The organism is Candidatus Pantoea floridensis (assembly GCF_900215435.1).
Lineage (GTDB): Bacteria > Pseudomonadota > Gammaproteobacteria > Enterobacterales > Enterobacteriaceae > Pantoea > Pantoea floridensis.
Genome location: NZ_OCMY01000001.1, coordinates 3,103,139 through 3,218,481, shown reverse-complemented (window position 1 = coordinate 3,218,481; position 115,343 = coordinate 3,103,139). Strand labels below are relative to the sequence as shown.

Below are 115,343 nucleotides of genomic sequence, written 5' to 3'. Positions count from 1 at the left end.
ACAGGCCACGGCAGGACAAGGAAAGAAAAAGCGCAAGATTTTGCAATTGTCTCGCAAAAGCGTGCAAGCCGACGATGAGCATTCGCGCCACACTGCGGGCCAGTTCTTGCCGGAGAGTTTGTGATGAATTTAATGTTGTATCTTGCCGTTGTGATGATTTGGGGCACTACCTGGATCGCCATTTTCTTGCAGCAGGAAGCGGCTGAAACACCGGTATTGGTGGCGGTATTTTGGCGGTTTTTACTGGCTTCGCTGGTGATGTTGGCGATATTAAAACTGATGCGCCGCCTGCGCGCGCTCGATAAGCGCGATCACCTCTTTTGCCTGCTACAAGGCTGCTGTGTGTTTGGCTTTAACTTTGTCTGCTTCTACCATGCAGCGGCGTGGATTAGCAGCGGACTGGAGTCGGTCATCTTCTCAATGGCAGTACTTTACAACGCTCTCAACAGCTGGATTTTCTTTCGTCAACGCCCTTCGTTTCGTCTACTGCCTGCCGCGGTTCTTGGCCTTGGCGGCATTGTCGCGCTGTTCTGGAATGATATTCAGGCTGCGCATCCCGCCCCGCCACTGTTGTGGGGTGTGGGTTTGAGTGCGCTTGGTACCCTTGGTTTCTCATTCGGAAATATGATTTCCCTGCGTCATCAGCGTCGGCAGCGTGATGTGCTCACCACCAACAGCTACGCCATGCTTTACGGCGCGTTGGTGATGGCTGCATTGGCATTACTTAACGGCGACTCGCTGGCTCCAGCGCTGAACGTCCAGTGGCTATCCGCCATGGGCTATCTGGCGATATTCGGTTCAGTGTTGGGATTTGGCGCTTACTTCACGCTGGTGGGTCGTATCGGTGCCAGCCAGGCAGCGTATAGCACGCTACTCTTCCCGTTAGTGGCGCTCACGCTCTCAACCCTTTATGAGGGGTATCATTGGCACAGTAATGCCATTGTAGGCTTAGTCATGATTTTGGCAGGCAATATGGTGATGTTTGTACGCTGGCCTACGCCGAGGCGCTTGCGCCCGGCATGAAAAACGAGAGCGGGCATTGCGCCCGCTCTTTTGTTCCTCTAGCGCCAGCCCTGAACGCCGATATTGAGCTGGTGAGGTTTAGTGATGGCTTTCCTGGCAATCCAGTAAAGCAGGACGCGTTCATCGTCTTTGTCGCGGTCGGCCATTGCCAGTAATTTCAGCGACAATGTGGATTTATTCACTGGTTGATGCTCATCGCTTAACTCGATCACCGCCTGACCGATAATGCAGCAAACCTCATCCTCGCTCGACGTGGATTCATATGCTCGGTCTTTCATATTTCCTCCTCTTGAATGAATTTTAAGCCTGGCAAACATCGCCAGCTTTGCAGGTAATATAGCGCCAAAGATACACCTGCTTACACATGGTTACCCGCAGCAATCGCTACGCTTGAAATGACATCACGATTTGTCATCGCAATGTCATTCATACCCGTTTCGCTGCATTTCATTCCCTTGTCTTGTCTCTTCGCGCCAATGCCCACCCCGCACGCGCGAAGGCACTTTATTATCGCCTCAGATTCCGCATTCTCGAATGAGAGACAAAAATGAAAACAGCAACCAACGCGAATTACCAACGTACTCGCATACTTACTCTAATCGGCACCATTATCACTCAGTTCGCTTTGGGCTCGGTTTACACCTGGAGCCTGTTTAACGGTCAGCTGGCACAGAAACTTGATGCGCCTATCAGCCAGGTGGCCTTCTCGTTTGGATTGCTCAGTCTTGGCCTGGCAATCGCATCATCACTGGCCGGGAAGTTGCAAGAACGTTTTGGCGTGCGCAACGTAACCATCGGCGCAGGTATTCTCATGGCGTTAGGGTTCTGGCTGACAGCTCATGCCGACAATCTGATGATGCTGTACCTCAGCGCCGGTATCCTGGTTGGACTCGCAGATGGTGCCGGTTATTTGATGACACTATCAAACTGCGTGAAATGGTTCCCTGAGCGCAAAGGACTGATTTCTGCCTGCTCTATTGGTGCATACGGATTAGGAAGTCTTGGTTTCAAATTTATTTGCGGTGCGCTGCTCAGCACTCAAGGCCTCGAAAACACCTTCATGATTTGGGGTGTCCTGGCCATGAGTATGATCATTTTCGGTGCGCTGATGATGCGTGATGCGCCCATGCAGAAAAGTGGTGGCAACGCGCTGCTTGAGGCAAAAGATTATACCCTCGCACAGTCGATGCGCTTACCGCAGTATTGGATGCTGGCACTGATGTTCCTGACGGCTTGCATGAGCGGTTTGTACGTCATTGGCGTGGCGAAAGATATCGGCGAGGGCATGGTGCATCTTAGCGCGCAGACAGCAGCGAATGCGGTGACGGTGATTGCAATAGCCAATCTCAGTGGTCGTCTTATTCTTGGTGTGCTTTCGGACAAAATGGCGCGTATTCGTGTGATTACGCTCGCGCAGATTGTCTCCCTGGCAGGTATGAGTATTCTGCTGTTCACTCACATGAATGAAACCACCTTCTTCCTGTCATTAGCCTGCGTCGCCTTTAGCTTTGGCGGTACCATCACCGTATTCCCGTCACTGGTGAGCGATTTCTTTGGGCTCAATAACCTGACCAAGAACTATGGCTTAATCTACCTCGGCTTCGGTATCGGCAGCGTACTGGGTTCTTTGGTCGCCTCTGCGTTCGGTGGTTTTACCGTCACCTTCAGCCTGATTATGACCTTGCTGGTGATTTCACTGGTCCTGTCGCTCAGCATCCGTCTGCCAAATCGTCAAACCGTGGCAGAACCTTTATTGAATAATTAACCCTATCGGACTGCCGCTTTATTCGGCGGCAGTCATTCTCTTCACCATTTATCCACAATACACTTTTATTAAGACCCTCAATTATTCACCCTTGCCTTTCGGAATAATCGCGTTATTATTATCAGGCATTCGGTCTATTCCGATTGGTTTATTTTAGCGTCCGCCATTTTTAGCATTTAATTGACACACTCCGTAATACATCCAGTAATAACTCTACATTTCCTGCATCTTCACTCCACTATTCCACTGTAATCTGGCGTCATTGGAACAGAGGAGGACTCTCCATGAAAAAGCTCATTAAGATTGCGTCAGTGGTAGCCATTATGACGATGTTAAGTGGCTGTATTATCGATCACGGTCGCGGCGGCCCTGGCTGGGGCCATAACGGAGGTGGAGGCTGGCATCATGGGCACGGCGGTTATGGACACCGCAGATAGTTGGGCAAAGCACACACAGCAAATAATAAGAAAATGAAAAGGGCGGGAATTATCCCGCCCTATTTTTTTAGCTTTTTACCGCATAATTGCATTGATACCAGGCTTTCTTTAATCCGGGCAAATGGCTTTTTTGCGCAGGCAATGATTCCACTTTGTCAAAACCCCGCTGACTACAATAATTTGCCAGGTCAATTTCCATGGCATCTTTATTAAGCTTTTGCGGATCGTAGCGATACTGTACGGTATTTGAGCTGATATCTTCATCCACGCGCTCAAATCCTCCCGGCTTGCTGACACTGCACCCGGCCAACATAAAAAGCGCCAAAGCGCTAACAAACACTTTTTTCATTAGGATGTCCTCTCAAGCGTCGCAGTCTAAAATGCAACGCCGCGCTCATCTATAGGAGTAAAGCGCGAAATGTCTGGTTACTGCGAAGTTTTTGCCAATCAAATCAATAAAACCAAACGGTTTTGCTTATCACACCACCGGTGCGATGATGCCCTCAGACAAAACGACGTCTGCACCACACCAGGTGATTACATAAAAATGATACGGAAAGTGACCTTTATGCCCGCGCTGAGCGGGCTTTTTTTTGCCCGCTAACCGGTAAGGCTGACCATCTTACGCAAAAGATTGGCGGCCTGTTTGTCAGGCAATGCGAGAATGCCGTTATAGAGATCGATCGACATCGCACACATCGCATCGCGATCGACGGCGGTATCAGCAGGCATATTGAGTTGTTGCAGCCTATCGCCCCACTTGCCATACAACTTCTCCACGACGCTTTGCAGATCGCGCTGCGCTGCAGCCTGATCCAGCGGCTGTTCCTGACCGGTGCTCTGCTGAAGCAAGGTTTCAAGTGCCTGAGCGTCTCGCTGATTCAATTCGGGCGACAGCACCTGTTGCAGGTTAACGCCGCCATTCACCTGGGGATAGAGGAAGCGGAAGCAGCGCTGTGGTTCCTGCTGTTGCAGCGCCTGCATCTCTTCAACCGACACGCGCACGTAGTTGAGAATTGCCGCATCGGGAGCACGCGTGAGGCGCTGATTCACCAGATCCATCAGCCAACCACGCATATCGCCCAGAGCCTGATCGGCGGGTACGCCTTCCAGCCGCTTATGCAGCAGCTCGCGATTCAGCAGCTGCCACAGCGCGGGTTCCTGAATTTTTAGCAGGCGATAACCGGGCGCGAGGCTGAGCTGTGTCGCGACGTCAGAGACTAACGCCTGCCGCTCCTGTCGCGGATGCAGCCAACTGAACCACAGCAAATTCGCCAGAACGAGCGGCAGTAGAAACAGCAGCACCCCTTGCCAAACGCTGAGCGAGGTGGTGCGCACCAGCAAAATGATAATGATCGCCAGCAGCACGAAAGCCGCAAGCGTAATAGGAAAAAGCGAGAGCATCGAACGGCGTTAATCCTTACGAACATCAATTAAAACCGGGCAATTGGCGCGCTCAATAACCGCCGCGCTAACCGACCCTTTCAACAGGCGGTTAAACGGCGACAGATGACGCCGTCCCATGATAATCATGCTGGCTTGCAAGAGAGACGATTGCGCAACAATGGTTTCCGCCGCTTCGCCTGCCAGAATTAACCCTTTGGCGGTGACGCCCGCTCGCAGCAAAGGGGCTAACGCATGACGCACCACCATTTCGGCGGTGTTTTGCTCATCTTTCGCCGCGACAAAATCATCAGGATCTTCACCCGCGTCAATCTCAATCGGCTGATTGCATGAGGAATAAGCAGGATCGACGCAGCACAGTACTGTGACCTGAGCCTGTTGTGCCAATGCCTGTTCAATGGTCAACGCAATCACTTTCTCCGCCACCGGTGAGTTATCGATGGCCATCAGCAAGGTTTTCATCAGTTGGTTATCCTTCCACAGCGGTCATTTTGCCAATTTCACGAATCAAGGCATCTTTGCACTTGATGATTTGCTCACGATAGTGCGCTTCGTGTTTATGAAAACGCGCGCTCGGAACCAGCAGCGAAATGGAGAATCGACCAAATAGCGTGTCGATAGCAACCGCCATGGTTGAAACGCCCTCCAGCGTTTCACCGCGGTCGATCGCCAGTCCGCTGCTGCGCACTTCCGCAATTAATGCCAACAATTGTGGCAGCGTTTTCACCGTCATCTCGGTCAACTCTTTATAAGCTTCACCCATCATCACGCGCACATCATCATCGCTTTCCAGCGCCAGCAACGCGCGTCCACCTGAAGTGCTATACAGCGGCAGATTTAAACCGATGCGCGGCACCACGCGTAGTTCACGCGATGCGACAACATAGTGCACGATGGATAACTGCGTTCCGTTAGCGCGCGAAAGCGAGACCGTTTCATTTATCTCTGATGAAAGTTGCTCGAGGAAGGGCCGTACAATATCCACCACGTCGCTGTGTACGCTGGAGATGAGTTTAAGCAACGCAGGCCCGAGGCGTAAACCGCCCGCTCCACTGCTGCGCACCAGCTGCGCACTATCCAGTGCGGCGACGATGCGCTGCACCGTGGAGCGCGGCAAATCAACCACCTGTGCGATTTCACCCAAACTCATGCCGCCAGGATGCTCACCCAGCGCATTTAAAATTTTTGCCGCACGTGCGATGACCTGAATACCACCCGCTTTTTCATCCTCACGGCTTGAGGGACGTTCAACCATTTATCTCTTCCTTTTTGGCCTGCCCTACTCTAGCGCGAATGATCGCACTTTTACACCCTGTATCACATTGCAATACAGCATATCGATATGTAATATGCCACCTGTATCACATTGCAATACACTGCATCAACATTATAACGAGAAGCCTGCTATGAACGCCCAGCCCACTGCGGCTCCGGTGCCCCATCCATTTACCCTGCGCCTGGCGCTGGGACTGGTTGGCGTGCTGATCGCCGCCCTCACTTCAGGATTGAACGATCGCGTCACCGATATCGCGTTAGCCGACATCCGCGCCGCTATCGGCATCAGCTACGACCAGGGAAGCTGGATCATTTCCGCCTACCAGGCCGCTGAAGTGGCGGCAATGATGATTGCGCCCTGGCTAGCCGTCACCTTTTCACTGCGACGCTTTGCGCTCTGCGTCTCTGCAGGCTTTATGCTCAGCGGCCTGCTGCTGCCATTAATGCCTAACGCGCCACTGTTTATTGCGCTGCGCGTGGTGCAAGGTTTGTTTGGTGGTGCGCTGCCGCCGATGCTGATGACCGTCGCGCTGCGCTTCCTGCCGCCGCCAATCAAACTTTATGGTTTAGCGGGCTATGCGCTGACCGCGACTTTTGGTCCGAATATGGCGGCCTCGCTGGCAGCGTTCTGGACCGATGAGGTCAGCTGGCTGTTTGTATTCTGGCAAGTGGTTCCCGCCATGCTCATCGCCATGCTGCTGATTGGCTGGGGCTTGCCGCAGGATCCGCTGCGCCTTGAGCGTTTCAAACAGATCGATCTTTTCGGCATGATTACCGGCTGCAGCGGCATGGCGCTGTTAATTTTGGCACTGACGCAGGGCGAGCGGCTCGATTGGCTCGAGTCGCCGTTATTCTGCGCCCTATTATTCAGCGCGCTGGCGTTGCTGACTGTTTTCTTTATTAATGAATGGTTTCACCCGCTGCCGCTGTTCAAATTGCAAATGCTGGGCAGGCGCAACCTCGCACATGGGCTGCTGGTGCTGGCAGGCGTGCTGATTCTTTCCCTGTCGGGTTCAGCGCTGCCTTCGGCCTATCTGGCGCAGGTGCAGGGTTTTCGCACGCTGCAATTTGCACCGCTGGCGTTAACCATTGGCTTACCGCAGTTGCTCATAGCGCCGTTCCTTGCCGCACTGCTGAATATTCGCTGGGTCGATTGCCGTTGGATGCTCACGGCGGGCGTCGCGCTACTGGTGACGTCCTGCTTGCTGGGCATGCACATTACCACCGACTGGGCACGCCAGAATTTCTGGCTGATTCAGATTCTGCAGGCTTTCGGTCAGCCAATGGTGATTTTACCGGTGTTGATGAGCGCCACCAGCGTGGTCGCACCGCCGGAAGGCCCTTTTGCTTCAGCGATGTTCAATACCGTGCGCGGCTTCTCCAGCATCGCGGCTGGTACGCTGGTTGAATGGTTTATCAGCCACCGCGAACAGTTTCACTCCAATGTGCTGATCAATAACGCCACCGGCCGCGCATGGCTGATGACCGCCCCTGACAGCACGCAGTCCAGCAGCAGTTTCCCCCTGCTGCCTGACGGCAGTGCCAGCAGCGCAGAAAACCTGAGCGGCTTTGCCACCTTACTGAAACACCAGGCGATGGTGCTGAGCCTGAGCGATTGCTATCAGATGCTGATTGCATTCGCCGCCCTGCTTTTACTGTTAACCGCCTGGCTGCCAAAACGCGTCTGGCCGCCACAAACGCTGATTCAACCTGTAACGACGACGTCGGGATAATTGCTATGCAAGCTTTTGCTATGAAAAGAACGGTGCTGTTAAGCGCCTTGTTACTGGTGCTGTTGGCGATAGCCTTTTTTGTCTGGTCCACCATGACCGGCAACGATCGCCGCACCACCGATGCTTACGTCAATGCCGATTACACGCTGGTTGCACCGAAAGTTTCCGGCTATATCGCCAGCGTCAATGTGCAGGATAACCAGCGGGTTAAGGCTGGGGAATTGCTGGCGACGCTCGACGATCGCGATTACCGCGTGGCGCTTGAAACCGCGCAGGCCAATTTGCAGGTTAGCGAGGCGAAACGCCTGAGCAGCCAGGCGCAGCTTGAACAGCAACAATCCACTATTGAGCAGGCGAAAGCGACCGTGGCGGCAAATCAGGCTTCCGCCCAGTACGCTGGACAAAGCGCCGCACGTTACAACCAGCTGTATAAAAATGGCACCATTGCGGCAGACGACCAGCAAAAAGCCAGTTCGACACAGCGTTCGGCATCCGCCACCGTCCGTCAAAGTGAAGCCGCGTTAGCGTCTGCGATTAAGCAGGTTGGCGTGCTGCAGGCAGCCGTACGACAGGCGGAAGCGGATGTCACCGCCGCGCAGGCTAGCGTCGATCAGGCAAAGCTAAACCTTTCCTACACGCGCATTACGGCGCCAGTCGATGGCATGGTGGGTCAGCGTTCGGTGCGTCTGGGCGCCTATGTCAGCGCCGGTACGCGCTTGCTGGCCGTTGTTCCGTTACAGCAAACCTATATCACCGCCAATTATCTGGAAACGCAGTTGGCAGATGTGCAGCAAGGACAAACGGTGAAGGTTAAGATTGATGCGTTGCCGGGTAAGATTTTTACCGGTCGCGTTGATAGCATTGCACCGGCAACCGGCGCGACCTTTTCGGCGATTGCACCGGACAACGCCACCGGCAATTACACTAAAGTCGTCCAGCGTCTTCCGGTGAAAATCGTGCTGGATGCCAATCAGGCTGACCTGGCCAAACTGCGTGTTGGCATGTCGGCCATACCGGAAATTGAAGCGCGATGAAAATGTGAGCAACGTCTCAGAAGCGCGCTATTTATTTTCCGCAAAATTCCGCGTAAATTAATGCTCGATCCTGTTCTGGGCTTGCCTGGAGCGACCTGAGAAGAAAGCGTGTAGCGGTTATGAACTCCACCTTTCTCTTATTCTGTTCGGGTTACGCGGGTTTGGGATCGCCCGCTGGGTAGCCGCTCAGAGGAGTTGTTTTGTGAGATACGCTTTGATGGGAATTTCTTTCTTCCTGTTGCTTTGGGTCGGTACCTTCGTACTGATGCTGTAGAGCCGCCAGGCGGGGCGACGCGTAGTCGCCCCACTCAGCGCTTATTCCTCTTCTTCCAGTGCTTTCACCGTTCCTGGCAAAATGCCGTCGGCGCGGAACATCGCTTTAATGCCACGCACCGCCTGACGGATACGATCGCTGTTTTCAATAAGCGCGAAACGCACGTGAGTATCACCATAATCCCCAAAACCGATGCCCGGAGAGACGCACACTTTGGCTTCCTGCAGCAATAATTTAGCAAACTCCAGCGAGCCAAGATGCGCGTAGTGATCGGGGATTTTTGCCCAGACGTACATCGATGCCTTGGGCAAATCGACCATCCAGCCCGCTTCATGTAAGCCCTTCACTAACACATCGCGACGGCGTTTATACTGCTCGGCGATGTCGCGCACGCACTGCTGGTCGCCTTCCAGCGCTGCAATCGCGGCCACCTGCAGTGGCGTAAACGTGCCGTAATCGTGATAGCTCTTAATACGTGCCAGCGCCGCAACCAGCTCTTTATTACCGACCATAAAGCCAATACGCCAGCCCGCCATGTTGTAGCTTTTCGACAGGGTAAAGAATTCCACAGCCACATCGCGCGCGCCTGGCACCTGCATAATCGACGGTGCTTTCCAACCATCATAGGTAATGTCGGCATAGGCGAGATCGTGGATGACCAGCACGTTGTACTGCTTCGCCAGCGCAATAACGCGCTCGAAGAAATCCAGCTCAACGCATTGTGAAGTAGGATTCGAAGGGAAGCCGAGGATCATCATTTTCGGCTTCGGATAGCTTTCACGGATCGCGCGCTCCAGCTCGTTGAAGAAATCAACGCCTGCCACCAGCGGTACAGAACGCACCTGCGCTCCGGCAATCACCGCGCCGTAAATATGAATGGGATAGCTCGGGTTCGGCACCAGCACGGTGTCGCCGTGATCGAGTGTGGCCAGCATTAAGTGTGCCAGGCCCTCTTTGGAACCGATGGTGACAATCGCTTCTGATTCCGGATCGATTTCAACCTGATAGCGATCGGCGTACCAGCGCGAAATTGCGCGACGTAAACGCGGAATACCTTTCGAGGTTGAATAACCGTGCGTGTCTTCTCGCTGCGCCACCTGGCAAAGTTTTTCGACGATATGCGGCGGCGTTGGGCCATCCGGATTACCCATCGAAAAATCGATGATGTCTTCACCGCGCCGACGCGCAGCCATCTTCAATTCAGCGGTAATGTTAAAAACATACGGGGGAAGGCGTTCAATACGCGAGAAACGACGGGGTGTGCTGTTATCAGCCATGATGTCCTCTGGATTACGTAAGCGCCCGGACCGTCCGAGCGACGTGGGTCATTGTGTTGACCGCACCAAGAACATAACGCGCTGATAACAAGATTGTCGAGAGCAGAATAAAATAATTTTAATTATTTGGATTGAGGCGGCCAAACACCCAATCGCTTACCCATTGGCCGTTTAGCAGATAATTATCCCGTAACGTTCCCTCCAGGGCGAAACCATTCTTCTCGAGAATGCGTCGCGACGGCCAATTCCCCTCAATGACCATCGCTTTCAGCTTATGAAATTCTGCCTGGAGCAGAAAGGTACAGAGGGCATCCAGCGCCTCGCTGCCAAAACCGAGACCGGTAAACCGATCGCGCAGCATATAGCCCACTTCGGCCTGCCGATAGGGATGCCACTCCGCGCTACAGCCAAACAGGCCAATGGGTTCGTCCGTTTCTCTGATTCGTGCTACCAGACACAGCATGTGGAAACTACTCGCCTGCCACGGCGCAAGTCGCTCGTTAAAGCGCTGACGAATATCGTTTTCATCAGGAATTTCACTCACCCAGGTCATGGTTGCGGCATCCTCATGCACCGCTTTGAAAATCTGCCAGTCTTCCGGTTGCAGCCGACTAAGGGATAAACGTGGGGTGAGTAATTGCATGGCTGGGCTCCGCTTTTTTGCATACGGCAACATAGCAAACCGACCTGCTGACAACCAGCGATCGGCGCACGGTTTCGCTAATCCTCTTTTTACTACTCAACTTTTCCTCTTTTTACCGGGATTGCCTGGTCGCCATGAATGGCGACCTTACGGAACGGAGCAGGTAGGGGCGCCATTTTCGGCGACCGAAGCGGCATAAATTGATCCTGGCTACGAGAAAGGTCTGTAGATTGTCGTGGTGCTGGCGGATCGCGATCACATTTTTTATCATATCTTTTTCTTTCCTGCCTGAGAGATGCCCTTGCTTTCCCACTTCGACATGCTGCTGGCGGTGTTTGACCGTGCGGCGCTGATGCTGATTTGCCTGTTCTTCCTCACGCGCACACGTGTGTTTCGTCAACTGCTGCAAAAAGATGAGCATTCAGTGCGTGAAAAGGTGGTAGTAACGGCCATTTTCTCGCTGTTCGCACTGTTCAGCACCTGGTCCGGCATTAATGTCGACGGCTCGCTGCTTAATGTGCGCGTGATTGCGGTGATGTCCGGCGGCATCCTATTTGGTCCCTGGGTGGGCATCGCCACCGGCTTAATTGCCGGCGTACATCGCTATCTGATTGATATGGATGGCATTACAGCCATACCTTGTTTGATCACCAGCATTATTGCTGGAGTGGCTTCAGGCGTGATCAATCAGCGCGTTAGTAAAGAGCAACGCTGGCGTGCCGGGATTATCGGCGGCATGCTGTGTGAAAGTTTGACCATGCTGCTAATTGTACTGTGGGCCAAGCCCATGGCGCTGGGTCTTACCATTGTTTATGAAATTGCTATGCCGATGATCCTCGGCGCATCAAGTATTGGTTTGATTGTGCTGCTGGTACAAAGCGTCGAAGGTGAAAGAGAGGCGATTGCTGCACGTCAGGCTAAGCTGGCATTGGAAATCGCCAACAAAACACTGCCGCTGTTCCGTCAGGTTGATAGCCAGTCGATGCATAAAGTATGCGATATCATTCGTACCGACATTCATGCCGATGCGGTCGCCATCACCGATAACAAACAGATTTTAGCCTACGTTGGCTACGGCGAGCAGAACTATCACAACGGTGACGATGCGATTAGCCCCACCACCGCGCAGGCGATCTCCAGCGGCAAAATTATCATTAAGAATAACGATGAGGCGCACCGTACCAAAGATATTCACTCGATGCTGGTTATTCCCCTTTGGGAAAAAGGGGAAGTGACCGGGACCTTAAAAATCTATTATCGTCGCGCACATCGCATCACCGGTTCGTTAAAAGAGATGGCGATTGGGCTTTCGCAAATTATCTCAACGCAGCTGGAAGTGTCACGCGCTGAGCAGCTACGCGAGATGGCAAACAAGGCTGAATTACGCGCGTTGCAAAGTAAAATTAACCCGCATTTCCTGTTTAACGCCCTCAACGCTATCTCATCCTCGATTCGCCTCAATCCAGATACGGCGCGCCAGCTGGTGATTAATTTGTCACGTTATTTACGCTACAACCTCGAACTCAACGATGATGAACTTATCGATATCAAGAAAGAGCTGTGGCAGGTAAAGGATTATATCGCCATTGAACAGGCGCGCTTCGGCGATAAGTTGACGATGATTTATGACGTGGATGAGGATCTCCATTTCACGCTGCCAAGCCTGCTAATTCAGCCACTGGTGGAGAATGCCATCGTGCACGGTATTCAGCCTTGTCGCGGCAAGGGCGTAGTAACGCTGAGCGTGAAAGATTTGGGCGACCAGGTCCGCGTGGCGGTGCGCGATACGGGCGCAGGGATCAGTGACGATGTGATGAACCGCGTGGCACGTAATGAGATGCCCGGCAACAAAATTGGCCTGTTAAATGTCCATCATCGGGTGAAATTACTCTCCGGACAGGGTTTGAGCATTAGCCGCCATAATCCCGGGACAGAAATCGCCTTTACCCTGAGCAAAAATGGTCAGCTGCTCCCTGCTCCGTTACGTCATACCATGGAAACCTCTACGTGAAAGCCATCATCGTTGAAGACGAGTTTCTCGCCCAGCAGGAGTTGAGCTGGATGATTCAGCAGCACAGTAACATCAGCGTTGAAGCCTGCTTTGATGATGGGCTCGAAGTGCTGAAGTACCTGCAAAATCATCGGGTAGATGTCATTTTCCTCGACATCAATATTCCGTCGCTCGATGGCATGCTGCTGGCGCAAAACATCAATCAGTTTGCCCATAAGCCGCTGATTGTGTTTATCACTGCATGGAAAGAACATGCGGTAGAAGCGTTTGAGCTGGACGCCTTTGACTACATTCTTAAGCCGTATCACGAATCACGTATCGTGACGATGCTGAGTAAGCTTGAAGCCAGCGTACAGCAGCAATCTCAGCCTAATAACCCCTCGGCCAGCCCCCCGCAAACCGTCAATCTGATCAAAGATGAGCGCATTATCGTCACCGATATCAACGAGATCTACTATGTCGAGGCTCACGAGAAGCTAACGTTTGTTTATACGCGGCGCGAGGCTTATGTGATGTCGATGGTAATCAGTGAATTCTGTAGCCGTTTGCCGGAGCAGCAGTTCTTCCGCTGCCACCGCTCTTATTGCGTTAATCTCAGCAAAATACGCGAGATCGAACCCTGGTTTAACAATACTTATTTGGTGAAGTTACGTGATTTGGATGCGCAGGTGCCGGTGAGTCGCAGCAAGGTGAAAGCCTTTCGGCAGTTGATGAGGTTATAAGGCGAACGGCAGACGCCGCTCGCCCCAGGGAATTACAGCTCGCGACCCAGCACCTGACGCAGATGCGCCCCGGCACCCAGCAAGCCCGGCTGATCGTGAGTGATCATATATACCGGAATATCGACCAGATAATCGCGGAAACGGCCTTTATCTTCAAACGCTGCACGGAAGCCGGAAGCTTTGAAAAAATCGAGGAAGCGCGGCACGATACCGCCGGCAATATAGACGCCGCCAAAGGTGCCAAGGTTCAACGCCAGGTTACCGCCAAAACGGCCCATGATGACGCAGAACAGCGACAGCGCGCGACGGCAATCGATGCACGTATCTTTCAACGCACGCTCGGTCACATCTTTTGGTTTCAGATTTTCGGGTTCGCGCTCATCAGACTTGACGATGGCACGGTACAGATTGACCAATCCCGCACCGGAAAGCACGCGTTCAGCCGAAACATGGCCAATTTCCGCGCGTAACACCTCCAGAATGTCACTCTCTTCTTCACTGTTTGGCGCGAAGTCGACGTGACCGCCCTCGCCCGGCAAACTAATCCAACGTTTATCTACATGCACCAGATGACTCACGCCGAGGCCGGTGCCTGCACCATAGATGGCGATAGGTTTACCTTCAACCGGCGTCTTGCCACCAAACTGAATCACTTCCTTTTCGCTCAGCATTGGAATCGCCATTGATACCGCAGTGAAATCATTGATGATTTCCAGGCTTTCCAGCGCCAGATTCTGCTTCATTACTTTGGTCGAAAACGCCCAATCGTGATTGGTCATTTCCACCCAATCGCCGGTGATCGGACAGGCAATGGCGATGCAGGCATGTTTGATGTCCTGCTTTTGCTCGTCGAGATAATGACGGATCACCGCTTCGAGATTGTCGTAGTCTGATGTTGAAAAGGTTTCGGCTTGCGAAATTGTGCCAGTTTCCACCTCACACAATGCGAGGCGGGCATTGGTGCCGCCCACATCGCCGACCAGGGCGTATGTTGTCATTCTTCTGCTGCTCCGCTTGGGTCATAAACAATTGCAGGACACTATAAAAGCCTGCCAATAAAACAACAACGCCCACCTGCACGATGGGCGTAATCCATTCAACAATGCTGCACAGCCTACCGATCCCCTGCCTCACTGCACAGCGGCAACTTTCCGAATTTTAGCGGCTATTGCGCTGGTGCAACGCGGCGGTCACCTTACGCAGCAGCGGCGGTAAGTCCTGTTTATCCATCACCACTTCTACCAGCGACAGGCGGCGATTAAGCATTAATTGCGCCATCACCGCCTCAAGTTGTGCCGTTTCGCTGACGCGCCAGCTCTGCGCCGCGCACTGTACACTCATTGCGTGGGGCAATGCGGTCCAGTTCCACTGGGCGATGTCGTTGTAACGCTGTTCGGCGCCGTGAATTGCTCGCTCAACCGTATAGCCATCATTATTCAGGAGGAAGATGATCGGTTGTTGACCATCGCGCTGCATCGAGCCCAATTCCTGAATCGTCAACTGCGCTGAGCCATCCCCGATAATCAGAATCACACGACGATCGGGCTGTGCGGTTTGCGCACCAAAGGTGGCAGGTAAAGTATAGCCAATCGACCCCCATAACGGCTGCACCAACAATTGCGCATCTACCGGTAAGCGCAGTGCCGCGGCACCAAATGCGGCAGTACCTTGATCAGCAAGGATAATATCACCCGGCAGCAGAAAGCGCTGCATCGCCTGCCAGAAAGCGTTCTGACTGATTAGCGCCGCATCGATTTGCTCATTTTCTTCACACTGCATACCCTCTGCGAGTCGCCAGTGCGCGCAGTGTCGCTGATAAATCGGCATTAATGCAGCCAGCGCCTGTGCCATCGTTAGCGGCGCAAACACCTCGCCAGCGACCTTGGCCTGAAACGGCTGCAGATCGATGACGCGTTCGGCAGGCAGATTTTGTGTGAAGCCGGCGGTTAAGGTGTCGGTAAAACGCACGCCGACGCACAGCGTTACGTCGGTGTCCTCAATCGCCTGACGTACATGGTCGCTGCTGCCTTCTGCTGCGTAAGTGCCAACGTAGCCTGGCTGCTGCTCATTCAGCACGCCTTTGCCCATTAATAAGGTGGCCGCCGGAATCGCGCGCAGTTGCCGCAGCGTTTCGAGCTGTGGCTGCAGCTGCCAGCGCGAGGCGAGGAAATCCGCCAGCAGCGCGACCCGCTGCGCTGGTGCCAGCAAGCGTTCTGCCGCATCGGCAAACGCGGCGGCCACCTGCTGCTGCTGGTCAGAAGCGACGTTTATTGCGTTGGGCATCACAACATCGCTTGCTGCCACATCCACCGCCAGTAACAAGTAGCCCGGACGATGCTGCTCTAGCGCCTCGGCGATCACCCGATCAATCTCGGCCACCGCATTTTCCGCCGTTAACACCGCAGAGGCGACGCTCACTTCCTGCGCCATGCGGAGAAAATGGCCAAAATCGCCGTCACCGAGTGAATGATGCACGCAATCCCCTTGCTGCTGCGCCTGACTCGCTGGCGCGCCAACGATATGAATCACCGGCACATATTCGGCGTAGCTGCCAGCAATACCGTTGATAGCACTTAATTCGCCGACGCCAAAGGTCGTCAGCAGCGCCGCTGCGCCGTTGCAGCGACCGTAGCCATCTGCCGCATAGGCCGCATTGAGTTCATTCGCACAACCTACCCAGGTAATTTCCGGGTGCGCAATTACGCTATCGAGAAATTGCAGGTTGTAATCACCCGGCACGCCGAACAAATGACGAATGCCGGATTGCTGTAAACGGTGCAGTAAATAATCGCCAACATTGAAGGTTTTCATCGACAGCTCCTTGTTAAGGGGATGATCAGGAGTATTAGCGATGTGGCTGAATTGGCGAGGTTTTCACCATCGCGATGCGGGGATTTGTGGCAAGCATTCGTTACGACGACAGATAATTCTGTAAGTTGCGATCTTCGGCGCGTTTCACCTTAGTGTAAACGCATACACTGCTATGCTGATGTCACTTTCTCCCCTATTGAGACAGGAACGCTGCATGACTGCTTTTCCCCATCCTGAACGTTATCAACAGATGCAATATCGTCGCAGTGGCCGTAGCGGCCTGAAGTTACCGGCTATTTCGCTGGGGCTATGGCACAACTTTGGCGACAGTACCCGCGTCGATAATAGCCGTGAACTGTTGCGACACGCCTTTGATCGCGGCATTACTCATTTCGATCTGGCCAACAATTACGGCCCGCCTCCGGGATCGGCAGAATCTAACTTCGGTCGCATTATGCGCGAGGATTTTCAAGGGCTACGCGATGAGTTGGTGATCTCGACGAAAGCGGGTTACACCATGTGGGATGGCCCTTATGGCGATTGGGGCTCACGCAAATATTTGATTTCCAGTCTCGATCAGAGCCTTAAACGTATGGGGCTGGAGTATGTGGATATTTTCTATCATCACCGTCCCGATCCAGAAACCCCGCTGGAAGAAACTATGCGCGCGCTCGATCAGGTGGTGCGTCAGGGTAAAGCGCTGTACGCCGCCATATCGAACTATCCAGCGGACAAAGCCGCTGAAGCAATTGCGATTCTGCGCGATCTCGGTACGCCATGCCTGATTCATCAGCCGCGTTATTCCCTGTTTGAGCGCACGCCGGAACAGGGTTTGCTGGATGTGCTAGGCGATAACGGCGTTGGCTGCATTGCCTTCTCACCGCTGGCGGGTGGCGTATTAACTGACCGCTATTTGCAGGGTATTCCAGAAGATTCGCGTATCGCGAGCGGCAGTAAGTTCCTGAGTGAAAGCCAATTGACACAAGAGAAGATGGAAAAAGTGCGTCAGTTGCAGGCCATTGCTCAGCAGCGTGGCCAAAAGCTGGCGCAAACGGCATTAAGCTGGGTATTGCGCGATGCGCGGGTGACCTCGGTGCTGATCGGTGCCAGCAAAACCGCGCAAATTGATGATGCCGTGGAGATGTTAAGTCAGCCAGCACTGAGCTCGGATGAAATTAAAGCTATCGATAATATCTTAGTGTAAACGCTTACTCGCCCGGCTTTTGCCGGGTGTTCTCTGTAGCAGAAAATTCTCCAAAGATGTACCGCCACGTTTTTTCGGATTGATTCTCAAGGTATGGCTGGTCCGATGTGGCAAAATAGCGCAACGGTAGCAGTAATAAGCCGCCGAAAAGGAGAATTTATGAAACGTGCCATTTTATTTGCCGCCTTGCTGGCATCCCTATCCCCGCTGGCGTCGCACACAGCAGAAGCCAATAGTGCCACCATCAATTTAGCTCCGGGTGTTACGCTACATCTCGGCGATCGCGACCGACACGGCAATTACTGGGACGGCAGTCGCTGGCGTGAACCGCGCTGGTGGAACGACCGTTATCAGTACAACGATCATCGCTGGTGGCGTCATGAAGAGTGGAAACGTCACCGCGCTTATGAACGTGAGCGCGAACGTCGCTGGCATGAACGCGAACGTCGTGAACACTGGCGTCACGATCATCGCCATGACGATCGCCGTGGCCATCACGATCATCACCATCATTAAAAGAAAAATCCCGCTTAATTGCGGGATTTTTCTTTTATCTGCGTCTTACCAGCCGAGCGCCTCACCCACTAACAAGTAAAGATTTAGTGCGATCACCAACACCACAATCAGCCGCCCGGCATTTTGCATCAGGCGCGAGTTAACCATTGCGTCGCCCATTAGCTCCCGATTTCCGGTGAATGACAGCAGCGGAATCAGCGCCAGCGCGATACCAAAACTCAGCAATACCTGGCTCATCACCAGAATACGCGTAGGATCCCATCCCGCCCAAATCACAATAAATGAGGGCAGCATGGTGATAGTACGACGGAACCACAATGGAATGTGGAAGCGGATAAAGCCCTGCATCACCACTTGTCCCGCCAGCGTACCGACCACGGTAGATGAAAGACCGGCAGCAACCAGACTCAGGCCGAAGACAATAGCCGCAGCCTGACCAAGCAGCGGCTGCAGCGTGAGATACGCCTGGTCAAGATCGACAATGCTCGAATGGCCGCTGAAGTGAAACGCTGCTGCGGCCGTCGCCATCATCGCCAGATTAACAAAGCCCGCAATGGTCATCGCGATCGCCACATCCAGCTTAGTGGAGGAGTAGCGTTCCGCTTTACTGCCTTTATTACCGTGCTGCGTCAGCGCCGAGTGCAGATAAATCACGTGCGGCATAATAGTGGCGCCCAATACCCCAGCGGCAAGGAAAACCGCATCTGAAGTCGGTAACGTGGGTAATGCCATCCCAACAACTAACTCGCTGACCTTGGGCTGGGAGAAAAACAGCTCAACAATATAGGCGGCCGCCACAAACAGTAATAGACCGCCAATCACCAGTTCCAGCGGCTTTTGGCCACGACTCTGCAGCATCAAAATCAGATAAGTAGCAATTCCGGTTAATACCGCGCCTTGCAGAAGCGATATCCCCAATAACAGTTTGAAACCGAGCGCTGCACCGATGAATTCCGCGAGATCGGTTGCCATTGCGATGATCTCCGCCTGCACCCAATAGAACCACACCGCCGGGCGCGGGAAGCGATCGCGAATGTGTTCAGCCAGATTTTTGCCGGTGGCAATCCCCAGCTTGGCAGACATGAGCTGAATCAACATCGCCATGACATTGGCCCACACTACCACCCATAACAGCTTATAGCCGTAAGCGGCGCCGGCCTGAATATTGGTTGCGAAGTTACCGGGATCGATATAACCAATGGCCGCGATAAACGCGGGACCCAGCAGGGCGAGCTTGATCTTTCTGGCTCCGCGAGCGGCGCGCTCTACGGTGCGGCTTTCTAACATAGTTTGACCCTGTCTTAATGCATGTGACCCGAGCAGCTTAAGCGGTCAGCAAGGCAAGTGAAATTTGATTATAGTTATTGTATTAATAGATAGTGCTATGAAGTATAGCCATTGCTATACCTTTAGGTAAAGCGTGTTCTCGTCAAAAAAGTGGCAACGGAATTGACTCTACTCCTGGGTCATTTTATAGACAATGTTTTTGTGGATATTTCTTGTGAATGATTTGTAACCGGGTTGTGAGCGGTGAGACTTATCTGAGAAATAACGCGATAGCGATTACTTATAATGTGGTTTTGATCTCGTTTTTAAGTAACGCGTTACATAGAATACGCAGCAAAATACAACCCTCCTCAAATTTGGAGCCGACATGTCCCATGTTTTGCATTTTATTTTAGCACTAGTGGTGGTAGCCGTGCTGGCCTTGCTGGTCAGTCACGACCGTAAAAGCATTCGCGTTCGCTACATCGTTCAACTTTTAGTGATCGAAGTGCTGCTGGCCTGGTTCTTCCTTAACTCATCCGTTGGCCTCGGCTTTGTACAAGGCTTCGCGGGTGTGTTTGATCATCTGCTTAAATATGCGGCCGAAGGCACCAACTTTGTATTCGGCAACATGAATGAGAAAGGCCTCGCCTTCTTCTTCCTGAATGTTCTCTGCCCAATTGTCTTCATCTCAGCGTTGATCGGTATTTTGCAACATTTCCGTATATTGCCATGGGTCATTCGCGGCATTGGTACCGTGCTGTCAAAGGTCAACGGTATGGGCAAACTGGAATCCTTTAACGCCGTAAGCTCTCTGATTTTGGGACAGTCAGAAAACTTCATCGCCTATAAGGATATCCTCGGCAAAATGTCACAGCGCCGCATGTACACCATGGCAGCGACCGCGATGTCGACCGTTTCCATGTCGATTGTCGGCGCGTACATGACCATGCTGCAGCCGAAATATGTGGTAGCTGCGCTGGTTCTGAACATGTTCAGCACCTTTATTGTCTTGTCGCTTATCAACCCATACCGCGTGGATAGCGAAGAAGATCTGCAGCTGCAGGATCTGCATAAGGGTCAGAGCTTCTTCGAAATGCTGGGCGAATATATCCTCGCCGGTTTCAAAGTTGCGATTATTGTGGCCGCAATGCTGATTGGTTTCATCGCGCTGATTTCCGGCCTGAACGCACTGTTCGATTTGATCTTCGGCATCAGCTTCCAGGGCGTGTTGGGCTATGTGTTCTATCCCTTCGCCTGGGTGATGGGTGTGCCTTCGCACGAAGCGCTGCAGGTTGGCAGCATCATGGCAACGAAACTGGTTTCCAACGAATTCGTGGCGATGATGGACCTGCAGAAAATCGCCGGTCAACTCTCGCCGCATGCGGAAGGTATCTTGTCAGTGTTCCTCGTTTCCTTTGCTAACTTCTCATCAATCGGGATTGTGGCGGGTGCGATTAAAGGTTTGCACGAAGAGCAAGGTAATGTGGTTTCACGCTTCGGCCTGAAACTGCTGTACGGCTCAACGCTGGTGAGCGTGCTGTCTGCAGCCATTGCCGGTCTGGTGTTGGCCTTCTGATCGTCAGGGCGGGCTTCGGCTCGCCCTTCTCATCCTATTGTTCAATCGGTTCTATCCCGCATCGTCCCTGCTTTCCCCTGCAATCATCCGCCTCATCGCTGAAGGCAAAATCTTTGCACGATATTGAATTTCCGCTGTTACTGCCTGCGCATTTGAGAAACGGCAAAACCGCACAATAGATTGTGCTGCTATAGATTGATGGTTTTTTGAATGTGTTCAGAACGAACAGAGATTTGGTGGAGATAAGCGGGATCGAACCGCTGACCTCTTGCATGCCATGCAAGCGCTCTCCCAGCTGAGCTATACCCCCACATCTGGAAATCATTTTTCGGTCAAACCGTTGGGAAGGTTTGTTTGGTGGAGATAAGCGGGATCGAACCGCTGACCTCTTGCATGCCATGCAAGCGCTCTCCCAGCTGAGCTATACCCCCGAACCGAAAAACTGCCGAGTAAACTCGACGGACGGCATAATATGAAACCGCCTCTTGAGTGTCAACGTCAAATTCTCGTTCTGTGTTCGATCGCTGAAAAAGGCGTCAACCCCACGCTATCATAGCCTTTTTTCAGGGTGCGCCGCCTTTCTGAGCCCGCTCCCACTCTGCTATTTGGCAACGACGTGGCATTACATCGTTAAACTTTAGTTAAAGATGTTAGGAACAGTCTTGTTTTCGTTAATGGTGCGTGTGAAACTTAGCGCGCTAATTAACCGGTCATCCTTCCAGGGTCTTTCTCTTTATGACCGGCCAGCAATATCCCTTTGTTCAATAAAAGAAAAGTGAATTATGTCGCTGCATACCCCAAAAGAGATCGCCCAACTGGCGATTCAAGCTGGCGTAGCTAAAAGCCGCCTGCCTATCTCCACCTTGTTAATTCTTGGCTTTATGGCCGGAGCATTTATCGCCACCGGTTTTCTGCTCGACCTGCATGTTATTAATCAACTCCCGGCAGAATGGGGCTCATTCGGCGTATTGCTGGGTGCCGCCGTATTCCCGGTCGGTTTGATTATGACGGTGTTGGCCGGAGGCGAACTGCTCACCGGAAATATGATGACCCTGCCGATAGCCTGGTTCGCGCGCCGAATCAGTGGCTTTAGCGTGCTACGTAACTGGTTTTGGGTAACCATTGCTAATTTCATCGGCAGCGTGGCGGTCGCCTGGTTTTTTGGTCACATGCTGGGGATGACTGAGGGTGATTACCTGAAGAAAACCGTGGCAATTGCCCACGCCAAAGTGAATGCCGATTTCCTGCATGCCTTCATCTCCGGCATTGGCTGCAACTGGCTGGTGTGTCTGGCCGTTTGGCTCGCCTTCGCCAGCAAAGACGTGGTGGGTAAGATCTTTGGCATGTGGTTCCCGGTGATGGCTTTCGTGGCGATTGGCTTCCAGCACGTTGTCGCTAACATGTTTATTGTGCCGGCCGCAATTTTCGCAGGCCAACTGAGCTGGGCTGAATTTGCGCCAAACGTTATTGCCGTATTTCTTGGTAACGGTGTTGGCGGCGCAGTATTTGTTGGTCTCACCTATTTCATCGCTTTCCGTCCAGAAAGCGCCGCGGTTAGCGAAGCGCAATAATAGAAATATGCCTTTTGTTGTAGAGCAGAAGGCATTTTCTGCCTAGGTTACTTCTCCCCGTTACGTTTTGTTGTAATATGTATAGCTAATGTATTTAACAGGGACAGCATCGTGAAAAAGGAATGGCTTACCCCCGAGGAGCTCGCGCTGGAAACGGGCTACAGTCGGCAAACGGTGAATAAATGGATCAAGCGTGAAAACTGGACAACCACGCCGAAACCCGGTGTTCAGGGTGGTAAAGCGCGATTGATTCATATTGATGAACGCGTAAAAAGCTTTGTTCAATCTACCCGCCACGCGAACGAACCGGCGGCTAATTACGGTGCACAACAAAATACGTTACCTGCGTTATTAATAAATTCTGTCCAGCAAATGACAGCGGCGGAGCAGGAACAATTTGCGGCGTTGTTATTACGGGAAGGGATTCGCGGCGTACTGGAAAGGCTGGGAATTCAGGAAGAATAAAAAAGCCGGAAGCACATGCTTCCGGCTTTTTCATATCAGGTTATGCGTTTGCTTCACGCTCAGCGATGAACGCCAGCGCTTTCTCAATTCGCGCTACGCTACGGCTACGACCAATCGCCTCTACCGTGACATCCAACGCGGGAGACTGACCCGCACCGGTAACGGCTACGCGCAACGGCATACCGACTTTGCCCATGCCCAGCTCAAGCTCATCTGCCGCCGCCTGAATCGCATTGTGCACATTCTCGGCATTCCAGCTGCTGTCGCTAATGGCCGCCAATTTATCGCGCACCACTTCCAGCGGCTGACGCGCAACGGGACGCAGATGCTTCTTCGCGGCATCCGCATCAAAGGCTTCAAACTCTTCATAGAAGTAACGGCAAGAGGCAGCGATCTCAACCAGCGTTTTGCAGCGTTCGCCGAGCAGCGTCACCAGCTTCGCCAGTTCCGGCCCCCTGCGGGTATCAATCTTCTGCTGCTCAATGTGCCACTGCAGCTGCGTAGCAACATATTCCGGCGGCAGCGTATTAATGTAGTGATGGTTCAGCCACTGCAGCTTTTCCGTGTTGAAAGCACTGGCGGATTTGCTCACTGCATCAAGGGTGAACAGCTCAGCCATTTCCGCCACGCTAAATATTTCCTGATCGCCGTGTGACCAGCCGAGCCGCACCAGATAGTTGAGCAGTGCTTCTGGCAGGTAGCCGTCATCGCGATACTGCATCACGCCAACTGCACCATGACGCTTAGACAATTTCTTGCTGTCATCACCGAGGATCATTGATACGTGCGCGTAGGTTGGCACTTCTGCACCAATCGCTTTCAGGATGTTGATCTGGCGTGGCGTGTTGTTGATATGGTCTTCGCCGCGGATCACGTGGGTGATGCCCATATCCCAGTCATCCACGACAACACAGAAGTTGTAGGTTGGTGAACCGTCGGTGCGACGAATGATCAGGTCATCCAGTTCCTGGTTGCTGAATTCGATCGGACCACGAATCTGGTCATCAAAGATAACCGAGCCTTCCTGAGGATTGCGGAAGCGCACTACGCACGGCTCATCTGCGGCGTGATGTTCATGGCTATCGCGGCAACGTCCGTCGTAGCGCGGCTTTTCACCTTTTTCCATCTGCTCTTCACGCAGCGCGTCTAAACGCTCTTTGCTGCAATAGCATTTATAGGCAGTGCCTGCTTCCAGCATGTCGTCTATCACCGCGTTGTAGCGATCAAAACGTTTGGTCTGATAATACGGACCTTCATCCCAGTTAAGGCTCAGCCAGTTCATACCGTCCATAATGGCTTCGATGGCTTCCGGTGTGGATCGCTCCAGATCGGTATCTTCGATACGCAAAACAAATTCGCCCTTGTTATGGCGAGCATAGAGCCAGGAGTAAAGAGCAGTACGTGCACCGCCCACATGCAGATAGCCGGTAGGGCTGGGTGCGAAGCGAGTTTTGATTTTCATTCAGCATTGCCTTAAATGCGCAGGTTTCATTGTCTGGATGACAAAAAAACGGGTTAACGCGAAAAACAGTGCGCATATTCTAGCAGGTGAGGATGATTCCTCAATGATTGTCGCGGCGGCATCCCGGTTTGCTGAACGCTTTTCTGCTAATAAAACCAGCACATTGGCTAAAAGCCCTTCACGATGATTATTTTTAAAGCGAACGCACATTTAAGTTTTAAAAAGCGTTGACTCACTTTAAAGGATCCCTATAATGCGACTCCACACAGCGGGGGTGATTAGCTCAGTTGGTAGAGCATCTCCCTTACAAGGAGGGGGTCGGCGGTTCGAGCCCGTCATCACCCACCACTCTTAAATGAAGATTTTTGAGTTGGCCCGCAGTGAACAAGAGATTAGATATGGGTGATTAGCTCAGTTGGTAGAGCATCTCCCTTACAAGGAGGGGGTCGGCGGTTCGAGCCCGTCATCACCCACCATATCTCAGTTGAAAAACGCTCTTGTTAAGCAGTACCGAAGTGGGTGATTAGCTCAGTTGGTAGAGCATCTCCCTTACAAGGAGGGGGTCGGCGGTTCGAGCCCGTCATCACCCACCACTTCGGGTCGTTAGCTCAGTTGGTAGAGCAGTTGACTTTTAATCAATTGGTCGCAGGTTCGAATCCTGCACGACCCACCAATTCAGAGAAAAGCGCCTATTGGCGCTTTTTTCGTTTCTGCGCTCAGAAGGTTAGCTTCCTCTTAAGCGTTCAATCCCTACAAAACCTTTTCGCAAGCTTAACACTCCCTACCCTCAAGTCGCCTCCGCCTTTGACCGATAACGATAATGGTCTATTGCAAGGAGAAAACGATGTCTTCTATATCAAGCGTTAGTAGTATCAGCACGGCAAGCAGCGGCGGCGGTTCGACTTCGGAAATTGCCAGTCTAAACAAACAGATTCAAAGTATTACCAAACAGCTGAAAGATCTTTCCAGCGACGATACGCTCACCGATGAGCAAAAATCTGAACAGGAACAGATGCTGCAATCACAGATTCAAATGATTGAAGCGCAAATCGCGCAAATTGAGCAGCAGCAAGCAGAAAAGGCACAGCAGCAGCAGGAAGCACAACAGCCTGCTGCGACGAAAGCGGATGGCATTAATCGCCCAACCGATACCAATCAGATTAACGTTTACGTTTAAAACGCTGGTTTAACTATGCGTTGTTGCGTCAGCAGAGCGGCCTGCTGACGCACCTCTTGCCAGATCGCTTCCGCTGCAGGCGTCAGAGAGCGGTTTTTTCGCTTAATCAGCATCAGGCTGCGATTTATTTCCGGGTAGAGTCTTCGCACCCTGAGTTTGCATCCGGAAGGTAACGGCAGCGCCAGCGCTGGCAGAATACTGATGCCAATGCCCGCTTCTACCATCGGATAGAGAGTGGCGGGATGGCCTATCTCTTGCACCACATTCACACTTAACGCCAGCTGTTGTAGCGCCGCATCAACCAGCACGCGGCTACCAGAAGCATAATCCTGCAGCACCATGCTGCGTCCCGCCAACATCGACCACTCTGCTTGCTCAATCTGCGCCAGCTCATCGTTCTCATGGCAGAGCAGTAAAAAAGGTTCCTGAAGAATCTCTTCGCTATCGAAATCGGTATCATTAAGCGGGCCGATGACGATACCAAAATCGACCTCCGCATTGCGCACGCTTTGCAGCACCCATTGCTGCACTCGATCGTGCAGTATGACGCGAATATCGGGATAGCGCTGCTGGCTGCTGGCCAAACATTGTGGCATCAGGTGCGCCGAAGGCGTCTGGCTGGCGGCAACGCGCACCGTACCACTGCGCTGTTCGCCGTAACTCCGCACATCCAGCACCGTGGTATTTAACTCTTCCAGCAAGCGTTTTAGTCGAGAAGCCAGCTGCTGCCCCGCTTCGGTCAAGATCACTTCACGCGTAGTACGATCCAGCAATCGCACGCCCATCTCAGCTTCCAGCTCTTTGATACTGTGGCTAACGGCAGACTGACTGAGGCCAATGGCTTGCCCCGCCAGGCTGAAGCTACAGTGATGCGCCACCGCAACGAAGGTGCGCAACTGACGCAGGGTATAATTCATCGATTCCACTCATAGATTGATGCAATAAATCAATTTTATTTCTAAACGCGGCTAGCGCACAATCAGCACCATCATTTTTTTATATTTAACCGGATTTTAACAATGGGATTTTTACGCCTCGATCCGATGATGGTAAAACTCATCATCACCGTACTTCTCGCCAGCTTCTTCCCGGCCAAAGGCGGGTTTGTCGAATTCTTTGAATACCTAACGACCGCCGCCATTGCCCTGCTGTTCTTTATGCATGGTGCCAAATTGTCGCGCGAGAAGATCATTGCCGGCAGTAGCCACTGGCGTTTGCATTTGTGGATCATGTGCAGCACTTTTGTCATTTTCCCGATTCTGGGTCTGCTGATTGTCTGGTGGCATCCGGTTAATGTCAGCCCTGAGATTTACACCGGCTTCATCTATCTGTGCATTCTGCCCGCGACCGTGCAGTCATCTATCGCCTTCACCTCCATGGCCGGCGGTAACGTTGCCGCCGCGGTGTGCGCGGCTTCCGCATCCAGCCTACTCGGCGTGTTTGTTTCTCCGCTGCTGGTGAATCTGGTGATGAATGTTCACAGCGACGCGCCCAGCAATGGCCTGGAACAGATTGGTAAAATCATGCTGCAGCTGCTGGTGCCATTTGTGGTTGGCCATCTGTCGCGCCGCTGGATTGGCGCCTGGGTTGAGAAACATCGCAGCCTGATAGGTAAAACCGATCAAACTTCCATTCTGCTGGTCGTCTATTCCGCCTTTAGTGAAGCGGTAGTGAATGGCATTTGGCATCGCGTTGGCGTTGATACCTTGCTGTGGATTCTGGTGGGAAGTGTGCTGGTGCTGTTTATTGCGCTAGCCATTAACCTCGGCGCATCGCGTTTGTTCGGCTTCAGCCGTGCAGATGAAATTGTGGTGCTGTTTTGTGGTTCGAAAAAGAGCCTCGCCAACGGTGTCCCGATGGCCAACATTCTGTTCCCGGCCAGCTCGGTGGGGATCATCGTGCTGCCACTGATGATCTTCCATCAGGTACAGCTCATGGTATGTTCTTTCATTGCCCAGCGTTATAAAGCCGGTAATGAAAAGAGGCTGGCGCAGCAGCAGGTAGACGTTCAGAAATCTTAAATAAAACGGCCCGCAAATGCGGGCCGTTTTACTCTTCGCTGCGTTTGAGCGGTTTGACCAGACCTTCCAGTCCTTCGCTCTTAATGACTAACGTCAGCTGCATCAGATCGCCTAACTTACCAGCCGGGAATTCGTCTTTACGCGCGAACCACAGTAAATACTCTTCCGGCACGTCAATCAGCACCCTGCCCTTGTACTTGCCGAACGGCATCACAGTATTCGCGATTTCTACCAGCTGCTGTTTATCCACGTCAGGCTCCAAGCAGGCGAATCATTTCCGCTTCATCAATGACCGGAATGCCAAGCTCTTGCGCCTTCGCCAGTTTAGAACCCGCCGCTTCACCAGCAATCAGTAAATCGGTTTTCTTCGATACGCTGCCGCTAACTTTCGCGCCCAGTGCAATCAGCCGCTCTTTGGCATCATCGCGGTTCATTACTGACAGAGACCCGGTGAGTACCACGGTCTTGCCGGCAAACGGGCTATCAATCTCTTCGATGTTAACCACTTCAACCTGCGGCCAATGCACGCCGATCTCTTCGGTAAGCTCGCGGATTACTGCACGATTACTCTCTTCATCCATAAAGTTACGCACGTGGGTAGCGACGACTTTGCCCACATCCTGCACTTCAATCAGCGCGTCGAGATCGGCATTCATCACTTTTTCCAGTTCACCAAAGTGATTTGCAAGATTGGCGGCGGTGGCTTCACCCACTTCACGAATACCAAGCGCATACAGGAAACGCGCTAAAGTAGTGGATTTGGCTTTCTCCAGCGCATCGACCACATTCTGTGCCGATTTCGGCCCCATGCGATCGAGGCCAGTTAGTTTACCGGCAGTAAGACGGAACAGATCGGCTGGCGTTGAGACATACTCTTTTTCCACCAGCTGATCGATGATTTTATCACCCATGCCGTCCACATCCATCGCGCGACGTGAGACGAAGTGTTTAAGCGCTTCTTTACGCTGTGCACCGCAAATCAGGCCACCGGTGCAACGCGTGACCACTTCGCCTTCTACCCGCTCAACGTCTGAACCACAGACCGGACAATGGCTTGGGAAAACAATTTCTCGCGTTTCATCAGGGCGTTCAGATTCCACTACGTTAACCACCTGCGGAATCACATCGCCAGCGCGGCGAATGACCACTTTGTCGCCGATGCGTAACCCCAGCCGGGCTATTTCATCGGCATTGTGCAGCGTCGCGTTACTGACCACGACACCAGCAACCTGCACCGGTTCAAGACGCGCGACGGGTGTAATTGCCCCCGTTCGGCCCACCTGGAATTCAACATCACGTACGAAGGTCATCTGTTCCTGCGCCGGGAATTTGAACGCCACTGCCCAGCGCGGGGCTCGCGCCACAAATCCCAGCTGCTCCTGCAGTGCCTGAGAATCAACCTTGATGACGACACCATCTATATCGAAACCAAGCGAAGGACGCTCCTGCTCAATCTGGCGATAAAACGCCAGCACCTCATCGGCGCTATGTGCGAGGCGGATACGATCGGTAACCGGTAATCCCCACGCTTTAAATTGCTGCAGGCGCTGCCAATGGCTGGCTGGCATCTCTCCGCCCTCCAGTAAGCCGAAACCATAGCAGAAGAAAGTCAGCGGACGTTTAGCAGTAATGCGTGGGTCAAGCTGGCGCAGCGAACCTGCTGCAGCATTACGTGGATTAGCGAAAACTTTACCGCCGGTGCGACGCGCTTCTTCGTTGAGTTTTTCAAAGCCGCTTTCGGTGATAAACACTTCACCACGCACTTCCACGCGTGCAGGGATGTTATCGCCATGCAGCCGCAGCGGAATGGCATGGATAGTGCGCACGTTGGCGGTAATGTTCTCGCCGGTTGTGCCATCACCACGCGTTGCCGCGCGTACCAGCAGTCCATCCTCATACAATAAACTCACCGCCAGGCCATCAAGCTTGAGTTCACAGCAATAGGTGAGATCGTCGCTGCTTTTAAGGCGATCCTGCACACGTTTGTTGAAAGCCAGGAAGCCTGCTTCATCAAACGTGTTATCCAGAGACAACATCGGTACTTCGTGCCGCACCTGCTCAAAAGCCGCTAGCGGCGCGGCACCCACGCGCTGCGTCGGTGAATCAGGCGTAATCAATTCAGGATGCGCACTTTCCAGCTCACGCAGCTGTACCATTAATCGGTCATATTCTGCGTCCGGAATTTCCGGTGTATCCATCACGTGATAGAGATATTCGTGATGATGTAGCGTGGTGCGCAGCGCAGTCATTTGCTCCTGAACCGATTTCATAGTCTCTTATCCGATAAAAAACCCCCGACATGCGGGGGTTGTATTTAGTTTGAGTCAATTAGCGGCGATTAACCGATAACTTCGCGAATACGCGTTTTGTAGGTTTCCAGCTTCTGCGGCGTCATCATGCGACGCTCATCATCCAGCACCACGCCACCAACATCATCGGCAATACGCTGTGCCGATTGCAGCATCAGCTTAAAGTTCTGATTCGCATCTCCGTATGACGGTACCATCATAAAGATAGAGATGCCCGGCGTGGAGAAATTCCCCATCTCATCCGGATCAAAGGATCCAGGCTTGACCATATTCGCCAGGCTAAACAGCACCGGGCCGCTTCCTGCTGGGCTAAGATGACGATGGAAAATATTCATTTCACCAAACTGGAAGCCAGCCTGCAGAATACCTTGCAGCAGAGCTTCACCGTTCAGTTCGCCTCCGGTATGGGCAGCGACGTGCAGCACCAAGACCGCTTCTTTTTTACTTCCCGGTGCAGCAGCCTGCTTAGGCGCCTCTTGCGGCTGCGCTACCGGAGTTTCATCTGCAAGCTCTGGCTCATCTTCCGCAGCCAGGAATTCCGGCGCAGGCTGCGTGGCTGCTAGCGGTTCATTATCCAGCAGCGGATCGGATTGAATGGGTTGCGGTACTGGAGCGGGCTTCGACACCGGGGCTTGCGGTGCGGCAGGCTTACGAGCTTCCGGCTCATTATCCAGCAGTGGATCGCCTAATAATGGATCGGATTGACGTGCAGCCGGCTGACGCACAGGTTCAGGCGCACGCGGCGCGCTCACCGTACGCGGCGTAAACTCGGGCTCTTCATCAGCATCACGATGACGGCGTACGCGGACTTCGCCGACGCCATCATCATCTTCGCTCAGCAGATCTTCATCGGCTTCTTCGCGCTGTTTCAGACGTTTGTGCGGGCGATCACGAAACACGGAGGAGCGCTCTTTACGGCTGGTCCACAGTCCATGAAGGAGTAGCGCTATTATGGCGATCGCGCCAACAACGATTAATATCAGACGCAAATCCTGCATCATTGTATTCTCTGTTGTTCCAATACCTTGCCACCACGGCAAACTTTATCCTCTAACTGTATTTGCCCAGCTAAACAAGTGCAAGTCTGTGCAGTATTTTCTGACAAATTAGATAGCTGCCCCACGCTTTTTTGCTGTTTTTTCGCACAAAGCACGCCTGTAACCGATAAAAAGCCAGGTTATGATGTCCACGCCGCCATATTTAGGAGAAAGGCTTGCTATGCCCGCTGTGAATTCGGTCTCAACATTTAATGGTGTTCATTACTTTGCCGAAGGATGGAAACTGGTGCGTCTGCCAGGCATTCGTCGCTATGTCATTATCCCACTTATCATCAACATTCTGCTGCTTGGCGGCGCCTTTATCTGGTTGTTTCAGCGCCTGGGTCAGTGGATCCCCGCGTTAATGTCACATATCCCCGACTGGTTACAGTGGCTCAGCTATCTGCTATGGCCGCTTTCAGTGATTTCGATCGTGTTGGTGTTCAGCTATTTCTTCTCTACGATAGCCAATTTGATTGCCGCGCCATTTTGCGGCCTGCTCGCTGAACAGCTTGAAGGTCGTTTGACCGGAAAACCGCTGCCGGATAGCGGCTGGATGGGCATGATTAAGGATGTTCCGCGCATCATGAAGCGGGAGCTGCAGAAGCTCGGTTACTATTTGCCGCGCGCATTTGGCTTGCTGCTGCTCCACTTTATCCCCGGTTTTGGACAAACCGTGGCGCCAGTTCTATGGTTTTTATTCAGTGCCTGGATGTTATCAGTACAGTATTGCGACTATCCGTTTGATAACCACAAAGTGAGTTTTCAGCAGATGCGCCACGCATTGCGACAGCACAAGACGGCAAATATGCAATTTGGCGCGCTCGTCAGCCTGTTTACTATGATTCCGATTATCAATCTGGCGATCCTGCCCGTTGCCGTATGCGGCGCAACGGCGATGTGGGTTGATCGATATCGACAGCAACACGCGCGCCACTAAAGCGTTAAATTGCCTTATGCTTTTTTGCTTAAGGCTTATGGTTGTGCGCTATATAGATATACGATTTCTTTCCTTCCGCACATCGGAAGAAAAGGTATGCTCTGAGGGTTCCCAATATTTCATACAGTTAAGGACGAGCTATGAGTAAGATCTATGAAGACAACTCTCTGACAATTGGTCATACGCCGCTGGTTCGACTGAACCGCATCGGTAACGGCCGCATTCTGGCTAAGGTCGAGTCACGTAACCCGAGCTTCAGCATCAAATGCCGTATCGGTGCCAATATGATTTGGGACGCGGAAAAACGCGGTATTTTGAAGCCGGGCGTTGAGCTGGTTGAACCGACCAGCGGCAACACCGGTATTGCCCTGGCGTACGTGGCGGCTGCGCGCGGTTACAAGCTGACGCTGACGATGCCGGAGACTATGTCAATTGAGCGTCGCAAGCTGCTGAAAGCACTAGGCGCGAATCTGGTGCTCACTGAAGGCCCAAAAGGCATGAAAGGTGCCATTGCGAAAGCCGAAGAGATTGTAGCCAGCGATCCCGATAAATATGTGCTGTTACAGCAATTCAGCAATCCAGCGAATCCAGAAATCCATGAGAAAACTACCGGACCCGAAATCTGGGAAGATACCGATGGTGAGGTGGACGTATTTATCGCCGGCGTCGGCACTGGTGGCACACTGACTGGCGTAAGCCGCTACATCAAAAATACCAAAGGCAAGAAAGACCTGATTACCGTTGCGGTTGAACCAACCGATTCTCCGGTCATTGCTCAGGCGTTGGCTGGCGAAGAGATAAAACCTGGCCCGCATAAAATTCAGGGTATTGGTGCTGGCTTCATTCCTGGCAACCTTGATCTGAAACTGATCGATCGCGTGGTGGCGATCACCAATGAAGAAGCCATCAGCACGGCACGCCAGTTAATGGAAGAAGAAGGGATTTTGGCGGGAATATCGTCAGGCGCTGCTGTAGCAGCCGCCCTTAAGCTGCAGGAAGACGAATCCTTCGCCAATAAGAATATTGTGGTGATCCTGCCCTCCTCGGGCGAACGCTATTTAAGCACCGCACTGTTTGCCGATCTCTTCACCGAGAAAGAACTGCAGCAGTGATGTACAAAGTCTGAAACTGATGAAAAAAGCACCCGCATGGGTGCTTTTTTGTGGCGCAGATCTCACTTTTATCACCAGACAGATTGCTTTCAGTGATAGGGCTCTGGTATTTAAGCTTCCAATTATTTCGGTGCCTGAAATTAATCTGCCTTTGAAGTGGATCAAGCTGAATCGATTTACTGATTTGGCTAAACGGCGAATCACGGCATAATGAGAAGAGTGACGAATCAGTGCGGTTTTTGATCTTTCCAGGTTAATGACCTACTTATTCAAGCGCATTTTTTGGTCAGCTTTATGCCATACCAGCGCACCTATACAGGCTAAAGTTACGGCTCCAGGCTAGACTTTAGATCCATAACACCAAACCTGATAAAGTTGGGGAAATAGAATGTTCCAGCAAGAAGTTACCATTACCGCACCTAACGGCCTTCATACCCGTCCTGCAGCTCAGTTCGTTAAAGAAGCCAAGGCTTTCCAGTCAGAAATCACTGTGACTTCCAATGGCAAATCGGCCAGCGCGAAAAGCCTGTTCAAACTGCAGACTTTGGGTCTGACTCAGGGTACGGTTGTTACGCTGTCTGCCGAAGGTGAAGACGAGCAGCAAGCGGTTGAGCACCTGGTTAAGCTGATGGCTGAGCTGGAGTAACCGGCTCAGTTCGCAACAAAACCGACCCCTTTGCCCCATTGAGTGCAAATATCTTGATCGCGGACAACCTGTCCGCGTTCTTGCTTCCTTAGAGTACTGCTCCGCGACAGTGGCGACGCATTGGGTCAATGAGCCATCGTGATTAAAAGGTAGGGTTATGATTTCAGGCATTTTAGCATCACCGGGTATCGCTTTCGGCAACGCACTCCTGCTGAAAGAAGATGAGATCGTCATCAGTCGTAAAAAAATTACCGACGATCAGGTTGAGCAGGAAGTTCAGCGCTTCCTCGATGGACGCAGCAAAGCTGCTACACAGCTCGAAGCCATTCGCATTAAAGCCGGTGAAACCTTCGGTGAAGAGAAAGCTGCGATCTTTGAAGGTCACATCATGCTGCTCGAAGACGAAGAGCTTGAGCAGGAAATCATCGACCTCATCAAGAAAGATCACGCTACTGCTGACGCTGCCGCACATTCTGTGGTTGAAGGCCAGGCCGTTGCGCTGGAAGAGCTGGATGACGAATACCTGAAAGAGCGCGCCGCTGACGTGCGTGATATCGGTAAGCGTCTGCTGCAGAACATTCTTGGACTGCACATCGTCGATCTGAGCGCGATTGCTGAAGAATCTATTCTGGTGGCCAAAGATTTAACGCCGTCAGAAACCGCACAGCTGAACCTGAAAAAGGTGCTGGGCTTTATTACCGATCTGGGTGGACGTACCTCTCACACCTCGATCATGGCGCGTTCGCTTGAGCTGCCAGCGATTGTTGGTACCGGCAACGTGACTGCCACTGTTAAAAACGGCGATTTCCTGATTCTGGATGGCGTAAACAACAAGGTTTACGTGAATCCTACTGAAGAAGTACAGGAAGAACTGAAAGCCATCCAGACACAGTATCTGTCTGAGAAACATGAGCTGGCAAAACTGAAAGATCTGCCAGCGATTACGCTGGACGGTCATCAGGTTGAGGTCTGCGCCAACATTGGTACAGTACGTGATGTAGCAGGTGCAGAGCGTAACGGCGCGGAAGGCGTAGGCTTATACCGCACTGAATTCCTGTTTATGGACCGTGATTCATTGCCAACTGAAGAAGAGCAGTTCCAGGCTTATAAAGCGGTAGCTGAAGCAGTCGGTTCACAAGCGGTTATCGTGCGTACCATGGACATCGGTGGCGACAAAGATCTGCCTTACATGAACCTGCCGAAAGAGGACAACCCGTTCCTCGGCTGGCGCGCCATCCGTATTGCGATGGACCGTAAAGAGATCCTGCATGCGCAGCTGCGCGCTATTCTGCGTGCCTCCTCTTTCGGCAAACTGCGCATCATGTTCCCAATGATTATTTCAGTAGAAGAAGTTCGCATCCTGAAAGGCGAGCTGGAGCTGCTGAAAACGCAATTGCGTGAAGAAGGCAAATCCTTTGATGAGACCATTGAAGTGGGCATCATGGTAGAAACGCCAGCTTCCGCAGTGATTGCTCGCCATCTGGCGAAAGAAGTCGACTTCTTTAGTATTGGGACAAATGACCTGACGCAGTATACTCTGGCGGTCGATCGTGGTAATGATTTGATTTCACACCTCTATAACCCAATGTCACCGTCTGTTCTCGGTCTCATTAAGCAAGTGATCGATGCATCACATGCCGAAGGGAAATGGACCGGCATGTGTGGTGAGCTGGCTGGTGATGAACGTGCTACACTACTGTTACTGGGAATGGGGCTGGATGAATTCAGCATGAGCGCCATTTCAATCCCGAGCATCAAGAAGATTATTCGTAATACTAATTTCGAAGATGCGAAGGCATTGGCGGAGCAGGCTCTGGATCAACCGACAGCGGATGATTTAATGAATTTAGTTAACAAATTCATTAAAGAAAAAACGCTCTGCTGATCCACGGACGCTAGCCTCAAATTACTGCTTAGGAGAAGATCATGGGTTTGTTTTCTAAACTTTTTGGCGAAAAATCAGAGAGCGCGTCAGGCACTATTGATATCGTTGCGCCTCTGTCAGGCGAAATCGTAAATATCGAAGACGTACCTGATGTGGTATTCGCTGAGAAAATCGTGGGTGACGGTATCGCAATCAAACCAACCGGTAACAAAATGGTTGCTCCGGTTGATGGTACTATCGGCAAGATTTTCGAAACTAACCACGCATTTTCAATCGAGTCTGATAATGGTATCGAGCTGTTCGTTCACTTCGGTATCGACACGGTTGAGCTTAAAGGTGAAGGTTTCAAACGCATCGCTGAAGAAGGCCAGAAGGTCAAGAAAGGCGACGTGGTGATCGAGTTTGATCTGGCACTGCTGGAAGAGAAAGCGAAATCGACGCTGACGCCGGTTGTGATCTCGAATATGGACGAAATTAAAGAGCTCATCAAACTCTCCGGTCAGGTAACGGTAGGCGAGACGCCGGTTATCCGCATCAAGAAGTAAGCTTCGGCTAATTCGCGATAATAAAAAAACGGCACCCACTGGGTGCCGTTTTTGTTTTACAGCCGCAACAATGCAATGCGTTCGCTAATACCAGACGAAATCACTGCTGCTTCCAGCGCGGCAGCCTTAACGTCAACTCCAATCCCCCTTCCGGGCGATTGACCGCCTTAACTTCACCGTGATGTGCCAGAATCACTTTCCGAACAATCGACAGCCCTAAACCGTAACCTTTGCCCATCAAGGGCGAATTCACGCGCACAAAGGGATCAAAGATGCTCGACAGCTTCTCATCATCCACTCCGGGCCCCTGATCGCGCACGCTGATCGCCAGCCACTGATTTTCCGCCTGTAAACTCACGTTGATATGCTGCCCTTTATGCGAAAAACGCAGCGCATTGCGCAGCACGTTTTCTACGCCACGCCGAATCAGCTCGGCATTACCGTGCACGGTATAATCCGCATTTTCATCAACCTGGAAATCAACTTTCACACCGGGGATCTGAGCCTCATAGCGAACGTCGGTGACCACCGCGTGCAACAGGCCGGTGAGGTCGAAATATTGCTCGCCCGGCATGCTCTCATGTTCGGCTCGCGACAGCGTCAACAGCTCGCCAATCATCTTATCCAGACGGCGCGCTTCTTCATCAATGCGGTTGAGCGAGGATTCCACCGAGGCTGGCGTTTGACGCGCAAGGCCGGTCGCCAGCTGTAGACGCGCCAACGGTGAGCGCAGCTCGTGCGAAATATCGTGCAGCAGCTCTTCACGCGCTTTCACCAACGTATCAAGCCGCTCGACCATCGCATCGAAATCTTGTGCAACATTTGAGAGCTCGTCATGGCGCTTACGCATCACCGGATAGAGGCGCACCGACAGGTCACCGCTGGACACGCGCGCAAAGCCCTCGCGCAGCTGACGCATAGGGCGTGTCAGGTTCCATGCCAGCAGCAGGCTGAACAGTAATCCCAGCGCACCGGCAAAGGTAAACATCGGCTCCGGGATATTGAGGATACGTCGCGGGCGGCCACCGCCCATCGAACTGTCTTCGCGCAGCCCCTTCACGTCATAGCGCAGTTCGTACTGCTTGCCATCCTGCCCTTTCACCCAACGCACAATCACGTCAGGGAAAGGTCCATGAAACGGGGCACTAAAGGTTTCAGGCGGCGCATTGCCTGGCATCGCGACGGGTTTATCGTGCTGAATAACGGAGAAAAATTGACGATCGTTAGGTTCCCAATCCGCCATCATATCGTCCAGCGAACTTAAGCCACCGCGTTCCAGTACCGAAACCGCCGATGCCATTTGCAGATTAACGATGCGTCGAATAGCGACGATCTCCGGTGGCTCATGGCGATTACCCGATAACGTAAAGCCAAGCCACAGCAGCTGGCTGATAATGACAAACACAATCCAGAAGCCCAGCAAAATCTTCCAGAACATGCGGCCGCGGTAGCTGTGTTTCATCGAATGCGGTAACCAATACTGCGCACAGTTTCAATATTGACGCTGTCAGCCGTTAACGCTGCCAGCTTTTGGCGAATGTTGCTGATATGCACATCCACGCTGCGATCGTACGCTTCACGTGGGCGACCAAGGCCTTTTTCCGATAGCTCATCTTTCGATACCACGCGATCCGGCGCACGCAGCAACAGATCCAGCAAATTAAACTCGGATGCGGTGAGATCAAACGCTTTGCCCTGCCATTCAGTAATCCGCGTAGCCGGATTGAGGCTCAAATCACCCCAGCGCAGCAGCTCTTTCTTATCGGGCACCGGAGCCTGATCTTCAAAGCGGCGCAGTACCGCGCGCAAACGAGCCACCAGTTCACGCGGATAGCACGGTTTTGGCATGTAATCGTCTGCGCCCATTTCGAGACCAATCACGCGATCGATGTTGTCTCCTTTAGCTGTCAACATAATCACCGGTAAGCGGCTGTTCTGACGCACCTGCCGCAGCACATCAATGCCGCTCATATCGGGCAGCATGATGTCGAGAATCATCGCGGTATAGTTGCCGGATAACGCACCTTCCACGCCAGCGTGACCGGTTAAAACCAGTTGTGTTTCAAAACCTTCCGCAATCAGGTATTGGCTCAACATGGTGCCGAGTTCTACATCATCATCAACAAGCAGAATTTTCATCTTTATCTCTCGTACAAAATTGCCGCTATTTTGTCCTGAGTTCATTACGAACGCAGCCGGTTTTACGCGATCCTTACAGACGATTATTACGGAGACTATAGACAAGAATGGCCTGTGCGCACCATTACGGTAGGCACAGACCAGATAAAATGCGGGAATAATGACTCAGTGGAAAACGCCAGTGGAGAGATAGCGATCGCCGCGATCGCACACAATCGCGACCACCACGCTGCCAGGTTGAGCCGCAGCAATACGCAATGCGCCAGCTACCGCACCGCCAGAACTGACGCCACAAAAAATACCTTCACGCTGAGCCAGCGCTCGCATTGTCTCTTCGGCTTCACGCTGCGCCATATCAATCACCTGATCCACCAGTTCCGGACGAAAGATACCGGGCAGATAAGCTTCAGGCCAGCGACGAATACCGGGAATGCTACTGCCCTCTTGCGGCTGCAGGCCAATCACCTGCACCGTCGGCGCAAACTCTTTAAGGTAACGTCCCACGCCGGTAATCGTGCCGGTAGTGCCCATGCTGGAGACAAAATGCGTCATGCGCCCATGAGTTTGCTGCCAGATTTCCGGGCCGGTGGTGAGATAGTGTCCTAGCGGATTATCGGGATTGTTGAACTGATCCAGCACGCGACCCTCACCGCGATCGGCCATCGCCTGTGCCAGATCCCGCGCCCCTTCCATGCCCTGCTCACGCGTCACCAGCAGCAATTCAGCACCGTAGGCGCGCATCGCATCCTGACGTTCCTGGCTCATGTTATCGGGCATCAGCAAACGCAGCTTGTAGCCTTTCATCGCCGCAATCATCGCCAGCGCAATGCCCGTGTTACCGCTGGTCGCTTCGATTAAGGTATCACCCGGTTTAATCTCACCGCGCAGCTCCGCCTGATGAATCATCGACCAGGCCGCACGATCTTTCACCGAGCCGGCTGGATTGTTGCCTTCCAGCTTTAGCCAGATTTCGCTGCCGTTGTCAGGCGTCAGGCGCTGCAACTTAATCAACGGCGTATTGCCGATGGTATTTTCCAGTGTGGTCACGTTTGATTCCAGACGAAAGAGAGGCAAATAATTCGGGCGGGAAAGTCCCGCCCGAAGGAGTGTCAAAAATATCAGGCGCTCTCGGCAAAGGCAACCGGGCTTAGCGGCGTAGTGCCATGATAGATGCGGGCCTGTTGCAGGCCGACAAACAAGCGTTCACCGCGAATCGGCGCAGTATGATCGCCATCGAACACCACGGAGAAGACGTCGCCCTGCCAGCCACTTGGCTGCACTACCAGCTGCCAGAAGTGGCCGCGCGGGCTAATTTCCAGCACCTGCACCGGCAGCGGTGTTTCCAGGCTGCTCTGGCGTGAAATATCAATTTCCCATGGACGCAGGAACAGCTCGACTTCGCCCTGATGAGCAGGTGTATAGCCCAGCGGCCAGCGATGTGCGGCAACGTGGAACTGCGAGCCGTGCACTTCACCATTAAAGCGGTTCACTTCACCGAGAAATTCCAGCACAAAGCGAGTAGCCGGATCGCGCCACACGTCGTCAGGCGTACCCACCTGTTCGATATTGCCCTGGCTCATCACCACCACGGTGTCGGCCACTTCCATCGCCTCTTCCTGATCGTGGGTGACGAACACGCTGGTAAACTTCAACTCTTCGTGCAGCTGACGCAGCCAACGGCGCAGCTCTTTACGCACCTGCGCATCCAGCGCACCAAACGGTTCATCCAGCAGCAGAATTTGCGGCTCGACCGCCAGCGCACGTGCCAGTGCGACACGCTGCTTTTGGCCGCCCGAAAGCTGTGCCGGGAAACGATTTGCCAGATGGCCCAGCTGCACCATCTCCAGCAGACGCGTTACGCGCTTTTTGATCTCTGCCGCATTCGGCCGTTCACGGCGCGGCAGTACGGTCAAACCAAAAGCAATGTTGTCGAATACCGTCATGTGACGGAACAGCGCGTAATGCTGGAAGACGAAGCCGACCTGGCGATCGCGCGCATGGATGCGGCTCACGTCTTTGCCATTAAAATGGATCTGGCCGCTGTTCTGATGTTCCAGCCCGGCGATAATGCGCAGCAGCGTGGTTTTCCCGGAACCGGACGGTCCCAGCAGCGCCACCATCTTGCCGGAAGGAATATCCAGAGAGATGTCGTTCAGTACCGACGTGCGGTCAAACGCTTTGTTAATTTGTTTAATCTCAATGCTCATGATTTTCCTCCTGTAGGCGCTTCTGCTGATGCTCTAATCGCCACTGCACCACGCTTTTCAGAAACAGCGTCACAATTGCCATCAGGGTCAGCAGCGCGGCGGCGGTAAAGGCGCCCACGGTGTTGTAATCCTGATGCAGTAATTCAACCTGAAGCGGCAAGGTATAGGTTTCGCCGCGTATCGATCCCGAAACCACCGAGACCGCACCAAACTCACCAATCGCACGTGCGTTAGTCAGCACCACGCCGTACATCAGTGCCCAGCGGATGTTCGGCAGCGTCACGCGGCGGAACATCTGCCAGCCGGATGCGCCAAGCAGCACCGCCGCCTCGTCTTCGTGGCTACCCTGGCTGAGCATCACCGGCACCAATTCGCGCACCACAAACGGGCAGGTAACGAAGATGGTAGCCAGCACCATGCCGGGCCAGGAGAACATAATCTGGATATTGTGTGCATCTAGCCAGCCACCTGCCGGGCCGTTAACGCCCCAGAACAGCAGATACATCAAGCCAGCAACCACCGGCGACACGGCAAAGGGGATATCAAAAAGCGTCAGCAGCAGTTGGCGACCCGGAAAGGTAAAACGCGTCACCAGCCACGCCAGCAGCGTACCGAACACCATATTCACCGGCACGGTAATCAGCGCCACTAAGAGGGTCAGCCAGATGGCGTGCAGCATGTCGCCATCTTTCAGGTTAGTCAGTGAAGCCACTAAGCCCTGATTAAGCGCCTCCCAAAAGATGGACACCATCGGCACCACCAGCAGCAGCAGGGAAACCAGCGCGCCGATGCCAATCAGCAGCCACTTGCCCCAGTTAATGGGCTGGCGATCGGCGTGATTGAGGTGTGAAATCTCCGCCATCAGTGGCCTCCTAAGCGACGGCCAAAGCGGCTCTGCAGGGTGTTGATCGCAAACAGCAGCAGCAAAGAAGCCGCCATAATCACTGAAGCAATCGCGCTCGCTGCCGGGTAATCGAACTCCTGCAGGCGGACAAAAATCATCAACGACGTCACTTCCGTTTTCCAGGCAATGTTACCGGCGATAAAGATCACCGCACCAAACTCACCAATGCTGCGGGTAAACGACAGCGCGGTACCCGCCAGTAAAGCCGGTGCGACTTCAGGCAGCACTACGCGCCGGAAACTCTGCCAGCGCGTAGCGCCAAGGGTTTCTGCGGCTTCTTCATATTCCGGTCCTAACTCTTCCAGCACTGGCTGCACGGTACGCACCACAAATGGGATGCTGGTGAAGGCCATGGCGACGGCGATGCCGAGCCAGGTGTAAGAAACTTTGATATCAAAATGCGCCAGCCACTGACCGTACCAGCCGTTTACCGAAAACAGGCCCGCCAGCGTCAAACCCGCGACTGCGGTGGGCAATGCAAACGGTAGGTCCATCAAGCCATCCAGCAGCGTGCGGCCCGGGAAGCGATAGCGCGTCAAAATCCACGCCATCAGCATGCCAAATACCGCATTGAACAGTGATGCCACCCCCGCCGCCAGAATCGTCACTTTATACGCGGCGATCAGCTGCGGATGCGTAATCACATCCCAATATTGCGTCAGCGTCATCTGCGACAGTTGCATCAGTAACGCGCTGATCGGCAGCAGCAGAATCAGGCAGGTGAACAACAGGCTGGTGCCAAGGCTCAAGCCAAAGCCAGGCAAGACTCGTTTTTGCGCCAGCGCGAACATTATCCGCGCCCCGCTGCCAGTAATTTGTCCAGCTCACCGTCTGAACCAAAATGGACTTTCATCACGTTATCCCAGCCGCCAAAGGCATCGTTGACGTTGAACAGGTTGGTCTTCGGGAAGCGGTCTTTCTGCTGCGCCATCAGCTGTGGGTTATTTACGCGATAGTAATAGCTGGTGATGATTTTCTGCGCCTCAGGCGTGTAGAGATAATTCAGATAGGCTTTAGCGGCGTCAGCGGTGCCATTGTGTTCGACATTTTTGTCGACCCACGCCACCGGGAATTCCGCCAGAATATTCGTTTCCGGTACGATCACTTCATACTGATCTTTGCCGTACTGATTGCGGATATTATTCACTTCCGATTCAAAGCTTACCAGCACATCACCTAAGCCGCGTTCGGCAAAGGTGGTCGTTGCGCCACGACCGCCGGTATCAAACACTTCGACGTTCTTCAAAAATTTTGTCATGAAGGCTTCAGTTTTGGCTTTATCTTTACCATCTGCCTGATCGGCAGCGCCCCACGCGGCAAGATAGGTATAGCGCCCGTTGCCTGACGTTTTGGGATTAGGGAAGATCAGCTTCACGTTGTCGCGTGCCAGATCGGCCCAGCTGTGAATCTGCTTTGGGTTACCTTTACGCACCAGAAATGCCATGGTGGAGTAAAACGGCGAGCTGTTGTTGGGTAAACGTTGTTGCCAGTCAGCCGGAATCAGTTGGCCTTTGTCATGCAGCACCTGCACATCCGTTACCTGATTGTAGGTCACCACATCAGCGCGCAGACCTTGCAGAATCGCCAGCGCCTGTTTGGAAGAACCGGCATGCGATTGCTTGATCGTCAGCTTGTCATTGGGATGCGCAGCGTCCCACTGCTTTTCAAAGGGCGCATTCAGGGCGACGAACAGTTCGCGTGAAACATCATATGAACTGTTGAGCAACTCGGTCGCCTGCGCCGCACTCGCGATACTCAGCGAGAGCGCGATACCGCCAAGCCATTTTTTCGAAATCGGAAGTGTCATGCTGCACCCTGAAAGACGGCCATTACGCCAATGTCATTAGATGCAGTCAGTGTATTTATAACTCAGGAGAAAGCTGTAACGGTTTTATATATCGTTTAGGGATTTCAAAGTTTAAAAAAGCATAAGACGGCGGGAGAGTTTATGCAGCGGATGGGATTGAACCGGGTTAAACAGGTCGCCATAAATGGCGACACCACAATGCGAGATTTCGTAGGGGCGCCATTTATGGCGCCCCTACCTTAATCAAATCGCGTGCAACGCCGCCAGCGACGGCGCAAAAAAGTAGCTGCCGCTGACCGGCTTAGTGAAGCGCAGCATGGCATCCATTTTGCCGTCGCGCTCGCCGAACATGCTCAGCAACTGCTGCTCAATGTTATACAGGCGATGACAGTAGGAAATGAAGTACAAGCCGTGCTTACCGCTGGCGCTGCCGTAAGGCAGACTTTGACGCAGAATCTTCAGGCCCTTGCCCTGTTCTTTCAGATCGACACGGCTGAGATGTGAAGTCTCCGGACGTTGATCGCCCGGTAGCTCTTCATTGGTCGCTTTAGTACGCCCAATGATCGCTTCCTGCTTTTCTACCGCCAGACGATTCCACAGCTGGAGATTGTGCTCCCAGCGCTGAGTAAACACATAGCTGCCGCCAGCATCCGGACCTTCACCAATAATCGCCACCTGTTGGCGCGCCTCGCCCTGTGGGTTTTCCGTGCCGTCAACAAAGCCGGAAAGGTCACGATCTTCTATCCAACGGAAACCGTGCGTCTCTTCTTCAATATTAACGGCATCCGCAAAGGCGCCGATGGCAGCCTGCGCCAGCGCGAAATTCACATCATGCCGCTGTGATTGAATGTGGATCAGCACATCGCGTTGGGTCGCAGGCGCAATACCTTTACCCAACGGCGCGAAAGGTTTGAGCTCTGGCGCGGAGGCGCTGCCCTGTAGATCGCGCCACAGCGCATCACCAAAAGCGATCACCGCGCCTAATCCGGCCTGACTGAATTGGGATTGCAGCGCATTGAGCTGCTTTAAGAAGGATTTGCTGCCCTGACGTAGCGCATCAAGATCGCCCGTAACGCGGGCTTCGAGCCAAATGGCGAATCGGCGGTGTTCCAGCAGGATACCGCTCTGAAACTGAGACATGAATGTGCTCTCCGGCATGAAGGTTAGACGGTATTTTTTCGCCCGTATCATACCGGAAAGCCGCGCACTCAGTGTGCGTTTACGCAACTTTTAATCGATTAACGCTGCCAGACGATCTTACTGATTTTCCAGCTTTTTAGGGTGTCGTCAGATGGCATCAAACCTTCAGGCCCATGCCATTCACCGCTGTAGACAAAGAAAATATGCTGGCTGCCCGGTGCTCGGCATTCAACATCATGCGCATCCAAACCCGAAGCCATTTTGCAGTTATTAAACGCTTTGCTGAATTTTTCACTGAACAGGTCGCCAATCTTGCTGCCGTCTGCCGCTTTAGCATCGGCATCCTGCACTTCAATACGCTCAACGCTGGTAGTGCCGTTAATCACCAATTTGACGTTGTCGCCATCCAGCGCCTGCCAGAAATCGACCACCTGACCATTCTGCGTGCGCATGCCCTGACGCAGTTTATAATCGCCGTTTAGCGCTTTATTGATGGCCTCCTCCGACATCGCCGTGGTGCTTGTCAGGCCCGCCACGCCTTGTTCGGTCACCTCAAGCGATCCGCCAAACCAGCCCAATGGATTTAGCGCAGACCAGTGATAGCTGAGTGGATTGTACCAATGGCTTTCGCTCGCGCTGGTAGAAGAACCCGAACTGGCGCAGCCAGCCAGAACCATGCTGCTAACCAGCAGTGCGTGACGAACAACTTTCATGAAAACTCCTTGATCTGCTAAGCCGATTGGCGTGCCTGTTGGAGTCACAAACCGGCAAAAAGTTTACTCGACGTGCTGATGCTCTGGTAGAAAGCAGTCGCGTAGCCGCCGTTGGGTTTGCAACCAGAACAAGGCGAGCAAATCGAAGAGCGTCAATAACAGCGGCAGCGGCGAGTCGGGAAACGCCCCCTGCAGCAAGCTGGAGCCTTGCCACAGCAGGCTTATCAGCAGCGACGCACTCAATACGTGACGCCAGCTTTGCCACAGACGCGGCCAGCGCTGACGATAGCCCGTCAACAACAAACCGATGGCCGCCGGGATGCCTAATGCCAGTCCCAGCCAGAAGCTTTGGCGATCGGGATAGAACAGCGCCAGCAAATCGTTGCCCTGCTGGCGAGAGGCACCCGCCATCACCAGCAGCAGCCAGGTGCGCGCCTGCAATAACAGAATCAGCCAAAAAAGAAATGGCAGCCGCAGCTGCCCTTTCGCATCGTACTCTTCAGGAAGGTATTTCAAACCGATCATTAATACTCACGATCTTCAATTAAACGCTTGCCCAGCAGCAGCGCGTCCACCGGCTCGTAATCCAGCTTCTCATAAAACGCCACCACCTGATCGTTCTCTTCGCGCACCATCAAATTGATTTTTGGACAGCCGCGCGCGATCAGCTTCTTCTCCAGACGATTCATCAACGCATTGGCAAAACCACGCCCCTGATAATCGGGATGTACCGCCAGATAGTAGACAGAACCGCGGTGACCGTCATAGCCGCCCATCAGCGTACCGACTACTTCACCGCCGACTTCCGCCACCAGAAACAGTTCCGGGTCGTGGTTCATTTTGCGTTCAATATCCAGCTCCGGATCGTTCCAGGGGCGTAACAAATCGCAACGCTCCCAGAGCGTGATCACTTCTTCAAAATCTTCCTGGCGGAAAGAACGGATTTCCATCGACGTTACCCTGCTGTTAGGCACAATTCGTTGATTATCACGCATTCTTTGCCAGGCGCAACCCTCACGCGACACAACGGTGCAAAAAAAGCGCGACATTTCTGTTAGTCAGTTGCAATAGAAAGTAAACGCTTGAAATAGTTACGAGGTCGCCGCCTGGGCATTGTTACGCTATAACATTGGGCAGGATTTACCTGTCATGGACCCGTTAATGAAGAAGATTTCACTGCTTAAGCGCCTTACCAACCGTCGCCAACTGATTCTTTCCGGTTTAGCGCTGGCGGTGTTGTCGCCGCGCGCCGTGCAGGCAACGGAAGAGAACAGCACTCTGCGCGTCAACTCGCGCCATACGCCACCAAAACCCGCCGCTAATGGCAAACGTATCGTGATGATCGATCCCGGTCACGGCGGCATTGATTCCGGCGCGGTAGGTGAAGAAGGCTCCGAAGAGAAACATATCGTTCTTGCCATCGCCAATACCGTGAAAACGTTGCTGCAATCGCATCCGCGCATCGAAGTCCGCCTGACGCGCGAAAGCGACCACTTTATTCCGCTTTATCAGCGTGTTGAGATCGCCCACCAGCATGGCGCCAATCTGTTTATGTCGATTCACGCCGACGGCTATACCAGCCCGGACGCCAACGGCGCGTCGGTGTTTGCGCTCTCCAACCGCGGAGCCAGCAGTGCAATGGCGCGCTACCTGTCGCAGCGTGAAAATGATGCTGACAAAGTGGGCGGCGCCGAAGTGCAGGATAAAGATCATTACCTCAACCAGATTCTGTTCGATCTGGTGCAGACCGACACCATCCGTAACAGCCTGACGCTCGGCAAGCACGTGCTGGATCAGATCCGCCCGGTGCATCATCTGCACAGCCAGCACACCGAGCAGGCGGCTTTTGCCGTGCTGAAATCGCCGTCGATTCCTTCGGTATTGGTTGAAACCTCCTTTATTACCAATCCGCGCGAAGAGCAGTTGCTCGGCACCCAGGCATTTCGGCAGAAAATCGCCAGTGCTATTGCCGATGGCATCTCCCGTTACTTTGATGAGGTCGATCGTCGCGAAGCCTAGCTTTTTCCTGTGATAGAATCGCGGCAAATTTCCGGAACGAGTAACTGATGAGCAATCCCGATATTTCCCGCGTCAAAGCCTTTTTGCTGGCGCTGCAGGATGATATTTGCGCCCAATTAGCGGCGGAAGATGGCAAGGCGAGCTTTGCTGAAGATGAGTGGCAGCGCCCCGGCGGCGGCGGCGGACGCAGCCGCGTGTTGCGTAATGGTGCGGTATTTGAACAAGCGGGCGTGAACTTTTCACATGTGCATGGCGACCAAATGCCGGCCTCCGCCACCGCGCATCGCCCCGAGTTGGCGGGTCGCAGCTTTGAAGCAATGGGCGTGTCGCTGGTGGTGCATCCGGAAAGTCCTTACGTCCCTACCAGCCACGCCAACGTGCGCTTTTTTATTGCAGAAAAACCAGGTGCCGATCCCGTTTGGTGGTTCGGCGGCGGATTCGACCTCACGCCCTATTACGGCTTCGAAGACGATGCGCTGCACTGGCATCAAACCGCCCACGATCTGTGCCAGCCGTTTGGCGAGGATATCTATCCACGCTACAAAAAATGGTGTGACGATTACTTCTACCTCAAGCATCGCGACGAGCAGCGCGGCATCGGTGGGCTGTTTTATGACGACCTGAACACGCCGGATTTCGACTATTGCTTCGATTTTATGCAAGCGGTGGGCAACGGTTTCTCTCAGGCCTATCTGCCGATTGTGGCGAAGCGCAAAGCGTTGCCGTGGGGCGATCGCGAGCGCCAGTTCCAGCTCTATCGTCGCGGTCGCTATGTAGAATTCAATCTGGTATGGGATCGCGGTACGCTGTTTGGCCTGCAAACCGGCGGCCGCACCGAATCCATTTTGATGTCGATGCCGCCGCTGGTGCGCTGGGAATATGATTATCAACCGGAAGCCAACTCTCCCGAAGCCGCGTTATACCGCGATTTTTTGCCGGTGAAGGATTGGTTGGCATAACTCGTAAGGTCGCCATTGATGGCGACCTGGTTTCACAACGGTTCGGTCTGCGCCTCTACCACCGCTAACGCCACCATATTCACAATACGCCGCACTGAGGCAATACGCGTCAACACATGTACCGGCTTGCTGATTCCCATCAACACTGGCCCCACGGTGACCCCTTCTGAACAGGAGACGCGCAGCAGGTTGTAGCTGATGCGCGCCGCTTCTACGTTGGGCATAATCAGCAAATTGGCGGTGCCCTTTAGCGGGCTATCCGGCATCAGTTCGCGGCGAATGCTCTCCACCAGCGCGGCATCTCCGTGCATCTCACCATCAATCTCTAAATCCGGCGCACGTTGCTGGATCAGCGCCAGCACTTCGCGCATTTTACGTGCGCCCGGCGCGTTGGACGTACCAAAGCTGGAGTGTGACAGCAGCGCCACGCGCGGCTCAATCCCAAAGCGCCGCACGGTTTCCGCCGCCAGCAGCGTAATATCCGCCAGCTGCTCGGCGCTGGGATCTTCATTAACGTAAGTGTCAGCGATAAAAGTGTTACCGCTCGGCAGCAGCAATGCATTCATCGCGCCCGCCACCTTCACGTCATCGCGCAGGCCAAACACTTTCTCCACCACATCGTAATGTTCCTGGTAATCGCCGATGGTGCCGCAGATCAGCGCGTCGGCTTCTCCACGATGGACCATAATTGCACCAATCAGCGTCGGATTACCGATCACCGCACGCTGGGCGGTTTCCGGCGTTACGCCGCGCCGTTTCATGATTTGGTAATACTCGTTCCAGTACTCTTTGAAGCGCGGATCGGACTCGTTATTAACGATCTCAAAATCCTTACCCGCTTCGATTTTTAATCCCTGCTTTTGCAGGCGCATGGCGATCACGTTGGGACGGCCAATCAGAATCGGCTTCGCCAGCCCGAGCGTCACCAGCTCCTGCGTGGCGTGCAGCACGCGCACCTCCTCCCCTTCCGCCATTACCACGCGTTTCGGATCTTTGCGCGCCTGCGAGAAGATCGGCTTCATAAACAGGTTGGTTTTGTAAACGAACTCGGTGAGCTTCTCACGGTAGGCATCAAAATCGTCAATGGGCCGCGTAGCCACGCCAGATTCCATCGCCGCTTTTGCCACCGCTGGCGCAATCTGCACAATCAATCGCGGATCAAAAGGTTTAGGAATCAGGTATTCCGGACCGAAACTCAAGTCTTGATCGTCATACGCTGAGGCCACCACATCGCTCTGCTCCGCCTGCGCTAACGCCGCTATCGCATGCACCGCCGCCAGCTTCATCTCTTCATTGATCGCCGTAGCGCCCACGTCCAGCGCGCCGCGGAAGATAAACGGGAAACACAGCACGTTGTTTACCTGGTTAGGGAAATCAGAGCGCCCGGTGCAGATAATGGCGTCAGGTCGTACCTGCTTCGCCAGCGGTGGCATAATTTCCGGTTCAGGATTGGCGAGTGCCAGAATCAGCGGATCCTGCGCCATCTTTTGCACCATCTCCGGCGTCAGCGCTTTAGGGCCGGAACAGCCGAGGAAAATATCCGCGCCGCCAATCACCTCATCCAGCGTGCGTGCGCCGCTGTCGGCAACCGCATATTCAGCTTTGGTCGGCGTCATGTTGGGCTCGCGATGGCGATAGATCACCCCTTTGGAATCGCACACCACAATGTTGTGCTTCTGCATGCCGAGCGCCACCAGCAGATTAAGGCAGGCGATGGCCGAGGCGCCCGCACCGGATACCACCAGCCGCACATCGCTAATGGCTTTTTTGACGATGGTTAAGCCGTTAAGCACTGCGGCGGTGCAGATAATCGCCGTGCCGTGCTGATCGTCGTGAAACACCGGAATCTGCATGCGCTGGCGCAACTGCTGCTCAATATAAAAACACTCCGGCGCTTTGATATCTTCCAGGTTGATGCCGCCAAAGGTCGGCTCCAGCGCGGCGATGACTTCAATCAGCTTGTCGGGATCGTGCTCATCAATTTCGATATCGAACACATCGATGCCAGCGAACTTTTTAAACAGCACGCCCTTGCCTTCCATTACCGGCTTACTCGCCAGCGCGCCAATGTTGCCGAGCCCTAGCACCGCGGTGCCGTTGGAGATCACCGCCACCAGATTGCCACGTGCGGTGTATTTGCCCGCGGCCAGCGGATCGGCGGCGATTTCCAGACAGGGCGCAGCTACGCCAGGCGAGTAGGCAAGCGCCAAATCGCGCTGCGTAGCTAAAGGTTTGGTGGGTGAAACCTGAATTTTTCCGGGGATGGGATATTGGTGAAAATCGAGAGCGCTTTGCTTAAGTTGATCGTCCATTAGGCATCCTGTGGCGCAGCTAAATGAGCGTTCAGTATAGGAATCTGTGCAGCAAAAGAGGGTGAAGGCGCTCAAAGAACGCGCAGTCTGAAAGGCACGGATTGCTACCGCTTCGCCTGCGGCTTTGCCACAGCCTGCTATTCTTAGTGATGGCAAAAAGCGTAGCTGAACCGATTAAGGCCCGTCCTCCTTTCACTATCGCACCTCTTAAGCGCCACGACGGCACAATCAGAGAAAACGCATTTTCTTCGTGCAACGTCTGTAGCACTGTGTTGGACCACTACTTAACAGGAATGGGTGCAGCACGTTTGCCCACATTATTGCTAATCAAGGAGTTAAGCGATGAACCAGCTAGATGCATTAAAACAGTACACCACCGTGGTGGCTGACAGTGGCGACATTGAATCTATTCGCAATTATCACCCACAAGACGCGACCACCAACCCATCATTGATCCTGAAAGCCGCCGGTCTCGAGGGTTACAAGCACCTGATTGATGACGCCATCGACTACGCAAAAAAACAGGGCGGCAGCAAAGAGACGCAAATTATCAACGCCAGCGATAAAGTGGCGATTAATCTCGGTATGGAAATTCTGAAAAGCGTGCCGGGCCGTGTTTCGACCGAAGTGGATGCGCGCCTCTCCTTCGATCGTGGCATGTGTGTCACCAAAGCCGAGAAGCTGGTGCGTCTGTACGAAGAGCACGGTATCGATCGCTCACGCATTCTGATCAAACTGGCCTCCACCTGGGAGGGCATCAAAGCCGCCGAGGAGCTGGAGAAAAATGGTATTCAGTGCAACCTGACGCTGCTGTTCTCGTTCGCCCAAGCGCGCGCCTGTGCCGAAGCCGGTGTGTTCCTGATTTCACCGTTCGTTGGCCGTATTTACGACTGGTACAACTCACGCAAACCTATCGATCCGTATGTGGTGGATGAAGATCCAGGCGTGAAATCTGTGCGTCGTATCTACGATTACTACAAAAAGCACCGTTACAGCACCGTCATTATGGGCGCCAGCTTCCGTAAAGTGGAACAGATCCTGGCGCTGGCCGGCTGCGATCGCCTGACCATTTCGCCAAATCTGCTGGAAGAGCTGGCCAACAGCGACGCGCCACTGGAACGCAAACTGGAGCCATCAACCGAAGGCTTCCATCAGCCGGCTTCACTGTCAGAAGCGGAATTCCGTTGGGAACATAATCAGGATCCGATGGCGGTTGAAAAACTGTCAGACGGCATCCGTCAGTTCGCCATTGACCAACAGAAGCTGGAAGACGTCCTCTCGTCACGTCTGTAACCCGCAATCACTCTTATGGCGGATGGGCAACGGCTCATCCGCTATCGCCAAATCACAAGGGAGAACCTTATGTCTTCACGCAGAGAGTTGGCTAACGCGATTCGTGCACTCAGCATGGATGCGGTACAAAAAGCAAATTCCGGCCACCCCGGCATGCCAATGGGCATGGCAGATATCGCCGAAGTGTTATGGCGCGATGTCCTGAAGCACAATCCGAACAACCCGGCCTGGGCCGATCGTGACCGCTTTATCCTCTCCAACGGTCACGGCTCAATGCTGCTCTACAGCTTGCTGCATCTCACCGGCTACGATCTGCCGATGGAAGAGCTGAAAAATTTCCGTCAGCTGCATTCAAAAACCCCCGGTCACCCGGAAATTGGTTACACGCCAGGCGTGGAAACCACCACCGGGCCGCTGGGCCAGGGCTTAGCCAATGCGGTCGGTTTGGCGATTGCTGAACGTACGCTGGCGGCGCAGTTTAACCGTCCCGGTCACGACATCGTTGACCATCACACCTACGTGTTTATGGGCGATGGCTGTTTGATGGAAGGTATTTCGCACGAAGTCAGCTCGCTGGCCGGCACGCTCGGCCTTGGTAAACTGATTGGCTTCTACGATCACAACGGTATTTCCATCGATGGTGAAACCGAAGGTTGGTTCACCGATGACACCCACAAACGCTTCGAAGCCTATAACTGGCATGTGATCGGCAGCGCAGAAGGCATCGACGGCCACGATTCAGAAGCCATTGCTGCCGCAATTAAAGAAGCGCAAAGCGTCACCGATAAACCGTCGCTGATTATCTGCCGCACCACCATTGGCTTCGGCTCGCCGAATAAAGCCGGTAAAGAGGAGTCGCACGGCGCGGCGCTGGGCGAAGAAGAAGTGGCGCTGACGCGGCAGAAACTGGGCTGGCACTATCCACCGTTTGAGATCCCGAAAGAGATTTATCAGCAGTGGGATGCTAAAGAAGCGGGCGCACAGCGTGAGAAATCCTGGGATGAGAAATTTGCCGCGTATAAAGAGGCGCATCCCGAGCTGGCACAAGAGTTTAGCCGTCGTCTGAACGGTGAAATGCCAGCCAACTGGAACAGCGAAGTACAGAAGTTTGTTGAAGAGCTACAGGCTAATCCGCAAAAAATCGCCAGCCGTAAAGCATCGCAAAATACGCTGGAAGTGTTTGGTAAGCTGCTGCCGGAATTCCTTGGCGGTTCTGCCGACCTGGCGCCAAGTAACCTCACCATTTGGTCGGGCTCGAAATCGATCAAAGAGGATACTGCCGGTAACTACATTCACTACGGCGTGCGTGAGTTTGGTATGACGGCAATCGGTAACGGTATCGCCCATCACGGCGGATTCGTGCCTTATACCGCCACCTTCCTGATGTTCGTTGAGTACGCGCGTAATGCGGTGCGCATGGCGGCGCTGATGAAAGCGCGTCAGGTATTGGTGTATACGCATGACTCGATCGGCCTCGGAGAAGATGGTCCCACGCACCAGCCGGTTGAGCAAATTGCCAGCCTGCGCGTCACGCCAAACCTTAGCCTGTGGCGTCCGTGCGATCAGGTGGAAACCGCCGTCGCGTGGAAAGCCGCCGTTGAGCGCCATCACGGCCCAACGGCGCTGATTCTGTCGCGTCAAAACCTGCTGCAGCCGGAACGCAGCCAGGAGCAGGTGGCGAATATCGCGCGCGGTGGCTATGTGCTGAAAGACAGCGACGGTGCGCCGGAAGCGATCATCATCGCGACCGGTTCAGAGATCGAAATCGCGCTGGGCGCAGCGGAGAAGCTGACCGCTGGCGGCCATAAAATTCGCGTGGTTTCACTACCAAGCACCGACGTGTTTGATAAGCAGGATGCTGCCTATCGCGAATCGGTACTGCCATCCGGCGTGAAAGCGCGCGTGGCGGTGGAAGCCGGTATCGCCGATTACTGGTACAAGTATGTCGGTCTGGACGGCGCGATTGTCGGCATGACCACCTTCGGTGAGTCTGCACCAGCTGGCAAACTGTTCCCGGAATTTGGCTTCACCGTCGAGAACATCGTCAGCCACACCGAAGCCTTACTCAAGCCGCACTGATTGATTTGGCCCTGCGTCTTTTTGGCGTAAGGGCCATTTTTTGATCACAGCCTGATACAGAAAAAAATCCGCTCTGCCCTCTTCACGCCTCGCACAAACTGATTACTATAAGCTTTCCTCCGATTCTGATAGCGGACGCTTTCCCGTTGAAAAAACGTACCCCTTTTTTACTGGCCTTAATGGTTTCAGTGCTTCCATTAAAAAGCATGGCGCAGTCGTCGCCCGATCCGTTACTGGCTTCACAGATTGTTGATCGCTACGCCGAGCACATTTTCTATGGCAGCGGTGCCACCGGTATGGCGCTGGTGGCTATTGATGGTAACCAGCGCGTTTTCGCCAGCTTTGGTGACACGCGTCCCGGCAATAACGTGCGTCCACAGCCTGATTCCGTCATTCGTATCGCCTCGCTAAGCAAGTTAATGACCAGCGAAGTGATGGTGAAAATGGCCGAGCGTGGCCAGATTCGTCTTGACGATCCGCTGAGCAAATATGCCCCACCCGGCGCGCGCGTGCCGAGCTATAACGGACAACCGATTCGCCTGATTAACCTGTCCACGCACACCAGCGGGCTGCCGCGCGAGCAGCCGGGCGGCAAACCGCATCGTCCGGTGTTTGTCTGGCCAACCAAATCCGATCGCTGGCAGTGGCTGAGCGGTGCCGAACTGAAAGCGACGCCCGGCTCGCGCGCGGCGTATTCCAATCTCGGCTTCGATCTGCTGAGTGATGCGCTGGCCAAAGCGGCAGGCACGCCGTATCCGGCGCTATTGCAGCAATTAGTGACACGTCCGCTCGGTATGAAAGACACCACTTTTACGCCATCACCGGATCAGTGCCAGCGCCTGATGGTGGCGGAAAAAGGCGCCAGCCCGTGTAACAACACGCTGGCGGCCATCGGCAGCGGTGGCGTTTACTCAACGCCAGACGATATGGGGCGCTGGATGCAGCAATTCCTCAATTCCGCCGTGAATCACCGCACGCCACAAATCGATCGCCTGCAAACCCTGATTTACCGCCGTGACCAATTAACCAAAGTAGAAGGTATGGATGTGCCGGGGCGCGCGGATGCGCTGGGCATGGGCTGGGTATATATGGGACCGAAAGAGGGGCGTCCGGGGATTATTCAGAAAACCGGCGGCGGCGGCGGCTTCATCACCTATATGGCGATGGTGCCGCAGCACAACGTAGGCGTCTTTGTGGTGGTGACGCGTTCACCGCTCACGCGTTTCACCCCGATGAGCGATGGCGTCAACAATATGCTGACCGAACTGGTGGGGAATCAGTCCGGTTCACCTATGACAGTAAAAGCCATCCGCTGATGAGTGCCACAGATCGTAGCGGCGCAATTCATTGCGCGATAAATCGCGCCGCTACGGAATGTGCGATGATTGAATTCTGTGCATGACCGATCTCAACGCGATTGCACTGCATTCTGCGATTGGCTAACCCACAAGGTTGGCCAGTCATCACTGCTGTGCCATGCATCACAGGTTTTCTCCTCCGCATATTCCGCCAGCACAAACTCGTTGCCGTCAAATTGCCAGCGCGTTGCCACACCGCAATCTCCCAAGCCACGCCCTTTACTGAAGGTGTAGAGCAAGCCATTGCTGGCATCGAACTCCGCATTGACTAACTCCAGCTGATTATCGCTGCGGGAAGCGGGGGTGAATGGCAACGTTAAGCTCAGACCGCGCGCCACATAAGGCGCGCTACGCGTCACTTCAAATGCCAAATCGATAACGTTATAAGCGCCGGTTTCGCAGCTGACCAGCAGCAGCGCTTTGCTGTCGGTGAGCGGTGAGACACTCACTTCGCGCCGCAGCGGATCGAGCGAGCAGTTATCGGTATTTACGCGCCAGGTGCCGTAATCAATCAATCCGCTGGTCTCTTCCTGAGTCAACGGCGCAGGCGGCGGCAACGGCGTTGGGAGCAGCGGCAGTAGCGGCTGCGGCGGCACGTCCCACTGCACGCGATCGCCTCGTTTCACCCATGCGCTGGCACCGTTCACCCTGCCCTGCACATCATCCATCAACAGCAGCGCTGCCTTCATACCGCTGAGCGGAATGGTGGCATTAGCCTTGTAAGTTAATTGCAGATTTTGTGCATCCAGCGTTTGAGCCAGAAACTCGTCAATAGCGATGGCATTGCTGGTCGCGAGATGGTGAGGTTCTACCGTCCAGTGTTTCAGATCGGGCGTTAAACGGCGCTGATCGAGCAGCAGGTTATCTTTTAGCGGACCGCCCGGTAGCTCACCGCTGTAGGCGCTGCCGTAATCAATACGCAGCAGTGGACGATCGTTAACGCCAGCATGACGCGAGAGTGTCATCACCAGGCCGTTATCGCCGGGAAAACTGCGCGCCACGCAAAAAGCCGCATTGTTACAGGTCAGCTGCCAGTCAGAAAACGACTTTTGCAACGGTTCGGCCTGTACGCACGCGACAAAGAGGAAGGGCAATAAAAGCAGTAACTTCATCCAATACGACATTAAAAAAATCGGTCCCCAAATTCCTAGAAAGAAAATGATAGCGCAACGGGAACGCTGTCAGCAGGCCTAAACTGTGAGCCGGCCCTAAAAGCGGGGTTAACTGCTGCAAAAGCAGTCACCCTATGTCGATCGGGTACGGGATAACGCGATATCTCCATCATCCTTTTCGCACGATTAGTACTCAATCGGATTCGTCGGACAAATGATGCACCATCACAAAACGGTCAAATACACATAAACGGTCATAAGCGGTCATGGTAGCTTTATTTGCCATGGTCGGCATTCAACGCGCGTAGATAGCCAATTAAGCCATATGACGCTTATTGTTGTGACTCATGTCACTTATTTTTGATAACCAGACATCTCATTTACATAAAAAGCAGATCCAAATCACTCTACTGGGGTCAGGCATTTTGACGACTGCGGACTCGTGCGCAGCCCACACTTTCCTGCGGCACTATCCAGTAATTTATAACCATCGGAGGGAGTCATGTTGCCGATTGAAAGACAGCAGCGAATTATTGATGAATTAAATTTAAATGGTCGGGTCATTGTCGCTGAATTAGTCACGTTATGTCAGGTTTCACAAGAAACTATTCGGCGTGATTTAACTCAGCTGGAGAAACGTGGTCTGTTACAGCGCAGCCACGGAGGTGCGGTACCAGCAAAAAGACAGGCCGCCAACATTCAGGGAAATACAAGAGGTGTTAACGAGTATGATCTATCTTTCCGCCAGCGGGTAAATGAAAACGTCGATGCAAAGATGGTTATCGCCAAACGTGCACTCGATTTCATTAGCCCAGGGGATTGTATATTACTCGATAGCAGCACCACTTGCTGGTATTTAGCGCGACAGCTTCCGGATATTGAATTAACGGTGTTAACCAATTCAATCCGAATAGTGCAAACCCTTGCAGCACGCGGCAGCATCCGCACTATCTGCCTGGGTGGAGAATATTCAGACCGTTATGAAGATTTCCACGGCGTCGTCGCTGAGCAGCCGCTCAGAGAATTTCAGATTAACAAGATCTTTTTTTCCTGTAGCAGTTTAGGCAATGACGGTTATTTACGTGAAGGTAACGAAAACAACGCACATTTAAAACAACAGATGTTATTAGCAGCGGAAAGAAAGCATCTGCTGCTTGACGGAAGTAAATTCCTGCGGCCCTCATTCGCGCGTATTTGCCATTATCGCGATGTGGACTTCCTTATTACTGACCAATTAAAAGACAAAGAGCTGGAACAAGAATTAGCCTGGAACGGCGTCAATATTATTGATTGCTCCCAGCGCAGCCATTCTATGCAGCTAATAAAAAATTAAATCGGAGTCTTTATGAAAAAACATCTTATCGCCTGTTCCTTACTCGCCCTGTTCGCTGCCACCGGCGCACACGCCGCTGACAAATTACGCATGGGCATCGTGGTGAAAATTGGCGGTATTCCGTGGTTCAACGCCATGGAAGCGGGCATTAAGAGTGAAGCAGCCAAACGTGGCATTGACGCGTGGATGGTCGGTCCAACTGCCGCCGATCCGGCTTTGCAGGTGCGTGCGATTGAAGATTTGATTGCGCAGAAGGTCGACATCATTGGCGTGGTGCCGAATGATCCGAAAGTGCTGGAGCCGGTGCTGAAACGCGCGCGTGATGCCGGTATTGAGGTGATTACCCATGAATCACCGGATCAGAAAGGCGCGAACTGGGATTTCGAACTGGTGGATGCGTCAACGCACGGCATCAATCACATGAAAGCGCTAGCGCAATGCATGCACGAGGAAGGCAAATACGCCATGTATGTCGGCAGCCTGACGGTGCCGCTGCACCAACAGTGGACCGACGCCGCACTGAATTACCAGAAAGCGCATTATCCAAAAATGCAAATGGTTACCGACAAATTTGGCGTCGGCGAATCGCTGGACGACTCCATTCGCACCACCAACGAGCTGATGTCTAAGTACCCGGATCTGAAGGGCATTATGGCCTTCGGTTCACAAGGTCCAATTGGTGCCGGCCGTGCGGTGATGAACCGCAACAAGATTGACCAGGTATGCGTGATCGGTGCCTTCAGCCCTGGCCAGGGCGCATCGCTGGTGCAGCGCGGCGCCATCAAAGGCGGCTACATCTGGAACCCACAGACCGCTGGTGAAGTGTTTGTGCGTATCGCTGACATGATGCAGAAGAAAGAGCCCATCACCGACGGAATGACCATTGAGGGTTTAGGCAAAGTGAAAGTTGACGAGGCGACCCACACCATCCTCGGCAACAACACCGAAAGCCTGGACAAAGAGAATCTGCCAAAACTGGTGAAAATGGGGCTGTAATGATGAATGAGGTGATCCCACAGACGCTGATTGCGCTCGATAACCTGTCGAAAACCTTTGGTGGTAACCGCGCACTGAGCGATATCTCGCTGACCTTGCTGGCTGGCGAAGTGCATTGTCTCGCTGGCACCAACGGCTGTGGCAAGAGCACCTTAATCAAAGTCATCTCCGGGGTGCATGCCCCGGATAGCGGCAGCCGCATTACCCTTGGTGATGGGCAAACCTTTCCGCGTCTGACCACCCGTCAGGCGCGTGACTTCGGCATCCAGGTGATTTACCAGGATCTGTCGCTGTTCCCCAATCTCAGCGTGGCGGAGAACATCGCCTTCGAGCATAACCTGAATAGCCTGCTCGGCTGGCATCGCAAAGCCAAACTGCGTACCACGGCGCAGCGCATCATTGATGAATTGAAGTTCGAACTCGATCTCGACGCGAAAGTGTCGTCGCTATCGATTGCGCAGCGCCAGCAGGTGGCGATTTGCCGGGCGCTGGTGGCAGATGCGCGGCTGGTGATTATGGACGAGCCAACGGCATCATTAACGCGTACCGAAGTGAATCAGCTGCTGCGCACCGTGCGTTATCTGAAGGATAAAAACATCTGCGTGGTGTTTGTCAGCCATCGCCTGGATGAAGTACTGGAGATCTCTGACCGCGTCACGGTCATCCGCGACGGGCGCAAAATGGGCTGCTGGCCCGCCAAAGAGATGACGCCGCACCATCTCACCGAACTGATGACCGGCCTGAAGCTGGACTATCAGCTAAAAACGCCGACCCGCAATGACGATCGCCTGATTCTCGAAGTCGAGAAACTGACGCGCGCGGGCCAGTATCACGACGTTAATTTCAAACTCTATCAAGGCGAAGTACTCGGCCTGTGCGGCCTGCTCGGCTCCGGCCGCACCGAACTGGCATTGTCACTGTTTGGCATGACCAAACCGGACAGCGGCAAAATCTGGCTCGACAGCAAACCGGTGCGCTTCCGTGGCCATGAAGATGCGATCAAAGCCGGGATCGGTTACGTCTCCGAAGATCGTCTCACCCTCGGTTTGGTACAGCAGCAATCGGTGGCCGACAACATGGTGCTGCCGATCCTCGACAAGCTGCAGAACCGTTTTCACATCATTGATGAATACCGCAAGAACAAGCTGATTTTGCAGTGGATTCAGCAGCTCGGCGTGCGCGTTGCCGATCCCAATCTGGCGATCTCCACGCTTTCCGGCGGCAACCAGCAAAAAATTGTGCTGGCGAAATGGGTGCTGACCCAGCCGCGCATTTTGATTCTCGATTCGCCGACCGTGGGCGTGGATGTCGGCGCCAAAGCCAGCATCTATCAGCTGATTCATGCGCTGGCGAAGGAAGGTCTGTCGATCATTCTGATTTCCGACGAAGTGCCCGAGGTTTGGTACAACTGCGACCGCATCCTGCACTTCCGTGATGGCACCGTACATGCCGAATACCAACCCGATACCGTTGAGCAACACCAGCTGGCGGAGGTGATCAATGCCTGATTTTTCTCGTTTACGCCCGCACTCCAGCCAGGGCTGGCTCGCCTGGGTGCTGCTGGCTTTCATCCTGTTCTTCTCGATGGCCAGCGACCAGTTCCTGACGGTGCAAAACCTGCTGGATTTGGCGGAAAGCTATGCCGTGACAGGCATTTTCGCGCTCGGCCTGTTTGTGGTGCTGGTGACCGGCGGCATCGATATCTCCTTCGCGGCGGTGGCATCGGTGGTGCAGTACCTGATCGCCTCGCTGTTTGTGCAGTTCCAGTTTGATAACGCCGTGCTCAGCATCGTGCTGGCGGTGGTATGCGGCACGCTATTTGGCGTCATCAACGCCCTGCTGATTACCACGCTGCGCGTGGTGTCGATCATCATCACCATTAGCATGCAGTCGCTGCTGTTTGGATTGCTAATGTGGGCGACCGGCGGCAAAAGCCTCTACTCGCTGCCGGATTGGTGGATCACCCTGCGCAGCGTGCTGCCGTTCTCGTGGCAGGGCAACAGTTTTCAGGTTGGCCTACCGCTGGTGACCATGCTGGTGATTGCCGGATTGACCGCGCTGCTGCTGAACAAGACCAATCTTGGTCGCCAGCTGTATGCAGTCGGCGGCGATGCGGAATCGGCAAGGCGTATCGGGATTCGCGTGGGCCTGATTCATATTTTCGCCTACGGCTGGCTCGGTGCGATGGCGGCGATTGGCGGATTAGTGCAGGTCTATCGCATGGGTGAAGTGGTGCCGAACGCGCTGGTCGGCGGCGAGCTGGATGTGCTGGCCGCCACCGTTCTTGGCGGTGCCAGCCTGATGGGCGGCAAAGGTACGGTCAGCGGCACGCTGATGGGCGTCTTTCTTATCGCCATCCTGAAGAACGGCCTGAATCTGATTGGCGTCTCCAACTACTTCATGAACATCGTGGTAGGCGGCGTGATCATGGTGGCTATCGCCGTCACTCACTACAAAAAACGTAAAGAAACTGACGTCAGTTTCGTCTGACCGAAGGGGCAAAATATGAAATCACTCTCTGCTCTGCGTCCGGACGGCACCAATATCGGCCTGATGCTGCTGATTGCACTGGCGCTGGCGCTGTTCACCGTGATGTTGCCGGGGCGCTTTCTCACCGATTCAACCTTTATGAGTATGGCATTCCAGCTGCCTGAACTCGGCCTGCTAACGCTGGCAATGTTTATCGCCATTCTCAGCGGCGGGCTTAATCTGGCGATCATCGCCACCGCCAACCTGACGGCGCTGTTTATCGCCTGGACGCTGATGAGCGCCCTGCCCGCCGATGCGGGTACCGGCATGCAGCTACTGTGGCTGGTGATTGCGATCATCGGCGCAATGTTGATTGCGGCGGTGATCGGCGTGATAACCGGTGTGATGGTGACGCGTATCGGCGCACATCCGATTCTGGTGACGCTGGCCACGATGATGACGCTGAACGGTATCGGCATCTGGCTGACCAAAGGGGCGGCCGTCAGTGGAATGCCTTCGGTGGTGCAGGCGCTGGGTTCCAATACGCTGCTCGGCGTGCCGCTACCGCTGTGGGTATTTCTGATTGCCGCCGCGCTGCTGGCGCTGTTCCTCGGCAAAACCCGCGCCGGTAAATGCATCTACATGGGCGGCAGCAACATCAACGCCACCTGGTTCAGCGGCATTAATACCCATCGTATGGTGATTTTGGTGTACGTCATTTCCAGCCTGCTGTGCGTGTTAGCCGGATTGATCATGATGGCGCGCTTTAACTCGGCGCGTATGGGCTACGGCGACGCTTACCTGCTGCTGACGGTGCTGGCAATCATCCTTGGCGGCACCGATCCCAACGGCGGTTTTGGCCGCGTCACCGGCGTGGTGCTGGCGCTGATCGCGCTGCAAGTGCTCTCCACCGGTTTCAATCTGATGAATATCAGCCAGCACGTCAGCCTGGCGATGTGGGGCGCGGTGCTGATTGTGGTGCTGGCCTTCAAACACTTTAAAACCCGTTTTAACGAACATCGTGCCGTCAGACTCAGCAAGCTGGCCGCGGCACTTAACCCTTTGACCGAAAAAAAGGAAGTATGATGCGTATTCAAGTCTCCCCGTCGTTGATGTGTATGAATCTGATGGAGATCAAGCACCAGCTCGCCGTGCTGGACTCCCGCGCAGACTTTCTTCATATCGATATTATGGATGGCCACTACGTGAAAAATATCACGCTGTCGCCGTTCTTTATTGAGCAGATCCGCCCCTTCACCAAGGTGGCGCTGGATGTCCATTTGATGGTCGAGCAGCCCACCGATTTCATCGAAGTGATTGCCAAAGCGGGCGCCGATTACATCTGCCCGCACGCCGAAACCATCAACCGCGATGCGTTCCGCGTGATCAATCTGATCCGCAGCTTCGGCAAGAAAGTCGGCGTGGTGCTGAACCCGGCTACGCCGGTTTCGTTTATCCATCACTACATTCACCTGGTCGACAAGATCACCGTGATGACGGTCGATCCTGGCTATGCCGGACAGCCGTTTATTCCGGAAATGGTGCAGAAGGTGCAGGAGCTGAAAGCGCTGAAGCAGGCCAACGGCTATAAATACCTGATTGAAATTGACGGTTCCTGCAACACCCGCACCTATAACACGCTGGTCGGTGCGGGCGCCGAAGTGCTGATTGTCGGGACGTCTGGCCTGTTCAATATTCACGACGATTTGGAAACCGCCTGGAATATGATGCGCGAAAGCATTGATGAGGCTCAGGGATTGGCGCAGGTGTCGGCATGATACAACGCTGGCTCGGTATCGACATTGGCGGCACCGGCACACGTCTGCAACTGATGGAAGAAGGTCGCATATGGTCGAGCTTCCGCAAGGTGCCGACGGCCAGCTGGGCGCAGCAGCCCGATGCGTTAACCGCATTGGGTCAGTTAATCAGTGAAACCTTAGAGCAGCAGCCGGTCAGCGGCGTGATGCTCGGTTTACCCGGCATTCTCAGTCGCGATCGTCAGCAGGTGATTTCGCTGCCGTTTATTCAGGCTCTGGATCGTCAGCCCGTTGCTGCCATGCTCGCCGCGCGCCTTGGCGTGCCGGTGGCGATGGATAAAGATGTTAACCATCTGATGATGTGGGATTTGCTGCAGCTGGAGCAACTGCCAGACAACGCCGTGGGCTTGTATCCTGGAACTGGCATGGGCAACAGTTTATGGATCAACGGCCAGTTTTATCACGGTCAACACGGTGGCGCTGGCGAACTTGGCCATGTGCCGATTGCCGGTAACGATCTGCCCTGCCCGTGTGGCAATCACGGCTGCGCAGAAACGGTCACCTCAGGCCATTGGCTGAGCCGCTGGGCGGCCGCTAACGTGCCAGAAACCGGCATGTCGGCGCTGTTTAGCCAGCACCGCGACCATCCGGAATTGCAGGCCTTTGTGCAGCGGCTGGCGCAACTCATTGCTACTGAGATGAACATTCTCGATCCGGAATACCTGATTCTTGGCGGCGGTGTGTTGGCAATGGCTGACTTCCCGCTGGCGCAATTGCGTAGCCAGATTCAGCAGCATTTACGACCGCCCGCCACACGCGATGGCCTGAAGATCGTGTTTAGCCAATCCACCGACCACACCGGTTGCCGCGGGGCCTGTTTAGCTGCAGAACGTCTGTTCAGGAGTGCATGATGAAAGGAAAAGTGTGTGTGTTTGGCTCGTTTAACCTCGATGTGGTGGCGGTGATGAACCGCTTCCCGATGCCCGGCGAATCGCTCACCGCCCATAACAGCATGATGGGGCCTGGCGGCAAAGGCGCGAACCAGGCCACGGCCGCATTGCGTGCCGGTGCTCGCGTGCACTACATCGGTAAAATTGGCAATGACGACTTCGGCATGTTTGCCCGCCGCCATCTGGAAAAAACCGGCTTCGATGCGATCACCTTGTTTACCTGCAAAGAGAAACCCACCGGCAACGCGCTGATTTACGTTGCGGGTGACGATGCTGAGAACATGATTTCGGTCTATCCTGGCGCCAACACTACCGTCACCGCCGCCGAAGTGACGCGCTGTCAGCCTACCGTTGCCGCCGCGGATATTTTGCTGGTGCAGCTGGAGAACAACCTCAGCGCCATTCAGCGCATGATCGATAACGCTTGTGCTGGCGGCACTTTTGTGATTATGAATCCGGCACCGTGGCAGAAAGTGAGTGATGCGCTGCTGGCGAAAGTGGATCTGCTAACGCCGAACAGCACCGAAGCGATGCAGCTCAGCGGCGTGAAAGTGACCGACTTCGCCAGCGCGCAGCGCGCGGCAGAGGTGCTGCACCGCAAAGGCGCGCGTCAGGTGATCATCACGCTGGGAACCTCTGGTGCCTTGCTGTCGGTTGCAGGCCAAGCACCACTGCGCATTCCCCTGTTCCCGGCGCAGCCGCTGGATACCACCGGCGCGGGCGATGCGTTTAATGGTGCATTAGCGGCCCGTCTGGCTTCCGGTGACGAACTGACACAGGCGGCGCTGTTTGCCGCGGCCTATGCTTCACTGTGCGTGGAGCGTTCTGGTGCAGCGCACTCAATGCCTTCGTATGCCGAAGCGCTGGCAAGATTGCAGGCGTATCCGGAATGTGTCCCGGAAACGTTGGGAGAGTGTGTTTGATGTCGTGCGTGAATGATTTGGTCGCCATGAATGGCGACCCTACGATTAAAACGCGCACGCTGTAAGGTCGCCATGAATGGCGACCTGGCCGAAATTTACGCCTGCAACCAACCGGCGATCTGCGCGTGCTGCAGCAGCATAATGGCTTTACCGTCGCGGATGCGGCCATCTTTCACCATCATCAACGCTTCCGGGAAACTCAGCTCCAGCACGGTAATCTCCTCATCCTCAACGCCGCCGCCTGTCGTGGCGCGCTGCGCATCGGTATATTCTGCCGCAAAGAAGTGAATCAGTTCCGTTACGCCGCCCGGTGACATATAGGCTTCGAAAATCTTCTCTACTTTCCCCACCTGGTAGCCGGTCTCTTCAATCGCTTCTTTACGAATGCAATCTTCCGGCGAATCGTCATCCAGTAATCCTGCACAGGTTTCAATCAGCTCGCCGCTGGTATTGCCATTGACATAGGTGGCGATGCGGAACTGACGTACCAGCAGAACGCTATTCTTTTCAGTGTTATACAGCAGGATGGTCGCACCATTACCGCGGTCGTAAACTTCGCGTTTATGGCGTACGACTTCGCCATTGTTGCGGGTGAGTTCGTAGGTGTAGTTGCGCAGCACAAACCAGTTTTCTGATAGCAACTTATCTTTGATGATGTTGATCTTTAACGACATAGCCGCTCCACTGCTCATTTGAGGGAGCCTGAGATAATAGGCCGAAGCGGCGGGGAAAACTATCTGAATTGTGAGGTTGGTCGTTTGATAAAACCAGGTCGCCATAAATGGCGACCCTACGTTGAGACGTACCCCGATGTAGGGTCGCCATTCATGGCGACCGGTTTACCCATTAAAAACCGTTCGGTTGCTCTTTCATATCCGGCAAATGGTGCGCAATGCCTTTGTGGCAATCGATACAGGTTTTTCCCTCTTCAATGGCCTTGCTGTGCATCTTCGCCGCCACGGTTTTCTGCGCGGTGAAATCCATATAATCGAAGTTGTGACAGTTTCGACACTCCTGCGAATTATTGTTTTGCATCCTGCGCCACTCATTGCGTGCCAGCTCAATACGGTGCTCCTCGAACTTCTTCGGCGTATCAATCAGGCCGAAAATCTTGGCATACACCTCTTTACTCGCCTGCAGCTTACGCAGCATTTTCGGGCCCCATTCGTGCGGCACGTGGCAATCTGGACAGGTGGCACGCACGCCGCTGCGGTTGTTGTAGTGCACCGTCTGCATATATTCCTGATAGACGTTGTTGCGCATTTCATGGCAGCCAATACAGAACTGCTCGCGGTTGGTCATCTCCATTGCGGTATTGAAACCGCCCCAGAAAATAATCCCGCCGGCAAAACCCGCAATCAGCAGCGTGCCCAGCGCCAGACGGCTGGGACGTCGCCACCAGCGCCAGATGCGCAGAAGTTTCTCTTTCATTTATTCCTCACTTACCGAAGCCGTCAGCCGGTTTGAAGGTGTTTTCTACCACCGGTTTGGCATCGGTTTGCGGCACGTGACACTGCAGGCAGAAATAGCGACGCGGCGAGACGGTGCTGCTGACCTGGCCATCGCGATCGGTGAAGTGCGTAGGACTGACGCGCGGCGCACCGGTGGTGAGATAGCTCTGCGTACCGTGGCACTGCAGGCAGCGGTTAACGTTTTTCGTCACCTGATAGCCATCCACGCTATGCGGGATCACCGGCGGCTGGTTCACGTAGTTGAGGGGTTTACGGCTCTGCTCTTTGGGCTGATGAATGGTGCCCTGCTGCGTGGCCGTCACTTCCGGTGACTGATTAAGATCGACGCCGTTATTAGCGTAAACCGTGCCGCCCAGCATCAGGGCGGCCAACGTAACGAATGTGATTAAGGGTTTCATTGCATCCTGCCTTAAATTTTAACCAGCTTGACGGCGCATTTTTTGTAATCGGTCTGCTTCGACAGCGGATCGGTAGCGTCCAGCGTGACGTTATTTGCCAGCACGCCAGCATCGAAGAACGGCATAAACACCAGTCCTTTTGGCGGCTGATTACGACCACGCGTCTCGACGGTAGCAAGGGTTTCACCACGACGTGACATTACGCGCACTTTTTCACCGCGACGGAAATCGCGGTCTTTAGCATCCAGCGGATGCATGTAAAGCAACGCCTGCGGCACCGCACGATGCAGCTCCGGCACGCGGCGCGTCATGGTGCCGGTGTGCCAATGCTCCAACACGCGACCGGTACAGAACCACAGATCGTACTCATCGTCCGGTGATTCCGCCGGGGCTTCATATGGCAGAGCGAAAATGGTCGCTTTGCCATCCGGCTTACCGTAGAAACGCACGCCTTCGCCAGCTTTAACATAGCTGTCGTAGCCTTCGCGATAGCGCCAGCGCGTCTCTTTGCCATCCACTACCGGCCAGCGCAGACCGCGCGCCTGATGGTAAGCATCGAACGGCGCGAGATCGTGGCCGTGGCCGCGACCAAAGCTGGCATACTCTTCGAACAGACCTTTCTGGATATAGAAGCCGAACTCGCGCGCTTCATCATTCAGCTGGTCATCCGCCACTTCGCTCAGCGGGAACTGATTGACCTGGCCGTTGGCGTACAGCACGTCAAACAGCGTTTTATCATGCAGTTCTGGATTCTGCGCGATCAGCGCTTGCGGCCAGACTTCAGCAACCTTGAAACGTTTGGAGAAATTCACCAGCTGCCATAGGTCGGATTTCGCCTCGCCCGGCGCTTTCACCTGCTGATGCCAGAATTGCGTACGACGCTCGGCGTTGCCGTAGGCGCCCTCTTTCTCCACCCACATGGCGGTTGGCAGAATCAGATCGGCTGACAGCGCGCTCACGGTTGGGTAAGGATCGGAGACCACGATAAAGTTGCGCTCATCACGCCAGCCTGGCATACGCTCCTGCGTCAGGTTTGGCCCGGCCTGCATATTATTGTTACACATCACCCAATAAGCGTTGAGCTTGCCATCTTTTAGCGCGCGATCCTGCGCTACCGCATGCAAACCGATTTTGGCCGGTACGGTGCCCTGCGGCAGCTTCCACAATTTCTCCGCCGTGGCGCGGTGTTTGTCATTGTTGACCACCATGTCAGCCGGTAAACGGTGTGAGAAGGTGCCCACCTCACGTGCCGTACCGCACGCCGACGGCTGGCCGGTGAGCGAGAATGGACCGGTGCCCGGACGCGAGATTTTGCCGGTTAGCAAGTGCAGGTTGTAACACAGGTTGTTCGCCCACACGCCGCGCGTATGCTGGTTGAAGCCCATGGTCCAGTACGACACCACGTTGACTTTCGGATCGGCGTACAGCTCAGCCAGCGCGATCAGCTGATCCTGCTCAACGCCGCTCATGGCACTGGCTTTTTCTACCGTGTATTCCGAGACGAATTTGGCAAACTCATCAAAGCTCATCGGCGTCGATTCGCCGCTGTCGGGATTTTTCGCCGAGGCCTGACGCGGATCGGTTGGACGTAAACCGTAACCGATATCGGTGACGCCTTTACGCAGCGTGACGTGATTCTGCAGGAAGGTCTTATCGACCTTGTTGTTCTTAATAATGTAGTTGGCAATGAAGTTGAGGATCGCCAGATCGCTCTGGGGCGTGAATACCATACCGTTATCAGCCAGCTCGAAGCTGCGATGACGGTATGTCGACAAGACCGCGACTTTGACATTGTCACTGCTCAGACGGCGTGCGGTGATGCGCGACCAGAGAATCGGGTGCATCTCCGCCATGTTGGAGCCCCACAGCACGAAAGCATCGGCCTGCTCAATGTCGTCATAGCACCCCATCGGCTCGTCCATGCCGAAGGTGCGCATAAAGCCCACCACCGCCGATGCCATGCAGTGACGCGCATTCGGATCGAGATTGTTGGTGCGGAAACCGGCTTTCATCAGCTTGGACGCCGCATAGCCTTCCCATACCGTCCACTGGCCAGACCCGAACATGCCGACCGAATCCGGGCCGTTGGCTTTCAGCGCCGCTTTGAACTTCTCTTCCATAATATCGAAGGCTTGATCCCAGCTCACCGGGGTGAATTCGCCGTCTTTAGCAAATTTACCGTCGGTCATGCGCAGTAGCGGCTGAGTCAGACGATCTTTTCCATACATGATCTTCGGCAGAAAATAGCCTTTGATGCAGTTTAATCCACGATTCACTTCTGCCTGCGGGTCGCCCTGTGAGGCCACCACACGGCCATCCTGGGTGCCAACCAGCACGCCACAGCCGGTACCGCAGAAGCGGCACGGTGCTTTTTCCCAGCGAATCGGCGATACCAGCGAGGTCGCGGCTTTAGTGACGGTGGGAATAGTGAGTCCTGCAGCCGTTGCAGCTGCAGCCGCAGCATTGGCCTTCATAAAATCACGACGACTTATGCTCATGATGCTTCCTTACAAGGTTCTTCAATTTCGTCTTGCTGGTGATAAACCAGCGATACCGCCAACACATCGGGAATGTTGCGGCTCTCTTCAATATTGCGTAGCAGGGCGGCGCTATCTGCCGCACCGAGCGTGACGGCCAGGGTGCCGCGCGCAGCGTCTTCGGCCGCGATGTCACAATCTGCAAAGGCCAGCAGCGCGTCTTTTACGGCAGGTATGGACGCAGGCCGCGCCTGAATCACCAGGCCGCAGACGTGCCAACTTTTTTCATGGTTCATGGTGTAATCCTGTGGCTGAAACCGGGCAAGGCGCAATGCAGGCGCCACAGCCGGTGCAATGCTGCGGCAGGGTTTCAGGCTGTGCGACACCGTTGGGCATCAGGTGGAAACGAATCGCTTGCTGTTCGCAGCTCTCCTGGCAACTGCGGCAGTTGACGCCAAGAAAAGTGATGCAGCGGTTATCAATGCGAATGCGCTGTGAAAAGGGCTCCGTTTCACGGGCATGGAACAGCGGCTGTGGGCAGGCTTCGGCGCAGGCGCCGCAAAAAGTACATTCGCCCTGTCGAAAATCGAGCTGGGGTATTTCTCCGCGGCTAAGCCGGACGATCTGCGTTTCGCAGGCCGTAACGCATTTGCCACAGCCATCACAACCGCTCTCCCCCCGCCACCAGGGTAAAGGGATGCCGTCAGCAGGCGCTACGCGCTGCCCGGTAAAAAGTTCGCGTCGCGACAACGCCATCGGTTCACCTTAAACGGGGAGAAAGAGATGGTGCGTAAAATAGCCTGACATTAATGAGGGCTATATCACCCGAAAGGTGTAAATCCCGACGTCGGATCAAGTGAAGGGGAATTGAAATAAAAACGGGGGCCAAAAGGCCCCCGGAGATGAGAATCGCTAACGTTAACGCGCGTTATCGTCCGCCAGCTTATGCGGTGCATCATCCTGATCGTCAGCATGATGTTCATGCTCTTTCATGGCTTCGGCATTGACGCGTTTACGCACGCCAAACCAGCCAAGGATCAGCACCACGGCAATCAGTGGAATCGAGGCAATGGTGTACGTGCCGTTGGGATAATCGAACGCCATCAGCACTAAAACGCTCACAAGAAACAGCAGCGTTAGCCACGAGGTGAACGGCGCCCAGGGCAGCTTGAAGCTGACGTCCTCCGCTTTGCCCTCTTTAATCGCTTTGCGCAGACGCATCTGGCACACCACGATGAAGCCCCACGACGAGATGATGCCGAGTGATGCCACGTTCAGAACGATTTCAAATACCTGTGAAGGGACGTAATAGTTCAGCACCACGCCGATGACGTAGACGGCGATGGTCACCAGGATGCCGGCGAACGGTACCTGCTGCTTACTCATCTTCGACATAAACTGTGGCGCAGAACCGCCCATCGACATGGAGCGCAGAATACGTCCGGTGGAATAGAGGCCCGAGTTCAGGCTCGACAGTGCGGCGCTCAGCACCACAATGTTCATCACGCTTCCGATATAAGGCACGCCCAGCTTGGAGAAGAACGTTACAAACGGACTTTGCCCCGCCTGGTAGGCATTCCACGGCAGCAGCAGCACTAGCAGCACGACTGAACCGACGTAGAACAGGCCGATACGCCAGATCACGCTGTTGATGGCTTTCGGCAGCATGGTTTTCGGGTCTTTACACTCTCCCGCCGCGGTCCCCACCAGCTCAATTGAGGCGAAAGCGAATACCACGCCCTGCACCAGCACCAGCGCGGGCAGCAAGCCATGCGGGAAGAAGCCGCCGTTATCGGTGATCAGATGGAAACCGGTGGTGTTGCCGTCCAGCGGTTTACCGGTACCGAGGAACACCACACCCACGATCAGGAACACCACGATAGCCAGCACTTTCACCAGTGCGAACCAGAACTCCATCTCGGCAAACCACTTCACGCCGATCATGTTCATGGTACCGACAATCGCCAATGCGCCAAGGGCAAACACCCACTGCGGCACATCGCCAAACGCGCCCCAATAGTGCATATACAGCGCGACCGCGGTGATATCGACGATACCGGTCATTGCCCAGTTTACGAAGTACATCCAGCCTGCCACGTAAGACGCTTTTTCCCCAAGGAATTCACGCGCATAAGAGACAAAACTGCCGCTGGAAGGACGATGCAATACCAACTCGCCCAACGCACGGAGGATAAAGAAGGAGAATATACCGCACACCAGATAAACCAATGCCAGTGCTGGACCGGCCATTTGCAGGCGCGCGCCAGCACCGAGGAACAGACCGGTACCGATGGCACCGCCGATGGCGATCATCTGTACCTGACGGTTACCCATCGCTTTGTGGTAACCGCTGTCGTGGGAGTTGAGCCAGCGTCTTTTCGCAGCGCGTTGTTCGGCTGCGGTTTTTTTAATTGATTTCATAGCTATCCTGTTTGTCCTGACCATCAATCACCGCCTAACCAAACGATTGCGTATGGCGGTGCGAAATGGGGTAAAACCCGGTGCCACAGCGGCGGAACGATGTCACGTGGCGGGGCGGGAATTTACGGCGATGAATCCTACCCGTTCTGCAAGAACGAAGCAAAAAATACCGCCAGGCTGCACGAGTTGAATTGTAATAATCCGTCGCGGTGCACAAAAAAACCGGCCAGAGGGCTGACCGGTAAAGGGATGGCTACAGGGATAACTACTGGAGGGAATTAACGGTAAATCTCTGCGGTACCGCTCCACAGGCTTGAATCACCTGGGGTTTGCAGGCCAATAACGCGATAGCTGCTGGCACCCTGCTCTTGCGCTTTTTGCGACAGATGGCGCGTTGCATCATCCAGCGAACCGCGCACACCGCTTATAGAAACGGTGCCTGCGCTTTGCAGGTTTTGCGCTTGCGCGGCACTTAACGGCTCAGCCGCCAGCGTCGAGAAACTGGCGGTGGCCAGCAGTGCGGCGGTCAGAATGGCATAACGTGTCTTCATGAGATGCTCCGGTTGTCTTCCATTGGTTAAGCGTTACGAAACTCATTATCACGCAGGGAATGAAAACCAGGTTGAGCATGGGGTAAAGGCGTTTAATAATTCGCCAGCTAAGCGCGGATTATCCAGGGAAAGGTAAAGAGAAATGGTTTTCTCTGCTAAAAGTAACCTGATGTGTCGAAATCAACCTCGCCGTCACTGCGCTGCTGCCCTATAATCCCCCGCTCTTAAAAGGGTTATTATTGTGATTGTGAAACGTCCCGTTACTCGCACTATTGCCCGCGCATTGGGCATGATTGTGCTGCTGTCGCTGTTGACCTCCGGACTGGCGCTGATGACGCTCTCCAGCAGCCTGCGCGATGCTGAAGCCGTAAATGTTGCCGGTTCGCTGCGTATGCAGATTTATCGTCTCGCATGGGATAGCGCGCGCGATCCGCAACAATTGGCACATCACATGGCGCTCTACCAGCAAACGCTGGAATCCCCGGCATTACAACATCTGGAACGCCCGTGGGTACCGCTGGAAGTCAGCAGTCGCTATCGTTATCTGCGGGATAGCTGGCCGATGTTGCAACAAACGCTGCAGCCTGAACGTGCACAAGTTTATCAGCAACATGTCGCTGGCTATGTCAGCGAAATCGACCGTTTTGTGCTGGCGGTGCAGCATTACGCCGAACTGAAAATGCACCTGGTGGCGGCCAGTAGTTTGTTTGGCTTTTTAGCTATTGTCGCGCTGGCGCTATCGACGATTCGTTTTATTCGCCGCAATGTGGTGCGTCCTCTCAATACGCTAGTGACCGCCAGCCACTCTGTCGAGCAGGCGAATTTCACCTTTCCCGCCCTGCCGGTGGAACAGCCAAATGAACTTGGCGTACTGGCGCAGGCATTTACTACCATGGCGGAACGCCTGCATTCCCACTATCGCCTGCTGGAGTGCGCGGTGCGGGAGAAAACCGAAGATCTCACTCAGGCCAACCGCACGCTGTCACTGTTATATGAAAGCTCACAAATCCTCACCAGTAGCCCACCCAATCCAGAACTGTTTCAGGGTTTGCTACGGCTGGTGCAGCGCCGTGAAGCGCTGACGGTGCTGCAAATTACCAGCGAAGGTATTGAGTTTCAGGCGGGTGTGGCGGCGGACGACCTCAGCTGGCAGCGTCTCGCCTTAATGCAGGAAGATCAGACCTTAGGTGAATTGCGCTGGCAAACTCGCCGCGCCCCCCCGGCCGACGAGTTAATGCAGAGCCTGGCGAATATGCTGGCTCGTGCGCTGTGGATCTGGCAGACGCAAAAACAGTATCAACAGATGCTGTTAATAGAAGAACGCGCCACCATCGCGCGCGAATTACACGACTCGCTGGCCCAATCGCTCTCCTTCCTGCGCATCCAGCTGGCGCTGCTGCGACGTAATGTTGATGGCACTCAGCCCCAGGCGCAGGCGATTATTGCCGATTTTGATCGCGCGTTGTCAGAAGCTTATCAGCAACTGCGCGAGCTGCTCACCACCTTCCGTCTGACTATTGAACAAGCGGATTTGGTTCAGGCGATGCAGGCGATGATCGCACCGCTGCAAGAGCAGTCGCAGGCGGTAATCGAGTTCGATTATCAACCCGGTCTGCAAATGCTCGATGCCCAGCAGCAGGTGCATGTGCTGCAGATTGCACGCGAAGCGCTGTTGAATGCTATTCGCCACGCACAGGCGCAGAATATTCATATTCGCTACCAGCGTGTCGCTGATGAGGACCACCTGCTGACTATTGATGACGATGGCTGCGGCATTCCTAGCCTTGAAGAGCCGCCGGGACATTACGGCCTGACCATCATGGCAGAACGCGCCGCACGGCTTTCCGGTACGCTATCGATCACCCCGCAGACGCAAGGTACGCGCGTCACGCTGCGTTTTCCGCCGCGTCCAGCGCACCGGCTGAGTTAACAATGAGCATGAGATCGCCATGCATGGCGACCCTACAAAATTTGATACTGGAGACATTATGGCCAACCCTTCCCTGACAATTATGATCGTTGACGATCATCCGCTGATGCGCCGCGGTATCCGCCAGCTTCTGGCGCTGGAGCCACGCCTGGAAGTGGTGGCCGAGGCGAATAATGGCACCGAAGCGCTGGCAGAAGCGCGTCGGCTATCACCCGATGTCATCCTGCTGGACCTCAATATGAAAGGCATGTCCGGGCTGGATACGCTGAAAGCCCTGCGTAACGAAGGCATTGCCGCACGCATTTTGATATTAACGGTTTCCGATGCGCGCAATGATATTTACGCCATGGTGGATGCCGGCGCCGACGGTTATCTGCTGAAAGACAGTGAACCTGAGCTGTTACTGGCGCAGATCATGCGGGGAGCCAAAGGTGAGAATGTATTTAGCGAAACGGTCGCCGACTACCTCACCACGCGCCAGCCAACCTCGAATCCGTTTAAGCAGCTCACCGAACGCGAGCTGGATGTGCTGCAGGAAGTGGCGCGCGGCTTGTCGAACAAAGAGATCGCAACAACCCTGCATATCTCCGAAGAGACGGTAAAAGTGCATATTCGCAATCTGCTGCGCAAGCTGGACGTGCGCTCGCGCGTGGCCGCCACGGTATTGTGGCTGGAGAGCCGTAATGTGTAGCAGCGCACAGAAAGCCGCGACCACATTTACACTTTCTCCTTAATTTATCCACGATTCTCTAATTTGTGCCGCGTAGAGTAGCAGCAGCAGGAGTTTTCTGAGAGAGCACTTTGCACTCCGCCAGCGTGAAGCCATCCTTGCTTCGCGCTCAACATAATAAAAGTAAAAAATACGCAGCTGAGGAGTGTCGGTTCCATGTCGAATTTTTTTATCGACCGCCCCATTTTTGCCTGGGTTCTGTCTATTTTGCTCTGCCTGTGCGGCACGCTAGCGATCATCTCGCTGCCGATTGAGCAGTATCCCGATCTCGCGCCGCCTAACGTGCGTATCACCGCGAACTATCCCGGGGCATCGGCGGAGACGCTGGAAAATACCGTCACGCAGGTTATCGAACAGAACATGACCGGTATCGATAACCTGATGTACATGTCCTCGAACAGCAGCAATACCGGCCAGGCTCAAATCACTCTCACCTTTACGGCCGGTACCAATCCCGACGAAGCGCGTCAGCAGGTCCAGAACCAGCTGCAAAGTGCGCTGCGCAAACTACCCGCGGCGGTACAATCACAGGGCGTGACGGTAAATAAAACCGGTGATAGCAACATCCTGATGATTGCCTTTGTCTCGACCGACGGCAGTATGGACAAGCAGGATATTTCAGATTATGTCGCCAGTAACATTCAGGATCCGCTGAGCCGCATTGACGGTGTGGGCCAGGTGGATGCCTACGGTTCGCAATATGCGATGCGTATCTGGCTCGATCCTAACAAGCTGATTGCCTATGCGCTGACGACTGAAGACGTGGTCAGCGCCATTGAATCACAGAACACTCAGGTAGCGGTGGGCCAGGTGGGCGGGTTGCCGTCGGTGGACAAGCAGGCGCTTAACGCCACGGTAAATGCGCAATCGATGCTGCAAACGCCCGAGCAGTTCAAAGCGGTGACGCTGAAAACCAACAGCGATGGCTCAGTGGTAACGCTGGGCGACGTGGCGAACGTGGCGATGGGCGCGGAGAAATATGACTTCCTTAGCCGCTACAATGGCCAGGCGGCTTCCGGGCTCGGTATAAAGCTGGCCTCTGGCGCCAACGAGATGAACACCGACAAGCTGGTCCGCGCGCGCATCGCGGAGCTTTCACACTACTTCCCGCACGGGCTGGAAGCTAAAGTCGCCTATGAAACCACGCCGTTCGTTAAAGCCTCAATTACGGACGTGGTAAAAACCCTGCTGGAAGCCATCCTGCTGGTGTTCCTGGTGATGTATCTGTTCCTGCAAAATTTCCGCGCCACGCTGATTCCTACCATTGCGGTGCCGGTGGTGCTGCTTGGCACCTTTGCGGTGCTCTACGCCTTTGGCTACAGCATCAATACGCTCACCATGTTCGCCATGGTACTCGCCATCGGCTTGCTGGTGGATGATGCCATCGTGGTGGTGGAAAACGTTGAGCGCATCATGAGCGAAGAAGGCCTTTCACCGCGCGCGGCGACGCGCAAATCGATGGGACAGATTCAGGGTGCGCTGGTGGGCATTGCGCTGGTGCTGTCGGCGGTATTTGTACCGATGGCGTTCTTTGGCGGCACGGTGGGCGCGATCTATCGTCAATTCTCAATCACCATTGTTTCGGCAATGGTGCTGTCGGTATTGGTGGCGATGATTCTCACGCCCGCGCTTTGTTCGACGCTGCTGAAACCGCTGGCGCAGGGCCATCATCATGGCCGCAGCGGCTTCTTCGGCTGGTTCAACCGTACATTCAACGCCAGCGCGGAGCGCTATGAGCGCGGCGTGGCAAAAATTCTACTGAAAGGCGGGCGCTGGCTGTTGCTCTATCTCGCCATTATCGGCGTGATGGCGTTTCTGTTTATTCGCCTGCCAACCTCCTTCCTGCCGCTGGAAGACCGCGGCGTGTTTCTGACGCAGGTGCAATTACCCGCCGGTGCCACTCTGGAGCAAACCTCAGACGTGGTGGCAAAAGTCGAAAATTACTACATGACCAGCGAGAAAGATAACGTGCTCTCGGTGTTCTCAACCATCGGTGCCGGTCCTGGCGGCAACGGACAGAACGTAGCGCGCCTGTTTGTGCGGTTGAAAGATTGGGAAGCACGTCCAGGCAGCGATCGCACCTCTTTCGCGATCATCGAACGGGCAACGAAAGCTTTCCACAAGATTAAAGAAGCGCGCGTGATTGCCAGCAGTCCGCCAGCAATTACCGGCATGGGTAGCTCATCGGGCTTCGACATGGAATTGCAGGATCACGGCGGCATCGGGCATACCCAGCTAATGGCGATGCGCGATAAATTGCTGGAGCTGGCGGACAGCAATCCGTCGCTGTCGCGCGTGCGTCACAACGGCCTTGATGACAGTCCACAGTTACAGATCGATGTCGATCAGCGTAAAGCGCAGGCGCTCGGCGTATCGCTGGATACCATCAACGACACCTTAACCACCGCGTGGGGTTCAACCTACGTTAATGACTTCCTCGATCGCGGACGCGTTAAGAAGGTTTATGTACAGGCCGCGGCAGAGTTCCGTATGCTGCCGGAAGATGTGAATAAGTGGTATGTGCGCAACAACAGCGGCGGCATGGTGCCCTTCTCGGCCTTCGCCACCAGCCATTGGGAAACCGGTTCGCCGCGTCTGGAACGTTACAACGGATATTCTTCACTGGAGATTGTTGGCGAGGCGGCAAACGGCGTCAGCAGCGGCACGGCGATGGACGTCATGGAAAAACTGGTCGGGCAGTTACCGCTGGGCGTAGGCTTCCAGTGGACTGGCGCATCCTATCAGGAACGCTTGTCCGGCTCGCAGGCGCCGGCGCTCTATGCCATTTCGCTGCTGGTGGTGTTCCTGTGTCTGGCGGCCTTATATGAGAGCTGGTCGATTCCTTTCTCGGTGATGCTGGTGGTGCCGCTCGGCGTCGTGGGCGCACTGGTGGCGACATGGCTGCGCGGACTGGAGAACGACGTTTATTTCCAGGTGGGATTGCTCACCGTTATCGGCCTTTCGGCAAAGAATGCCATTCTGATTGTAGAATTTGCCAATGAGATCAACAGTAAAGGCCGGGAACTGCTGGAATCGACGCTGGAAGCCTCACGTCAACGTCTGCGCCCGATTTTGATGACTTCGCTGGCGTTTATCTTTGGCGTATTGCCGATGGCGATCAGCAGCGGCGCAGGCTCCGGCAGCCAGCACGCGGTGGGTACCGGTGTAATGGGGGGGATGATCTCGGCCACCGTATTGGCTATCTTCTTCGTGCCGCTGTTCTTCGTGGTGGTCCGCCGAAGATTCCCGCTGAAAGAGAAGCCGCACGATTAGGTTTATTAGGTCGTCATAAATGACGCCCCTACGTTCGTGCATACCCCAACCGTAGGGTCGCCATTTATGGCGACCGTTTTAAAGGCCCGTGACGACGCAATAAAAAAGCCGCCATTGCATACATGGCGGCTTTATTGTTGTGTGTGGTAAGAATTACAGCAAGTTGGGAAGTGCCCTGCTTTTCTCTTCACGCGTTACTTACGTAACATCGCTTCGATAAATTCTTTCCAGTTTCCCATTTCAGTGTCGACCATAAAACCCTCTCTTATTGTAGTGGCGATTCTACGCCGATTTTTTCTACAGGTGAATACGCTTCCACCTGTTATCACTATCGGCAAAAGTAAACAAAAGCTGCAATTTTCTGAAATTGTGTACTGACGCACATTTCAGCAACCCGCTAATGCTGCTAGGAAAAAGTGAGTTTTGCATTGAGTAGCATACATTCACGCTTAAGATAATCCTTAGTGGCCTGATGATGCTGCAGGTGATTATTGAAGGCGTGAATGAAAGCGCTTACTGGATCTAAGTAATAAAATTTATCACCGTAAAATTGTCATGAAAAATCCAGCAATAAAGCATACAGCCGCCGTCAACGCTCACGGCACTTAGAGCGCTGTGGTAAACTCGCGCTTTATTTTTATCAAAATGGGAATAAGCGATGACAGCGCAGTGGGTGATGTACGGAATTAAAAATTGCGACACGATAAAAAAAGCACGCAACTCTTTAGCATCATCCGGCATCGACTATCGTTTTCATGATTATCGCGTTGATGGCCTTGATGATGCGCTGCTGCAATCTTTTATTGATCAGTTAGGTTATGAAGCGCTACTCAACACGCGGGGCACCACCTGGCGTAAGCTGCCAGAAGCCGAGCGCGCGGCCGTTAACGATGCAGACAGCGCCAAAGCCGTGATGCTCGCCCAGCCGGCCATCATCAAGCGCCCGGTATTGGCGTCGCCGCAGGGCGATCTGCTGGTCGGCTTCAACGATTCCCTTTACCACGCGTTTATCCAGGAGAAGTCATAACATGTTTTGTCCGGTCATTGAGCTGGCTCAGCAGCTTATCCGTCGCCCCTCTCTCAGCCCGGATGATGCCGGTTGCCAGGCGTTGCTGATTGCGCGTCTGGAGGCTATCGGCTTTCGCGTTGAGCCGATGCACATTGGCGATACGCTAAACTTTTGGGCAACGCGCGGTCAGGGCGAAACGCTGGCATTTGCGGGTCATACCGATGTGGTGCCGCCAGGCGATGCCAATCGCTGGATCAGCCCACCGTTCGAACCCAGCATCCGCGACGGCATGCTGTTTGGCCGCGGTGCAGCTGACATGAAGGGCTCGCTGGCGGCGATGGTGGTGGCAGCAGAACGCTTTGTCGCCGCTCATCCTCAGCATAAAGGGCGTCTGGCTTTCCTGATTACCTCGGATGAAGAAGCCAACGCGGTTAACGGTACGGTAAAAGTGGTTGAGCGTTTAATGGCGCGCAACGAACGCATGGATTACTGCCTGGTCGGCGAGCCGTCAAGCACCGAGATTGTTGGCGACGTGGTGAAAAACGGTCGTCGCGGATCCATGACGGCAAATCTAACCCTTCACGGCGTGCAGGGCCATGTGGCGTATCCGCATCTGGCGGATAATCCGGTACATCGCGCCATGCCCGCGTTGAATGAGTTGGTGGCGACGGTGTGGGATGAAGGTAACGAATTCTTCCCGCCCACCAGCATGCAAATTGCCAATGTACAGGCGGGTACCGGCAGCAATAACGTGATCCCCGGTGAATGCTTTGTGCAGTTTAACTTCCGCTTCAGTACGCAGCTCACCGATCAAATGATTAAAGATCGCGTGGCAGCGTTGCTGGATCGTCACCAGTTACGCTATACGCTGGAGTGGAATGTTTCCGGTCAGCCGTTCCTGACTTCACGCGGTAAGCTGGTTGATGCCGTAGTGAATGCTGTCACGCACTATAATGAGATTAAGCCGCAGTTGCTCACCACCGGCGGCACCTCCGATGGGCGCTTCATCGCCCGCATGGGAGCGCAAGTGGTAGAACTGGGCCCGGTGAATGCCACCATTCATAAGATTAATGAGTGCGTGAAGGCGTCAGATTTGCAGATGTTGAGCCGTATGTACCAGCGCATCATGGAACAGCTGATCGCCTAAGCGCGCAGAAGGAGATAAGGGATGGAATTCTTTAAAGAGTACTGGTGGATCTTGGTGATCCTGCTAATGGTCGGTATTTTGATGAACGTTTACAAAGACCTAAAACGTATCGACCATAAAAAATTCATGGAAAACAAACCGGATTTGCCGCCGCATCGTGATTTTAACGATAAATGGGATGATGAGGACGACTGGCCGAAAAAGAAATAACCACAGTTAAAAGCCATTCTGAAAATGTAGGGTCGCCATTTATGGCGACCGATTCCCGGGGTGCATTAATGCACCCCCTACGTTGCGCGGCTAGATCATCATCACCACATCATCATCGCCAGGCTTAGCGCCGCTCAACGCTTCATCGAAGTAACGACGCGGCACGGTATAGCGCAGGTGATTGAGCGCCAGTTCCATGCTGCGGTCGTCAATCGCGTGTGGCAAGTCTTCAACAATATCCAACGTCACATCGCCGCCTAATAAAATGAGCCGCTGCTTTGCCGCCTCCGCATGCTGTAGCGGAATCTGATCGTCTTCATCGCCATGAATCAAATGGATGGTGTTGCGCGTGGTTGCACGCTGCGGCAGCGTGGCGTAGCGTCCACTAAACACAATGGCTCGCCCTGCCAGATCCGGCTGCGCTTTTATGCCTTCCAGCACCATCATTCCACCTTGCGAAAATCCCACCAGCGCAGTGGCTTCAGCACGAACGCCGCTCTCCTGCTGCCAGTGACGCACCGAGGCAATGAATTCAGGCATTATCGCATCCACGCCCTGCTGCTCCGAACGATCGTGCGGCGGAATTTCGACAAACCATTGCCGACCCTGCGGCGCACTGCCGGCATAGGGCGCACCAACGGAAACCACCAGCGCCTGCGGAAACGCTTTGGCGAACCAGCTGCCAATCTGCGCCATCGAATCAGGGTTATCGTTTACGCCGTGATACAGCAGAAACAGCTGTGCTGCACTGCTCGGCTGCTGAACAATTACATATCGTAGTGCCATAAGATCCTCCTGCAATCACTATACGCCGCTGCTCGCACAGAGATATCGGGAAAATTTGAACGAGATAATGGATTTATTGCAACGAGCGGAGCCGCTGCTGCCAGCGATCTGCGGCTTGTGCATCGTGTTGGATCAGCACCTGCGCAACCTCGCCGCGCAGCTTATGCATCAATGCTTTACGCCCGTTAAGACCGACATATTGCGCGACATCGTGTAGCGTTTGTTTTTGCAGCAGGATGGCATTCAATAGCGGTGAAGGAGAGTGGCGTACTAAACGCTGCAGCGCGGCATAGCTGGCTTCAAACGGTCGCAGTGCCCAGGCAAACCCTGCCAGCAGCCACTCATCATCCTCATTCAGTTGCTGATTGGCATCGCTAGCAATCACCAACGGCAGATCGATAAGATCTTGTAGCCACGGCCAATCACGGGCGAGCCGCTGTGCAGCCTGCTGCTGTAAGGCACTTCCCGCCGGCGTGATCGCCAACATCGCCATGGCGGCATAACAACCGCTGCTGGCTTCGCGCTGCGAACCAATACGTACCAGCGTAAAACCACAGGCGCGCCAGAACTGCCACAGCGCCTCAGTGTAGCCAAAGCTCACGGAAAGGTAGTCATAATCCTGTGCCTGCTGCCGTGCGGTAGCCACCAGGGTTTTGCCGATTCCGCGCTGGCGCTTGGCCGCCTGGACCGCAATTCGGCTAATACGCAGTGAGCGCAATGTTGCTGCCGCAGCGAACCCGGCATGTGCCGCTAGCGACTGTGCCACCAGATTACCGCGCGGCCGACGGTAACCCGCCCATACTGCATCGGCAAGCGGCTGCGCTAAACCGCCCTCCTCCACCAGCCACAGCGCGCCGGTGATGTGTTCAGCTTCGCCGGCTAACCAAAAGCGCATGCCGGGCGCATCCAGCATCCGACGCAAATCCAGCGGTGAAGTACGATAGTGCGCGCTGGCAAGCAGGCGATAACCCGCCTCCAGCGCCGGTAAATTGTGTTGTGGCGTGGCTGGATAAATCGCGATTTCAGCGTTTACGCGGTTTTCCTGCGCATCTTCAAACAGCAGCGCCTGGCTGAGCCACTGCTCCAGCGGATCGTTGGGCGACCAGCGCAACGGCTCGTCGAGCTGGAAGTAGCGCACATCGGGCAACGTGGCGCAGAAACGCAGCATAAAACCGCGCCCGGTGCCTTCATAACCTTGCACGGTGGTGGTGAGCAGTACGCGTGGAAAGCGTTGCACCAGCTGCTGCAACAGTGGCGCAGGGATCGCGGCCGCTTCATCAACAATCAGCCATTGCGCCAGTGGAGGCGATTCCAGTGCGAGGATGGCATCCGGCGCCATAAAACGGAAATGCTCACCGGCAAACGCAGCTAGCACGTCGGTTGAAACTTTGGCTGGCGCGGTAACTAAGGCGTGCTGATTGTGCTGCGCCAGCATGCCGGCTAGCGCTGATTTACCACGACCGCGCGCGGCGGTAATCACCGCAACGCCTTTGGGCATTGCTGAGAGCTGTTGCAGCATCTGTGCCTGCTGCTGCGGTGCCTGACAGCGCCACGCCGGCCAATCTATCCCGGCGGCCTGGCGCACGGCCTGATGTTGACGCAGTAACATCACCTGCGGATCGCGCAGCATAAGCGATTGCAGATGCTGGATGAAATGCGGTGTGGCGATGGGCTCTGCGACATCAGCCCAGCGCAGGCTGTCAGCATCAGGTTGATTCGGCCAGCTTTCCCACGCGGGCGTCAGCAGCAACAGCCAGCTGCCCGCACGCAAGGTGCCCGCCAGCGCCGCAAAGGCTTCGGCATGGAAACCGTCACGCGCATCAAAGATTGCATGCTGGAATTCACGCCCTAACAAAGTACGCAGTGCGGTGGGCGCAACGGCGTCTGGAAACTCATGGCTGTCGCTGAGCGTGAGCCAGTCACCGGGTAGCTCTGCGCGCCAGCGGGCGGCTTGCTGCCATACCCAATCGGCATCGCCGCCGATCGCGCCCAGGCGACGAATGCCCGCACGCTGCATTGCCGCCGTCACGTCAACTAAAGACATCAGTTGCTAGCGAAGGTGTTGCACTGGCCCGGATCGCCACTATCGAAACCGCGCTTCAGCCAGGTGTAACGCTGCTGCGAGGTGCCATGAGTGAAGCTATCCGGCACCACGCGGCCCTGCCCTTTCTGCTGCAGGCGATCGTCGCCAATCGCTTCAGCGGCATTCAGCGCTTCCTGCAAATCGCCCACTTCTAAGATGTTCTGCTGCTGCATGTAATGGCCCCAGACGCCGGCGAAGCAGTCAGCCTGCAACTCCATTTTCACCGACAGCTGATTTGCCTGCACCTGGCTCGCGCCCTGCTGCATCTGGCGAACTTTAGGCTCAATGCCCAACAGTTTTTGTACGTGATGGCCGACTTCATGAGCAATGACATAGCCCTGAGCAAAATCGCCGCCGGCACCCAGTTTGGTTTTCATATCATCGTAAAACGACAAGTCGATATAGACGGTTTGGTCGGCTGGACAGTAAAACGGTCCCATCGCCGATTGGCCGGTACCACAATTAGTACGCGTCGCACCGCGGTACATCACCAGCTTCGGCGGCACGTACTGTTTATTCATCTGCTGGAACAGCTTGCTCCAGGTATCCTCAGTCGTCGCCAGAATTACCGAGGTGAATTTGGCATCTTCATTACTTTGCGCCGAGTTCACCTGACGCTGCTGCGATGTGGGTGCGACACTGCCACCGCCTTCCAGCAACGCGGTAAGATCGTAACCGTAATAGCCCGCCACGGCGACTACCACCAGTAAAATCAGGCCGCCTTTGCCGCGTGGAATGCGGATTTGCCGCCCACCGCCGCTGCCAAAGCCGGGTGAGTCATTGCGTCGATCTTCTACGTTGTCGCTCTCACGACGCCCTTGCCAGCGCATGGTCTAACTCCTTTAAACATGTTTGGCATGATTTTAGTTGGCGTCAGCGGGAAGCACCAGTGTTGTAGTCACATAACACCGTAGGGTCGTCATTAATGACGACCTGTATTGCGGACATAAAAAAGGTCGTCATAAATGACGACCTTACAAGCTTGATGGATGGACTTAATCCAGCTTCACACCCAAACGCTGGGCGACTTCTTCGTAGGCTTCAACCAGCCCACCGAGGCTCTGGCGGAAACGGTCTTTATCCATTTTGTCCAGGGTGTTTTTATCCCACAGACGCGCGCCGTCTGGCGAGAACTCATCGCCGAGCACCACTTCGCCGTTGAACAGGCCAAATTCCAGCTTGAAGTCGACCAGGATTAAGCCCGCGTCATCAAACAGCTTGCTCAGCACATCGTTGGCTTTAAAGGTCAGCTCTTGCATTCGCGCCAGGTTGGCTTTGCTGACCCAGCCGAAGGTTTCGCAATAGGATTCGTTGACCATCGGGTCGTGTTTAGCGTCATCTTTCAGGAAGAGATCAAACAGCGGTGGATTGAGCACAATGCCCTCCTCCACGCCCAGACGTTTTACCAGCGATCCTGCCGCACGGTTGCGTACCACGCACTCGACCGGCACCATCTCTAGCTTTTTCACCAGCGCTTCGTTATCTGACAGCAGCGCTTCCATCTGGGTAGGAATGCCCGCTTCCTGCAATTTGGTCATGATGAAATGGTTAAACTTGTTATTGACCATTCCTTTGCGATCAAACTGCTCGATTCGTGCACCGTCTCCTGCTGACGTATCGTTGCGGAATTCAAGTACCAGCAGATCCGGATTATCGGTGCTGTATACGGTTTTCGCTTTACCGCGATACAACTCAGCTCGCTTTTGCATCTTGTTAACTCCAAACATGAAAGAACCCGTGTTCAGCGGTGCTTCACCGCGCGCCGACTGCGTGACGCAATCGTTTACTTCGCCGGGCGCTATTATACACAAAATAATTCGAGATGCAGGAAGGCGGCAAACGAATGACAATTCCAAAACAAAAAGGCCGGAGAATCTCCGGCCCTTTGGCAATTTATTTCAACGCGCCTTGAATCACTTGCACCAGCGCATCGTTCTGCGTCTGGGTTAGCACATGACCTTTTGGATCGATGAACTGCAGACTGCTGCGGTTATCCAGATCGCCAACTTGCAATTTGTAATCGCCGTTCGGTAATTCCGGATCTTTGGCGCCAATTTCATCCCACACGCCGCTGCCCGGCTGCTTGTAGGTGACTTTCAGGCTACCTTGCGAACGGTTGTCGTCAGTGACTTCCATCCCCACGCGTTTTAGCGCTGCTGGCAAACGCTGCCAGGTGACGTTAAACGGTGCACGCAGAATCAGCAGCGGTAAACCGGTGTCATCCGCACCGCTCTGGACGTCAATCTGTCCGGTCGCGCGGTTTGCGGCCGCATCCTGGCTGGCAGAATCCACTTTATCCAGGCCGGTGCTGATGTCGTTCAACATCTGGCCGGTATAGCGTTGGATTTGCGCCGGAGACGTTACGGCCTGTCCTGACTGCTGCAGCTCAAGCAGACGTACCGTCAGCACTTGCTGGTAGCTTTGATTCTGTACGCTGATCTGGTAGCGACCGCGATACTGGTTATCTTCGTCTGCACGGTTCCACTGCACCCAATCGGTGGTCAGCTGCTGTGAAGCATCATCACGCTGGGCAATCGGGAATTTGTAAGACTGAATAACGCCAACAACCTGTGACCAGATAGAACCCCGGCTGCTTTCGATGGCCAGCACGCCGGTGTTACCGGTGAACTGCGCACGTGTACCGTTCAGCAGCGCCAGCGGCTGGGCAGGCGGACGAATATCGAGCTCTTTACCTACCGCGCCTTTTGCCACGCTATGCGGAACATCATAATCACCATTCTGCAGCGGCAGAATCATGCCCGCCGGGGCTTTTAAATCATGCAGTTCCGGCGCCTGCAGGTAAGATTCATCACCACTGACCTGGCGCTTATAACGCTGATCGTTGGAACACGCTGTTAGCAGCATCAGGGTGGAAAGGCCCACAACCGTTGCCAGCGTCGAGCGCTTAACTGAATAACTCATTGATTCTCCCTAAATTATCGCAGACCCGCTTTAATCAGCGCTTGAGCCGTTTTTGCCTGACCGGCATCGGTCAGAGGCGTCATTGGCAAGCGCAGCGTGTCATCCGCGATTAATCCTAGCTGTTTTGCTGCCCATTTCACCGGGATTGGATTGGGTTCACAGAAAAGCGTCTGGTGCAGATGCATCAGACGCTGATTCAGGCGACGCGCTTCGGCGAATTTGCCCTGTTGCGCCAAGGCACAGAGTTCTACCATTTCACGCGCTGCAATGTTAGCCGTGACTGAAATTACGCCTTTGCCGCCCAGTTGCATTGAGTCCAGCGCCGTGGCGTCATCGCCACTGACGATGATGAACTCATCATTAACCAGCTCTTGGATCTGTGAGATACGTGATAAGTTCCCGGTGGCCTCTTTGATTCCGATAATATTTTTTATTTCGGCTAAACGCGCGACGGTTTCCGGCAGCATGTCGCAACCGGTACGCGAAGGAACGTTATACAGCATCTGCGGCAGATCGGTACTTTCGGCAATGGCTTTAAAGTGCTGGAACAGCCCTTCCTGAGTGGGACGGTTGTAGTAAGGCGTTACTGTCAAACAGCCCACCACACCGCTGCCGGTAAAGCGTTTTGTCAGAGAGATGCCTTCGGCTGTGGCATTAGCGCCGGTGCCTGCGATAACCGGAATACGGCCATCCGCCAGTTCCAGCGTTTGCATAACAACATCACCATGCTCTTCATGGCTCAGCGTGGCAGATTCGCCGGTAGTGCCAACAGAAACAATCGCCGCGGTGCCGCTGGCAACATGATAATCAATCAGTTTTTTTAGACTTTCGCGGCAGACATTACCTTTTTCATTCATTGGCGTAATGAGCGCAACAATACTTCCGGTGAACATGGGCTATCCCCTCGACAAACAAGTGCCTCATGTTACGTTTTACATTGAAAGAAAAGCAAGTGAGCCACGCCATTCCTGCCCTTGTCAGCAGTTTTTTTTATGTTTACCTTATGGTTATTAGCGAACGTACAGGAAATGCCATTTTGCCGCAGTCACAGCCTCACCATCTGGTGATCACCGCGTTGGGCGTTGATCGTCCAGGTATCGTCAATACCATCACCCGCCACGTCAGCAGCTGCGGCTGTAATATTGAAGACAGCCGCCTGGCAATGCTGGGTGATGAGTTCACCTTTATTATGCTGTTATCCGGTAGCTGGAATGCGATAACCCTGATTGAATCAACGCTGCCGATGAAAGGTGCCGAACTGGAGCTGCTGATTGTGATGAAGCGCACCAATGCGCGCGCCACGCCACCGATGCCGGCAACAGTTTGGGTGCAGGTTGAAGTGCCCGATTCACCGCATATTATTGAGCGTTTCACCGATTTGTTCGATAAACACCAGATGAATATCGCCGAACTGGTTTCGCGGATTAAACCGGCACAGGACGACGTGGCGCCTACGCTCTATATTCAGATGACGGCGCACAGCCCGGCAAATCCCGTCAGCGCGCCAATTGAGCAGGCGTTTAATCAGCTGTGTGAAGAACTGCATGCACAAGGCTCAATTCGTCTTTATAGTGTCACCGACGATGCAGACAGCAGCGTTTAATCAGGCTCCGGGTTATTTCGCCACACACTCTGCCGTTATACGCAAACCGTGTAGTGAAATAACCCTGACGGTAAACCCCATCTGGCACTTTCGCTCTTGATGGTGTATTACCCACAGCATGTCGAAAAAATGGAGAGTTGTGATGAATCCACTGAAAGCCGGTGATACTGCACCGAAATTTAGCTTGCCCGATCAGGACGGCGAACAAGTAAATTTGGCCGACTTCCAGGGACAGCGTGTTCTGGTCTATTTCTATCCGAAAGCCATGACGCCGGGTTGCACCGTGCAGGCCTGCGGTCTGCGCGACAACATGGATGAGTTGAAAACGGAGGGTGTCACGGTACTGGGCATCAGCACCGATAAAGCCGAGAAACTGTCGCGCTTTGCCGATAAAGAGATGCTGAATTTCACGCTGCTATCCGATGAAGATCATCAGGTGTGCGAGCAGTTTGGCGTGTGGGGTGAGAAAACCTTTATGGGTAAAACCTATGACGGCATTCACCGCATCAGCTTCCTGATCGATGGCGAAGGTAAGGTCGAGAAAGTGTTCGACGATTTCAAAACCGCTAACCACCACGATATCGTGCTGGATTATTTGAAATCAGCCTAAAGAAAACGGGTGCGACTATCGCACCCGTTTTCTGTCACTCCGCGTGTGGCGCGTCCAGCGCCGGCGTTTCAGGCCACGCACGCACCACGGCCTTCACCAGCGTTGCCAACGGAATCGCAAAGAACACGCCCCAGAATCCCCACATACCGCCAAAAATCACCACGGACAGAATGATCACCAGCGGATGCAAATTAACCGCTTCAGAGAACAGAATCGGCACCAGAATATTGCCATCCAGCGCCTGAATCACCAGATAGATGGCGATCATCGTCCAGAAATCGCTGCCTAATCCCCACTGGAACAAGCCGACGCCGATCACGGGAAGGGTGACGACCATCGCGCCGATATAAGGAATCAACACCGAAACGCCTACCAGCACCGCCAGCAACAGGGAATAGTTGAGTCCCAGCATCAGGAAGGCCAGCCAGGTGACAAACCCCACCGCCACCATTTCCAGAACTTTGCCGCGGATGTAGTTGGTGATTTGCTGGTTCATCTCTTGCCATACCACGCCCGCCAGACCGCGATTGCGCGGCAGCACGCGACGCACCGCGTTCAGCATCTGCTCTTTATCTTTCAGCAGGAAGAACACCATTAGCGGTACCAGCACCAGATAGATCATCAGCGTCATCAATCCCACCAGCGACGCCAGCGAATACTTCACCAGCGAATCGCCCAGCCCCGTTAAACGGCTGCGCAGGTTTTCAACGATGATATCAATGATGCCGGCATCAACCAGCGCCGGATAGCGCTTCGGCAAGCCGGCAGCAAATACGTAGAGTTTATTCAGCATATTAGGTAAATCACGCGTGAGATTAATACCCTGCTGCCAGGCCACGGGGGCGACAATTAACACCATGACCAACAAAATGCCCGCAAACATCACTAACACCACGCTGGTTGCCCAGGTGCGGCTACAGCCTACCCGCTGTAAACGTACCGTTGGCCACTCAAGCAGATATGCCAGTACTAATGCCACCAGCAGCGGTGCCAGCAAGCCGCTGAAGAAGAACAAAATACAAAACGCCGCCAGCAGAATCACTAACAGGCCAATAGCTTGCGGATCGCTGAAGCGGCGTTTGTACCATTGATAAAGCAGAACGAGCATGCAAAACATCCTTGAAAACAGAAGAGCGCACATTCTGTAGCGGCGCGATAGATCACGCAATAAATTGCGCCGCTGCACAATGTGCATGAAAGGGAGGGTTAATGGGTAATGCTACTGACCAACGCATCCTGACCGGAGATCATCACGCAGTTTCGTCCGGCGTTTTTTGCTTGATAAAGCGCGGCATCGGCCTGCTTCAGGCTCTGCTCCTGCGTTCCCTCATCAGGCTGCCAATCGGCAATGCCCACCGACAGCGTGACATTGCCCACAGGGTCAATCCAGTTTTCCGCGATACTGCTGCGCACACGTTCGGCCAGTATACGTGCATCCTCCACTGATGTGGCCGGCAGCAGCATCAGGAATTCCTCCCCGCCGTTGCGACACACCACATCGGTTTGACGGGCACTGTTACGCAGAGTTCGCGCGACATGCTTGATGACCTCATCACCGACATCATGGCCAAAGGTATCGTTAACCCGCTTGAAGTGATCGATATCCAGCGCCAGCACCGAAAAAGGCTGGCGCATGGTGGCGAAGTAGTCGAGCACCGCGCTCAGGCCACGCCGATTAAGCAGATTGGTCATGGGATCGGTTTGCACTTCGGATTTCAGCCGGCCAATCTTGTCCTGTACTAAGCCAATGCCGGTGAGCAGTGCGCGTTTCACCTGCGCCGCTTCAAAATACCAGGCGCGAATGCCACGAATCTCGCTCGATACGCCCTGTGAATCCATTTGGCTGGCTTTCCGCGCCAATTGCCAAAGCGGCAGCGCAATCAATCGCGCCAGAATCACCGCCACCAACAGGGTCAGCAGGGCAAACGGCACCGAGTTTTTCAATACTTTCAATAACAAACCCGAGAGCGGCGCCAGCGTAACATGGGTCGGCTTCAATGCCACCACCATCCAACCGGTCGTGGGGACGATGGCGTAGCCGGCAAGTTTGGGCACATCCCCTTCGGTCAGCTGCACTTCCCCGTTGGTGTGATCCTGACGCTGGCGATCGCTAATGATGCCAGGCACACTTTTGCCAATCAGCTGGCTATTCTGGTGATAGAGCACCTGATTATTGCGGTCCAACACGTAAACATGGGTGCCATCGCGATAGTACTGCTCGCCGAGCAGCGCGTTCAGAATGCTTTTCTTTTTCAGATAAATGGTGCCACCAACATAGCCTCGATAGCGGCCGTCTTTGCTGATGATCGGCCAGGAGACAAAGACAATCAGGTTATTGGCGGCGGAGATGCTGGGCTTACTTACCATCGGCTGACGCTTTGCCAGCGCTTCACGCGATGACTGGCTGGTCAATTGCATGCCTTTCAGCATCAGTGATTCCGGCGAAATCGCTTTCACAATCCCATTACTGTCCACTACCGCAACCGAGTTAAAGCTGTTGGTTTGCTCACGCAGGCGGTTCACTTCCTGCTGCGCCAGATCGGCATTATCAAAATCATTGCCCAACTGTGTCGCGCTGTAGTGCAGCTGCGACTGAGCCAGCTGAAAGAAGACTTCGGTCGTGGCTGCCAGTTTAGCGGCGTAAGCGCGATTGGCTTCCAAAGTACTTTCGATTAGGACCATACGCTGCACGCGCCAGGTGGCGTACAAGGTGTTGGCCAGCGTGATCACGATGCTGGTAATCGCTAAGAGCGCGATCAGGGTTCGCAGGTCTGTTTTTGGCCGGAGACGCGCTAACATAACGCCCCCGCTCTAATGAGTAGATTCATAAATTCGAGTGCCTGACAGTCTTGTTATTGTTGGAATACTTTGTCCTGGTGAAGGAACGGACAATTGTACACCGACAAGCCAGATTGAGCACGACGCATCCTGGCAGACCCACGCAATTCTTTCTCTAGGCTGGAACTAATCAATCAGGCCATTCGCATCGTAAAACGGCCATGGTCCCGGATAATCCCCAATGGCACACAGATGCGTACTCATGCCCTGCGTTGCATGCCAGCGATGTAACAAGAATCCGGGCGGCTCCAGCACAAAGTTTGCCGGGCCATTTTCCGCGAGATCAAATGCCACCTGATGCGATACGCCAGGCGCAACGCACGCCAGCGTCCCGGCAAAACGCGCCTGTACCGAACGATGCAAATGGCCGCTGAGCACGCGCTCCACCTGTGGATGGCGTTGGATAATCGCCGCCAGTGCATCGGGATTGCGCAGCGGCTGTTTATCCATATGCTCAATACCACAGGCAAAGGGCGGATGATGCAACAGCACCAGCGTCGGCAGCTGCGGCGCACGCTGCAGCTGCTCATCCAGCCACTGCAGCTGCGTTTCATCGACATAGCCCCACGGCTGCTGCGGCACGCTGGAATCCAGCGCCAGCAGCTTCACGCCTTTTACTTGCCCTTGCCAGTTCAGCGTTTCACCGCGTTGCAGATAGTGATGATCGGGAAACGCCGCCCGCAGGGCCTGGCGATCGTCGTGATTGCCGGGCATCAACCGATACGGCAGCCGCAGCTGCCCCAGCGCCAGACGCAGGGTTTGATACTCTTCCGCCGTGCCAAAATCGACCAAATCACCGGTAATCACCACCATATCAGGGCGCTGCGCCAGGCGATTCAGTGTCTCAATCACGCGTAGCAGCGCGGCCTGGGTATCCACTTTTTTGTACGACAGGCGACCGTTCGCCTTAATGTGTAAATCGCTGATTTGCGCGATCAGCGTCATGGCTTCAGACACAACTCTTTTCCTCTGGATATGTAAGCGCCTGTTGGTCGCCATTAATGGCGCCCCTACAAAACCGCATCCGTTCACGGTGGGATGCGCATTTATGCGCACCGGGCAGCTGAAAACCTGTCAAGCAAATTGCAGCGCGGCGTCCTGCGCCAGCATCCAGCTCACCGGCTGTCCGGCATGCCAGGCTTCACGCGCGTGGCGATCCACCTGAATCGGTGTCGCCAGCCCAATGTCGATCATTAACCGCTGCGAGGCACCTAAAAAGGTACTGGCCAGGATAAATCCCTGTCGCCTATAGCGATTGTCGCTGGCCAGCAGCACATCTTCAGGACGGCAGAAACGCAGCGGATTGCCGCGCGCATCCACATCCACGCAGTTAATTGCCCCAACGAAATCGGCGACAAACTTCGAAGCCGGCTGCTGGTAGATATTCTGCGGCGTATCGATTTGCACCAAACGGCCCCGCTCCATCACCGCAATACGATCGCCGAGCGCCATCGCCTCCTGCTGATCGTGAGTGACGTAAACGGCGGTGATCGCCAGTTTCTTCAACAGTGCGCCAATTTCCAGCCGCAGACGATCGCGCAGGCGCGCATCCAGCGCTGCCAGCGGCTCATCAAACAGCAGCACTTTGGGTCGTGCGGCTAACGCACGCGCCAGCGCCACACGCTGCTTTTGCCCGCCGGAAAGTTTGTCGATACTGCGCTGTGCAAGCGCGCTGAGATCCACCAGTTCAAGCATCTCCTGCACGCGCGCTTCCCGTTCGGCGCGCGCCACGCCTTGCACTTTCAGCCCATATGCCACGTTCTCCGCCACATTCAGATTTGGAAACAAGGCGTAGTTCTGGAACACCATGCCGACGTTGCGTTTTTCAATCGGCAAGGCGGTGACGTTACGATCGTCAAACCACACTTCCCCCCCTGCATCGCAGCTCTCCAGTCCGCTGATAATGCGCAGCGTGGTGGTTTTGCCACAGCCGGAAGGCCCCAGCAGCACCAGCGTTTCGCCGGGATGGACGGTGAGATCGAGCGGTTGCAGAGCCTGATGGTGGTGAAAATGACGCGCGCAGCGGCGCAGCGTTACGGTAACGGCCAAAGGATTCATGCCGCCTCCTTGTGTTGGCGCGAGACCGCGCGGTTAAGCCAGTGATTCACGGCATTGAGCATCAGCAGCAGCGGCAGAATCATCAGAATAAAAATTAACGTGTAGGCAGATCCTACTTCCAGCCGCATCGAGGCGTAGCTGTCGGCAAGGCCAACCGGCAAGGTTTTGGTCAGCGGCGTGTGCAGCATCCAGGTAATGTTGAATTCGCCCACTGAGAGCGTAATCACCATAAAAGCCCCGGCGAGAATACCGTTGCGGCAGTTCGGCACCACCACGGTAAAGAAGCGCTGCCACAGCGTGGCGCCAAGACTGGCCGAGGCCTCCTCCAGCCGCGGCATATCCACCGCCTGCATGACTGCCAATACCGGCCGCATCATAAACGGCAAGGTGAACAGCACGTGACCAATCAGGATGAACAGCCAGCTATCACGCAGGCCGGAAAACTGGCCGTAGAGCAGAATAATACCCAGCGCAGTGGCCAACCCCGGCAGCGCCACCGGCAGCATCAAACACGCTTCAATGCGTGCCGCCCAGCGTCCCGGCGCTTTCAGCAAGCCCCACGCCGCCGGCACGCCAATCACTAAGGTCACCAGCAGGCAGAACAGCGCGATGAGCAGCGAGAGCCAGAAGGTATCAGCGTACATTTGCCACACCTGCTCAACCCACTTCAGCGTCAGGCCGCTGCGCAGGCCGATAAAATAGTTATTGGTCACGCCTGCCAGCATCGACAGCACCACCGGCACGATCATAAACAGCGCGGTAAAGGTGGTGATTAGCAGTTGCAGACTAAACATGCCGCGACGTCTCATTGCACCCCCTTAGCCTGCGCCAGACGACGCGCCAGCATCAGCGCCAGCCAGGCGAATCCGCCCATCACCACCGATAGCGCGGCAGCCGTCGCAAAGTTGGCATAGTTGGTGAATTCGCCGTAGATAGTGAGCGGCAGCACCGCCAAATCGGTGCCGAGAGTAAAAGCCGTGCCAAACGCGCCCATGCTGGTGGCGAAACAGAGTGCGCCGGTCGAGAGCAGCGCGGGCTGCAGGCCGGGAACAATCACATCCCAGGTGATACGCCACTGGCTGGCACCGAGCGAACGTGCCGCCTCTTCCAGCGAGCGATCGAGTTTTTCACTGGCTGCCACCAGCGTGACGATGGCGCGCGGCAGCGAGAAATAGAGATAGCCGATAAACAGACCGGCCAGCGAATAGGCCAGCGTCCAGCGTTCATGCACCAGGTGCAGGCTAATTTGCGCCAGCAATCCCTGACGTCCAGCGAGCATCACCACCAGAAAGCCCACCACCACGCCGGGAAACGCCAGCGGAAACGTCAGCAGTGCCAGCAAGATACCGCGTCCAGCAAAACGCTGGCGCGCGAGGAAGCAGCCAACGATGGCGGCAATCATTAACGTCACCAGCGTCACCGCCAGCGACAGCAGTACCGTGTTTAGCAAACTCACCAGGTAATGCGGCTGGCTGAGTACCGTCCAGTAACCGCTGTGTTGGGTGCTGCGGTCTTCTTGCATCCCCATTTGCAGCAACCGGGCAAACGGCAACAGCCAGAAGGCGCAGAAGAATAACAGCGCGGGCAGCGTCAGCCACAGCCAGCGGCTGCCCGGCTGTGTGCGAATCTGGCGACGCGTGGTCGCCAGGGTGTCAGACATCGACATTAACGAATCTCACTCAGGTATTTTGCCGAGAAGGCTTTCTGCGCATCCGCCATCTGCTGGTAGTCCACGGTTTGCGCACGTGCATAATCGCTATCTGGCAGGAAGAATTTCTTCGCGTCGGCCGACATCGCTGAAGGACGCACCGGACGCAGGAAGGCATTGGCCCAAATTGCCTGACCTTTATCCGACAGCACGTAGTCGATCACTTTTTTGCCGTTGGCTGGGTGCGGTGCGTTCTTCACCAGGCTGATGACGTACGGCACCGTCACCGTGCCCTCTTTGGGAATAACAAAGGCCACGTTGGCGTGATCTTTATATTTGGCGCGATAGGCGTTGAAGTCGTAATCGAGCAGGATGGGGATCTCACCGGAAATCAGGCGCGCATAGGCAGTCTGCTTCGGTACGATCGGCTGGTTGGCCTGCAATTTTTTGAACCAGTTGAGCGCAGGCGTGAAGTCCTGCATGTTGCCGCCCTTCGCCTGATTCACCGCCACCGCCGCCACATAGCCCACAAAGGCGCTGGCCGGATCGAGGTAGCCGATCATGCCTTTATATTCTGGCTTCAGCAGGTCGTCCCAGGATTGCGGTACCGGTGCGCCGCCAAGGGCATCAACGTTAACCATAAAGCCCATGGTGCCAGAGTGCAGCGCCACCCATTTGCCGTCCGGATCTTTCATGCCGGCTGGGATCTCGTCCCAATGGGCGGGCTGGTAACCGGTGATAACGCCGGCGCTGTCGGCCTGGATGCCAAAACTGACGCCGTAATAAACCACATCTGCCACCGGATTACCTTTCTCCGCCACCATCTGCGCCAGCGCCTGACCGGAGTTTTTGTTGTCCTGCGGCACCTGAATACCGGTGTCTTTGGCGATAGCTTTAAGCTGGGTTCCCCAGTCAGCCCATTCGGGCGGACAGTTGTAGCAAATCGCGGTATCGGCGGCGTGAGAGGTCATGCTGAACAGCGAACCGGCACTGATTACAAGCGCACCGGCAACGATTTTTACTTTTTTATGCAGCGTCATGATGGTTCCCTGGAGTTAGCGATCAAAGATAAAGCGGGGGCGGCGATGCTGGCGCCGAGCCGTATTTGATGTGGCAGCACGCGCGTACCGCGGCTGGCCTGTTGTAACAACATGTCGATAGCGCCAGCGCCAAGCAGATCGACTGGCTGTGTGACACTCGCCAGCGAGGGCGCCATGTGCTCGCCAATATCAATGCCATCAAAGCCCATTACCGACAGCTGCTTTGGAATGCGCACGCCAGCGCGTGCCGCGGCACCAATCAGGCTGATGGCGAGCAAATCATTGGTACAAATTACGGCGCTGAGCGGCGTATCGCCTTGCAGCTGAGGCTGCAACCGCGCGAAATCAGATTGCGTGTGGCTGGCCATTTCGATCACCGGCAGCGAAAGCAATCCCGCCCGCTGCATCGCATCGCCATAGCCTTGATAGCGCAGACGCGCGCGGTCCGATTGCAGCATTGGCCCCGCCACCATGCCGATGTGGCGATGCCCAAGCGCCAGCAGATGGTCGGTGGCTTCCTGCATCGCCTGACGGTTATCGACGCAAATCGCTGGCCAATGACTCTCCTGAGGCACGTTATGCGTCAGCACAAACGGCATTTCCGCCTGCTGTAAGGTTTGCAGCACCGCGCTGTGGTCGGCATCGGCCACGGTCAGAACCAAACCGGCGACGCGCTGGCGCAGCATGTGTTCAACAATGGCCGCTTCACGCTCGGGCTGATAATCGCTGGTCGCCACCAGCAAGCCATAACCGGCCACGCGTGCCTGGCGCTCCATCGCCTGCAGCTGGCGGGCGAAGATGGGATTGAGCAGCGACGGCAGCAGCACGCCGAGCGTGGTGGAGTTCTGGGTACGCAGCTGGCGGGCAATATGATTGGGGCGAAAGCCGAGCTGCTCGGATGCCATCAACACCTTCTGCAGGGTGTCAGTGCGCAACAGATGAGGATCGGAAAAAGCGCGTGCGGCGGTGGCGCGAGAAACGCCAGCCAGTTTGGCCACATTGATCAAATCGGACATATTCGCCTCGTAAAGTACCAATGAGATCGATCTCATTGGCGCTTAAACTAGCGGCGAACTGTGACAGCAACATCGCGGAAAAATGACGGGAAGATGACAGCAGCGCCAACTGCTGTCAGTCAGAAATTACAACATCAGGAAGGCGTAACCTTCGTTTTGCAGCGAGGCGACGGTGGTACCACTCGACAACGTATGCGTGACGCGGGTATCAATCCAGTTACGTTCCAGCTGATGGAAAGCCACCGACTGATCGCAAATAGTCACTTTCACGCCCGCCTTTTTAAGCTCATCAATCAGCTTAAGGTTTGGGTTATCGGTGCCATACGCTTTGCGGAACTGGTCGTTATTCAGCGCCGCTGGCACCGCATCGCTATTAATCGATACCACAAACTTCAGCTGATCCAGCGGTACGCCCGCTGCGTAATAGAGGTTTGTCACGCGCGCCACACGCTCCAGCCCAAGGTTGGGCTGACGAATATCGCCTTCGCTACGGTTAATCTGGAAGACAACTTTATTGCTCAAACCCGGCGTGGCGGCGGGATTGTAGTCTGGTACGCTGACAAAGTGGATCTTGCCATAACCCGCGATGGCAGGTGTGCTCCAGAAATCGGCGGGTTCACTTTTCTTGTCCGCAAACTTGCCGCTGACTTTATCTACCCATTCCGGAAGCTGTAACACATTACCGCCGACAAAACCTGCCAGTGCGGCGATGACAATATAGGATGCTGGACGCATTTCACTTCTCCTGTAGCTGAAATTTACATCTGTAAAAGGGCATAACCCTGATTTTCCAGCGTCGACACGGTGGTCGGACTGGAGAGAGCATGAATCACGGAAGCATCGATCCACGCTTTGGGGAAGTGATGGAACGCCACGGACTGATCGCACACCGACACCTTCACACCCAACTTATTCAGTGCGCCAATCAGCGCTAAGTTCGGGTTATCGGCTTTGTAAAACTGCTGAAAATGCGCGTTATCCAGCATCGCGGGTGTGGCATCACCGGTTACCGAAACGACAAAATGCAGATCCTCGGCTGGTACGCCTGAAGCGATATAGAGATTGACCACGCGCGCCACGCGCTCCAGTCCAAGATTTGGCCGCTTCATATCCCCTTCGCTTTTGGTGATCTGAAACACCACTTTGTTGCTCAGGCCCACAACCGGCTTAAATGCCGCGTCAGCTTCATAATGGATTTTGCCGTAGCCATCGACGGCGGGAGTGCTCCAGAAACCATCCGGATCGGTCGGTTCGGAGGAAAAATGACTTACCACGCGCTGATACAGGTCATCACCTTTACTCACGGTGGCGCCCACAAAACCACCCACAATGGCAATCAGGGCATATGAAACAACAGAACGCATAAAGATTCTCCGGCATGCACTGCGCGTCAATTCACAGTCCGTTTGAATAAAGTGCCTTATCTATACCACAGCGCACGCCGGGCAAAAGTCCTGTACTGACGGGTTGTCCGGCATATTCATTGCGCGAAAAATAATTAGCAGGGTTAATTGAAAAAGCCTTTCGATTGTTACGGCGGGGAAAGCGCAGAAATGGCTGGCCGTGAAATGGTGAGCACAATCCAGAGGAAATAAGTTTACGTGCGTTTAAAATCTATCCGTTAATAACTGTATAGCGCGTAACGCGCGTCTCAATCACGATTAAATTAGTTGATGGATAAAATGGGCCAATACCTCAGATTGTCCACTGCTTTTCAGAGTAAACCTGGAAAAGTTCATGCCAAATTCAGTAATTTTGAGCAACTTTACTTAACTTTAAGTTTTGATGTTAAGCAACGCCTATTTATAAGCGCACAGCTATTCAATTTTTTGCTGCAATTTTTCAATACCGCGACCATTTTTTCATTTCACCTTCGTTTAGCGACACGCTTTGCTTGTCGCGGCAGGCTGGTTAAGATAGAGCGCGCTGCACAAATGGATGAGAGCGCAGAACATTTGAACCTCTTACCTGTCCAAAATCAGGTGACTTTTACAGGATCAAGGCATGTTTAACCGGTTGAAAAAATCAGTGCTGGCAGCCCTTATTCCTACGCTGCTGCTTACGCCCGCACTCAGTGCGCGTGCCGACCTGAGTGATACGCTGCCTGATATGGGCACCACGGCAGGTTCAACGCTGTCAATTAATCAGGAATTGCAGATGGGCGACTTCTACGTGCGCCAGCTACGTGCCAGTGCGCCACTGATTAACGATCCGCTACTAAATCAATACATTAATGAACTTGGCCAGCGTCTGGTGGCGCACGCCAATTCGGTACGCACGCCGTTTCACTTCTTTCTGATTCAAAACGATGAGCTTAACGCTTTTGCCTTCTTTGGCGGCAATGTAGTGCTGCACTCCTCGCTGTTCCGCTACACCGATAATGAAAGCCAGCTCGCCTCGGTCATGGCGCATGAAATCTCGCACGTGACTCAGCGCCATTTGGCGCGCGCCATGGAAGAGCAGAAACGTAACGCGCCCCTTACCTGGGTGGGTGCGTTGGGTTCCATTCTGCTGGCGATGGCCAGTCCACAAGCAGGCATGGCAGCGTTGACCGGTACGCTGGCAGGCACGCAGCAAGGCATCATCAGCTTTACGCAAGGCAATGAACAGGAAGCGGACCGCATCGGCATCCAGGTGTTGCAACGGGCCGGCTTCGATCCGCAAGCGATGCCAAACTTCCTGCAAAAACTGGCCGATCAAAGCCGCTTCTCCTCCAAGCCGCCGGAAATTTTGCTAACGCATCCGTTGCCCGACAGCCGCCTGGCCGATGCGCGCAACCGTGCCAACCAGATGCGTCCAGTGGTGGTGCAATCCTCACAGGATTTTTATATGGCTAAGGTGCGCTCTCTGGGCATGTATTCCACTGGCCGTAATCAGCTGACCGACGATTTGTTAAATGAGTACAGCAAAGGCAACGTGCGTGAACAGCAAGCGGCGCAGTACGGTAAAGCCGTGCAGTTCCTGCAGGCGAAAAGCTTTGATAGCGCGAAGCGTGTGATTGCGCCGCTGCTGGCGAAGCAGCCGGACAACGTTTGGTTTCTCGATATCATGACCGATATCGACATCGGACTGAAGCAGCCACAGCAGGCAATCACCATGCTGAGTAGCGCCAAAGGCAGCAGCACCAATCCGGTGCTGCAACTGAACCTCGCCAACGCCTATGTTGAAGCGAAACAGCCGGCGAACGCCAGCCGCATTCTCAACCGCTATACTTTCGCGCATCCGGACGATCTCAACGCCTGGGATCTGCTGGCGCAGGCTTCGGCCGCACAGGGCTTGCGTGATGAAGAACTCTCGGCGCGTGCCGAAGGTTTAGCGCTAAATGGGCAACTCGATCAGGCCATAAGCACCTTGAGCAGCGCCAGTGCGCAGGTACCGCTCGGCAGCCTGAAGCAGGCGCGCTATGACGCGCGCATCGATCAGTTCCGTGAACTGCAAAAGCGCTTCAAGGTGTATCAGAAGGGATAATGTCCAGGTGCGCATAAATGCGCACCCTACGAAAACCGCGCACGTAGGGTCGCCATTCATGGCTTAATGCCGATCGCTTAAGCGTGAATACATCATCGCACGTTCCGTAGCGGCGCGGTTAATTCAGCTTAAAGCCATTCGTTACAATGCGTTAAAGCTCCAGCGCTTCCTTAACAAAGGGAATGGTGAGTTTACGCTGCGCGCTAATGGAGGCGCGATCGAGGCGATCCAGCGTATCAAACAGCGTGCGCATTTCGCGATCGAGTCGTTTCAGCAGGAAGCGCCCAACATCTTCCGGCAGCTCAAAGCCACGTAATCCCGCGCGCAGCTGCATCGCCTGCAATTTGTCCTCATCCGACAGCGGCTGCAAACGGTAGATCTGCCCCCAATCAAGACGCGAAGCCAGATCCGGTAAGCCGAGATTGAGCTGGCGCGGCGGTCGATCGCCCGTAATCAGCAAACGCGTTTTACCGATTTCCAGGATGCGATTGTAGAGATCGAAGATCGCCATTTCCCATTCGGGATCGCCCGCAATACATTCGATATTATCGATGCATACCAGCGCCAGATTCTCCATGCCTTCCAGCACTTCCGGTACGAACCACGTACGTTTATCCAGCGGCACATAACCCACCGCTTCGCCGCGCGCCGAGAGTTCGGCGCAGGCCGCGTGCAGCAAATGACTGCGGCCGCCGCCTTCGCGTGACCAGAAATAGAGATAGCTGCCGTGTTGCTGTGAAAGTGCGCCTTGCAGCGCCGCCAGCAGAGACGTGTTTTCCCCCGGCCAGAAACTGGCGAAGGTTTCATCATCGGGTAAATAGAGTGGCAGTGAGAGCTGTGCCGGCGTGTTCAGAAGTACCTCAACGGATGAGCGGGCAGAAAACCGCGCAAGTTTATCACGATCTTTGTCGGAGATGAACCGGGCTTCCCTGCCCGGCTTGCAGCCTTAGCTTTCGCGCTTCTCTTCCGCATCCAGCACCACTTCTTCAGGACGTAACAGGCTGATTAAACGGAAAATCAGTGCCAGGCCCACGCCAACAATCGTCGCCAGCGCCATGCCTTTTAACTCGGCGGCGCCAATGTGCACTTTGGCACCGCTCACGCCGATGATCAGGATTACCGACGTCAGGATCAGGTTCTGCGCCTTGTTGTAATCCACTTTGGATTCGATCAGCACACGAATACCCGATGCGCCGATCACGCCGTACAGCAGCAGCGATACGCCGCCCATGACCGGCACCGGAATCGCCTGGATTGCCGCCGCCAGCTTGCCAACGCAAGAGAGCAGGATAGCGAAGATTGCCGCGCCACCGATCACCCAAGTGCTGTAAACGCGGGTAATCGCCATTACCCCGATGTTCTCGCCGTAAGTGGTGTTTGGCGTTGAGCCGAAGAAGCCGGAGATCATGGTGGATAAACCGTTGGCAAACATGGAGCGATGCAGCCCAGGATCGCGAATCAGATCTTTCTTCACGATGTTGGCCGTCACCACTAAGTGGCCGACATGCTCGGCAATCACCACCAGCGCGGCAGGCAGAATGGTCAGCATCGCCACCCACTCAAAGCGTGGCGTATAGAAGGTTGGCAGCGCAAACCAGGGCGCATTCTCTACCGTGCTCCAGTCAACAATGCCCATCGCCGACGAGAGCGCATAACCCACCAGTACGCCGATCAGGATCGGGATGATGGCGAGGAAGCCGCGGAACAGCACCGAACCAAATACGGTGACCGCTAGCGTCACCATCGAGATGATCACGGTTTTGCTGTCTGGCGAGGTACCGTCAGCCGGCAACAAACCAGCCATATTCGCCGCCACACCCGCCAGTTCCAGGCCGATAACCGCCACAATCGCGCCCATTGCCGCTGGCGGGAACATCACATCAAGCCAGCCGGTACCGGCTTTCTTCACGATCAATGCCACCACACAGAACAGGAAACCACAGAGGATAAAGCCACCAAGCGCCACTTCATAACCGAGCGGCAACAGCAGCAGCACCGGCGAAATAAAAGCAAAGCTTGAGCCGAGATAGGCCGGAATTTTGCCTTTACAGATAAACAGATAGAGCAGCGTACCGACGCCATTGAACAGCAACACCGTAGCCGGGTTGATGTGGAACAGAATTGGCACCAGCACGGTTGCGCCAAACATGGCGAACAGATGCTGCAGGCTGAGTGGAATGGTTTGCAGTAGCGGTGGGCGTTCGCTAACGCCAATAGCGCGACGAGTCATTATTATCCCCTATCCTCTACGTTCTTCACGCTAGGGCTGCGTTGCCCTGGCGTGAATAACTCAAGGATGACATTGTTGTGTTTTTAGACAAAAAAAAGCCGACTCTCTGGCCGGCTGGTTGCTTTATTTGGTTCCGAAAATCTTGTCCCCGGCATCGCCGAGTCCCGGGATGATGTATCCCTTTTCGTTCAATCCCTGATCGACAGATGCGGTGTACAGCTCCACATCCGGATGCGCTTTTTCTAAAGCCGCAATGCCTTCCGGCGCGGCCACTAGCACCAGCACTTTAATGCTGGTACAACCGGCTTTCTTCAGCAGGTCGATAGTCGCAATCATGGAACCACCGGTTGCCAGCATCGGATCGACCACCAGCGCCAGGCGCTCTTCAATATTCGATACCAGCTTCTGGAAGTACGGTACTGGCTCCAGCGTCTCTTCATCACGATAGACGCCAACCACGCTGATACGCGCGCTCGGTACGTGCTCGAGCACCCCTTCCATCATGCCCAGGCCCGCACGCAGAATCGGAACGACGGTGATTTTTTTACCTTTGATCTGATCGATTTCGACCGGACCGTTCCAGCCTTCGATAGTTACGCGCTCGGTTTCCAGATCGGCTGTGGCTTCATAGGTCAGCAGGCTGCCCACTTCCGAGGCCAGCTCGCGGAAACGCTTGGTGCTGATATCATGCTCACGCATCAGGCCCAGTTTATGTTTGACCAGCGGGTGTTTGACTTCCACGATCTTCATGATTGTTCTCCCGGAATTGAGTTGAGCTAAAAAAAAATCGCCGGATTATACCGCCTTTTCGCCGCCGCGCCACTTGTCATCGGTCAATGGCTTGCCTTAATCAGCTCAAGAGTAAGGATTGGCGAAAATCTGACGCTGTGCAAAGGCAGCGTGAGATGGGACTCGCAAACGTTTGCCTGCGCTGTTAGAATTGCCGCGCTTAATTTTTGCCACCAACCGCAACTCGCGTGGGGATTCCGCAGTGACCGACAAAACCTCTCTCAGCTACAAAGACGCCGGTGTCGATATCGATGCTGGTAACGATCTGGTTGACCGTATTAAAGGCGTAGTGAAAAAAACCCGCCGCCCGGAAGTGATGGGTGGATTGGGCGGATTCGGTGCGCTCTGTGCGCTGCCGCAAAAGTACCGCGAGCCGGTGCTGGTCTCCGGAACTGATGGCGTCGGCACCAAGCTGCGTCTGGCAATGGATCTCAAACGCCACGACAGCATCGGCATCGATCTGGTTGCGATGTGTGTCAACGATCTGATCGTGCAAGGTGCAGAGCCGCTGTTCTTCCTCGATTATTACGCGACCGGCAAGCTGGATGTAGAAACCGCGTCATCGGTCATCACCGGCATCGCCGAAGGCTGCTTGCAGTCGGGCTGTGCGCTGGTGGGCGGCGAAACCGCTGAAATGCCAGGCATGTATCACGGCGAAGATTACGACGTGGCCGGTTTCTGCGTTGGCGTGGTGGAAAAATCACAAATCATTGACGGTTCGAAAGTGCAGGACGGCGACGTGCTGATTGCGCTGGGTTCCAGCGGCCCGCATTCGAACGGTTACTCGCTGGTGCGCAAAATTCTGGAAGTCAGCCAGACCGATCCAGAAACCAAGCAGCTGGACGGCAAATCACTGGCCGATCACCTGCTGGCACCTACCCGCATTTACGTGAAAAACATCCTTAGCCTGATTGAACAGGTTGATGTGCATGCGATTTCACATCTGACCGGCGGCGGCTTCTGGGAAAATATCCCACGCGTGTTGCCAGACAACACCCAAGCCGTGCTGGAAGAGAGCAGCTGGCAGTGGCCGTCAGTATTTACCTGGATGCAGCAGGCCGGCAACGTCAGCCGTCACGAAATGTACCGCACTTTTAACTGCGGCGTGGGCATGGTGATTGCGCTGAGCCCAGCGGATGCGGATAAAGCGGTACAGCTAATGACCGACGCTGGCGAAAAAGCGTGGAAAATTGGTGTGATTAAAGCCTCTGATGCTGAAGAGCGTGTGGTTATTAACCCATGAAAAAACTGGTTGTGCTGATCTCCGGCAACGGAAGCAATCTTCAGTCCATCCTCGACGCCTGCGCAAGCGGGCGGATTAACGGCAGCGTTGCTGCCGTTTTCAGTAATAAAGCCAGCGCCTATGGTTTGACGCGTGCGCGGGAAGCCCATGTTCCCAGCCACGCGTTAGCCGCCAGCGAGTTTGCCGACCGTGATGCTTTTGATCGCCAGCTGATGCAGGAGATTGATGCTTACGCGCCCGATCTGGTGGTGCTGGCCGGCTATATGCGTATCCTCAGTCCGGCCTTCGTCGCGCACTATCACGATCGTTTGGTGAATATCCATCCGTCGCTATTGCCGAAGTATCCGGGTTTGCATACTCATCGTCAGGCGCTGGAAAACGGCGACGAGGAGCATGGCACCTCGGTGCATTTTGTGACTGACGAGCTGGATGGCGGACCGATCGTTTTGCAGGCGCGCGTGCCGGTGTTTGCGGGCGATAGCGAAGATGACATCAGCGCGCGCGTGCAGCATCAGGAACACGCGATTTATCCACTGGTCATCAGCTGGTTTGTTGATGGGCGTTTGCAGATGCGTGCGGGTAAAGCGTGGTTGGATGGTGAACCATTGCCGCCGCAGGGTTACGCCCACGACTGATTTCTCTGGTGCGCATAAATGCGCACCCTACGATGTAGGGTCGCCATTCATGGCGACCGTCATCAACCAAATCTTCCGGTAATGTAATCTTCGGTACGTCGCGCTTTTGGCGAGGTGAAGATGCGGTCGGTTTCGTCAAACTCCACCAGTTGCCCGTTATGCATAAACGCGGTGTAATCCGACACCCGCGCCGCCTGCTGCATGTTGTGCGTCACCAGCACCAGCGTGAAATGCTGCTTCAGCGTGGTCATCAGCTCTTCGATCACCAGAGTTGAAATCGGATCGAGCGCCGACGTCGGCTCATCCAGCAGCAACACCTCGGGTTCAATCGCAATGGCGCGCGCAATCACTAAACGCTGCTGCTGACCGGTCGAGAGCGTTAACGCATTCTGTCCCAGCTGATCCTTCACTTCGCTCCACAGCGCCGCCGCGCGCAGCGCACGTTCGCAGGCTTCATTCAGCACGCGTCGATCGCGCACGCCCTGCAAGCGCAGGCCGTACACCACGTTTTCGTAGATCGATTTCGGGAACGGATTCGGCCGCTGGAACACCATGCCAATGCGGCGACGCAGGGCGGGCAGATCCTGATTCGCCTGCATCACGGCGTAACGATCGAGCAAAATTTCGCCCTCAATGCGACAGCGATCAATCACATCATTCATACGATTAAAACAGCGCAGCAGCGTGGATTTGCCACAGCCGGAAGGACCAATCAGCGCCGTGATGCAGTTTTTGGGGATCTGCAGATCAATATTATTTAACGCCTGGCGCTCGCCGTACCACAGCGATAGCTGATTAACGGTAAGAGCAATGTCGTGATCGCGCGTCATCAGAAAACCTTTTTAGTGCGTCATGAGCCGGTAACGCTCACGCAGCCGATGACGCAGCGCCATGGCCAGCAGATTGAGCGACAGAATGATCACCACCAGCAGCAATGCAGTGGCGTAAACCAGCGGTCGATCAGCGTCAATATTTGGGCTTTGGAACGCCAAATCGTAGATCTGAAAACCGAGGTGCATGAATTTGCGATCGAGGTGCAGATAGGGGAATACCGCATCCACTGGCAGCTCTGGCACCATTTTCACCACGCCTACCAGCATCAGCGGCGCGGTTTCTCCGGCTGCGCGCGCCACGGCCAGAATCAGGCCAGTCAGCATTGCCGGTACCGCCAGCGGCAGCACCACGCGCCACAGCGTTTCCGCCTGGGTTGCGCCCAGCGCCAGCGATCCCTGACGCAGATTATCCGGAATACGCGACAATCCTTCTTCGGTCGCGACGATAACCACTGGCAGCGTCAGCAGCGCCAGCGTTAGCGCGGCCCACAGTAAACCTGGCGTGCCGAAGGTGGGATTAGGTAACGCGCTGGCGAAGAACAGCTGATCAATCGTGCCGCCGATTAACCAGACAAAGAAGCCGAGACCAAACACGCCGTAAACAATGGATGGCACGCCCGCCAGGTTAACCACCGCGATGCGCACCAGGCGCGTCAATGCGTTGCGCCCGGCATACTCATGCAACCAAAGCGCGGCAATAACGCCTAGCGGCATCACAATTATCGACATCAGCAGCACCATCAGCACGGTACCGAAGATCGCCGGAAACGCGCCACTTTCGCCACCGCCGGAGGTCGGTGAATCGCTGACAAATTGCCAAATCTGACTGAAAAAGTGCAGCATTTTGTTGGTTAATGTCATGGCATTCGGGTACCACGCATCAACAACCTGCGCCAGCGGAAGGGTATGATCAACGCCCTGTACATCACGCAGCACCAGCGTATCGCGCTGACTTTCCTGCTGCAGATGCGTTAACTGCTGGGCCAGCGCGTTAAAGCGGCGCTGTAACGCCGTGCGATTAGCATCAAACTCGGACTGCACTTCGAGGTTGAAAGTGCCGTTACGCTGCTGCTCATCGACCTGCTGTTGCAGGCTCTCCAGCTGCGCGTTAAGACGCGCCATATCAATGCGGCGAATTTGGCTCGCCTGCCGCAGTTGCTCATGCACCTGCTGCAAACGCTGATGCAGCAAGGCATCGCGGCTGCGTGCGGTCATCACTTCATTATCCTGTCGCAGCTCCACCAGCCAGCCGTACGCATTGCCGCCATTACGGCGCTGCAGCACTATCACATCAGCAGGTCGACGGGTTTTCGCTGCGCCCTGGCTATACAGCACACGAAAATCCGGTGCAGCAAAATCGCGGTTGCCGGTTTTCACCACGTAACGCCACTGCGCGCCCTGCTGCTGTTTTTGCAGCGTTTCACCCAGCACCATCACCGCGCTGCCTTCCGGCGGCTGGAACTGATATTGATCGACTGGTTGTGGCCAGAAGGCGCGTACGCCCTGCCAACCCAGCAAACCAATCAGCAAGGTAAACGCCAGTAGACATACCGCGACAGCCCCGGCCGTCAGCCAGCGCCAGCGATCGTTCTGTTGCATCGCTTTCATCCCTGGCCCTCATGCTGGCTGTAACGTTGGCGCAGGCGCTGACGAATTAATTCGGCAATGGTGTTGATCACTAAAGTGAAGATCAGCAGAAGCAAGGCACTGAGGAAAAGAATGCGATAATGCGCACTGCCGGCCGCCGCTTCGGGCATTTCAATGGCGATATTGGCTGAGAGCGCACGCAGGCCAGTAAACAGGCCACCTTCGCTCACTGGCGTATTACCGGTGGCCATCAGCACAATCATCGTCTCACCGACGGCTCGGCCAAAACCAATCATTAAGGCGGCAAAGATACCCGCCGAGGCGCCCGGCAGCACGACGCGCGTCAGGGTTTGCCACGGCGTGGCGCCCAGCGCCAGCGAACCCTGCCCCAGCGCACCCGGTACGCTGAATAACGCATCTTCAGATAAGGTGAATATTAGCGGCACCAGCGCAAAACCCATCGCCAGCGCGGCTACCAGCAGGTTGCGCTGTTCGTAATGCGCTAAGCGTTCGCCCATTTCCGGCCAAAACAGCGTTGGCAGCCACAGCGTGAGTAACGTCATGACGAACAGCACCGGCAGCAGCAGAATCACTTCAAAACCCGGACGTCGCCAACTTGCAGGCAAACGCGGACTGAGCACGCCGCATAATAATAACGTGGCGGCGAGTACCAGCGGCAGCAGCAAAACGCCGACCAGCGCGGTGCTGATATGCGGCGCCAGCCAGACGCCGGCGATTAAACCAATCACCACGCTCGGCAGCGCCCCCATCATTTCAATGCCAGGTTTCACCCAACGGCGTAAAGCGGGCGACATGAACCACGCGGTATACATTGCCGCAGCCAACGCCAGCGGCGTAGCAAACAGCAGCGCCAGGCTGGCGGCTTTCAGCGTGCCCAGCACCAGCGGCATCAGGCTGAACTTGGCCTGATAGCTATCTCCCGCCGCCGTGGATTGCCATACCCAGTCGGGCTGCGGATAGTTTTCATACCAGATTTTTTGCCATAGGTTGCGCCAGGTGAAGTCTGGCCACGGATTATCCAGCGCAAACTGTTGCCATTGCCCGGCTCGCTCAATGATTAAGCCATCACCACGCGGCGAGAACGCCAGCGCCTGAATGCCCGGTGCCAGCTGACGCGTTAATATCGCGCCCAGCTGCTTGCTGGCGAACAGCTGAATGTTGCCCTGTGCGTCATAAGTGGCAAAGACACGACGCTGCGCTTCAGGCGCAACGCCGAGCGCATTCTGGCTGCCGTTGAAAGTATGAATCGCCTGCAGGCGCGGCCCTTTATCACCCGCAATCGCAAACCATTGTTGCACGCCACGCGCATCCTGAATCAGCAAGCTACGACCGCCCGCCAGCATATGCAGGCTCTGCGGCGGCAGATTGAGGGTTTGGGTTTCGCGCAGCTGCGCAGCCTGCGCGGTGATTTGCCAAACGCGCAGCAAACGTCCGCTGCTGGCGTACAGCAGCGTGCCATCTGGCGATAGCAGCAGATGCTCAGCCTGCTGCTGCGGCAAAAGAATCTGTTGTACTGGTTTTTGATTTTCCAGCGTTAACAGAGTGATGCCCGCGGCGGTTTGCGCGGCGATAAGCCAGCGATTATCGCTGAGCGACGTCAACGCCATGTTGCTGACCGGCCCCTGAGGGAGATGCAGCGGCCGATCGCCAAGTGGGAAACGCCATTCGCCGCTGTCGTTGTTGATAACCGGTTGCATTAACAGCAGTTCGCCCTGCATATTGAGCAGCACGCTGCGGTTATCGCTGCTGGTGACCGCCGCATTAGGCGTGCCATTAAGCGCCAGCGCCGGTCCGGCCGGCTGGCCATCGAGCGGAATAAAACGTGCTTCGTTGCGGCTAATGCGCCAGCCCAGATGGCCATCGCTGCCCATCGCCAGCGTCGGGGCTTTATCCCAGAGCTGGATGTTGGTGGTGGCGTGCATGCCCGGCGCGCTGAACAACGGCACTACCACCCAGATCAACCAAAAGAACAGCAGCAGCATCAGCAGCAAAATTCCCACGCCACAGGCAGTGACTACGCGGCGCACAAAAGTATCAGTGGCGCGTCGACGACGGTCGCTAAAGTGGACAGGAATACGATTTATGCTCATGCAGGCCAGGTTACCGGTGGAAACAAGTCGCTATGTTGCCCGTAGCTGATTGATAAGACAACCTTTGACGTTGGACAAGCCTGCCATACTCTCGCCATAATGGTGACGGACACTGAGCGGTACCGCATTTTTGCGCTTTTTCCGCCGGACATTCCGTCCAGCATCAGCATCTCGGAGTCAGAATGGGTCAGGATAAGCTGTATATAGAAAAAGAATTAAGCTGGTTAAGCTTTAATGAACGCGTATTGCAGGAAGCCTCGGACAAAAGTAATCCGCTGATTGAGCGGATGCGCTTCCTGGGAATCTATTCCAATAACCTTGAAGAGTTCTACAAAGTTCGCTTTGCCGATCTCAAGCGGCGAATTTTGATCAGTGAAGAGCAAGGCAAGCCCACCTCCCTGCGTCATTTATTAAAAAAAATTCAGCTGCGCGTGCAGAAATCGGATCAAGAGTTTGATGCACTCTACAACGATCTGCTACTGGAGATGGCGCGTAATCAGATCTTCCTGATCAACGAACGCCAGCTGTCACCGAATCAGCAAGAGTGGCTGCGCTACTACTTCAAACATCAATTACGCCAGCACGTTACGCCAATTCTGATCAACCATGACACCGACCTGATCGAATTCCTGAAAGACGATTACACTTATCTGGCGGTCGAGATCATTCGCGGCGACGATGTGCGTTATGCGCTGCTGGAGATCCCGTCGGATAAAGTGCCGCGCTTTATTAACTTGCCGGCTGAATCGCCACGCCGTCGCAAACCGATGATTCTGCTGGATAACATTCTGCGCTATTGCCTGGATGAAATTTTTAAAGGCTTCTTCGATTACGATACGCTGAATGCCTATTCAATGAAGATGACGCGCGATGCCGAGTACGATCTGGTGACGGAGATGGAATCAAGCCTGCTGGAGCTGATGTCATCGAGCCTGAAGCAGCGTCTTAATGCCGAGCCAGTGCGCTTCGTTTATCAGCGCGATATGCCGGATGCGATGGTAGAAATGCTGCGCCATAAGCTGTCGATTTCAAACTATGATTCGATTGTGCCCGGCGGCCGTTATCATAACTTCAAAGATTTCATCGGCTTCCCGAACGTCGGTAAAAGTAATCTGGAAAACCGCCCGCTGCCGCAGATTCGTCACATTGGCTTTGATGGCTTCCGCAACGGCTTCGATGCCATCCGCAATCGCGATGTGCTGCTCTATTATCCGTATCACACCTTTGAGCACGTGCTGGAGCTGCTGCGCCAGGCTTCGTTCGATCCGAACGTGCTGGCCATTAAGATCAACATTTACCGCGTGGCGAAGAACTCGCGCATCATGGATGCGATGATTCACGCCGCCTACAACGGCAAGAAAGTGACGGTGGTGGTTGAACTGCAGGCGCGCTTCGATGAAGAAGCCAATATTCGCTGGGCAAAACGCCTCACCGAAGCCGGCGTGCACGTCATTTTCTCTGCGCCGGGTCTGAAAATTCACGCCAAACTGTTCCTGATATCACGCCGCGAAGGGGAAGAGGTGGTGCGTTACGCGCATATCGGCACCGGGAATTTCAACGAAAAAACCGCACGCATTTATACTGACTATTCATTGCTGACCGCCGATGCGCGCATTACCAATGAAGTACGTCGCGTATTTAACTTTATTGAAAACCCGTATCGCCCGGTCACCTTCGAGCACCTGCTGGTGTCGCCGCAGAACTCGCGTGACGTGCTGTATAAGCTGATTGACGCGGAAATCGCCAATGCGCAGCAGGGGAATCCTTCGGGCATTACGCTGAAAATCAATAACCTGGTAGATAATGGTTTGGTTGATCGGCTATATGCAGCATCATCAGCGGGTGTAAAAGTGAATCTGCTGGTGCGCGGCATGTGTTCCCTGATTCCGGATTTACCGGGCATCAGTGAAAATATTCGTATTACCAGTATTGTTGACCGCTATCTCGAGCACGACCGCGTCTATATTTTTGAGAATGGCGGCGAGAAAAAGGTGTTCCTCTCTTCCGCGGACTGGATGACGCGTAACATTGATCACCGCATTGAAGTGGCTGTGGCGATTCTTGATCCACGCGTGAAGCAGCGCATACTGGACATCATTGCCATTCTGTTTAGCGATACGGTGAAAGCCCGCATCGTCGATAAAGAGCTGAGTAACCGTTATGTGCCGCGTGGCAACCGTAAAAAAGTCCGCTCGCAGCTGGCCATTTACGACTACATCAAGAAACTGGAACAACCCGAATAACGCCTATGCCAATCTCACATAAAAGTACGCCGAAACCTCAGGAGTTCGCGGCAATCGACCTCGGCTCGAACAGCTTCCATATGGTCATTGCCCGCGTGGTGGATGGCGCTTTGCAAGTGCTGGGCCGCCTGAAACAGCGCGTACATCTGGCCGATGGGCTGGATGCACAAAATCGCCTAAGCGAAGAGGCGATTGAACGCGGGCTGAGCTGTCTGGCGTTGTTCGCTGAACGTTTGCAGGGCTTCAGCCCGGCCAACGTCACCATCGTCGGCACGCACACGCTACGTATCGCCAGCAACGCAGAAGAGTTCTTGCAGCGCGCTGCCGAAGTGATCCCCTACCCTATCGAGGTCATTTCCGGCAATGAAGAAGCACGTCTGATTTTCATGGGCGTGGAGCATACGCAGCCGGAAAAAGGCCGCAAGCTGGTGATTGATATCGGCGGCGGCTCAACGGAACTGGTCATTGGTGAAGATTTTGAGCCACAGCTGGTGGAAAGCCGCCGCATGGGCTGCGTCAGCTTCGCCAATCTCTATTTTCCAAAAGGAGAAATCTCAGCGGAGAACTTCCGCCGTGCGCGCCTGTCCGCTGCGCAGAAGCTGGAAACCATGGCGTGGCAATATCGTCTGCATGGCTGGCAATACGCGCTGGGCGCGTCGGGCTCGATTAAAGCCGCCTGTGAAGTGCTGCTGGCGATGGGCGAAAAAGAGAAGCTGATTACCCCGGAAACGCTGGAGCTGCTCACCAGCGAAGTGCTGAAGCATAAATCTTTTAACGCCCTGAGCCTGCCGGGATTATCGGAAGAGCGTAAAGCGGTGTTCGTGCCGGGTTTAGCAATTTTGTGTGGCGTGTTTGATGCGTTAGCGATTCGCGAGCTGCGTCTCTCTGATGGCGCGTTGCGCGAAGGCGTGCTGTATGAGATGGAAGGACGTTTCCGCCATCAGGATATTCGTAGTCGCACTGCGCAGAGCCTGGCAAATCACTATGCGATTGATAGCGACCAGGCGCGTCGCGTGCTGGAAACCACCGAACAGCTCTATCTGCAGTGGCAGGAACAGAATCCTAAGCACGCAAATCCGCAGCTGTCAGCGCTGCTGAAATGGGCGGCGCTATTGCATGAAGTGGGATTAACCATCAATCACAGCGGCATGCAGCGCCATTCGGCCTATATCCTGCAAAACTCAAATATGCCGGGTTTTAATCAGGATCAACAGATGCTGCTGGCCACGCTGGTACGCTTCCATCGCAAAGCGGTGAAGCAGGATGAGATGCCACGTTTCACCTTGTTTAAAAAGAAACAGTTTCTACCGATGGTCTTCCTGCTGCGCCTCGGCACGCTGCTGAATAATCAGCGCCAGGCGACCACCAAGCCGGATTCGCTCAAATTGAGCACGGACGATGGTCATTGGACGCTCACCTTCCCGGCGGGCTTCATGAGCCAGAACACGCTGGTGCAGCTGGATCTGGAGCGTGAGCAAGCCTACTGGAATGATGTCACCGGTTGGAAACTGATGCTGGAAGAGGAGTAAAGCGGGCTGCTGGCCCGTCGTATCACCATGACAACACGCCCCGATAACTATTTCGCTGAAAAGTACGGTCTGACGCCGACGCATTCTGAAGTCCTGGCGGCCCTTCCCCACCTTGAAGTGGGGAAAGCGCTGGATTTAGGCTGTGGCCAGGGCCGAAATAGCCTTTTCCTCAATCAGCATGGCTTTGAAGTCACGGCCTGGGACAGCAATCCGACGAGCCTGGATCGCCTGAACAGCATCATCGCTGAAGAGAATCTGCAGAATATTCACACCGAATTGTGCGACCTCAATAGCGTACGGTTTAACGGTGACTATCAGTTTGTACTTTCGACTGTGGTGATGATGTTCCTGCAGCCGTCCACCATCCCACAGCTGATTGCCGATATGCAGGCCAGCACGCGCAAGTACGGCTACAACCTGATTGTGGCGGCGATGAACACCGATGATTATCCTAATACGCAGAACTTTCCGTTCGCCTTTAAATCCGGCGAGCTGAGCCATTACTACCGTAACTGGCACATCGTGAAGTACAACGAAGATGTTGGTGAACTGCATCGGCGTGATGAAAACGGTAATCGCATTAAAACCCGTTTTGCCACCTTGCTGGCGCAGAAAGCCAGCTACTGATACAACGGCCGCCGCGCGCGGCCGTTTTTTGTCTGACTTCGATCAACACTTTGCCCCTTTCTTGCTCATTTTTCACACAGCGATTGATTTAGCGATGAAGGTATGACTAAATGTTGCCTCCGCCCTGATGGGTAATTACAGGAACCACCCCGCGTGAATAGCGCTATATCTCCACGAAGACGTCCCAAAACCAGCACCATGAGCCGCATTATTTTGCTGATCAGCTTCTTTATTTTGATTGGCCGCCTGCTTTTCATCATTCCCGGTGCCATTGAGCATCATCAGCAAAAGAAAGCCATTCCTGAGCCGGTCACGCTAAGCACCAGCGATTCCCGTTAAATTCGCTGCGGGTGCCGATCGCTTCTCGACATTGTTCTTTGAGACAATGCTGCTTTTTACGCTCTGTTACCCGCAACGCGCTACACTGTGAGCTGACTTTACAGACACAAGGAACGCGTTATGTCTGCTGTGCATTCGCAAAAATTAGCTGAAACCCGCCACCATATTCTTACTCTGCTGCTTAATGAGCATGATCTAGTCGATGTGCTGCTGGATAAATCCGTCGATCTTAATGCTGCCGAGCTGCGTAATATCACCGATTGGCGCCAGCAGCTAGAAGATGAACTTCAGCAGCTGCACGCTGCGGATTTAGCCGATATCCTTGAAGCCTTACCTGAAGAGGAACGTCAGGCGCTATGGCGCTTAGTTCCCACAGAACAGCGCGGCCGCGTGCTGGTTGAAGCTTCGGAAACCGTTTGGGCCAGCCTGACGGAAGAAATGTCTGATCGCGATATTCTGCATGCCATTGAGCCGCTGGATATCGACGATCAGGTATATCTGGCGCGCTATTTGCCGCGTGATTTAACCGGCCGTCTGCTTACTACGCTGGAACCGAGTTTGCGTGCGCGTCTGCTGAGCGTGATAGAGCTGGATCGCGATCGCGTTGGCCAGATCATGGATTTCAACATCCTGACGGTGCGATCGGACGTCACTCTGGCCACGGTGCAGCGCTATCTGCGTAAAGGCAAAAAGATGCCGGACGGCACAGATAAGATCTTCATTACTGACGAACAAAACCAACTGCTGGGTGAGTTAACCCTCACTGATATTCTGCTGAACAAACCAAAGATGTTAGTTGCCGAGGTGATGAACTCACATCCCACTACCTTCCAGCTCAACGATAAAGCCGAAGACGCTGCCAGTGCGTTCGAA

General features: G+C 54.5%; 109 protein-coding genes and 6 tRNA genes (1 of these 115 cut by a window edge). 54 read left to right on the top strand and 61 right to left on the bottom strand.

All coding sequences use genetic code 11. The features are described 5' to 3' along the window. Positions 1-123: 123 nt before the first annotated feature. Entirely contained in the window at positions 124-1,023 is a 900-nt protein-coding gene (locus CRO19_RS15035) for a DMT family transporter (protein WP_097096539.1), read from the top strand. A 38-nt stretch (positions 1,024-1,061) separates the two neighbouring features. On the opposite strand, the gene CRO19_RS15030 is transcribed toward CRO19_RS15035, so the two are convergent. Beyond that, the gene (locus tag CRO19_RS15030; RefSeq protein ID WP_097096538.1) at positions 1,062-1,301 is read right to left on the bottom strand and encodes a hypothetical protein; all 240 of its coding nucleotides are present in this window, start codon (positions 1,299-1,301) and stop codon (positions 1,062-1,064) included. A 269-nt stretch (positions 1,302-1,570) separates the two neighbouring features. Between CRO19_RS15030 and CRO19_RS15025 the strand changes: the two genes are divergently transcribed. Together CRO19_RS15025 and CRO19_RS26105 are read left to right on the top strand one after the other, a co-directional pair. Next, positions 1,571-2,788, top strand: a complete 1,218-nt coding sequence (locus tag CRO19_RS15025; RefSeq protein ID WP_097096537.1) for an L-lactate MFS transporter — start codon at positions 1,571-1,573, stop codon at positions 2,786-2,788. A 284-nt stretch (positions 2,789-3,072) separates the two neighbouring features. Further along, positions 3,073-3,225 carry a hypothetical protein gene (locus CRO19_RS26105; protein ID WP_176519157.1) on the top strand — a complete coding sequence of 51 codons (153 nt, stop codon included), beginning with the start codon at positions 3,073-3,075 and terminating at the stop codon, positions 3,223-3,225. Positions 3,226-3,292: 67 nt separating this feature from the next. On the opposite strand, the gene CRO19_RS15020 is transcribed toward CRO19_RS26105, so the two are convergent. The 4 genes from CRO19_RS15020 to CRO19_RS15005 all read right to left on the bottom strand — a co-directional run bounded on the left by CRO19_RS15020 (position 3,293) and on the right by CRO19_RS15005 (position 5,884). Continuing rightward, positions 3,293-3,574, bottom strand: coding sequence for a putative periplasmic lipoprotein (locus CRO19_RS15020; protein WP_097096536.1), 282 nt, complete (start codon positions 3,572-3,574; stop codon positions 3,293-3,295). A gap of 251 nt (positions 3,575-3,825) precedes the next feature. After that, the gene (locus tag CRO19_RS15015) at positions 3,826-4,629 is read right to left on the bottom strand and encodes a hypothetical protein (protein WP_097096535.1); all 804 of its coding nucleotides are present in this window, start codon (positions 4,627-4,629) and stop codon (positions 3,826-3,828) included. Positions 4,630-4,638: 9 nt separating this feature from the next. Then, positions 4,639-5,091, bottom strand: a complete 453-nt coding sequence (locus CRO19_RS15010; RefSeq protein ID WP_097096534.1) for a universal stress protein — start codon at positions 5,089-5,091, stop codon at positions 4,639-4,641. Between the two features lie 7 nt (positions 5,092-5,098). Next, entirely contained in the window at positions 5,099-5,884 is a 786-nt protein-coding gene (locus tag CRO19_RS15005) for an IclR family transcriptional regulator (protein WP_097096533.1), read from the bottom strand. Between the two features lie 151 nt (positions 5,885-6,035). Here CRO19_RS15005 and CRO19_RS15000 point away from each other — a divergent pair, with 151 nt between their 5' ends. The 3 genes from CRO19_RS15000 to ypdK all read left to right on the top strand — a co-directional run bounded on the left by CRO19_RS15000 (position 6,036) and on the right by ypdK (position 8,945). Next, on the top strand, positions 6,036-7,637 hold the full coding sequence (locus CRO19_RS15000) for an MFS transporter (protein WP_097096532.1): 1,602 nt from the start codon (positions 6,036-6,038) through the stop codon (positions 7,635-7,637). A gap of 5 nt (positions 7,638-7,642) precedes the next feature. Further along, positions 7,643-8,671, top strand: a complete 1,029-nt coding sequence (locus CRO19_RS14995; protein WP_097096531.1) for an HlyD family secretion protein — start codon at positions 7,643-7,645, stop codon at positions 8,669-8,671. 202 nt (positions 8,672-8,873) lie between these two features. Further along, positions 8,874-8,945 (top strand): membrane protein YpdK, encoded by a 72-nt coding sequence (ypdK, locus tag CRO19_RS25780; protein WP_099686956.1) that lies wholly within the window; start codon positions 8,874-8,876, stop codon positions 8,943-8,945. Between the two features lie 41 nt (positions 8,946-8,986). On the opposite strand, the gene alaC is transcribed toward ypdK, so the two are convergent. Both alaC and CRO19_RS14985 read right to left on the bottom strand, forming a co-directional pair. After that, positions 8,987-10,222, bottom strand: coding sequence for an alanine transaminase (gene alaC / locus CRO19_RS14990; protein WP_097096530.1), 1,236 nt, complete (start codon positions 10,220-10,222; stop codon positions 8,987-8,989). A 118-nt stretch (positions 10,223-10,340) separates the two neighbouring features. Next, positions 10,341-10,865: a GNAT family N-acetyltransferase gene (locus CRO19_RS14985; RefSeq protein ID WP_097096529.1), complete on the bottom strand. Its 525-nt coding sequence runs from the start codon at positions 10,863-10,865 to the stop codon at positions 10,341-10,343. A 319-nt stretch (positions 10,866-11,184) separates the two neighbouring features. Between CRO19_RS14985 and CRO19_RS14980 the strand changes: the two genes are divergently transcribed. Both CRO19_RS14980 and CRO19_RS14975 read left to right on the top strand, forming a co-directional pair. Beyond that, entirely contained in the window at positions 11,185-12,876 is a 1,692-nt protein-coding gene (locus tag CRO19_RS14980) for a LytS/YhcK type 5TM receptor domain-containing protein (RefSeq protein ID WP_097096528.1), read from the top strand. Beyond that, on the top strand, positions 12,873-13,598 hold the full coding sequence (locus CRO19_RS14975; RefSeq protein ID WP_097096527.1) for a LytR/AlgR family response regulator transcription factor: 726 nt from the start codon (positions 12,873-12,875) through the stop codon (positions 13,596-13,598). Before CRO19_RS14980 ends, CRO19_RS14975 begins: the two co-directional genes overlap by 4 nt. Positions 13,599-13,630: 32 nt before the next feature. Here CRO19_RS14975 and glk read toward each other — a convergent pair whose 3' ends face one another. Both glk and CRO19_RS14965 read right to left on the bottom strand, forming a co-directional pair. Then, positions 13,631-14,596, bottom strand: coding sequence for a glucokinase (gene glk / locus CRO19_RS14970; protein ID WP_097096526.1), 966 nt, complete (start codon positions 14,594-14,596; stop codon positions 13,631-13,633). 160 nt (positions 14,597-14,756) lie between these two features. Beyond that, entirely contained in the window at positions 14,757-16,409 is a 1,653-nt protein-coding gene (locus CRO19_RS14965; RefSeq protein ID WP_097096525.1) for an alpha-keto acid decarboxylase family protein, read from the bottom strand. A 214-nt stretch (positions 16,410-16,623) separates the two neighbouring features. Here CRO19_RS14965 and mgrA point away from each other — a divergent pair, with 214 nt between their 5' ends. Both mgrA and CRO19_RS14955 read left to right on the top strand, forming a co-directional pair. Then, positions 16,624-17,613 (top strand): L-glyceraldehyde 3-phosphate reductase, encoded by a 990-nt coding sequence (gene mgrA, locus CRO19_RS14960; protein WP_097096524.1) that lies wholly within the window; start codon positions 16,624-16,626, stop codon positions 17,611-17,613. A gap of 159 nt (positions 17,614-17,772) precedes the next feature. Then, positions 17,773-18,129 (top strand): DUF2502 domain-containing protein, encoded by a 357-nt coding sequence (locus tag CRO19_RS14955; protein ID WP_097096523.1) that lies wholly within the window; start codon positions 17,773-17,775, stop codon positions 18,127-18,129. Between the two features lie 45 nt (positions 18,130-18,174). Here the strand turns inward: CRO19_RS14955 and CRO19_RS14950 are convergent, their stop codons facing one another. Beyond that, entirely contained in the window at positions 18,175-19,416 is a 1,242-nt protein-coding gene (locus tag CRO19_RS14950; protein WP_097096522.1) for an Nramp family divalent metal transporter, read from the bottom strand. Between the two features lie 367 nt (positions 19,417-19,783). On the opposite strand from CRO19_RS14950, the gene CRO19_RS14945 reads away from it, so the two are divergent. Next, positions 19,784-20,974 carry a NupC/NupG family nucleoside CNT transporter gene (locus CRO19_RS14945; RefSeq protein WP_097096521.1) on the top strand — a complete coding sequence of 397 codons (1,191 nt, stop codon included), beginning with the start codon at positions 19,784-19,786 and terminating at the stop codon, positions 20,972-20,974. A gap of 234 nt (positions 20,975-21,208) precedes the next feature. Here CRO19_RS14945 and CRO19_RS14940 read toward each other — a convergent pair. Continuing rightward, positions 21,209-21,284: transfer RNA gene (locus CRO19_RS14940), tRNA-Ala, on the bottom strand. Positions 21,285-21,329: 45 nt separating this feature from the next. Then, a tRNA-Ala gene (locus tag CRO19_RS14935) sits at positions 21,330-21,405 on the bottom strand. 351 nt (positions 21,406-21,756) lie between these two features. Between CRO19_RS14935 and CRO19_RS14930 the strand changes: the two genes are divergently transcribed. Next, a complete protein-coding gene (locus tag CRO19_RS14930; protein ID WP_097096520.1) occupies positions 21,757-22,545 on the top strand; it encodes a formate/nitrite transporter family protein in 789 nt (262 codons plus the stop codon). Positions 22,546-22,656: 111 nt separating this feature from the next. Continuing rightward, positions 22,657-23,010 (top strand): YfeC-like transcriptional regulator, encoded by a 354-nt coding sequence (locus CRO19_RS14925; RefSeq protein WP_008102134.1) that lies wholly within the window; start codon positions 22,657-22,659, stop codon positions 23,008-23,010. A gap of 40 nt (positions 23,011-23,050) precedes the next feature. Here the strand turns inward: CRO19_RS14925 and gltX are convergent, their stop codons facing one another. Further along, entirely contained in the window at positions 23,051-24,472 is a 1,422-nt protein-coding gene (gene gltX, locus CRO19_RS14920; RefSeq protein ID WP_097096519.1) for a glutamate--tRNA ligase, read from the bottom strand. 272 nt (positions 24,473-24,744) lie between these two features. On the opposite strand from gltX, the gene CRO19_RS14915 reads away from it, so the two are divergent. The 5 genes from CRO19_RS14915 (at position 24,745) to CRO19_RS14895 (ending at position 25,649) form a co-directional block, all read left to right on the top strand. Then, positions 24,745-24,820, top strand: a tRNA-Val gene (locus tag CRO19_RS14915). A gap of 52 nt (positions 24,821-24,872) precedes the next feature. Then, a tRNA-Val gene (locus CRO19_RS14910) sits at positions 24,873-24,948 on the top strand. A 41-nt stretch (positions 24,949-24,989) separates the two neighbouring features. Beyond that, a tRNA-Val gene (locus CRO19_RS14905) sits at positions 24,990-25,065 on the top strand. A gap of 4 nt (positions 25,066-25,069) precedes the next feature. After that, a tRNA-Lys gene (locus CRO19_RS14900) sits at positions 25,070-25,145 on the top strand. A gap of 171 nt (positions 25,146-25,316) precedes the next feature. Further along, entirely contained in the window at positions 25,317-25,649 is a 333-nt protein-coding gene (locus CRO19_RS14895; protein ID WP_097096518.1) for a FlxA-like family protein, read from the top strand. Here the strand turns inward: CRO19_RS14895 and CRO19_RS14890 are convergent. Further along, on the bottom strand, positions 25,646-26,566 hold the full coding sequence (locus CRO19_RS14890; RefSeq protein WP_097096517.1) for a LysR family transcriptional regulator: 921 nt from the start codon (positions 26,564-26,566) through the stop codon (positions 25,646-25,648). The genes CRO19_RS14895 and CRO19_RS14890 overlap by 4 nt on opposite strands. Before the next feature lie 102 nt (positions 26,567-26,668). Here CRO19_RS14890 and CRO19_RS14885 point away from each other — a divergent pair, with 102 nt between their 5' ends. Beyond that, positions 26,669-27,670: a bile acid:sodium symporter family protein gene (locus tag CRO19_RS14885; protein ID WP_097096516.1), complete on the top strand. Its 1,002-nt coding sequence runs from the start codon at positions 26,669-26,671 to the stop codon at positions 27,668-27,670. Between the two features lie 28 nt (positions 27,671-27,698). Here the strand turns inward: CRO19_RS14885 and CRO19_RS14880 are convergent, their stop codons facing one another. The 3 genes from CRO19_RS14880 to zipA all read right to left on the bottom strand — a co-directional run bounded on the left by CRO19_RS14880 (position 27,699) and on the right by zipA (position 30,980). Beyond that, positions 27,699-27,920, bottom strand: coding sequence for a DUF3820 family protein (locus CRO19_RS14880; protein ID WP_097096515.1), 222 nt, complete (start codon positions 27,918-27,920; stop codon positions 27,699-27,701). A gap of 1 nt (position 27,921) precedes the next feature. Continuing rightward, positions 27,922-29,940, bottom strand: a complete 2,019-nt coding sequence (gene ligA, locus CRO19_RS14875) for an NAD-dependent DNA ligase LigA (RefSeq protein ID WP_097096514.1) — start codon at positions 29,938-29,940, stop codon at positions 27,922-27,924. A gap of 68 nt (positions 29,941-30,008) precedes the next feature. Then, positions 30,009-30,980: a cell division protein ZipA gene (zipA, locus tag CRO19_RS14870; protein ID WP_097096513.1), complete on the bottom strand. Its 972-nt coding sequence runs from the start codon at positions 30,978-30,980 to the stop codon at positions 30,009-30,011. A gap of 217 nt (positions 30,981-31,197) precedes the next feature. Here zipA and cysZ point away from each other — a divergent pair, with 217 nt between their 5' ends. The 5 genes from cysZ to crr all read left to right on the top strand — a co-directional run bounded on the left by cysZ (position 31,198) and on the right by crr (position 36,144). Beyond that, positions 31,198-31,956, top strand: a complete 759-nt coding sequence (cysZ, locus tag CRO19_RS14865; RefSeq protein ID WP_097096512.1) for a sulfate transporter CysZ — start codon at positions 31,198-31,200, stop codon at positions 31,954-31,956. Positions 31,957-32,096: 140 nt separating this feature from the next. Further along, complete coding sequence (cysK, locus tag CRO19_RS14860; protein ID WP_097096511.1) at positions 32,097-33,068, top strand: cysteine synthase A; 972 nt, start codon at positions 32,097-32,099, stop codon at positions 33,066-33,068. Positions 33,069-33,456: 388 nt separating this feature from the next. Beyond that, positions 33,457-33,714 carry a phosphocarrier protein Hpr gene (ptsH, locus tag CRO19_RS14850; protein WP_007889063.1) on the top strand — a complete coding sequence of 86 codons (258 nt, stop codon included), beginning with the start codon at positions 33,457-33,459 and terminating at the stop codon, positions 33,712-33,714. A 157-nt stretch (positions 33,715-33,871) separates the two neighbouring features. Continuing rightward, on the top strand, positions 33,872-35,599 hold the full coding sequence (gene ptsI, locus CRO19_RS14845) for a phosphoenolpyruvate-protein phosphotransferase PtsI (protein WP_097096510.1): 1,728 nt from the start codon (positions 33,872-33,874) through the stop codon (positions 35,597-35,599). A 41-nt stretch (positions 35,600-35,640) separates the two neighbouring features. Continuing rightward, positions 35,641-36,144 (top strand): PTS glucose transporter subunit IIA, encoded by a 504-nt coding sequence (gene crr / locus CRO19_RS14840; RefSeq protein WP_097096509.1) that lies wholly within the window; start codon positions 35,641-35,643, stop codon positions 36,142-36,144. 100 nt (positions 36,145-36,244) lie between these two features. On the opposite strand, the gene CRO19_RS14835 is transcribed toward crr, so the two are convergent. From CRO19_RS14835 to CRO19_RS14785, 11 genes are all read right to left on the bottom strand, one after another. Continuing rightward, the gene (locus tag CRO19_RS14835) at positions 36,245-37,606 is read right to left on the bottom strand and encodes an ATP-binding protein (RefSeq protein ID WP_097096508.1); all 1,362 of its coding nucleotides are present in this window, start codon (positions 37,604-37,606) and stop codon (positions 36,245-36,247) included. Then, positions 37,603-38,283 (bottom strand): response regulator transcription factor, encoded by a 681-nt coding sequence (locus tag CRO19_RS14830; RefSeq protein ID WP_097096507.1) that lies wholly within the window; start codon positions 38,281-38,283, stop codon positions 37,603-37,605. The genes CRO19_RS14835 and CRO19_RS14830 overlap by 4 nt, the downstream gene beginning before the upstream one ends. A gap of 165 nt (positions 38,284-38,448) precedes the next feature. Continuing rightward, entirely contained in the window at positions 38,449-39,330 is an 882-nt protein-coding gene (gene cysM / locus CRO19_RS14825) for a cysteine synthase CysM (RefSeq protein WP_097096506.1), read from the bottom strand. A gap of 71 nt (positions 39,331-39,401) precedes the next feature. Continuing rightward, the gene (gene cysA / locus CRO19_RS14820) at positions 39,402-40,490 is read right to left on the bottom strand and encodes a sulfate/thiosulfate ABC transporter ATP-binding protein CysA (RefSeq protein ID WP_097096505.1); all 1,089 of its coding nucleotides are present in this window, start codon (positions 40,488-40,490) and stop codon (positions 39,402-39,404) included. Next, positions 40,480-41,352, bottom strand: coding sequence for a sulfate/thiosulfate ABC transporter permease CysW (gene cysW / locus CRO19_RS14815; protein WP_097096504.1), 873 nt, complete (start codon positions 41,350-41,352; stop codon positions 40,480-40,482). Before cysW ends, cysA begins: the two co-directional genes overlap by 11 nt. Then, the gene (cysT, locus tag CRO19_RS14810) at positions 41,352-42,185 is read right to left on the bottom strand and encodes a sulfate/thiosulfate ABC transporter permease CysT (protein WP_097096503.1); all 834 of its coding nucleotides are present in this window, start codon (positions 42,183-42,185) and stop codon (positions 41,352-41,354) included. The genes cysW and cysT overlap by 1 nt, the downstream gene beginning before the upstream one ends. Beyond that, positions 42,185-43,201 carry a sulfate ABC transporter substrate-binding protein gene (locus CRO19_RS14805; RefSeq protein ID WP_097096502.1) on the bottom strand — a complete coding sequence of 339 codons (1,017 nt, stop codon included), beginning with the start codon at positions 43,199-43,201 and terminating at the stop codon, positions 42,185-42,187. Before CRO19_RS14805 ends, cysT begins: the two co-directional genes overlap by 1 nt. 243 nt (positions 43,202-43,444) lie before the next feature. Continuing rightward, the gene (locus tag CRO19_RS14800) at positions 43,445-44,341 is read right to left on the bottom strand and encodes a Dyp-type peroxidase (RefSeq protein ID WP_097096501.1); all 897 of its coding nucleotides are present in this window, start codon (positions 44,339-44,341) and stop codon (positions 43,445-43,447) included. Between the two features lie 98 nt (positions 44,342-44,439). Continuing rightward, positions 44,440-45,054, bottom strand: a complete 615-nt coding sequence (locus tag CRO19_RS14795) for an RpoE-regulated lipoprotein (protein WP_097096500.1) — start codon at positions 45,052-45,054, stop codon at positions 44,440-44,442. A gap of 63 nt (positions 45,055-45,117) precedes the next feature. Beyond that, positions 45,118-45,579, bottom strand: coding sequence for a DUF2919 domain-containing protein (locus tag CRO19_RS14790; RefSeq protein WP_097096499.1), 462 nt, complete (start codon positions 45,577-45,579; stop codon positions 45,118-45,120). Continuing rightward, positions 45,579-46,004, bottom strand: coding sequence for a GNAT family acetyltransferase (locus tag CRO19_RS14785; RefSeq protein WP_097096498.1), 426 nt, complete (start codon positions 46,002-46,004; stop codon positions 45,579-45,581). The genes CRO19_RS14790 and CRO19_RS14785 overlap by 1 nt, the downstream gene beginning before the upstream one ends. A gap of 211 nt (positions 46,005-46,215) precedes the next feature. Here CRO19_RS14785 and amiA point away from each other — a divergent pair, with 211 nt between their 5' ends. Further along, a complete protein-coding gene (gene amiA, locus CRO19_RS14780) occupies positions 46,216-47,073 on the top strand; it encodes an N-acetylmuramoyl-L-alanine amidase AmiA (RefSeq protein ID WP_097097670.1) in 858 nt (285 codons plus the stop codon). A gap of 47 nt (positions 47,074-47,120) precedes the next feature. Next, a complete protein-coding gene (gene hemF, locus CRO19_RS14775; protein WP_097096497.1) occupies positions 47,121-48,032 on the top strand; it encodes an oxygen-dependent coproporphyrinogen oxidase in 912 nt (303 codons plus the stop codon). 32 nt (positions 48,033-48,064) lie between these two features. On the opposite strand, the gene maeB is transcribed toward hemF, so the two are convergent. Further along, positions 48,065-50,344 (bottom strand): NADP-dependent oxaloacetate-decarboxylating malate dehydrogenase, encoded by a 2,280-nt coding sequence (gene maeB, locus CRO19_RS14770; protein ID WP_097096496.1) that lies wholly within the window; start codon positions 50,342-50,344, stop codon positions 48,065-48,067. 342 nt (positions 50,345-50,686) lie between these two features. Between maeB and tal the strand changes: the two genes are divergently transcribed. The 3 genes from tal to ampH all read left to right on the top strand — a co-directional run bounded on the left by tal (position 50,687) and on the right by ampH (position 55,032). Continuing rightward, the gene (gene tal / locus CRO19_RS14765) at positions 50,687-51,637 is read left to right on the top strand and encodes a transaldolase (protein ID WP_097096495.1); all 951 of its coding nucleotides are present in this window, start codon (positions 50,687-50,689) and stop codon (positions 51,635-51,637) included. A gap of 69 nt (positions 51,638-51,706) precedes the next feature. Further along, entirely contained in the window at positions 51,707-53,716 is a 2,010-nt protein-coding gene (tkt, locus tag CRO19_RS14760; RefSeq protein ID WP_097096494.1) for a transketolase, read from the top strand. Between the two features lie 146 nt (positions 53,717-53,862). After that, complete coding sequence (gene ampH / locus CRO19_RS14755; protein WP_097096493.1) at positions 53,863-55,032, top strand: D-alanyl-D-alanine-carboxypeptidase/endopeptidase AmpH; 1,170 nt, start codon at positions 53,863-53,865, stop codon at positions 55,030-55,032. Between the two features lie 92 nt (positions 55,033-55,124). On the opposite strand, the gene CRO19_RS14750 is transcribed toward ampH, so the two are convergent. After that, complete coding sequence (locus tag CRO19_RS14750) at positions 55,125-56,198, bottom strand: DUF1176 domain-containing protein (RefSeq protein WP_097096492.1); 1,074 nt, start codon at positions 56,196-56,198, stop codon at positions 55,125-55,127. A gap of 490 nt (positions 56,199-56,688) precedes the next feature. Between CRO19_RS14750 and CRO19_RS14745 the strand changes: the two genes are divergently transcribed. Genes CRO19_RS14745 through CRO19_RS14710 form a run of 8 tightly spaced genes read left to right on the top strand, consistent with a single transcriptional unit; the run spans position 56,689 to position 64,614 of the window. After that, positions 56,689-57,519 (top strand): DeoR/GlpR family DNA-binding transcription regulator, encoded by an 831-nt coding sequence (locus CRO19_RS14745; RefSeq protein ID WP_097096491.1) that lies wholly within the window; start codon positions 56,689-56,691, stop codon positions 57,517-57,519. Positions 57,520-57,531: 12 nt separating this feature from the next. Continuing rightward, a complete protein-coding gene (locus CRO19_RS14740) occupies positions 57,532-58,515 on the top strand; it encodes a substrate-binding domain-containing protein (protein WP_097096490.1) in 984 nt (327 codons plus the stop codon). Positions 58,516-58,517: 2 nt separating this feature from the next. Beyond that, a complete protein-coding gene (locus tag CRO19_RS14735; protein ID WP_097097669.1) occupies positions 58,518-60,023 on the top strand; it encodes an ATP-binding cassette domain-containing protein in 1,506 nt (501 codons plus the stop codon). Beyond that, complete coding sequence (locus tag CRO19_RS14730; protein WP_097096489.1) at positions 60,016-61,005, top strand: ABC transporter permease; 990 nt, start codon at positions 60,016-60,018, stop codon at positions 61,003-61,005. Before CRO19_RS14735 ends, CRO19_RS14730 begins: the two co-directional genes overlap by 8 nt. 15 nt (positions 61,006-61,020) lie before the next feature. Then, positions 61,021-62,070 carry an ABC transporter permease gene (locus tag CRO19_RS14725; RefSeq protein WP_097096488.1) on the top strand — a complete coding sequence of 350 codons (1,050 nt, stop codon included), beginning with the start codon at positions 61,021-61,023 and terminating at the stop codon, positions 62,068-62,070. Further along, a complete protein-coding gene (alsE, locus tag CRO19_RS14720) occupies positions 62,070-62,762 on the top strand; it encodes a D-allulose 6-phosphate 3-epimerase (protein ID WP_097096487.1) in 693 nt (230 codons plus the stop codon). Before CRO19_RS14725 ends, alsE begins: the two co-directional genes overlap by 1 nt. Beyond that, a complete protein-coding gene (alsK, locus tag CRO19_RS14715; RefSeq protein WP_097096486.1) occupies positions 62,759-63,652 on the top strand; it encodes an allose kinase in 894 nt (297 codons plus the stop codon). Before alsE ends, alsK begins: the two co-directional genes overlap by 4 nt. Continuing rightward, the gene (locus CRO19_RS14710; protein WP_097096485.1) at positions 63,652-64,614 is read left to right on the top strand and encodes a ribokinase; all 963 of its coding nucleotides are present in this window, start codon (positions 63,652-63,654) and stop codon (positions 64,612-64,614) included. Before alsK ends, CRO19_RS14710 begins: the two co-directional genes overlap by 1 nt. 95 nt (positions 64,615-64,709) lie before the next feature. Here the strand turns inward: CRO19_RS14710 and nudK are convergent, their stop codons facing one another. The 8 genes from nudK to CRO19_RS14670 form a co-directional block, all read right to left on the bottom strand. Then, positions 64,710-65,288, bottom strand: a complete 579-nt coding sequence (gene nudK / locus CRO19_RS14705) for a GDP-mannose pyrophosphatase NudK (RefSeq protein WP_097096484.1) — start codon at positions 65,286-65,288, stop codon at positions 64,710-64,712. 172 nt (positions 65,289-65,460) lie between these two features. Then, entirely contained in the window at positions 65,461-66,045 is a 585-nt protein-coding gene (napC, locus tag CRO19_RS14700) for a cytochrome c-type protein NapC (protein ID WP_097096483.1), read from the bottom strand. A gap of 7 nt (positions 66,046-66,052) precedes the next feature. Then, positions 66,053-66,484 (bottom strand): nitrate reductase cytochrome c-type subunit, encoded by a 432-nt coding sequence (napB, locus tag CRO19_RS14695; protein WP_097096482.1) that lies wholly within the window; start codon positions 66,482-66,484, stop codon positions 66,053-66,055. 11 nt (positions 66,485-66,495) lie between these two features. Beyond that, complete coding sequence (gene napA, locus CRO19_RS14690) at positions 66,496-68,982, bottom strand: nitrate reductase catalytic subunit NapA (RefSeq protein WP_097096481.1); 2,487 nt, start codon at positions 68,980-68,982, stop codon at positions 66,496-66,498. Beyond that, on the bottom strand, positions 68,979-69,257 hold the full coding sequence (locus CRO19_RS14685) for a chaperone NapD (protein ID WP_097096480.1): 279 nt from the start codon (positions 69,255-69,257) through the stop codon (positions 68,979-68,981). The genes napA and CRO19_RS14685 overlap by 4 nt, the downstream gene beginning before the upstream one ends. Then, positions 69,247-69,717: a ferredoxin-type protein NapF gene (gene napF / locus CRO19_RS14680; RefSeq protein ID WP_097096479.1), complete on the bottom strand. Its 471-nt coding sequence runs from the start codon at positions 69,715-69,717 to the stop codon at positions 69,247-69,249. Before napF ends, CRO19_RS14685 begins: the two co-directional genes overlap by 11 nt. Positions 69,718-69,879: 162 nt before the next feature. After that, complete coding sequence (ansP, locus tag CRO19_RS14675; RefSeq protein ID WP_097096478.1) at positions 69,880-71,382, bottom strand: L-asparagine permease; 1,503 nt, start codon at positions 71,380-71,382, stop codon at positions 69,880-69,882. A gap of 278 nt (positions 71,383-71,660) precedes the next feature. After that, positions 71,661-71,933 (bottom strand): YdgH/BhsA/McbA-like domain containing protein, encoded by a 273-nt coding sequence (locus tag CRO19_RS14670; RefSeq protein WP_097096477.1) that lies wholly within the window; start codon positions 71,931-71,933, stop codon positions 71,661-71,663. A 241-nt stretch (positions 71,934-72,174) separates the two neighbouring features. Between CRO19_RS14670 and narQ the strand changes: the two genes are divergently transcribed. The 3 genes from narQ to acrD all read left to right on the top strand — a co-directional run bounded on the left by narQ (position 72,175) and on the right by acrD (position 77,866). Beyond that, entirely contained in the window at positions 72,175-73,863 is a 1,689-nt protein-coding gene (gene narQ / locus CRO19_RS14665) for a nitrate/nitrite two-component system sensor histidine kinase NarQ (protein WP_097096476.1), read from the top strand. 58 nt (positions 73,864-73,921) lie between these two features. Then, positions 73,922-74,554: a response regulator gene (locus tag CRO19_RS14660; RefSeq protein ID WP_097096475.1), complete on the top strand. Its 633-nt coding sequence runs from the start codon at positions 73,922-73,924 to the stop codon at positions 74,552-74,554. A gap of 195 nt (positions 74,555-74,749) precedes the next feature. Continuing rightward, positions 74,750-77,866: a multidrug efflux RND transporter permease AcrD gene (acrD, locus tag CRO19_RS14655; RefSeq protein ID WP_097096474.1), complete on the top strand. Its 3,117-nt coding sequence runs from the start codon at positions 74,750-74,752 to the stop codon at positions 77,864-77,866. A gap of 194 nt (positions 77,867-78,060) precedes the next feature. On the opposite strand, the gene ypfM is transcribed toward acrD, so the two are convergent. Next, complete coding sequence (gene ypfM / locus CRO19_RS26475) at positions 78,061-78,120, bottom strand: protein YpfM (RefSeq protein WP_137386901.1); 60 nt, start codon at positions 78,118-78,120, stop codon at positions 78,061-78,063. 404 nt (positions 78,121-78,524) lie between these two features. Between ypfM and CRO19_RS14650 the strand changes: the two genes are divergently transcribed. The 3 genes from CRO19_RS14650 to CRO19_RS14640 are packed head-to-tail and all read left to right on the top strand — an operon-like array spanning position 78,525 to position 80,232. Next, positions 78,525-78,893: an ArsC family reductase gene (locus tag CRO19_RS14650; protein ID WP_097096473.1), complete on the top strand. Its 369-nt coding sequence runs from the start codon at positions 78,525-78,527 to the stop codon at positions 78,891-78,893. A 1-nt stretch (position 78,894) separates the two neighbouring features. Further along, positions 78,895-80,022 (top strand): succinyl-diaminopimelate desuccinylase, encoded by a 1,128-nt coding sequence (gene dapE, locus CRO19_RS14645; protein WP_097096472.1) that lies wholly within the window; start codon positions 78,895-78,897, stop codon positions 80,020-80,022. Between the two features lie 21 nt (positions 80,023-80,043). Beyond that, entirely contained in the window at positions 80,044-80,232 is a 189-nt protein-coding gene (locus CRO19_RS14640; protein ID WP_097096471.1) for a YpfN family protein, read from the top strand. Between the two features lie 90 nt (positions 80,233-80,322). On the opposite strand, the gene ypfH is transcribed toward CRO19_RS14640, so the two are convergent. The 6 genes from ypfH to dapA form a co-directional block, all read right to left on the bottom strand. Then, positions 80,323-81,018: an esterase gene (ypfH, locus tag CRO19_RS14635; RefSeq protein ID WP_097096470.1), complete on the bottom strand. Its 696-nt coding sequence runs from the start codon at positions 81,016-81,018 to the stop codon at positions 80,323-80,325. A gap of 73 nt (positions 81,019-81,091) precedes the next feature. Further along, entirely contained in the window at positions 81,092-83,062 is a 1,971-nt protein-coding gene (locus CRO19_RS14630) for a tRNA(Met) cytidine acetyltransferase TmcA (RefSeq protein ID WP_097096469.1), read from the bottom strand. Then, positions 83,062-83,931, bottom strand: a complete 870-nt coding sequence (gene ypfJ / locus CRO19_RS14625) for a KPN_02809 family neutral zinc metallopeptidase (RefSeq protein WP_097096468.1) — start codon at positions 83,929-83,931, stop codon at positions 83,062-83,064. The genes CRO19_RS14630 and ypfJ overlap by 1 nt, the downstream gene beginning before the upstream one ends. Before the next feature lie 165 nt (positions 83,932-84,096). Next, entirely contained in the window at positions 84,097-84,810 is a 714-nt protein-coding gene (purC, locus tag CRO19_RS14620) for a phosphoribosylaminoimidazolesuccinocarboxamide synthase (RefSeq protein ID WP_097097668.1), read from the bottom strand. Between the two features lie 184 nt (positions 84,811-84,994). Further along, positions 84,995-86,023 (bottom strand): outer membrane protein assembly factor BamC, encoded by a 1,029-nt coding sequence (gene bamC / locus CRO19_RS14615; protein ID WP_097096467.1) that lies wholly within the window; start codon positions 86,021-86,023, stop codon positions 84,995-84,997. Between the two features lie 14 nt (positions 86,024-86,037). Next, positions 86,038-86,916, bottom strand: coding sequence for a 4-hydroxy-tetrahydrodipicolinate synthase (gene dapA, locus CRO19_RS14610; protein WP_097096466.1), 879 nt, complete (start codon positions 86,914-86,916; stop codon positions 86,038-86,040). Between the two features lie 143 nt (positions 86,917-87,059). Here dapA and CRO19_RS14605 point away from each other — a divergent pair, with 143 nt between their 5' ends. Together CRO19_RS14605 and bcp are read left to right on the top strand one after the other, a co-directional pair. Further along, positions 87,060-87,626, top strand: a complete 567-nt coding sequence (locus CRO19_RS14605) for a glycine cleavage system transcriptional repressor (RefSeq protein ID WP_097097667.1) — start codon at positions 87,060-87,062, stop codon at positions 87,624-87,626. A gap of 142 nt (positions 87,627-87,768) precedes the next feature. Then, entirely contained in the window at positions 87,769-88,236 is a 468-nt protein-coding gene (gene bcp, locus CRO19_RS14600; RefSeq protein WP_097096465.1) for a thioredoxin-dependent thiol peroxidase, read from the top strand. 34 nt (positions 88,237-88,270) lie between these two features. On the opposite strand, the gene CRO19_RS14595 is transcribed toward bcp, so the two are convergent. From CRO19_RS14595 to CRO19_RS14550, 10 genes are all read right to left on the bottom strand, one after another. After that, positions 88,271-89,344 (bottom strand): AI-2E family transporter, encoded by a 1,074-nt coding sequence (locus CRO19_RS14595; RefSeq protein WP_097096464.1) that lies wholly within the window; start codon positions 89,342-89,344, stop codon positions 88,271-88,273. 98 nt (positions 89,345-89,442) lie between these two features. After that, positions 89,443-91,035: a sensor domain-containing diguanylate cyclase gene (locus CRO19_RS14590; protein WP_097096463.1), complete on the bottom strand. Its 1,593-nt coding sequence runs from the start codon at positions 91,033-91,035 to the stop codon at positions 89,443-89,445. Positions 91,036-91,200: 165 nt separating this feature from the next. Next, complete coding sequence (locus tag CRO19_RS14585; RefSeq protein ID WP_370659816.1) at positions 91,201-92,019, bottom strand: phosphodiesterase; 819 nt, start codon at positions 92,017-92,019, stop codon at positions 91,201-91,203. A 129-nt stretch (positions 92,020-92,148) separates the two neighbouring features. Next, on the bottom strand, positions 92,149-93,132 hold the full coding sequence (locus CRO19_RS14580) for an ABC transporter ATP-binding protein (RefSeq protein ID WP_097096461.1): 984 nt from the start codon (positions 93,130-93,132) through the stop codon (positions 92,149-92,151). Further along, positions 93,129-93,941: an ABC transporter permease gene (locus tag CRO19_RS14575; RefSeq protein WP_097096460.1), complete on the bottom strand. Its 813-nt coding sequence runs from the start codon at positions 93,939-93,941 to the stop codon at positions 93,129-93,131. Before CRO19_RS14575 ends, CRO19_RS14580 begins: the two co-directional genes overlap by 4 nt. Then, positions 93,938-94,798: an ABC transporter permease gene (locus CRO19_RS14570; protein ID WP_097096459.1), complete on the bottom strand. Its 861-nt coding sequence runs from the start codon at positions 94,796-94,798 to the stop codon at positions 93,938-93,940. The genes CRO19_RS14575 and CRO19_RS14570 overlap by 4 nt, the downstream gene beginning before the upstream one ends. Next, positions 94,798-95,820 (bottom strand): ABC transporter substrate-binding protein, encoded by a 1,023-nt coding sequence (locus CRO19_RS14565; protein WP_097096458.1) that lies wholly within the window; start codon positions 95,818-95,820, stop codon positions 94,798-94,800. The genes CRO19_RS14570 and CRO19_RS14565 overlap by 1 nt, the downstream gene beginning before the upstream one ends. Further along, on the bottom strand, positions 95,817-96,836 hold the full coding sequence (locus CRO19_RS14560; protein ID WP_097096457.1) for a substrate-binding domain-containing protein: 1,020 nt from the start codon (positions 96,834-96,836) through the stop codon (positions 95,817-95,819). The genes CRO19_RS14565 and CRO19_RS14560 overlap by 4 nt, the downstream gene beginning before the upstream one ends. 126 nt (positions 96,837-96,962) lie before the next feature. After that, positions 96,963-97,571, bottom strand: a complete 609-nt coding sequence (locus CRO19_RS14555) for a DsrE family protein (protein WP_097096456.1) — start codon at positions 97,569-97,571, stop codon at positions 96,963-96,965. A gap of 23 nt (positions 97,572-97,594) precedes the next feature. Next, positions 97,595-98,200, bottom strand: a complete 606-nt coding sequence (locus CRO19_RS14550; protein ID WP_097096455.1) for a DsrE family protein — start codon at positions 98,198-98,200, stop codon at positions 97,595-97,597. Positions 98,201-98,509: 309 nt separating this feature from the next. On the opposite strand from CRO19_RS14550, the gene CRO19_RS14545 reads away from it, so the two are divergent. Further along, positions 98,510-98,848 carry a hypothetical protein gene (locus CRO19_RS14545; RefSeq protein ID WP_141400243.1) on the top strand — a complete coding sequence of 113 codons (339 nt, stop codon included), beginning with the start codon at positions 98,510-98,512 and terminating at the stop codon, positions 98,846-98,848. Further along, the gene (bepA, locus tag CRO19_RS14540) at positions 98,841-100,304 is read left to right on the top strand and encodes a beta-barrel assembly-enhancing protease (protein WP_097096453.1); all 1,464 of its coding nucleotides are present in this window, start codon (positions 98,841-98,843) and stop codon (positions 100,302-100,304) included. The genes CRO19_RS14545 and bepA overlap by 8 nt, the downstream gene beginning before the upstream one ends. 151 nt (positions 100,305-100,455) lie before the next feature. Here the strand turns inward: bepA and hda are convergent, their stop codons facing one another. The 3 genes from hda to upp all read right to left on the bottom strand — a co-directional run bounded on the left by hda (position 100,456) and on the right by upp (position 103,284). Next, positions 100,456-101,157 (bottom strand): DnaA inactivator Hda, encoded by a 702-nt coding sequence (hda, locus tag CRO19_RS14535; protein ID WP_176519210.1) that lies wholly within the window; start codon positions 101,155-101,157, stop codon positions 100,456-100,458. Between the two features lie 93 nt (positions 101,158-101,250). Then, a complete protein-coding gene (gene uraA / locus CRO19_RS14530; protein ID WP_097096451.1) occupies positions 101,251-102,534 on the bottom strand; it encodes a uracil permease in 1,284 nt (427 codons plus the stop codon). Between the two features lie 123 nt (positions 102,535-102,657). Further along, positions 102,658-103,284 (bottom strand): uracil phosphoribosyltransferase, encoded by a 627-nt coding sequence (gene upp, locus CRO19_RS14525; protein ID WP_007884850.1) that lies wholly within the window; start codon positions 103,282-103,284, stop codon positions 102,658-102,660. A 241-nt stretch (positions 103,285-103,525) separates the two neighbouring features. On the opposite strand from upp, the gene purM reads away from it, so the two are divergent. Together purM and purN are read left to right on the top strand one after the other, a co-directional pair. Beyond that, positions 103,526-104,566, top strand: a complete 1,041-nt coding sequence (purM, locus tag CRO19_RS14520) for a phosphoribosylformylglycinamidine cyclo-ligase (RefSeq protein ID WP_097097666.1) — start codon at positions 103,526-103,528, stop codon at positions 104,564-104,566. Beyond that, positions 104,563-105,201: a phosphoribosylglycinamide formyltransferase gene (gene purN / locus CRO19_RS14515; protein ID WP_097096450.1), complete on the top strand. Its 639-nt coding sequence runs from the start codon at positions 104,563-104,565 to the stop codon at positions 105,199-105,201. The genes purM and purN overlap by 4 nt, the downstream gene beginning before the upstream one ends. 62 nt (positions 105,202-105,263) lie before the next feature. On the opposite strand, the gene pstB is transcribed toward purN, so the two are convergent. The 3 genes from pstB to CRO19_RS14500 are packed head-to-tail and all read right to left on the bottom strand — an operon-like array spanning position 105,264 to position 109,732. Next, positions 105,264-106,031 (bottom strand): phosphate ABC transporter ATP-binding protein PstB, encoded by a 768-nt coding sequence (gene pstB / locus CRO19_RS14510; RefSeq protein WP_097096449.1) that lies wholly within the window; start codon positions 106,029-106,031, stop codon positions 105,264-105,266. A 12-nt stretch (positions 106,032-106,043) separates the two neighbouring features. After that, positions 106,044-107,642, bottom strand: a complete 1,599-nt coding sequence (gene pstA, locus CRO19_RS14505) for a phosphate ABC transporter permease PstA (RefSeq protein WP_097096448.1) — start codon at positions 107,640-107,642, stop codon at positions 106,044-106,046. Then, entirely contained in the window at positions 107,639-109,732 is a 2,094-nt protein-coding gene (locus CRO19_RS14500; protein WP_097096447.1) for an ABC transporter permease subunit, read from the bottom strand. The genes pstA and CRO19_RS14500 overlap by 4 nt, the downstream gene beginning before the upstream one ends. Positions 109,733-109,914: 182 nt before the next feature. Between CRO19_RS14500 and ppk1 the strand changes: the two genes are divergently transcribed. The 5 genes from ppk1 to mgtE all read left to right on the top strand — a co-directional run. Continuing rightward, a complete protein-coding gene (gene ppk1, locus CRO19_RS14495) occupies positions 109,915-111,975 on the top strand; it encodes a polyphosphate kinase 1 (RefSeq protein ID WP_097096446.1) in 2,061 nt (686 codons plus the stop codon). A 5-nt stretch (positions 111,976-111,980) separates the two neighbouring features. Beyond that, positions 111,981-113,504, top strand: coding sequence for an exopolyphosphatase (gene ppx, locus CRO19_RS14490; RefSeq protein ID WP_097096445.1), 1,524 nt, complete (start codon positions 111,981-111,983; stop codon positions 113,502-113,504). A 27-nt stretch (positions 113,505-113,531) separates the two neighbouring features. Beyond that, positions 113,532-114,131 carry a tellurite resistance methyltransferase TehB gene (gene tehB / locus CRO19_RS14485; RefSeq protein ID WP_097096444.1) on the top strand — a complete coding sequence of 200 codons (600 nt, stop codon included), beginning with the start codon at positions 113,532-113,534 and terminating at the stop codon, positions 114,129-114,131. Between the two features lie 153 nt (positions 114,132-114,284). Continuing rightward, positions 114,285-114,470 carry a YfgG family protein gene (locus CRO19_RS14480; RefSeq protein ID WP_097096443.1) on the top strand — a complete coding sequence of 62 codons (186 nt, stop codon included), beginning with the start codon at positions 114,285-114,287 and terminating at the stop codon, positions 114,468-114,470. Positions 114,471-114,590: 120 nt separating this feature from the next. Next, positions 114,591-115,343: the 5' portion of a magnesium transporter gene (gene mgtE, locus CRO19_RS14475; RefSeq protein ID WP_097096442.1), read on the top strand. Its footprint extends 681 nt past the window's final position; the window shows 753 of its 1,434 coding nt (coding positions 1-753); the start codon lies at positions 114,591-114,593; its stop codon lies off the right edge, out of view.

Bases quoted from the DNA above. Each gene is read 5' to 3' on its own strand.
- CRO19_RS15035 (WP_097096539.1), top strand. From the start codon at position 124: ATGAATTTAATGTTGTATCTTGCCGTTGTGATGATTTGGGGCACTACC.
- CRO19_RS15030 (WP_097096538.1), bottom strand. From the start codon at position 1,301: ATGAAAGACCGAGCATATGAATCCACGTCGAGCGAGGATGAGGTTTGC.
- CRO19_RS15025 (WP_097096537.1), top strand. From the start codon at position 1,571: ATGAAAACAGCAACCAACGCGAATTACCAACGTACTCGCATACTTACT.
- CRO19_RS26105 (WP_176519157.1), top strand. From the start codon at position 3,073: ATGAAAAAGCTCATTAAGATTGCGTCAGTGGTAGCCATTATGACGATG.
- CRO19_RS15020 (WP_097096536.1), bottom strand. From the start codon at position 3,574: ATGAAAAAAGTGTTTGTTAGCGCTTTGGCGCTTTTTATGTTGGCCGGG.
- CRO19_RS15015 (WP_097096535.1), bottom strand. From the start codon at position 4,629: ATGCTCTCGCTTTTTCCTATTACGCTTGCGGCTTTCGTGCTGCTGGCG.
- CRO19_RS15010 (WP_097096534.1), bottom strand. From the start codon at position 5,091: ATGAAAACCTTGCTGATGGCCATCGATAACTCACCGGTGGCGGAGAAA.
- CRO19_RS15005 (WP_097096533.1), bottom strand. From the start codon at position 5,884: ATGGTTGAACGTCCCTCAAGCCGTGAGGATGAAAAAGCGGGTGGTATT.
- CRO19_RS15000 (WP_097096532.1), top strand. From the start codon at position 6,036: ATGAACGCCCAGCCCACTGCGGCTCCGGTGCCCCATCCATTTACCCTG.
- CRO19_RS14995 (WP_097096531.1), top strand. From the start codon at position 7,643: ATGCAAGCTTTTGCTATGAAAAGAACGGTGCTGTTAAGCGCCTTGTTA.
- alaC (WP_097096530.1), bottom strand. From the start codon at position 10,222: ATGGCTGATAACAGCACACCCCGTCGTTTCTCGCGTATTGAACGCCTT.
- CRO19_RS14985 (WP_097096529.1), bottom strand. From the start codon at position 10,865: ATGCAATTACTCACCCCACGTTTATCCCTTAGTCGGCTGCAACCGGAA.
- CRO19_RS14980 (WP_097096528.1), top strand. From the start codon at position 11,185: ATGCTGCTGGCGGTGTTTGACCGTGCGGCGCTGATGCTGATTTGCCTG.
- glk (WP_097096526.1), bottom strand. From the start codon at position 14,596: ATGACAACATACGCCCTGGTCGGCGATGTGGGCGGCACCAATGCCCGC.
- CRO19_RS14965 (WP_097096525.1), bottom strand. From the start codon at position 16,409: ATGAAAACCTTCAATGTTGGCGATTATTTACTGCACCGTTTACAGCAA.
- mgrA (WP_097096524.1), top strand. From the start codon at position 16,624: ATGACTGCTTTTCCCCATCCTGAACGTTATCAACAGATGCAATATCGT.
- CRO19_RS14955 (WP_097096523.1), top strand. From the start codon at position 17,773: ATGAAACGTGCCATTTTATTTGCCGCCTTGCTGGCATCCCTATCCCCG.
- CRO19_RS14950 (WP_097096522.1), bottom strand. From the start codon at position 19,416: ATGTTAGAAAGCCGCACCGTAGAGCGCGCCGCTCGCGGAGCCAGAAAG.
- CRO19_RS14945 (WP_097096521.1), top strand. From the start codon at position 19,784: ATGTCCCATGTTTTGCATTTTATTTTAGCACTAGTGGTGGTAGCCGTG.
- CRO19_RS14930 (WP_097096520.1), top strand. From the start codon at position 21,757: ATGTCGCTGCATACCCCAAAAGAGATCGCCCAACTGGCGATTCAAGCT.
- gltX (WP_097096519.1), bottom strand. From the start codon at position 24,472: ATGAAAATCAAAACTCGCTTCGCACCCAGCCCTACCGGCTATCTGCAT.
- CRO19_RS14895 (WP_097096518.1), top strand. From the start codon at position 25,317: ATGTCTTCTATATCAAGCGTTAGTAGTATCAGCACGGCAAGCAGCGGC.
- CRO19_RS14890 (WP_097096517.1), bottom strand. From the start codon at position 26,566: ATGAATTATACCCTGCGTCAGTTGCGCACCTTCGTTGCGGTGGCGCAT.
- CRO19_RS14885 (WP_097096516.1), top strand. From the start codon at position 26,669: ATGGGATTTTTACGCCTCGATCCGATGATGGTAAAACTCATCATCACC.
- ligA (WP_097096514.1), bottom strand. From the start codon at position 29,940: ATGAAATCGGTTCAGGAGCAAATGACTGCGCTGCGCACCACGCTACAT.
- zipA (WP_097096513.1), bottom strand. From the start codon at position 30,980: ATGATGCAGGATTTGCGTCTGATATTAATCGTTGTTGGCGCGATCGCC.
- cysZ (WP_097096512.1), top strand. From the start codon at position 31,198: ATGCCCGCTGTGAATTCGGTCTCAACATTTAATGGTGTTCATTACTTT.
- cysK (WP_097096511.1), top strand. From the start codon at position 32,097: ATGAGTAAGATCTATGAAGACAACTCTCTGACAATTGGTCATACGCCG.
- ptsH (WP_007889063.1), top strand. From the start codon at position 33,457: ATGTTCCAGCAAGAAGTTACCATTACCGCACCTAACGGCCTTCATACC.
- ptsI (WP_097096510.1), top strand. From the start codon at position 33,872: ATGATTTCAGGCATTTTAGCATCACCGGGTATCGCTTTCGGCAACGCA.
- crr (WP_097096509.1), top strand. From the start codon at position 35,641: ATGGGTTTGTTTTCTAAACTTTTTGGCGAAAAATCAGAGAGCGCGTCA.
- CRO19_RS14835 (WP_097096508.1), bottom strand. From the start codon at position 37,606: ATGAAACACAGCTACCGCGGCCGCATGTTCTGGAAGATTTTGCTGGGC.
- CRO19_RS14830 (WP_097096507.1), bottom strand. From the start codon at position 38,283: ATGAAAATTCTGCTTGTTGATGATGATGTAGAACTCGGCACCATGTTG.
- cysA (WP_097096505.1), bottom strand. From the start codon at position 40,490: ATGAGCATTGAGATTAAACAAATTAACAAAGCGTTTGACCGCACGTCG.
- cysW (WP_097096504.1), bottom strand. From the start codon at position 41,352: ATGGCGGAGATTTCACACCTCAATCACGCCGATCGCCAGCCCATTAAC.
- cysT (WP_097096503.1), bottom strand. From the start codon at position 42,185: ATGTTCGCGCTGGCGCAAAAACGAGTCTTGCCTGGCTTTGGCTTGAGC.
- CRO19_RS14805 (WP_097096502.1), bottom strand. From the start codon at position 43,201: ATGACACTTCCGATTTCGAAAAAATGGCTTGGCGGTATCGCGCTCTCG.
- CRO19_RS14800 (WP_097096501.1), bottom strand. From the start codon at position 44,341: ATGTCTCAGTTTCAGAGCGGTATCCTGCTGGAACACCGCCGATTCGCC.
- CRO19_RS14795 (WP_097096500.1), bottom strand. From the start codon at position 45,054: ATGAAAGTTGTTCGTCACGCACTGCTGGTTAGCAGCATGGTTCTGGCT.
- CRO19_RS14790 (WP_097096499.1), bottom strand. From the start codon at position 45,579: ATGATCGGTTTGAAATACCTTCCTGAAGAGTACGATGCGAAAGGGCAG.
- CRO19_RS14785 (WP_097096498.1), bottom strand. From the start codon at position 46,004: ATGGAAATCCGTTCTTTCCGCCAGGAAGATTTTGAAGAAGTGATCACG.
- amiA (WP_097097670.1), top strand. From the start codon at position 46,216: ATGAAGAAGATTTCACTGCTTAAGCGCCTTACCAACCGTCGCCAACTG.
- hemF (WP_097096497.1), top strand. From the start codon at position 47,121: ATGAGCAATCCCGATATTTCCCGCGTCAAAGCCTTTTTGCTGGCGCTG.
- maeB (WP_097096496.1), bottom strand. From the start codon at position 50,344: ATGGACGATCAACTTAAGCAAAGCGCTCTCGATTTTCACCAATATCCC.
- tal (WP_097096495.1), top strand. From the start codon at position 50,687: ATGAACCAGCTAGATGCATTAAAACAGTACACCACCGTGGTGGCTGAC.
- tkt (WP_097096494.1), top strand. From the start codon at position 51,707: ATGTCTTCACGCAGAGAGTTGGCTAACGCGATTCGTGCACTCAGCATG.
- CRO19_RS14750 (WP_097096492.1), bottom strand. From the start codon at position 56,198: ATGTCGTATTGGATGAAGTTACTGCTTTTATTGCCCTTCCTCTTTGTC.
- CRO19_RS14745 (WP_097096491.1), top strand. From the start codon at position 56,689: ATGTTGCCGATTGAAAGACAGCAGCGAATTATTGATGAATTAAATTTA.
- CRO19_RS14740 (WP_097096490.1), top strand. From the start codon at position 57,532: ATGAAAAAACATCTTATCGCCTGTTCCTTACTCGCCCTGTTCGCTGCC.
- CRO19_RS14735 (WP_097097669.1), top strand. From the start codon at position 58,518: ATGAATGAGGTGATCCCACAGACGCTGATTGCGCTCGATAACCTGTCG.
- CRO19_RS14730 (WP_097096489.1), top strand. From the start codon at position 60,016: ATGCCTGATTTTTCTCGTTTACGCCCGCACTCCAGCCAGGGCTGGCTC.
- CRO19_RS14725 (WP_097096488.1), top strand. From the start codon at position 61,021: ATGAAATCACTCTCTGCTCTGCGTCCGGACGGCACCAATATCGGCCTG.
- alsE (WP_097096487.1), top strand. From the start codon at position 62,070: ATGCGTATTCAAGTCTCCCCGTCGTTGATGTGTATGAATCTGATGGAG.
- alsK (WP_097096486.1), top strand. From the start codon at position 62,759: ATGATACAACGCTGGCTCGGTATCGACATTGGCGGCACCGGCACACGT.
- CRO19_RS14710 (WP_097096485.1), top strand. From the start codon at position 63,652: ATGAAAGGAAAAGTGTGTGTGTTTGGCTCGTTTAACCTCGATGTGGTG.
- nudK (WP_097096484.1), bottom strand. From the start codon at position 65,288: ATGTCGTTAAAGATCAACATCATCAAAGATAAGTTGCTATCAGAAAAC.
- napC (WP_097096483.1), bottom strand. From the start codon at position 66,045: ATGAAAGAGAAACTTCTGCGCATCTGGCGCTGGTGGCGACGTCCCAGC.
- napB (WP_097096482.1), bottom strand. From the start codon at position 66,484: ATGAAACCCTTAATCACATTCGTTACGTTGGCCGCCCTGATGCTGGGC.
- napA (WP_097096481.1), bottom strand. From the start codon at position 68,982: ATGAGCATAAGTCGTCGTGATTTTATGAAGGCCAATGCTGCGGCTGCA.
- CRO19_RS14685 (WP_097096480.1), bottom strand. From the start codon at position 69,257: ATGAACCATGAAAAAAGTTGGCACGTCTGCGGCCTGGTGATTCAGGCG.
- napF (WP_097096479.1), bottom strand. From the start codon at position 69,717: ATGGCGTTGTCGCGACGCGAACTTTTTACCGGGCAGCGCGTAGCGCCT.
- ansP (WP_097096478.1), bottom strand. From the start codon at position 71,382: ATGAAATCAATTAAAAAAACCGCAGCCGAACAACGCGCTGCGAAAAGA.
- CRO19_RS14670 (WP_097096477.1), bottom strand. From the start codon at position 71,933: ATGAAGACACGTTATGCCATTCTGACCGCCGCACTGCTGGCCACCGCC.
- CRO19_RS14660 (WP_097096475.1), top strand. From the start codon at position 73,922: ATGGCCAACCCTTCCCTGACAATTATGATCGTTGACGATCATCCGCTG.
- acrD (WP_097096474.1), top strand. From the start codon at position 74,750: ATGTCGAATTTTTTTATCGACCGCCCCATTTTTGCCTGGGTTCTGTCT.
- CRO19_RS14650 (WP_097096473.1), top strand. From the start codon at position 78,525: ATGACAGCGCAGTGGGTGATGTACGGAATTAAAAATTGCGACACGATA.
- dapE (WP_097096472.1), top strand. From the start codon at position 78,895: ATGTTTTGTCCGGTCATTGAGCTGGCTCAGCAGCTTATCCGTCGCCCC.
- CRO19_RS14640 (WP_097096471.1), top strand. From the start codon at position 80,044: ATGGAATTCTTTAAAGAGTACTGGTGGATCTTGGTGATCCTGCTAATG.
- ypfH (WP_097096470.1), bottom strand. From the start codon at position 81,018: ATGGCACTACGATATGTAATTGTTCAGCAGCCGAGCAGTGCAGCACAG.
- CRO19_RS14630 (WP_097096469.1), bottom strand. From the start codon at position 83,062: ATGTCTTTAGTTGACGTGACGGCGGCAATGCAGCGTGCGGGCATTCGT.
- ypfJ (WP_097096468.1), bottom strand. From the start codon at position 83,931: ATGCGCTGGCAAGGGCGTCGTGAGAGCGACAACGTAGAAGATCGACGC.
- purC (WP_097097668.1), bottom strand. From the start codon at position 84,810: ATGCAAAAGCGAGCTGAGTTGTATCGCGGTAAAGCGAAAACCGTATAC.
- bamC (WP_097096467.1), bottom strand. From the start codon at position 86,023: ATGAGTTATTCAGTTAAGCGCTCGACGCTGGCAACGGTTGTGGGCCTT.
- dapA (WP_097096466.1), bottom strand. From the start codon at position 86,916: ATGTTCACCGGAAGTATTGTTGCGCTCATTACGCCAATGAATGAAAAA.
- bcp (WP_097096465.1), top strand. From the start codon at position 87,769: ATGAATCCACTGAAAGCCGGTGATACTGCACCGAAATTTAGCTTGCCC.
- CRO19_RS14595 (WP_097096464.1), bottom strand. From the start codon at position 89,344: ATGCTCGTTCTGCTTTATCAATGGTACAAACGCCGCTTCAGCGATCCG.
- CRO19_RS14590 (WP_097096463.1), bottom strand. From the start codon at position 91,035: ATGTTAGCGCGTCTCCGGCCAAAAACAGACCTGCGAACCCTGATCGCG.
- CRO19_RS14585 (WP_370659816.1), bottom strand. From the start codon at position 92,019: ATGACGCTGATCGCGCAAATCAGCGATTTACACATTAAGGCGAACGGT.
- CRO19_RS14580 (WP_097096461.1), bottom strand. From the start codon at position 93,132: ATGAATCCTTTGGCCGTTACCGTAACGCTGCGCCGCTGCGCGCGTCAT.
- CRO19_RS14575 (WP_097096460.1), bottom strand. From the start codon at position 93,941: ATGAGACGTCGCGGCATGTTTAGTCTGCAACTGCTAATCACCACCTTT.
- CRO19_RS14570 (WP_097096459.1), bottom strand. From the start codon at position 94,798: ATGTCGATGTCTGACACCCTGGCGACCACGCGTCGCCAGATTCGCACA.
- CRO19_RS14565 (WP_097096458.1), bottom strand. From the start codon at position 95,820: ATGACGCTGCATAAAAAAGTAAAAATCGTTGCCGGTGCGCTTGTAATC.
- CRO19_RS14560 (WP_097096457.1), bottom strand. From the start codon at position 96,836: ATGTCCGATTTGATCAATGTGGCCAAACTGGCTGGCGTTTCTCGCGCC.
- CRO19_RS14555 (WP_097096456.1), bottom strand. From the start codon at position 97,571: ATGCGTCCAGCATCCTATATTGTCATCGCCGCACTGGCAGGTTTTGTC.
- CRO19_RS14550 (WP_097096455.1), bottom strand. From the start codon at position 98,200: ATGCGTTCTGTTGTTTCATATGCCCTGATTGCCATTGTGGGTGGTTTT.
- CRO19_RS14545 (WP_141400243.1), top strand. From the start codon at position 98,510: ATGGATAAAATGGGCCAATACCTCAGATTGTCCACTGCTTTTCAGAGT.
- bepA (WP_097096453.1), top strand. From the start codon at position 98,841: ATGTTTAACCGGTTGAAAAAATCAGTGCTGGCAGCCCTTATTCCTACG.
- uraA (WP_097096451.1), bottom strand. From the start codon at position 102,534: ATGACTCGTCGCGCTATTGGCGTTAGCGAACGCCCACCGCTACTGCAA.
- upp (WP_007884850.1), bottom strand. From the start codon at position 103,284: ATGAAGATCGTGGAAGTCAAACACCCGCTGGTCAAACATAAACTGGGC.
- purN (WP_097096450.1), top strand. From the start codon at position 104,563: ATGAAAAAACTGGTTGTGCTGATCTCCGGCAACGGAAGCAATCTTCAG.
- pstB (WP_097096449.1), bottom strand. From the start codon at position 106,031: ATGACGCGCGATCACGACATTGCTCTTACCGTTAATCAGCTATCGCTG.
- pstA (WP_097096448.1), bottom strand. From the start codon at position 107,642: ATGAAAGCGATGCAACAGAACGATCGCTGGCGCTGGCTGACGGCCGGG.
- CRO19_RS14500 (WP_097096447.1), bottom strand. From the start codon at position 109,732: ATGAGCATAAATCGTATTCCTGTCCACTTTAGCGACCGTCGTCGACGC.
- ppk1 (WP_097096446.1), top strand. From the start codon at position 109,915: ATGGGTCAGGATAAGCTGTATATAGAAAAAGAATTAAGCTGGTTAAGC.
- ppx (WP_097096445.1), top strand. From the start codon at position 111,981: ATGCCAATCTCACATAAAAGTACGCCGAAACCTCAGGAGTTCGCGGCA.
- tehB (WP_097096444.1), top strand. From the start codon at position 113,532: ATGACAACACGCCCCGATAACTATTTCGCTGAAAAGTACGGTCTGACG.